Here is a 115343-nt window from a genome sequence, read left to right as displayed (position 1 = left end):
AAATACCAGAACAACCGCAGGGGGCAAACAGAAATATCGAACACCCGGGAATCAAATGTGGGAGCGGGCTTGCTCGCGAAGACGGAGTGTCAGATAACAACATTGTTGAATGAAACACCGCTTTCGCGAGCAAACCCGCTCCCACACTGGATTTGCGTCTGTCAGACGCGCAAGGTGCGGGTCATGCGCAACGCCAGCAGGCTGCCGCAGACAATCACGCCCGCCAGCAAGTAAAGCGCGGCATCGGTCGAACCGGTGCTGTCCTTGACCCAACCCACCAGGTAAGGGCTGAGGAAACCCGCCATCTGGCCCATGGAGTTGATCAACGCCAGACCACCCGCCGCAGCGCCGGCGCTCAGCAGTGCGGTCGGCACCGGCCAGAACATTGGCAGGCCGGTGAGGGCGCCCATGGTGGCGATGGTCAGGCCGAGGATGGCGATGGCGGGCGTGGTGGCGAAGTTCACGGCGATCAGCAAGCCGACAGCGCCCATCAGCATCGGGACGACCAAATGCCAGCGGCGCTCTTTGCGCAAGTCCGCTGAGCGGCCGACCATCAACATGAACACCGCCGCCAGCAGGTACGGGATCGCACTCAGCCAGCCAATCACCAGGTTATCGCTGAAGCCCAGGTTCTTGATGATCGACGGCAGCCAGAAGTTGATCGCGTACACGCCGCTCTGAATGCAGAAGTAGATCAAACCGAACGCCCAGATTGCCGGGTTCTTGAACACCGCCAGCAATGAGTCGGTGGCGGTTTTCGGTTTGTTGGCGAGGTCTTCGGCGTGGTCGGCTTCCAGCACCGAGCGCTCGAATGGCGTGAGCCACTTGGCGTTGGCGTAACTGTCGCTGAGCAGGAAGTAGGCGAGGGCGCCGAGGATCACCGTCGGGATGCCTTGCAGCAGGAACATCCACTGCCAGCCGGCCAGGTCGCCCTGGCCTGCGGCGAAGTGGTTGAGGATCCAGCCAGAGAACGGGCTGCCGAGCAGGCCGGACACCGGGATCGCCGACATGAACAGCGCCATGATGCGGCCACGGCGGAAGGTCGGGAACCACTGCGAGAGGTACAGCACCACGCCCGGGAAGAACCCGGCTTCGGCCGCGCCGGTGAACAGGCGCAAGGTGTAGAACTCGGTCGGGGTGGTGACGAACAGCAGGCAAGTCGACAGCGTGCCCCAGACGATCATCATCAGCGCGATCCAGCGTCGCGGGCCGAATCGGGTCAACGCCAGGTTGCTCGGTACGCCGCACAGGACATAGCCGATAAAGAAGATCCCGGCCCCGAGGCCGTACACGGTTTCACTGAATTTCAGCGCGTCGAGCATCTGCAGCTTGGCAAATCCAACGTTCACCCGATCGAGGTAGTTGAACAGGTAGCAGATGAAAATGAAGGGGATCAAACGCAGGGTAATGCGTTTGTAGACGGCATTTTTTTCGTCAACGATGGCCTGGGTAGCGGCGGCGCTCTGTGACATGGCGGGCTCTCTCTTTATTATGATTTTTTGCGATGCAAAGGGTAACGTTGATCGCCCTGAGAGTCTCGACCACCCTCAGGGTTGCTGTCTTTGTGCCTGAGCACAGGGTTTGCCACCAAGCCCTGTGCGGGTGAACAACCGCGCTTTCAAGGACCACCACCATGTTCGAACTCGATCACGACCTGGCCCAGGACATCGTCGACCGGGCGATGGCCATCCTGCCTTACAACGTCAACGTCATGGACAGTCAGGGGTTGATACTCGGCAGCGGTGAGCCGGAGCGGGTCAACACCCGGCACGAAGGCGCGCAACTGGTGCTGGCCAACGGGCGCGTGGTAGAAATCGATGCGCAAACCGCTATCCACCTCAAAGGCGTGCAGCCCGGCATCAACCTGCCGCTGTTGCTCGATCAACGGCTGATTGGCGTGCTTGGCATCACTGGCGAACCCGAGCAATTGCGCACCTACGCCGAACTGGTGCGCATGACCGCCGAGATGCTGGTGGGCCAGCGCAATCAGCAGGCCGAGCAGCAATGGCGGCGCCAGCGTTGCGATGATTTGCTGGCGTTGCTGTTGAGCGAGGCAGGGGATTCGCCGCGCCTGATCGATGAGGCGCAGCAGCTTGGGCTCAAACCGCAACTGACGCGGGTGCCGTATCTGTTTGAGCTGGGGATGGAGCACGGTCCGGGGCAAACCGTCGACGCACTCAGCGCCTGGTTGACCTCGCGCTACCCGGACAGTTGGTGCGTGAGTTCGGCCAAGTCATCGTTGCTGTGGTGCCGACCGGCAAACCAGGCGATCGAGAACGACCGTCTGCTGGAGAAACTCGATGGCCTCGGCTGGAATATCTTGCGCATCGCCGTGGGCGGGCACGCCGATGGCTTGTCGGGCTTGCGGCGTTGCTATCGCCGGGTCGGCGACCTGCTGGCCTACGGGCGCGATGTGCTGCCGCATTCACGTCTGCTGACGCTGACCCGCTATCGATTGCCGGTGATGCTCTGGCGCCATCGCAACGACGATGCGCTGGACGAATTGCTCAAGCCCTTGCGCAAAGTCATCGCCAAGGACGGCAATGGCCAACTGCTGGCGACGTTGCGCAGTTGGTGCGATCACGACGGCCAGAGCCAGGCCTGTGCCGACGCGCTGGGCATTCACCGCAACAGTTTGCGTTACCGGATGGAGCGGATTGCCGAGCTCAGCGGCGTCGACCCCTTGCGGCTCGATGGCATGCTGGCGTTGTACCTCGGCGTGCAGCTTCTCCCGCAAACTGACGCGGCGGCGCCCTTGTAGGAGCCCGGCTTGCTGGCGATGGCGGTTTCGAGGATGCCATCGCCGGCAAGCCGGGCTCCTACAGGTTTTTCGGCGTACTTGAGATTGCTTTTCGCGAGCAGGCTCGCTCTCATGAACAATTCGGTTTTGTGAAAATGAACAATAATCCTCCGTGCCACTTGTGCAGCGGACCGGCGTTATTGTTCAGGCCGGCTGGCAGCATGAGGGCATTGGAACTGGAGAATTCGCATGAAAATCGTCATCGCCCCCGATTCGTTCAAGGACAGCCTGAGTGCACAAGGCGTGGCCGATGCCATTGCCCTTGGCCTGATTGAAGTCTGGCCCGATGCGCAACTGGTCAAATGCCCGATGGCCGATGGCGGCGAAGGTACGGTCGAGTCGATTCTGGCAGCATGCGATGGCGAACTGCGCCGGACCACCGTTCGCGGGCCGCTCGGCGTAGCAGTCGATGCGGCGTGGGGATGGTTGCCCGACAGTCACACCGCAATCATCGAAATGGCAGAAGCCAGCGGTTTGCAGCTGGTTGCGGTGGCCCAGCGCGATGCATGCATCAGCAGCACATTCGGCACCGGCGAATTGATTCGCACCGCGCTCGACGCCGGGGCGCAGCGAGTCATTCTCGCCATCGGCGGCAGCGCTACCAACGACGCAGGCGCAGGGGCAATGCAAGCGCTGGGCGTGAAACTGCTGGATGCCCAGGGCCAAACCCTGGCCCCCGGCGGATTGGCGCTGGCGCAACTGGCCCGCATCGATCTGAGTGACATCGATCCGCGTCTGGCCGAGGTGCGCTTCGACATTGCCGCCGACGTCAACAATCCACTGTGCGGCCCCCACGGCGCCTCAGCGATTTTCGGGCCGCAAAAAGGCGCAACGCCTGCGCAGGTCGAGCAACTGGATCGCGCACTCGGGCACTTTGCCGAACTGTGCGCACGAACCCTCAACAAAGACGTCAGCGACGAACCGGGCAGCGGCGCGGCGGGTGGCTTGGGGTTCGCCGCCAAGGCCTTCCTCGGCGCGCAGTTCAAGGCCGGGGTGGAAGTGGTCGCCGAACTGGTCGGCCTGGCCGATTCGGTCAAGGGTGCCGACCTGGTAATCACCGGCGAAGGCCGGTTCGATGCACAAACCCTGCGCGGCAAGACACCGTTTGGCGTCGCGCGCATCGCTCGGCAACACGGAGTGCCGGTGATCGTCATCGCCGGCACTTTGGGTGAGGGCTATCAGGCCTTGTACGAGCATGGCATCGAAGCCGCGTTTGCCGTGGTGAGCGGGCCTATGACGCTGGAACAGGCATGCACCGAGGCACCACGGTTGTTACAGGACCGGGCGAGCGATATTGCCCGGGTCTGGCGTATCGCCACACGCCAAACCTGATACCCACAATCTGTAGGAGCCGGCTTGCTGCGGGCGGCTCCTGCAAGATTGGCGCGATCCCTGATTTTCAGAGTGTTTCATGGGTGAAGCATTCCTGACCCCTTGAAAAATATTTTGCAAATTCCCGCAGAAATCCTCAAGCCCAGCCGATACAGCTATCAGGCGCACACAAACCTACTACAACAGTGGCGCCAACCTGAACGGTGCGCCTCAACGCCCGCCCGCCAGTGATTACGGCAAGGACGCTCGAAGCCTCTATCACCCGAGTACCGTCCTATGTCCTTGCGTAATCTGAACATCGCGCCTCGTGCTTTCCTGGGTTTTGCCTTCATTGCCTTGCTGGTGATTGTGCTGGGTGTGTTTGCGGTCAACCGCATGACGATCATCCGCCAGTCCTCGATCGACATGGGCAGCAACCAACTGCCCAGCGTCGGCTTCCTCGGCAATATCACCGAAAATATCCTGCGCATGCGCATTCTGTCGTTCCGCATTCTGGTCAATCGCGAGCCGGCCAGTTTGCAGGAAGCTGAAACCCGTATCGGCGCGTTGACCGAAAAGGCACTCAAGGCCCGGGCCAGCTATGCCGCATTGCCGGCGAGCCCGGACGAAGCGGCGCTGTATAAGGTGTTCAGCGCGACCCTGGACAATTACATGCAAGCCCAGCGCGAAATGTTGGACCTGTCTCACCAGAACAGACTCGACGAGATGCGCACCCTGATTAACACGCGGATCAAGGACGGCACCGACCAGATGGGCGAACAGCTCAATCGACTGGTGACTTACAACACCGATGGCGCCAAAGCTGCAGGGCTCGTCGCCGAAGACAACTACAACACCGCCGTGAACGGAATCATCGGGGTATCAGTGGTGGCGGCGCTCATGACGGTGCTGCTGGCCTGGCTGCTGACCCGCAGCATCGTCACGCCGTTGAACCGTGCGGTGCAGGCAGCGGAAACCATCGCCGGCGGTAACTTGACCAAGACCATTGAAATAGATGGCAAGGACGAACCGGCCCGCCTGCTCGGCGCCTTGTCCACCATGCAAGGCAACCTGCGCCAAACCATCGAGCAGATCGCCGGTTCCGCCACGCAACTGGGCGCTGCCGCCGAAGAACTCAGCGCCGTGACCGAAGAAGCGTCCCGCGGCCTGCAACAGCAAAACAACGAAATCGAACAAGCCGCCACCGCGGTCAACGAAATGACCGCCGCCGTGGAAGAAGTGGCGCGCAACGCGGTATCGACTTCCGAAGCCTCGAACCAATCAACCCAGGCCGCTCGTGAAGGTCGCGACCGCGTGGTGGAAACCGTCGATGCGATTCAGACCATGACCCATGACGTGCAAAACACCTCGCTGATGATCGAAGGCCTGGCCACTCAGGGTCGGGACATCGGCAAGGTGCTGGACGTGATCCGCGCCATCGCCGAACAGACCAACCTGCTGGCCCTGAACGCCGCAATCGAAGCGGCCCGGGCCGGTGAAGCCGGGCGCGGTTTTGCGGTGGTAGCGGACGAGGTTCGGGCGTTGGCGCATCGCACCGCGCAATCGACTCAGGAAATCGAGAAGATGGTTGCCGGCATCCAAAACGGTACGGGGGAGGCGGTGTCGTCGATGCAACAAAGCAATCAGCGCACCCAAAGCACCCTGGAAATGGCCCGTGCCGCCGGTGTGGCGCTGGAGCAGATCACCCAGTCGATCCATTTGATCAACGAACGCAACCTGGTGATTGCCAGCGCTTCGGAAGAGCAGGCGCAGGTATCTCGTGAAGTCGACCGCAACCTGGTGAACATCCGCGACCTGGCCACCCAGTCCGCTGCCGGGGCCAATCAGACCAGCGCTGCCACCCACGAACTGTCGCGTCTGGCCGTCGATTTAAACGCCATGGTGGCGCGCTTCGTGATTTGAGATAGGGTTGAGACTGGGAACACGCGCGATTGGAGAAATGCATGCGCTATTCAGCCTTGACCCAACGAATCGCCGGAGACGGCGCCGCGGCCTGGCAGATTCATTACCGAGCATTGGAGTTACGAGAGCAGGGCGTCGATGTGTTGCTCCTGTCGGTGGGAGATCCGGACTTCGATACGCCGCAGCCCATCGTCCAGGCGTGCATCGACAGCCTGCTGGCCGGCGATACCCATTACGCAGAAGTACGCGGCAGTCGCGGGCTGCGCGAGAGCATCGTCAGCCGCCATCGGCGGCGCAGTGGTCAGGCGGTCGATGCGGATCAGGTGATTGTCATGCCCGGCGCCCAGTGCGGGGTGTATTCGGTGGTGCAATGCCTGCTCGATCCCGGCGATGAAGTGATCGTCGCCGAACCGATGTACGTGACTTATGAAGGCGTTTTCGGCGCCTGCGGAGCGAAAGTGGTGCCGGTGGCGGTGCGTCCGGAGAACGGCTTTCGCGTCGATCCGGCGGATGTCGCGGCGCTGATTACGCCGAAAACCCGCGCTATTCTGCTTAACAGTCCGAACAATCCTTCCGGTGCCAGCCTGTCGCTCATGATCTGGCAGGAACTGGCGTCGCTGTGCATTCGGCACAACCTGTGGCTGATCAGTGACGAGGTTTACAGCGATCTGCTGTACGACGGCGAGCACATCAGCCCGGCCAGCCTGCCGGGCATGGCCGAGCGCACCGCGACGCTCAACAGCCTGTCCAAATCCCACGCCATGAGCGGCTGGCGGGTCGGTTGGGTGATCGGCCCCAAAGCCTTGATTGACCATCTGGAACATCTGTCGTTGTGCATGCTGTTCGGCATTCCGGACTTTGTGCAGAAGGCCGCGCAGGTTGCACTGGATGGCGATCTGCCGGAAGTGGCGATGATGCGCGAGGAATACCGTCAGCGTCGCGACCTGGTGTGCACGAGCCTGAATGCTTGCGCGGGGCTGCGGGCGGTTCGGCCCGATGGCGGAATGTTTGTGATGGTTGATGTGCGCCGGACCGGGTTGTGCGCCCAGCGTTTCGCCGAGCGCTTGCTTGAAGGTTATGGTGTGTCGGTGCTGGCTGGCGAAGCGTTCGGTCCGAGCGCGGCGGGGCATATCCGGATCGGATTGGTGGTGGATCAGCAGAAACTGGCGGATGCATGTCGGCGGATCGCGTTGTGTGCGGCAGATCTGTTGGAGGCGCGGCGGGCCTGAGGAATTTGTGTTGTCTGTGCCGGCCCCTTCGCGGGCAAGCCCGCTCCCACAGGGTTTTGTGAACGCCACAGACCCCATGTGGGAGCGGGCTTGCTCGCGAAGACTGACTGGCAGGCGCTGAGTTCCTCAGCGCTTCCATGCCCCGGAGTTCACCAGATTCTTCGGTCGCTCACCCGCCAGCGCCGCCAGCAGATTGTCCACCGCACACGTCGCCATCGCTTCGCGCGTCTCATGCGTTGCCGAGCCAATGTGCGGCGTCGCCACTACGTTGTTCAACTGCAACAACGGCGAGTCCGGGTTCAGCGGTTCGCGTTCGAACACATCCAGCCCCGCTGCGCGGATCTGCCCGGAACGCAACGCTTCGATCAGCGCCGTTTCGTCCACCACTTTGCCCCGTGAAATATTGATGAAGATGGTCTCCGGGCGCATCAGCGCAAATTGCTCTGCGCCGATCAGACCTGCGGTTTCCGCCGTCAGTGGCAATGTCAGGCAAACGAAATCGGCCTGCTGCAACAGCGCCGGCAGGCTGCGGTATTGCGCATCGAAGCGCTGTTCCACCGCCGGTTTCGGCGAGTGGCTGTGATAGATCACTGGCATGCCAAAACCGAAATGGCCGCGCTGGGCCAACGCTTCGCCGATCCGGCCCATGCCGATGATACCGAGGGTTTTACCGTGCACGTCGCTGCCGAAATGCACAGGGCCAATGTTGCGGTTCCACTGGCCGGCGCGAACCATGTTTGCCAGTTCCACCACGCGCCGTGCCGTTGCCAGAATCAGCGCAAAACCGGTGTCGGCGGTGGTTTCGGTGAGCACATCCGGGGTGTTGCTGAGCAGGATGCGCCGTTCGGTCAGGTAGTCGATGTCGTAGTTGTCGACACCCACCGAGACGCCGGCGATGGCTTGAAGATTGGGCGCCAGGTCCAGCAGGCCGGCGTCCAGTTTCAGACTGGCACCGAGCAACCCGTGAGCGCGGGGCAGGGCCTCGCGCAGTTGCGCCAGGCCGTCGGCGTCGAGGTTGTCGATCAGGGTCACTTCGGTCTGCTCATGCAGGCGAGCCATCAGCAACGGTGAGAGTTTCTTGTACAGCACGACCTGCTTTTTCATCGTATTCGTCTCTACATCAATTCAAGGATGGGCCACGGTGCGGGGTGTTACCGCAACGGTGGGACGCTCCCGGTCGCTGGCGCCGGGCTTGAGGAAAATCGTCAGCACCACCGAGAGCATCAGCGCGCCGCTCATCAACAGGTACGACGCGCCCGGCGAACCGGTGGAGCTGTTCAGATAGCCGACCAGATAGGAACCACCAAACGAACCGAGCGCGCCCATGCTGTTGATCAACGCCATGGCGCCACCGGCGACGTTGGCCGGGAGGATCTCCGGAATGATCGCGAAGAACGGCCCATAAGGTGCATACATGCAGGCGCCGGCAATCACCAGCAGGGTGTACGACCACCAAAAATGTTCGGCGCCCAGCGCATACGATCCGTAGAACGCAATCGAGGCGATCAACAGCGGCGGCCAGACAAAGCGTTTGCGTTTTTGCAGTTTGTCCGAGCCCCAGGACACCAGCAGCATGCCGATCACCGCCGCCAGATACGGCAGCGCCGACAGCCAGCCGGCTTCGACCATGTCCATTTGTGCGCCGGACTTGAGGATCGACGGCAGCCACAGCACGAAGCCATAGACGCCGATGCTCCAGCAGAAAAACTGCAGGGCCAGGATGATCACTTTCGGCGAGCGGAAGGCTTCGGCGTAGTTCTTCACCGCCTTGATGCCCACTTGTTCAGCGGCGAGTGCACTCTCCAGATCATGTTTTTCCTGGTCGCTGAGCCACTTGGCCTGGGCCGGACGATCATCCGCCAGACGCCACCAGATAAACGCCCAGAGCACCGCCGGCAAGCCTTCGATGATGAACATCCAGCGCCAGCTGTAATGCTGCACCAGATACCCCGACACCACCGACATCCAAAGCATGGTCACCGGGTTGCCGAGAATCAGGAAGGTGTTGGCCCGTGAGCGTTCGGCACGGGTGAACCAGTGGCACAGATAGATCAGCATTGCCGGCATCACCGCCGCTTCGACCACACCCAGCATGAAGCGAATGACGATCAGCCAGTAGGCGTTGGAGACAATCCCGGTCAGCGTCGCCAGGCCGCCCCAGAGGATCAGGCTGACGAAAATCAGTTTCTTCACGCTGTGCTTTTGCGCGTAGATCGCGCCCGGCACCTGGAAGAAAAAGTAACCGAGGAAGAACAGCGCGCCGAGCATCGAGGACAGGCCCGGGGTGATCATCAGGTCGGCGGCCATTCCGGAGGCGGCGGCGAAGCCGTAGTTGGCGCGGTCCAGGTACGCCAGGCTGTAGGTGATGAATACGATGGGCATGATGTACCACCAGCGGCGGGCGGCGAGCGTTGCAGTTTTCATGATGGTGCTCCTGAGCTTGTTGTTTTTGTCGCAGCAGGTAACGGCTTTAAATCTTCAGTGACTGTGCGGGCCTCATCGCGGGCAAGCCCGCTCCCACAGGGATCGAGGGGGACGTCAAATTTATGTTCGACACAAAGCCACTGTGGGAGCGGGCTTGCTCGCGAAGGCGGGTTCAAATTCGGCGGACATTTCGGACCGGCTCGGTAACCCCTCCATATCCCCGCGACTCTGCACCGCCCGGCTGCCAATCCAGTTCGCGCGCTTCACGGCGTCGGCAAAGCTGTAGTTTTCCAGCAGCGCACTGATCATGCCGACGGCAAAACCGTCGCCGGCACCGACGGTGTCGATCACATTTTCCACCGGCACGCCGGCGACGAAACCTTCATCCAGATGCGTGCGGTAATACGCGCCGTGCGGGCCGAGCTTGATTGCCACGGCTTCGGCGCCCTGGTCGAGGTAGAACGCGGCGATGTCGGCGGGGTCTTCGTAGCCGGTCAGCAAGCGACCTTCGCTCAAACCCGGCAGCACCCAGTGGGCGAGGGCGGCGAGGCGGTTGATCTCACTGATCATTTGTTGCGTGCTGGCCCACAGGCTCGGGCGCAAGTTGGGGTCGAAGGACACACTGCGCCCGGCCTCGCGCATGCGGGTCATCAATTCGAAGGACATTTGCCGCGCCGTTTCCGACAGGGCTGGAGGAATGCCGGTGGCGTGCAAGTGCCGCGCCTTGAGCAATTCGGCAATGATCGACTGCGGCGCCAAATGACTCGCCGCCGAACCACGACGGAAATACTCGACCCTGGGATCATCGCCCTCGTCGGTGCGTGACTTGAGCTGAAAACCAGTCGGATGTGCGCTATCGACAGCAACGTTACTGCAATCGATGCCTTCCTTTTTCAACGTGTCGATCACGAACCGTCCCAGCGAATCGGCGCCGACCCGACTCAGCCACGCGACCTTGAATCCCAGTCGCGACAACCCGATGGCGACATTACTGTCGGCCCCGGCAATGCGTTTGTGGAAGTGGTCGACGTTGGCCAGGTCGCCGTTCTGATCGGCGACGAACATCGCCATGGTTTCGCCGAACGACAGAATATCGATCTCAGACATGAGCGCACTCCAGGCGTGTTTGTCCCAAGTGGGCGAGGGCGGCGACATGCTCGGTGGTGAGCTGTACCAGATCGTCGCCCTGCAACGGATATTCCGCGGCCCGCATCACCCCTTGGGCCATGTGCCGCAACAGTTGTTCCCACAGATGCAGGTCGCTGGCGGCAGGCGGTATGGCCACCAGTTTGCCGTCGGCCCGGCGTGACACGGCTTTGCAATGCACGTAACCGACATGGCGCCCGAGCAGGCGCGCGGCGCTGTTGGCGGACTGGTCCTGCCAGTGCCAGTTGCCGATGTCGAAGGTCATTTTGATCGGCAAGTTGTGCTGCTCGACCGCTGCGAAAAAACGCTGGAACGGTTCGATGCGACCACCGTGCAGGGTCTGATCGTTTTCCACCAGCAACTGCACGGCACTTTTGCCGAGCACTTGGGCGAGGGCCTGCAGATCACTGGTGTCGGTGAAATAACCGAGGGACACCTTCAGCCATTTGGCGCCGAAGGCCTGGGCGCGTTGCAGGGCGGTGATCAGTTGCGGATTGGGTTTCGACTGGCCGGCCAGCCACAGTTCCATCGGCGCGGAGTACACGCTTTCGAGGCCTTGGGCCTGGGTCGCATCGGCCAGTTGTGCGGGGTCTTCGACGGTCAGCAGCTCTTCGCGCCATTCGATGTGGGTGGCGCCCGCCGCGGCGAGGACATCGATGAAGCTGCCTTGGCCGCGTTGGCGGACGAGGTCGGCGCCGTAGCTGGAGAGGCTGATGGACACGGGTGGTTTAATCATTGTTCTGGACCTCTGAAACCGGTTTCATTTTTGTTCAAAAAAAATGGCGTGAAGATATGTGGTGATCTGTCGGGCCTCATCGCGGGCAAGCCCGCTCCCACAGGTATCTCAGGTGTACACACTCTATTTGTACGACACAAAACCCTGTGGGAGCGGGCTTGCCCGCGATGAGGCCATCACATTCACTGGAGATTCCCTCTGGTCGATCCACGCTCAATCAACCGCGCCGAAAAATCCAGGGTCCGCACTGGCCCGTCATCCCCGCGCAAGCGCTTGAGCAAGCATTCAAACGCACTCGCGCCCATCTCGGCCGTCGGTTGGGCGAGGGCGGTGATGCCGCTGCCCACCAGCGGGTACCAATCCAGATCATCGAGGGCGATCAGGCCGACGTCCTCGAACAACTTGCACTGCAATTCGCGCAACGCATGGGTCGCGGCCAACGCCGCAATCCCGTTTGCGCAGAACAACGCCTTCGGGCCGGGGCCGGGTGTGTCGAGAAAAGTTTTCAGATGGCTGGTCAGGTCACTGCCGGTTTCGCTCAGGGTCCCGCGCAACGCCGAACGCCGGGCGATCTGCGCCTTGAAACTGCTGACCCGTTCGATCCGTGAACTGGTGCCGTCAAACGGTTCAGTGACCAGCAGCACATCGCGGTAACCGCGCTCTTCAAGGTGGGTGATGGCGATCTCGACCGCTGCCGGGTTGTCCAGACCGACCATGTCACTTTCGAGGTGCTCGACCTTACGGTCCACCAGCACCAGCGGCATCTCCCGATGGAGTGCCTGCAATTCGTCGCGGTGATGGCCGAGGGTGTTCACGATCAGCCCTTCGATGTTGTAAGAGCGCAGCAGGGCCAGGTGCTGACATTCCTGCTCGTCATCGCGGTCGGTGTTGCACACCACCAGGCTGTAGCCGTGCTGACGGCAGGCGGTTTCCACCCCATGCATCACGGCAATCGAATAAGGGTTACGGATGTCGGCGACCAGCATGCCGATCAGGCGGGTTCGTCCGCGTTTCAGACCGCGGGCCATCTGGTTCGGGCGATAGCCCAGTTCGGCAATCGACTGTTCGATGCGCAACGCAATCGCGTCGGACAGCAAGGCCCGATCCTCGCCGATGAACCGCGACACGCTGGCCTTGGAGACCCTGGCGTGTTCGGCGACATCAAGCATGGTCACGCGGCTGCGTTGGGCGGCGGAGAAATCGTTCACGGGCTGAAACCTTCTTATTGGATTTATAAGGTCCGTGCGTTGGAGGTCGCACTGAAACCGGTTTCAGAAGACACCAAAAGCCAATTCGCCGTCAAGTCCTGTGTCGTCGATTGTCCGACAATGGCCGACGAATGGAGCTCAAACCCAAAGACTCAACCAGGCTGAGCCCAACAGCAACAGGGCCATGCAGCGATTGAAACGTTGCATCGATCGGGGTGAGCGCAACCATCGGGTGGAACCCGCACCGAGCAATGCCCAGACCGCGAGGCAGGGCAGGGAAATCAGGAAGAACGCCAGCGCCAAAACCATCACATGGGCCAGGCGCTGTTCGCCACTCCCGGCAAATACACTGACAACCGCCAGCGCCATCATCCAGGTTTTCGGGTTGATCAGTTGCAGGCTCGCGGCGCCGACCAGTCCGAGCCGGGCATTACCGTCGCACGTGGTGACGCCTGCGGCCGGGGCGCGGAAAATCTGCCAGGCGAGGTAACTCAGCCAGGCCACGCCGATCCATTGCATCGCGGTTTGTACCGCGGGTAATGCGCTCAACGAGGCCCCGGCGCCGCTGCCGACCAACAACACAATCGTCGCGGCGCTGGCACAGGCACCGAAGATGATGGGCACGGCGGCCGCCAAGCCGTATCGGGCACTGTTGCTCAACACCAGAATGTTGGTCGGGCCGGGCGTGATCGAGGCCACGAATGCAAACAACAGGAAGGGCAGTAACGTCGGGAAAGTGGACAGCATCGCGGGCAAACTCCGGTGAAGATCATGGAAGTCGATCTTCACCATCCCCCGCTCAACTGTCTGGAAGGTTTGAGCAGCGCTTGCGATAAAGCGCGGGCGTCAGGCCATAAGCCCGCACGAACCAGCGGCCCAGATGGCTCTGGTCGGCGAAGCCCAACGTCACGGCCACCGTTGCCGGTTGCTCGCCTCGGGCGAGCATTCTGCGGGCCGTGGCCAGGCGCAATTGCACCAGATAGGCGTGGGGTGCGATGCCGTAAGCAGCCTTGAACGCGCGGGTCAGGCGGAAACGGTCGACACCCGTCGCGGCGGTCAATTGGTCGAGGCCGATGTCCTCGTGAGCATGGGCATGCAGATACTCCCGGGCCTTCTGCGCCACCAGTGGTAAGCGTGGGTCTTCGCCATAACGGGCGCGCCAGTGCAGGTGAGTGGTGAGGCGTTCGAGCAAGCCGTCGAGGGCGCTCTGGCGGACGATTTTCAACTCGCCGTTGTGCAGCGCCTGAAACGCCAGACGGGTGGCGTGGGCCAGGCGCACGTCGCTGGCCAAGGTGTTGGCGAAGCTCAATTGACCGTTGTCGGGCGCGTTGTCGAACACGGCACTGAGTTCGCGCTTCAACCACTGCGGATCGAGGTACAGCATGCGGTAAGTGAACCCGTCGACTGTCGGCGCTTCACCGTCGTGAATGTCGCCCGGTTCGAGCAAGAACACTTTGCCCGGCGTGCTTTGGTGCCTGGTCCGCCGGCAGTTGAATTGCTGCACCCCTTGCTCGGTGACGCCCACCAGATAGCTGTCATGCCAGTGCGGGTCGTAGGCGTGGCCTTCGAAATGCGCGCGCAGCGTCTCGATGCCGGTGTCGGCGTCCTGGGCCAGGTCGATCCAGTTTTGAGTGGTCATGCTGCACCTGTGAGACGGATTGCCGAGCTATTTAGCGCCCGTGGCGTGGGCGCTGCCTAGAACGTTTGTGCACGGTTCAGTTGAACAGGCCAGCGGCAATGTTGATCGAGAAACCGAGAATCGCCGTGTTGAACAGAAAACCGATCAGCGACTGCGCCAGCACAATCTTGCGCAGTTCCCGGGTGGCCACGCCGACATCGGAGGTCTGCACCGCCGCGCTGATGGTGAACGAGAAATACAGGAAGTCCCAGTAATTGGGGGTGGTCAGGCCCTCGGCGAAGCGTAGCGCCGGGTCTTTGCCGCCCCAGGTGTAGAACAGTCGGGCGTAGTGCACGCTGAAAATCACCCCGATCAACAGCCATGAACCGATCACGGTCAGCGCGGTGAAACCGTAATGCAGCAGCTTGCGGGTGGTTTCCAGGTCCTTGCTGCCGGCCAGTTCGAAGGTGATGGTCGCCAGGCTGGCGATGGCGGCGATGCACACCACCAACAGGACCAACCCGGCGTTCTCGTCTTCGACTTCGGCAATGCGTTTCACATCCGGCGCTTTGGCGCGCGCGGTGAGCCAGAGCATCAGCACCAGATACGTCCAGACCCCGGCGTTCCAGCCGAAGAGGATCTTGCTGATGATCGAATCGGCCGGAGCCAGAATGCCCACCGCAACACCGAGTGTGGCCGCGGCGGACAGGCGAGGGTGGGTGCGGGCGAGGAGAGGCATGTGAGCTCGATGGGCCAGGGTATGCAAACACCTTAGCCCAGCGCGGCCCCTTCTGACCAACGACGATCCCTGTATGAGCCGGTTTGCCGGCGATGGCGGCCATCAGATCGATGCAATAATCGAGGGCCCTATCGCCGGCAAGCCGGCTCCTACAGGGGAATGTGGTTTGGGTTAGATGTTCGTGTGGCGTTTGCGGACGAGCTTCATCACCACCACAAAAAACACCGGTACAAACACCACCGCCAAGGTCGCGGTGATCATCCCGCCGATCACGCCGGTGCCAATGGCTTGCTGGCTCGCCGAGCTGGCGCCGGTGGCGATCGCCAGGGGCACGACGCCGAGGATGAACGCCAGGGACGTCATGACGATCGGCCGCAAGCGCAGGCGTGCGGCTTGCAGCGTGGCGTCAATCAGGTCGTGGCCTTCGTCGTACAGGCTCTTGGCGAACTCGATGATCAGGATCGCGTTTTTCGCCGACAGGCCGATGATAGTGATCAGCCCGACCTTGAAGAACACGTCGTTGGGCATCCCGCGCAAGGTCACGGCCAGTACCGCACCGAGCACGCCCAGCGGCACCACCAGCAGCACCGAGGTCGGAATCGACCAGCTCTCATACAACGCCGCCAGACACAAGAACACAATCAACAGCGACAACCCGAGCAGGATCGGCGCCTGACTGCCAGACAGGCGTTCCTGCAACGACAACCCGGTCCATTCCTGACCCAGTCCTGCCGGCCCTTGCGCCACCAGCCGCTCGATTTCCGCCATGGCCTCACCGGTGCTGTGCCCCGGTTTGGGTTCGCCGGAAATACTGATCGCCGGATAGCCGTTGTAACGGGTCAACTGCGCCGGGCCCTGGGTCCATTTGGCCTGGACGAAGGCGGACAGCGGCACCATTTTCCCACTGCTGTTGCGCACGTGGATCTTCAGCAGATCGGCGACCTGACTGCGTTGATCGCCTTCAGCCTGAACCACCACCCGCTGCATCCGTCCCTGATTGGGGAAGTCGTTGATGTACGCCGAACCGACCGCAGTGGACAGCACGCTGCCAATGTCGGCAAACGAAACCCCCAGCGCATTCGCCTGTTTACGGTCGACGATCAGTTGCACCTGCGGCGCTTCGGCCAAGGCACTTTCGCGCACATTCATCAGGACCGGACTTTTCTCGGCGGCCGCCAGCAACGCGGTGCGCGCCTGCATCAGCGTGGCATGGCCGAGGCCGCCACGGTCTTGCAAGCGGAACTCGAAACCGCTGGAGGTGCCTAGGCCGTCCACCGGCGGCGGCAGGACCGCGAATGCCACGGCGTCCTTGATCTGGCTCAGTGCGACGTTGGCGCGGTCGGCAATCGAACTGGCCGAGTCGTCGCTGCCGCGAACCGACCAGTCTTTCAACGTGGTAAACGCCAGCGCCGCGTTTTGCCCGCTGCCGGAGAAGCTGAAGCCGAGAATCACCGTGCTGTCGCCGACGCCCGGTTCGGTCGCGTTGTGCGCTTCGATCTGCTCGACCACCTGCACCGTGCGATTCTTGCTCGCGCCGGGTGGCAGTTGAATGTCGGTGATGGTGTAACCCTGATCCTCCACCGGCAGAAACGAAGAGGGCAGACGACTGAAGCACAGCCCCAGACCGATCAACAGCACGCCGTAGATCAGCAGGTAGCGGCCGCTGCGTTTCAGCGCATAGGCGACCCAGCCCTGATAGCGCTCGGTCAGTTGCTCGAAGCGCCGGTTGAACCAGCCGAAGAAACCGCCCTTGGCGTGATGCTCGCCCTTGGCAATCGGCTTGAGCAGCGTGGCGCAAAGTGCCGGGGTCAAGGTCAGCGCGAGGAAGGCCGAAAACAGAATCGAGGTGGCCATCGACAGCGAGAACTGCCGGTAAATCACCCCGACCGAGCCCTGCATGAACGCCATCGGAATAAACACTGCCACCAGCACCAGCGTGATGCCGATGATCGCCCCGGTGATCTGTTTCATCGCCTTGCGCGTCGCCTCTTTCGGCGACAGGCCTTCGGTGACCATGATCCGCTCGACGTTTTCCACCACGACGATGGCGTCGTCCACCAGAATGCCGATGGCCAGCACCATGCCGAACATGGTCAGCACGTTGATCGAGAACCCCAGCGCGAGCATGGTCGCAAAAGTGCCCATCAGCGCCACCGGCACAACGAGGGTCGGAATCAGCGTGTAGCGGATGTTCTGCAGGAACAGGAACATCACCGCGAACACCAGCACCATCGCCTCGACCAGGGTGTAAACCACTTTGGTGATCGAGACTTTGACGAAGGGCGAGGTGTCGTACGGGATCTTGTATTCGACGTTGGCCGGGAAGTAGCGTGCCAGTTCATCCATCTTCGCCCGCACCAGCGTCGCGGTGCTCAGGGCGTTGGCGCCGGGCGACAACTGCACGCCGACGGCGGTGGACGGCTTGCCGTTCAGGCGCGTGCCGAACTGATATTCCTGGCTGCCGATCTCGACTCGCGCCACATCACCGATGCGCACCGTGGAGCCGTCGGGATTGGCCTTGAGCACGATGTCGGCGAATTCTTCCGGGGTCGACAGCTGACCTTTTACCAGAATGGTCGCGGTGATTTCCTGGGTGGTGCGGGTCGGGAGATCGCCGATGCTGCCGGCCGAGACCTGGGCGTTCTGCGCCACGATGGCAGCGTTGACGTCGGCCGGTGTCAGGTTGAAACCGATCAGCTTCTGCGGGTCGATCCAGATCCGCATCGCCCGTTCGGCGCCATACAGCTGGGCCTTGCCGACACCGTCCAGACGCTTGATCTCGTTCATCACGTTGCGCGCCAGGTAATCGCTGAGCGCCACGTCGTCGAGTTTGCCGTCAGTGGAGGTCAGGGTGATCAGCAGGAGGAAACCGGCGGAGACTTTCTCCACCTGCAAACCTTGCTGATTGACCGCTTGCGGCAGGCGCGACTCGACGACTTTCAGGCGATTCTGCACATCCACCTGGGCCATTTCCGGGTTGGTGCCCGGCTGGAAAGTCGCCTTGATCGTGGCGCTGCCGAGGCTGCTTTGCGACTCGAAATACAACAGATGATCGGCGCCGTTGAGCTCTTCCTCGATCAGGCTGACCACGCTCTCGTCCACGGTCTGCGCCGAGGCGCCCGGGTACACGGCATAGATTTCGACTTGCGGCGGCGCGACATCGGGGTACTGCGCCACCGGCAACTGCGGAATGGCCAGGGCGCCGGCCAGCAGGATGAACAGGGCAACCACCCAGGCAAACACCGGGCGATCGATAAAGAACTGCGGCATAAAATAGCGTCCTGCTTACTGACCAGTGGCCTGGGCAAGTGGAAGAGGGGAGTCGTCGATCTGCACTTTCTCGCCGGGTTTGGCGTGTTGCAGGCCTTCGATGACGATGCGGTCGCCAGACTTGAGGCCTGCGGTAACGATCCAGCGATCGTTTTGCACGGCACCCAGTTCGACCGGTTGCTGGCCGACCCGTTGATCCGCGTCGAGCATCAGCACCTGCGCAACACCTGCGCTGTCACGCTGAATGGCGCGTTGCGGCACGCTGATGCCTTGCTGATTCACTGCTTGTTCCAGGCGCACCCGCACGAAGCTGCCCGGCAGCAAATCGAGGTCCGGGTTGGGGAACTCGCTGCGCAGGATGATCTGGCCTGTGCCCGGGTCGACGGTGATGTCGGTGAACAACAGCTTGCCGGGTAGCGGATAGAGGCTGCCGTCGTCCTGGATCAGCGTGGCTTTGGCCTGCCCCTGACCCACTTCCTGCAACTGACCGGAGCGGAAGGCACGGCGCAAGTCGTTGAGTTCGCGGGTCGATTGGCTGAGGTCGGCATGAATCGGATTCAACTGCTGGATCAGGGCCAGCGGTGTGGTTTCGTTCTGCCCGACCAACGCGCCTTCGGTGACTAGTGCGCGGCCGATGCGTCCGGAAATGGGCGCGGTGACGGTGGCGTAACCGAGATTCAATTTCGCTCGATCCACGGCAGCTTTATTGGCCGCGACGTCAGCGGCGGTTTGCCGTACGGCGGCCCGGGCGTTGTCGTAGTCCTGGCCACTGATGGCGTTGCCCTCGATCAACTGGGCGTAGCGCTGCTCTTGCAGGCGGGCCTGGAAGGCGTTGGCCTCGGCCTTGCGCAGCGAAGCTTCGGCGCTGTCCAGGTCAGCCTTGAACGGTGCAGGATCGATGCGAAACAGCACGTCGCCTTTTTTCACGTCGCTGCCTTCGTGAAAAACCCGTTGCAAGACCACGCCGGCGACCCGGGCGCGCACTTCGGCAATACGTGGCGCGGCAATCCGCCCGCTCAATTCGCTGGTGATCGACAGGGGCCGGGCTTCGAGGGTCTCGATGCGCACGGTGGCCAACGGCGCCTGTTCTTCAGCGTTGGAGGACTTGTCACAAGCGCTCAGCGTCAACGCCAGGGCAAGCAGGCTGAGCTTGGCAAGCAGGTTCTTCGACATGTAAATACCCCAATAATGAACTCCCGCATCCTACGGGGAGGCGACGAGGCTAGCGGTGAAGCTTTGTTGGTGCTGTGTGAAATTGTGTAAGGGTTTTACTCAGGGGCGGGTGAGGGCGTATATCCTTCACGGCTTGATTCTTTCAGCGCCTGTTATGCCGCCATCGCGGGCAAGCCCGCTCCCACAGGGATCTGATGTGGACACAGATTTTGTGTATACCACCGGCCACTGTGGGAGCGGGCTTGCCCGCGATGAGGCCCGACCAGGCGCCACTGCACTTTCTGGAAACACCCATGCCCAACATCCTCCTGGTCGAAGACGACACCGCGCTCTCCGAACTGATTGCCAGCTACCTGGAACGCAACGGCTATTGCGTCAGCGTGATCAGCCGCGGCGACCATGTGCGCGAGCGCGCGCGGGTCAATCCGCCGGACCTGGTGATCCTCGACCTGATGCTGCCGGGGCTCGACGGCCTGCAGGTCTGCCGCTTGCTGCGTGCGGATTCGGCGACGCTGCCGATCCTGATGCTTACCGCCCGCGACGACAGCCACGACCAGGTGCTGGGCCTGGAAATGGGCGCCGATGATTACGTCACCAAACCCTGCGAACCCCGGGTGCTGCTGGCCCGCGTGCGCACCCTGTTACGTCGTAGCAGCCTCAGCGAACCGCAGACCGCCAACGACCGCATCCTCATGGGCAACCTGTGCATCGACCTGTCCGAGCGCACCGTGACCTGGCGCGAGCAACTGGTCGAGCTGTCCAGCGGCGAGTACAACCTGCTGGTGGTGCTGGCCCGGCATGCCGGCGAAGTGCTGAGCCGCGACCAGATTTTGCAACGCCTGCGCGGCATCGAATTCAACGGTACCGACCGCTCGGTTGACGTGGCGATTTCCAAGCTGCGGCGCAAATTCGACGACCATGCCGGCGAGGCGCGCAAGATCAAGACCGTGTGGGGCAAGGGTTACCTGTTCAGCCGTTCCGAGTGGGAATGCTGAGGCGATGTTCCGAATCCTCTTTCGCCTGTACCTGGTGACGATCATCTCGTACAGCGCGGCGATCTATCTGGTGCCGGACGTGGTGATCAAGGTCTTCCAGGAGCGCTTTGTCACCTACAACCTCGATTACTCACGCGGGTTGCAGTCGCTGATCGTCAAGCAGTTTCATGCCGTGCCCGAATCGCAGTGGCCGGCCTTGGCGGGCGAGTTGGACAAGGCATTCAATCCGCTGCACATCGTCCTGAGCCGCAATGACGATAACGGCTTGACCCTGGCGGAGCAGAAGCGTTTGCAGCGTGGCGAGAACGTGGTGCGCATCGGTGACTGGGGCTGGCGCACGCTGGCGGTGGCGCCGCTGAACGCGCAACTCGTCGTGCAAATGGTCGTGCCGCCGGACCCGCTGGACGTGAACTTGCTGTACTGGAGCATCAACGTGCTGATCGGCGCGACCCTGCTCGCGTGCCTGTTGCTGTGGCTGCGTCCGCACTGGCGCGACCTGGAACGGCTCAAAGGCACGGCTGAGCGCTTCGGCAAAGGTCATTTGAGCGAACGCACCCAGATCCCCACCCACTCCAACATCGGCAGTCTGGCTAACGTGTTCGACACCATGGCCGGCGATATTGAAAAACTGCTCAACCAGCAGCGGGATTTGCTCAACGCCGTTTCTCACGAATTGCGCACACCGCTGACCCGCCTGGATTTCGGCCTGGCCCTCGCGCTGTCCGATGATTTGCCCGCCTCCAGTCGGGAGCGGTTGCAAGAGCTGGTTGCACACATTCGTGAACTCGATGAGCTGGTGCTGGAGCTGCTGTCTTATAGCCGGTTGCAAAACCCGGCGCGGTTACCGGAGCAGGTTGAAGTGGCGCTGGATGAGTTTATCGACAGCATTCTTGGCAGCGTCGACGAGGAACTGGATTGCCCGGAAATCGTGATCGACGTGCTGCTTCACGGCCAGCTCGAACGCTTCACGCTCGACCCTCGGCTGACGGCCCGTGCGATTCAGAACTTGCTGCGCAACGCGATGCGCTACTGCGAGAAGCGCATTCAGATCGGGGTTCAGGTCTGTGCCAAGGGCTGTGAAATCTGGGTCGATGACGATGGAATCGGTATTCCCGATGACGAGCGCGAACGAATTTTCGAGCCGTTTTATCGACTCGATCGCAGCCGGGACCGGGCGACGGGCGGCTTTGGCCTGGGATTGGCGATCAGTCGGCGGGCGCTGGAGGCGCAGGGCGGCACACTCACCGTCGAACCGTCACCACTGGGCGGCGCGCGGTTTCGCTTATGGCTGCCAACTCCGTCCTGATGATGATCGTTCCTACGCTCGACGTGGGAACGATCATCAAGCGCTCAGCCGACTGCGCAACACCTTCGCCAGCTCTTCCAGCTCCGACGCCGGGTTGTGCCCGATCAGCATCCACGCATGTTCCATGTCTGCCCAATACACCACGTTCATCTCGTGCCGCCGCTCGCGCACGAAGTGTCGACTGCCGCTGTTTGAGCGGGTGACGCACAACGCCATGGGGCCGTGCGCCGGGTCCAGATACGTAATCTGGGCGATGGGCATGCCGTCGTATTCGAGGATTTGTGCGCGCTTGAGCTCAAGGCGCGGCAGGCGCAGTTGCCCCGGCGCCAGGTTCAACCCCAGGCGTGCGTCGATGGTGCGCAGTTGCGCTTGTTGAGTGGCTTCGTCGCTGGGCAAGTGTTCCAGAGTTTGCGGCACGTACAGCGACATGTAGTCCGCCACCAGCCCGCGCCAGTTGGATTTGTGCTGGCTCGCCTGCCAGCCAAGGAACAACCGGTCCGCCAACACGGCGCTCACCACCAGGCCGGCCGCCACCGCGAGGAACCCGCGCCGATTCACCGCGGGCCGGGCAGGCGAGGGCAGGGTGTCGAGCATCGCTTGCAGGCGGTCTACGGGTGCCTGTTGCGCCAGTTCGGCATAGGCGTCCTTGAACGGCAGGCTGCTGCGGGCCAGCCATTGCAGGCGCAGGTTGAGCGTCGAGTCTTCGGCGATGGCCGCGTCAATGCGGGTGCGCTGGTCGCTATCGAGTTGGTCGTCGAGATAAGCCACCAGTTGCTCGTCCGAAGGCATCGTGTGTTCGTTCATCGACGTTCTCCAGTGGAAGGGTTCGACACCGCGTGCAACGGCGGGTACTCGGCCAGTTTCGCCCGTGCCGCGGCCAGGCGGCTCATGACCGTGCCAATGGGCACGTCCAGGACTTCGGCGACTTCGCGGTAGGACAGGCCCTCAACGTAGGCGAGAAACACCGTTTCGCGCTGCGCTTCGGGCAGCGCATCGACGCGCCGAATCACCTGCGTTGCGAGCACGTGGGTTTGCGCGGCGTGTTCACCGTCGAACGACAAGACGTTGTCGGCATCCACCAGCCCCTGGCCCTGACGCACCCTGCGCGAGCGCACTTCGTTGAGCCAGATCGAATGCAGAATGCTCAACAGCCAGCGGTCCATGCGACTGCCGGGGACAAATTGCCCGGCACGTTCCAGCGCCCGGACGCAGGTGGCCTGCACCAGGTCTTCGGCAACATGCCGCTGTCGGGACAGCAGCAGGCCGTAACGCCATAAACGCGCCAAGTGCTGGCCCAACTCTGCCCGTATTGCCTGATCGCTGGCGATGGCGACCTCCGTCCTGTCAGGTTTTCGATGAATCGTGGATGGCTTCGGCCAGATCCTGGTACTCCTCGCAGGTGCTGCCGCAGATCGATTTTATCTGTTGCAACTGCTCCTGGGCGAGGTCCAGTCGACCCTTGACCACATACGCCTCGCCGAGGTATTCGCGGACTTGTGCATACTGCGGATCGAGTTTCACCGATTGCAGGTAATAACCGATGCCCTCGTCGGTGCGCCCCAGTTTACGTGTAGCGTAGCCGCGATAGTTGAGTGCCTTGGCAGTGTTTGGGTTTTTCAGCGTACCGAGCAATGCCAGGGCTTCCTCATAGCGCCCGTCCTTCGCCAGCCGATAGGCGTAATCAGTGCGGTCGGTATCGGGCACCAGGCTGCTGGTCTGCATCACGCATTTCTGCGACTTGGTGTCGAAGACCTGGCCTTTTGGGCAGTTGGGTTTGGCCGGTGCGTCATCTTGACCATTGGCCAATGCGAGGGAAGCGGACAACGCAAAGGCAAGCAGTAACTGGACGGTAAAAACAGCAAGACGGGTATTCATGGATGATCTCCACAGGTTTATTCGTTTTAGTTCAAACACGTTCCGGCAACAGGCGGCGCAAGGTGTTATCCCGCAGGCCGTAATGATGAACCAGTGCGATGAGCGCATGCAGCCCGGCCATAATCACGATGGCCCACGCCACTTGTTCAACCAGCACGGCGGTCAGCCAGTGCAGGCTCATCGTCAGGCGGTCGTAACGTAGCGGCGAATCGAGACTCGGGTTGTTCGCGGGCAATCCTCATGGGCGATGCAAAGTGAACACCGCAGGGTGAACATTTATTCATTTCTTGATGAAAGAAAGCGCACGTCGAGGCCTATGCTCGTCAGCATAGGCGGGGCAAGGACAGGGTGATGGCGCGATTGTGGCGGTGAGGCCAGCTGGATTTGTGGTGCGGCCAATCGCCGGCTTGCCGGCGATGAACGATGATCGATGATCGGGTATCAGCTGAGCAACCGAATCGGCGTTCCGCCTGACCAGGCTTGAATGTCCTCGATCATCTGTGAAAAGAACTGATGGTAATTCTTTTGGCTGACGTACCCGACATGCGGCGTTGCCAGCACATTCTCCAGCGTCCTGAACGGGTGATGAGCCGGCAAGGGTTCTTGCTCGAACACGTCCAGCGCTGCGCCGGCCAGTCGTTGTTTTTGCAGCGCCTTGATCAACGCCGCCTCATCGACAATCGCCCCGCGAGCCGTGTTGACCAGTAGCGCGGTGGGTTTCATCCAGCCCAGAGCCTGCGCGTCGACCAATCCACGGCTGCGGTCGCTGAGCACCAGATGCACCGACAACACGTCGGCCTGTTCGAACAGTTCCTGCTTGCTGACGTAGGTCACGCCCACTTCGGCGGCGCGTTCGGCCGTGAGGTTTTCGCTCCAGGCGATCACTCGCATGCCGAACACCTGGCCGAACTGGGCGACTCGCTGGCCAATGCTGCCCAAACCGAGAATCGCCAGGGTCTGGCCGTGCAGATCGCCACCCAGCCCTTGTTGCCATTTACCGGCGCGCAGAGCGTTGGCTTCCACGACCAGGTTGCGAGTGGCGGCCATGATCAGCGCCCAGGTCAGTTCCGGCGCGGCGTGTTTGTAACTGTCGCTGCCGCTGACCTGAATGCCGAGTGCGGCAGCCGCTTTCAGGTCGAGGGCGGCGTTGCGCATGCCGCCGGTGACCAGCAGTTTGAGTGCCGGTAGCCGGCGCAGCAGGTCCTCATCGAACCGGGTGCGCTCGCGCATCACGCAAATGACTTCAAACCCGGCCAGCCGCGCTGCCAGCGTTTCGTTATCAGCCGGGTAGTCATGGATGAAGCTCACCTGGCCGATGGCGTCCAGCGCCGACCAATCCAGCACCTGCCGCGCCACATCCTGCCAGTCATCGAGTACCGCAATCTGCACAGCCATCCGCCTTACCTCATCAATGAACGGGGTTGGTGTTATTCAGCCAGGCAAGCAGGGCCTGGTGGAATTTTGCCGGCTCTTCCATTTGTGGCGCGTGGCCCATGCCGGGGAATTCGACCAGCGTCGAGTGAGGAATCAGTTTCGCCACCTGTTTGCCAAGTACGTCGTAGTGACCGATTTTCGCTTTGACCTCCGGCGAGGCGACGTCCTTGTTGATGGCCGTGGAGTCGGAAGTGCCAATCAGCAGCAATGTCGGCACCTTCAGGTCCTTGAATTCGTAGTACACCGGTTGGGTGAAAATCATGTCGTAAATCAGCGCCGAGTTCCACGCCACCTGGCGTTTGCCTGGACCTTTGGCCATGCCTGCGTACATGTCTACCCAACGGTCGAATTCGGGTTGCCAACGACCGTCGTAATAGGTGCTGCGTTGATAGTCGTGAATGCCTTGCGCGGTCACCTTGAGCTCACGTTCGTACCATTGATCAACCGTGCGATACGGTACGCCGAGGGCTTTCCAGTCTTCGAGACCGATTGGGTTGACCAGGGCCAGTTGCTCGACTTGCTCGGGATACTGCAGCGCATAGCGGGTAGCGAGCATGCCGCCCGTGGAATGCCCTAGCAGGCTGGCTTTCTGGATGCCGAGGGCTTTGAGCAGTTGTTGGGTGTTGGCCGCCAGTTGCTGGAAGCTGTACTGATAATGGTCCGGTTTGCTGGAGGTGCAAAAACCGATCTGGTCCGGCGCGATGACCCGGTAACCGGCGTCGCTCAAGGCCTTGATTGAGGCGTCCCAGGTGGCACCGCAGAAATTCTTGCCGTGCATCAGCACGATGCTGCGCCCGTTGGCCTTGCCGTGGGCGGCGATGTCCATGTAGCCCATTTGCAGGGCCTTGCCCTGGGACTCAAAGGCGAAATGCTTGACCGTATAGGGGTACTCGAAGCCTTGCAGTTCAGGGCCATATTCCGGGCCTTCGGCAGCGATCACCGGCAGTGCGGCGGTCAGCAGCAGGCAGGGCAGCCAGCGGGAGCGTGCGAGAGGCATGGATAGACTCCAGGGGAAATCGGCGATGCTGGATCGACATGATTAGGGCGGCATTAAACACAGGCCATCGCGGCGGGTGATGGTTCAACCGATCCAGCCCAACGTCGCCACGGCCAGCACGCCGTAACGGGCGCCTTTGGCGAGCGTCACGATCAGCAGGAAGCGCCCGAGCGGTTCGCGCATGACACCGGCCACCAGGGTCAGCGGATCGCCGATGACGGGCACCCAACTCAACAACAGTGACCAATGACCGTAGCGCTGATAATGAATGCGGGCCTTGTCCAGATGACGTGGGCTGACCGGAAACCAGCGCCGGTCGCGGAACCGCTCGATACCGCGCCCCAGCCACCAGTTCAGCAGCGAGCCGAGGACATTGCCCAGCGTCGCAACGGCCAGCAGCGACCAGAGCCAATACTGCTCGCTGAGCAACAGCGCCACCAATACCGCTTCAGACTGCAACGGCAGCAGGGTCGCCGCACCGAATGCGGCGAAAAACAGCCCGATGTACGCAGCAGACATCAATGGGCGGCGGGGTAGTCCGCCACCACTACGTCAGTGCCGTCCTTTTTCAGGCCGATCACCTGATAGGCGTCGCTCATGCCGTCCATTTCCATGCCGGGCGAACCCATCGGCATCCCGGGCGCGGCCACCCCCAGCAGGTCGTCACGCTTGCTCAAGGCCAGCACCTGATCGGCCGGGACATGACCTTCGACGAATTTGCCATTGATCAAACCGGTGTGGCAGGACGCCAAACGCGGCGGCACGCCGTGCTGTTGCTTGAATTCGCTCATGTTGGCTTCGACGTGATCCTCGACCTTGAAGCCATTGGCCTCCAGGTGGCTGATCCATTTTTTGCAGCAGCCGCAGTTGGCGTCGCGGTGGACTTCGATGGGGATCAGGTCGGCGGCCTGGGCCAGGGAAGAAATGAACAGGGCGCTCAGGGCGACCAGACGCAGGTGGGTTCGCATGGAGGGATCTCGACTCGGATGGCGATCAAAAAAAGAGGCATTTTGACTACTTTAGCCGGTAAAGAGCGGCGAGATTGTTTCGAATTAATGCGGGGATAGGCACAGAACCTGTGGGAGCGGGCTTGCTCGCGAAAGGGGTGTGTCAAACAACATTATTGCTGACTGACACACCGCTTTCCCGAGCAAGCCCGCTCCCACAGGTTTTTGCGCTTGCCTTCAGTTGTTTAGCGGACTTTGAAGCGCCCCATGATCGCGCTGACGCGTGAGTTGGCTTCCAGCAACTGCCGGGTATTGAGCTCACTGGCCTGACCGCTTTTCACCAGTTCATCCACCATGTGGCGGATCTGCACCATGCTGCGGTTGATCTCCTCGGTTACCGCACTTTGTTGTTCGGCGGCGGTGGCGATCTGGGTGCTGAGGCTGTTGATGTGGCTGACGGAGCCGGCCATTTCGTCCAGCCCGGTGTTGACCCGCGCCGTGGCGTCGGCCGCTGACTGGCAACTGGCCTGGGTGTTTTCCATGGCGCTGACCGACGAACTGACGCCTTGGGTCAGGCGCGTGAGCATCTCGTTGATTTCCGAGGTGCTGGCCTGGGTGCGGGCGGCGAGGGCGCGCACTTCGTCGGCCACCACTGCAAAGCCACGACCTTGCTCACCGGCACGCGCCGCTTCAATGGCCGCGTTAAGGGCCAGCAGGTTGGTTTGCCCGGCGATGGCGCCGATCACCCCGAGGATCTCGGTGATGCGCTGGGCGTCCTGTTGCATGCTTTCGACTTTATGGGTAGCGCTGGCCACTTCGTCGATCAACGCAATCACACTGCTGGACGCTTCACCCACCACGACCCGCGAACGGTCGGCGTTTTCGTTGGCGCGTTTTGTGAAAGCGGCGGTTTCGGCGGCGTTCTGCGCCACGCTTTCGGCGGTCGAACTCATTTCGGTAATAGCGGTGACCGTCTGATCGGTTTCCGAGGCGTGGCGCACCAGAATCTGACTGGTGTGGGCAGAGGTGCGCTGCAGGTTATCCAGGCCGGACGCCATGGCGCCGGTGGCCTGGGTGACTTCGCCGATCATGTTTTGCAGGTAAACGATGAAGGCGTTGACCGAGTGGCCGATAGCGCCCAGTTCGTCTTCGGCGCGAATGGTGATGCGCTTGGTCAGGTCGGCGTCACCGGCGGACAGTGCGTCGATATTGGCCTTCAGGGCTTTCATGCGCTGGATCAGTTGGCGGATCGCATAGATTTGCAGCAGCACCAGCAGGATCACCATCGGGATTTGCAGCAGGCTCAGGTTGCTGAGCACGTCGTCGCGCTGCGCGGTGATCAGCCTGGTCGGCAGGGCGGTGGCGAGGAACCACGGTGTGCCTTCGATGGGGCGCATGAAGAAGGTGTTGGCTTCGCCGTTGTTGTCGAACTCGACGCGCTGCGCCTGATCACGGTTTTGCAGGCCGGCCTTCACTTGGCTGGCGAACGGTGAGTTGCCGGCCAGTTCGCTGATGTTCTTCAGCACGATCGGTCCGCTGATGCGCGAGCTGTTGCTGATGATCTTGCCGTCGGCTTCGACGATCAGCATTTCGGCGCCGAGGTCTTTTTCCTTGCGCGCCACCAGGTCGTTGAAGAAACCCAGGGTCACGTCGATGGTCGAGACACCGTACGCCGCGCCGTTTTTCTGGATGGCCATGGCGCAGTTGGTGCGCGGCTCGGCGCTGGCGTCATCTTTATAGGCTGCGGCCCAGGCGCATTGCCCGCGTGGGGTTTGCATGCCGCCCTTGTACCAGGTCTGGTCGTAATAATTGGGCGCGGCGTCGCTGTTCCAGAAGGTATTGACCGCCAGTTTGCCCGAGGCATCGCGATGCCAGAACGTACTGAATTTGTTGCGCCCGGCCTCACGCTGGCCGGGCAGGGGCCAGATGCCGCCACCGAAGACTTTCAGTTCGCCGTACTGATCGACCAGGCCCGGCAGGACTGTGTCGATGGCGGCGCTGTCGAGCAGAGGGATGGTCTGGGTGATGCTGCGCTGTTGCGCCTGAACCTTGTTCAGTTCGCCCTGGATTTGTTCGGCGACTTCGGCGATGCGATTGAGTGCGACTTGTTCTTCGGTGTGGCGCAGCTTTGGCGCGACCAGTTGACTGATGCCAACCACGGTGAGAATGGACAGCAGAAGAATGAACAGGACCAGAAACAACGTGTAGCGAGCCTGAATAGTGCGGAATGCGGGCATGGAGCCGGGTCCTTTTTGGCAGCGATCTTATTGTGGGTATCGGTATGAAATTCGGCGCTTCAAAGGGCTATCGGCTGGCTCGGGTCGAGCTTTAGGTACGTTCGTACAAGAACGGCGGGAGGTGACGGACGGCTCGATTGCGCTGGCCCGTCCAGGCAATTGAACGGGCCAGACGCTGGTTAACGGTCGAGCAACTTCAGGATTTCTTCCGGGTAGCGCAAGCCGGCAGGGGCATTCGCCGGGAAGATCGCTTCCAGCGCCTGCAACGCTTCGCGGCTAAGTTTTACCTCCAGCGCTGCCACGTTTTCTTCCAGGTATTTACGCTGTTTGGTCCCGGGGATCGGGATCACGTAATCACCCTGGGCCAGCACCCATGCCAACGCGAGTTGACCCGCGGTCACGCCTTTCTCTGCCGCCAGATCCTGTACTTGCTGCACCAGCAACAGATTTTTCGCGAAGTTGTCACCCTGAAAACGCGGGCTGAACCGACGGTAGTCGTCCGCCGCAAAATCGTCCGGGCTTTGCAGTGCACCGGTCAGAAAACCCCGCCCCAATGGGCTGTAAGGGACAAAGGCAATGCCCAGCCGCTGGCACGCGGCCAGGCAGCCATTGTCTTCCTGATCCCGGCTCCATAACGAGTATTCACTTTGTAGCGCGCTGATCGGATGAACCTGATGCGCCCGCTCCAGCGTTGCCGCCGAGGCTTCGCTCAAGCCCAGGTAACGCACCTTGCCGGCCTTGACCAGTTCGGCCATGGCGCCGACGGTTTCCTCGATGGCCACTTGTGGGTCGACACGGTGCTGGTAGTACAAGTCCAGGGTTTCGACGCCGAGTCGTTTGAGGGTGCCGTCGATAGAGGCGCGGATGTATTCCGGACGTCCGTCGACCCCACGCGCGGTCGGGTTCGCCGGATCGCGGACGATGCCGAACTTGCTCGCCAGGAACACTTGATCGCGCTTGCCGGCGATGGCTTTGCCGATCAGTTCTTCGTTGGTGCGCGGGCCGTACATGTCGGCAGTGTCGAGCAGGTTGATGCCCAGCTCCAGCGCACGATGCAGGGCGGCCGTGGCTTCGCGGGTGTCGGTGTCGGTGGTGTAGAAATCGGACATGCCCATACAGCCCAGACCGATCGCGCTGACCTGCGGACCGTTCTTACCCAATTGACGTGTTTGCATGAAATCAGCTCCCTGTGAATGTGAATCCCATTGTTAACCTCGACAGAATCCAGATAAACCGGATAAAACTGCTATCACTATTAGTAATTTCTAAATAATCAGTCGGTACGAGAGCCCAATGGATCGATTCAACGCCATGCGCGTATTCACCCGGATCGTCGAGCTGGGGGGCTTTGCCAAAGCGGCAGACAGCCTGCAATTGCCCCGTGCCTCGGTGACTATTCTGATCAAACAGCTGGAGGCGCATCTGGGCGTGCAGTTGCTGCAACGCACCACCCGGCAAATCAGCCTGACACTCGACGGCGCGGCCTACTACCCGCGTTGCGTGCGTTTGCTGGCGGATCTTGAGGAAACCGAAGCGGTGTTCTCCGCGGCGCGCCACAATCCCAAGGGTTTGTTGCGCGTGGACATGCCGGCGGGGGTGGGGCGCCTGATCGTGATTCCGGCATTGCCGCAGTTCACCGCGCGCTATCCGTTGATCGAGCTGGAAATCGGTTTGAATGACCGGCCGGTGGACCTGATTCGAGAGGGTGTCGATTGCGTGTTGCGCGGCGGTGCGTCTCTCGATGATTCACTGGTGGCGCGGCCGCTGGTCATGCTGGACCAGGTCACTTGCGCCAGCCCGGATTACTTGCAGCGTCATGGCACGCCACACGGTTTGGCCGACCTGAGGGGGCATCAAATGGTGGAGTATGTCGCCAGCAACGGTAAACGCTACGGGCTGGAATTTGTCGTTGATGGCCAACTGCAACCGGTCAATCTGTCCAAGCATGTCTCGGTCAACAGTGCCGATGGTTATCTGGCGGCATGCGAGGCCGGGTATGGGCTGGTGCAGGTGCCGTACTATCACGTGGCCCGGCGGTTGAAGGAGGGAAGTCTGGTCGAGGTGCTGAGGGAAGTGCCGCCACCGGTCATGCCGCTGACGGCGCTTTATCCTCCTCACCGTCAGTTGTCACGGCGGGTACGGGTATTCGTTGACTGGATGATCGAGCTTTGCGCGCAACCGGGAAACGAGTTTTTCAGGGAACCGTCAGCGCGCTAAAAACCTCAGCGATGCTGGTAGTAACCCGGCCCTCCACGATTGTCGTAATGGTGGCCGCCGTGCCATCCGCCGTGGGGGAAAATAATGCAGCCGCTCAGGGAAAGGATGGCCAGCAGGGGAATCAGCAGTGTGATTCGACGGAACATTTCAAAATCCTCATGGTTATCGCCGCTATGAAGCCAAAAGGCTTCATCGGCTGTAACATGAGACCCCGTTTGCAGCGCCCCATCCCCGGAAAACGGTAGTGGCTTGGCATGCATTCGGATACAAACCGGATACATCTTTAAGGTTCGCGTTCGCTTACGTTTAAGCTTTTTGTTTAAGGAAAAGGGCCATGACCCAGTCGCAACGTTTGAAATACTCGATTCTGATTTCCCTGGTGGTGCTGGGAATCATGTTTGGCCTTTCGTATTTGCAGAATACCGGCGTCATCAGCGAAAAACTGTTCCAGTACATCGCCATTGGCGTGGCGGTGATCGTGGTGGTGGTCAATGGCGTGATGCGTCGCAAGGTCAAGCCCTGAGCGACGCGCCAGGGTCAGGTTATTCGCCGTGCAATGCGGCGAAGGCCTGCGGGTGCAAGCTGTAGCTTTTGTCCGGGTTCAGGGTGATCACGCCTTCGCTGCACAAGCGTTTCAACACTTCGCGCACACTGAGAAAGGACAGCGGAATATCCAGGTCCAGCAGGTGGCTGTGGAAGCCGCGCACACCCAGGCTGCGATCGCTTTCGGCGGCGGTCAGCAAGGCGTCGATGACTTTGAGGCGAATCAGGCTGGTGCGCAGGCCGAAGCTCTTGAGCAGAACCCGAATCCGTTCGTTGCCGTGACGTTCGGTTCGCTGATTGAACAGGCCCGAGCCCATAGAGGAGCCCATTGGCGCAGTGCTACCGTCCGTTGGCAGTTGCGAGTTGTACATGCAAAATCTCCTTTTCAGAGCCTGAACCGGATAGAAATGTGTTGGGTGCTCTTACTCAGTAAGACGTACGAGCCCCACAAATCATGAAGGCTCGGATGTAGAAATTTTGTCGCCATCACGTCACAAGCGTGTAAATCCCCGCAGAAACGCCCTCCAACGCGCTAAATTTTTCTCATTAATTTCGTTCCTACATGACGGCAGCACCCTGCCTATTGGATCAGGAGCGAGTGTGATTATTACCAGGCAGTTAACCCGATTGAGCCTTGCCGCCGTGTTGGTGGGCGTGAGTCTTGCGGCAAACGCGCGCAGTCAGCCGGAATCGGCGACGGCCGATATCCGCCGGACCAGCTTCGGCGTGCCGCATATCCGCGCCGACAACGAACGTGGCCTCGGCTATGGCATTGGCTACGCCTACGCCCAGGATAATCTGTGCCTGTTGGCCAATGAAATCACCACGGTGAACGGCGAACGTTCACGCTATTTCGGCCCGGAGCAGTTCACGGTCGAAGACCGCGAAAACCAGGTCAGCGACGTGTTTTTCAGTTGGCTCAATACGCCGCAAGCCGTCGCCGCTTTCTGGCAGGCGCAAACCCCGGAAGTCCGCGACCTCATCGAGGGTTACGTGGCGGGGTACAACCGTTCGCTGACAGAACGTCGCACGCAAGGTTTGCCGCAGCAATGCCAGGGCGACTGGGTGCGCGAGATTACTGCACAGGACCTGGTCAAGTTGACCCGGCGCCTGCTGGTCGAAGGCGGCGTCGGGCAGTTTGCCGAAGCACTGGCCGGTGCCACGCCGCCCAAAGCCGTCGCGCAAAACACAGCGGCCTCGACGCAGTTCCAGATGGCCGCTGCGCGCATTCAACGCTTCGCGCTGGATCGCGGCAGCAACGCGGTCGCGGTGGGCAGTGAGCGCTCGTTCAATGGCCGTGGCATGTTGCTGGCCAACCCGCATTTCCCGTGGGTCGGCGGGATGCGCTTCTATCAGATGCACCTGACCATCCCCGGCAAACTCGATGTGATGGGCGCCGCGCTGCCGGGACTGCCGATGATCAACATTGGCTTCAATCAGCACCTGGCCTGGACCCACACCGTGGACTCGTCCAAGCATTTCACCCTGTATCGCCTGCAACTCGATCCGCAGGATTCGACCCGCTATCTGCTCGACGGCAAGTCACTGCCGATGAAGCAGCAGATTGTGACCGTGAAGGTGAAACAACCTGACGGGCAGACCCGCGAGGTCGCTCATGTGGTCTACAGTTCGCCGTTCGGCCCGGTTGTGCAATGGCCGGGAAAACTGGACTGGGATAACCAGTTTGCCTACAGCCTGCGTGACGCCAACCTGGACAACGACCGGGTCTTGCAGCAGTGGTACGCGATGAATCGTGCAGTCAGCCTCAAGGACCTGCAGGCATCGGTTCACAACATCCAGGGCATCCCGTGGGTCAACACCCTGGCGGCGGACGATCAGGGGCAGACGCTGTACATGAACCTGTCGGTGGTGCCGAACGTCAGTGCCGCCAAACTGGCCGCGTGCAGCGATCCACGGATCGGATTGGAGCTGATCGTACTCGACGGTTCCAACAGCGCCTGTGCCTGGGACATCGACCCGAAGGCGGCGCAAAAAGGCATTTATGCGGCGGACAAATTACCGCAGTTATTGCGCAAGGATTTTGTGCAGCACTCCAACGATTCGGCGTGGATGGTCAACCCGGCACAACCGCTCACCGGTTTTTCGCCCCTGATCAGCCAGGATGGCCAACCACTGGGCCTGCGCTCACGCTTTGCTCTGGAGCGTCTGGGCACATTGAGCAAGGCCGGCCCGATTGCCGCAGCTGATCTGCAACGGATGGTGATGGACGATCAGGTCTACCAGGCGACTCAAGTGATGCCGGACCTGCTGCAATTCTGCGCGGCGGACCTTGGGACCGACGCGCCAACGCTCATGCCGCTGTGTGCCATTCTGAAGGCCTGGGATCGCAACGCGAATCTGGACAGCGGTTTGGGATTTGTCCATTTCCAGAACGTCATTGAAGCGCTTCAGGAAACGCCTGATGTCTGGCGTGTGGTGTTCGATCCGAAAGACCCGCAACACACACCGCGCGGCCTGGCGGTCGATCGCCCGGAAGTCGCCAAGGCGGTGCGCGAGGCGATGCTGGCGTCGGTGGCTTCGGTCAATACGTCGGGGCTCAAGACGGACAGCCGCTGGGGCGATATCCAGGTGGTCAGTAGCGGTGGTCAGCAGACGCCGATTCACGGCGGGCCAGGCACGCTGGGCGTGTACAACGCGATTCAGAGCGTGCCGAGAAGCGACGGAAAACGCGAAGTGGTCAGTGGCACCAGTTATTTGCAACTGGTGACCTTCGACGACAAGGGACCTCAGGCCAAAGGGCTGCTGGCGTTCTCGTTGTCCAGCGACCCGGCCTCGAAGCACGCCAACGATCAGACGCTGGCCTTCTCGAAGAAGCAACTGAGCGTGTTGCCATTCACCGAACAGCAGATCACTTCGGACCCGCAGTACCAGGCACAGACGATTCGCGAGCAGGACGAAAAAGCCGCGAAGGTGGCCAAACAGTAATTTGAACAGTTTTGAGCGCTGAAAAGCAGGCCGCACCCGCAAGGGTTGCGGTCTTCAGCTTTTTGGCGGTTGCTGCGGCATGGAGTTGAGGACCGGATTGCCGTCCTTGTTACGGGTCAGGTAGACCGGCAACACCTTGGGCAGCGTCGCCACCAGGTTGTGGAGTTCCTTGATGTTGTAGATGCCACCGAGGCGGATCGAGCCGGTGCTGCTGTCGGCGACCATCACCGGGGTGTTCAGGTAACGATTGATCAATGGCAGGGCTTCGGACAGCGCCAGGTTATCGAGCACCAGTTTGCCGTGACGCCAGGCCAGCGAGCTGTCGTTGGCGTAGGTCTGGCTGATTTGTGGTGTGAAGTCGCCTTGTTTGTAGCGAGCCTGCATCGATGGCTCAAGCCGCAGGCCATCACCCGGCAAGTCATTGTTGCTACTGACCAGTACCGAGCCTTCAATCAGATTGACGCGCACCTGATCCTCGTACATCCAGACATTGAACTGGGTGCCGGTGACCCGAATTCTGCCGTCCGCCGCCCGGACGATAAACGGGTGGTTCGTGTCGTGACTGACGTTGAAGAAGGCTTCGCCTTTTTCCAGCCTGACGCGCCGCTGATCCTTGTAATTGCTGTAGGTCAGCTCGGTGCCAAGGTTCAGTTCGACCTGACTGCCATCGCTCAGTGTGACCTGACGGACCGTATCGCCGGCTTCGAAATGCTGGTACGAGTTGGGAATCCAGCCCAGGTTCCAACCGCTATAAGCCGCCAGTGGCAACGCCAGTGCACACACGGCGGCAGCGATGCCGAACGTGCGCCAAGGCGTTGCCGGTCGGAGACGAGCGACGGGCATGACGGCTTCGGGGCGAGGCAAATCTCCCGCTACATCCCAGATCTCCAGCATGGCCTCGTACTCGAACGCATGCAGCGGATCGGCGTCAAGCCACTGTTCGAATGCTTGCCGTTCCTCGGCTGTGCAGTCGGTGGCGTGCAGACGCATGCACCAGTGCGCAGCGGCATCGGTGATGGCGTCATATTGGGCTTGGGAGAGAGGGCTGTCGGTCATTGACTCATCCTGATTTCCCGCATTCTAACCTTGAGGGCAGTCTGCGAGAACAGCCGTCATGGCATTTACCCATCAAACGGCTGTTTATTTTGTTGAATCAAGGTGTATTGACGTGTAACTGCCGTCCGAGATGACTGATTAACCAGGCCACGCTGTCGGCATTGCCGAGTTGTACCGCCAGGCGGGTCAGGGAACTTTTTTTAAAGTTTTCGCGGGCACCACTCAGGTTTTCTGCGGCGGTCAATGTCAGAAGATGCTCTTTCACCCGATCAGTATTTTCATAAGTAGTACTTCCGGGGTCTTCCCACTCGCCGGTGTCGGGATCCTGGGTCATGAACAGCTGTGTGTAAGGGGTCTTGATCGACAATGCGATGTCCTGAACGTGGGTCAATGCAGTCTTGAGATTAGTGGCGGTCATGCTGGCCGTGCCTATCAGGTCGGCGAAGGGCCTGCCAGGGTCCAGATAGGCAATGTCCTCAGTTTTACAGGCAATGTGCGAAAGCTCATGCAACAGGGTCATCGCGCGGGCATGTGTGTTGATCGGGAAGGTCTTGTCGCAAAGGTGTTCCCGGTAGTGCTCGTAACCGGGAGTGAAGAATCTTTCTGCCAGATAGATCTTCTTCTTGGCGTCCTTCGGGATGACAAAGGCGAATGTAACGTCTGCGCCTTCGATTACCGTGCCGACGACAAATCGATCGGACTTGCTCTTTCTGAGCGTTGGGTCCAACAACGCGCTAAACATGTCGGCCACGACTTTTTCCAGCTTATCGACATGCGTGGGCAGTACCTCTGGCGTATCCATGAAACGCTTGATGAGCTGATGAACGGGGGTCTCGGTGTTTGCGGATGTCTTCAGCAATTGCAGGTTTCGAAAGCTGTTCCAGGCATAGGTCGTTGCCAGGTCCAGCGCTTCGTCGATCTGACGAGCCTTTTGCGGAAAAAACCGTCGTATCTGCGGCATTCCACGGGCGTCAATGTTCATGCCCTTCCAGGCAGCTACCGCCGCATCCAGCCGATCCATGAGACCGAACTGCGGCGTCGGGGTATTCCGGTCGAGCACCCATTGCTTCGATACGTTTTGCCGCAGATAAGGGCCGAGCGTCTGTGTATCGGCGATGCGCCAGCGGCTGCCGCGTTTTGTCACCGCAAACACTTTGCCTTCAACCGGCCCGTAGAGCTGTTTCGTCGTCGGATGCGCGTAGAGCCCGGACGTTGAGTCGGGCTTCAGCGAGTTCAGGTCGACATGCAGGCTTTCATGCCGCTTCAAACCTGTGCGCTCGGGGGCGGTGACGTTGATGTCCTGCCATTGGCAGCGGGCATCGGGGGGTGCGGGTGCCGGTGCGGCTGGCGTAGAAGTCGATGGCGCGTGGCTGTCCAACGATTGGCGCAATGAAGCGAGTTGTGCAATCCCGCTGATGAATTCCCTGATCGCCGCACCCCATTTGTGCGTCTGCAGGTCTTCGGCGGATTGCTTGATGTCCCGATAACTGTTCCACACCGTGACGGGGTAGGCGAGTTTGCCCATAAAAAACGAATACGCCTCGTGCAGGTCTTCGCCCAGTACGTGCTTGATGGTTGCCCACGCACTCTGCTTTTTGTCATCGGACTGACAACCGAGCAACTGGCCGAGCAACGCGGCATTGTCATGGAACAGGTGCCCGAACAGGTGCCCCTTGATGGGATTGGACGCCAGTGTGACCCCGGCATCGGTATTGCCTGCGGTTTCCGACGTGGCTCTTGCTACCCGGTTAGTGCGCGTCGCCATCCGGGTTTCCAGCAATATCCGGTCAGGATTCTCCAGGGTCATCAGGACCCAATCGAGCAGTGTGCCGCGCGTCTTCAGTTCTGCCAGCAGCTGTGTTTCGCTGGCGTATTCTTTTATCCCGTGCCTGGGACTGTGAGGTGCGAGCAGCACCTGCGGCGCTGTGCTATCGGCCGATGAGCCGATCAGATAGACGCCGGGTACTTTGACTGTTTGTCCGCTCCTGACGCCGAGGAACTCCAGGGGCCGAATGATTGCGTGGGCACCTTCGACTGCCGCCCGGGCGATGGCATCGGGCATGTCCATGACCTGGCGGATCAGATCAAACCCGGTTTCGCTCAGGCGCTCCTGGAGTTTTTCCGCGTGGGCGTGGTGCATCACCTGCCAGGGCAATTGTGTGTAAAAACGCGTCCTGCGATCCGCGTTCGCCGGGGAGTCTGCCAAGGCGTTGCTGACTATTTTCTGCTGGTGCTCACCCGGCTTCAGGTTGCGTATCAGGTCCTTGATGTAGCGTTCGTCCATGTCCTCTGGAATGACCGTGTTGTCCAGGGACGTCAGTTTGAGAAAGACGACGTCCAGGTCCTTGAGGTGAGTCAAGGCAAAGTCGGTCAGGGTTTGGCGGCTGGACGCAGACCTCGGGCTCGCGCTGATTTCGACCTGGACCTGGTCCGGATCAATGTCGAAGTCGTCTGCCTTGAGTTGTTTTTCCAGTTCATGGTGGGCGGTGCGCTGCAATGAGCGGATACCGGTGAGGTAATCCTGGTCGTCTTTGACGTTGTGAAGGTATTGCTGAAGCAGTTCGCCATGCAGAATCAGGTCTTTGATCGGCGCCTTGGCCAGCCAGGCCGGGAGTTTTTGCTGGGTGGTCAGGGACTCGGCAATATCGGTCGCACGGCGCAGCCCGGTCATCGGTTCGCGCAGGGCCACCAGATTCAGCAGGCTGGCCAGCGGTGCGGGGGAGAGCGGGGTGGCCAACGCTTGGGTGACACAGGTCTGGTCCAGATCGACAAAGGGCTTTTGCAAGTAATCGAGAAAATGCCCATGGACCCGTTGCAGTGGCGCCAGCGTGTAAGCCTTGCCTGGCGACCGCTCGCTCCGGCCGAGGTTTTCCAGAAGGGTTAAGCGATGATTCTCATCCTTGAGGCGTCGCTCGAGTTCGTCCAGTAGAGGCGTCAGTGCGTTGAAGGCTTCAAATCCCAGTGCAGGCGTCCACAAAACGGCCTTGCCCGAGTGCACCGGATCCAGGCCGCCCCGTTCAGTGAGGACAAAACAACTGGCCAGTTTCAGAGGGGTTGCCGTGGTGCCGGCCTTCAACGCCAGGGAAAAGACCTCCGGTAAAAAACCGTTCAATGCCGCTCGTTGCAGGTGTATCGGAGTATCGAGCACGGTTTTGATGATCGCCTGTTCCGTCGCACCCAAGGTGCGCGAGACGGCACGAAGCTTCAATTCACTGCGCAGTGCCGTTGACAGGGTATGGGTAAAACTCGACTGCAAACCTGCCAGCGATAAGTTGACGAGACTTTGCGCGTCAGTGAACGTGCGGGTCTTGGGCGCAATGGCCGGGTGTTTTTCAATGCGTTGATCAAGTGCCTGTTCAACCGAGTTCAGCAGCGACAGCTCGTGTTTTGCCAACTCGGCGCGAACGGTGGCCGGTTGGGCGTTCACGCGGCGGTCCGGGCGCGTGCTCCAGCGACCTGCGACATCAGCCAGAAGCAGGCGGTGATCGATCAATCCCCGGATGTCCAGGGCACTGTCGAGCAAGGCGTGAGGGTCCAGCGTGCCTTCGCTTTCACGGTAGCGGCTCAAGGCGTGGCTGAGGTTATGCCGTTGTTTTTCGACGATGTCGGCCATCACGCGTTCGAACACCGAGCCGATGACCGGCTCTCCCACGACCACCTGATCGTCCGGTTCCAGCCCAAGAAAAGTGCCGCGTTCGTCCAGCGACATGAAATTGAGCAGCGTGTCTTCATGTCCCTCGCTTTTGAGCATTTGCAGCACGATTTTTTTCACCGCTGGCAGATTACTGGTGGCCTCGATGCCTCTGGACGGGCTGTACAGAAAACTCAGGGTGCTGGTGCCGCCGATCATCAGGGTCGAGGCAAGCTCGGCGAAATGTTTGAACGGCGCGGTGACCCGCACTTTGTCGATGCGAAGGGGATTGTCTGGGGCAGGGGCGAGGCTGACGTTCATCAGTTGCAGATATTCCTGCGTCGTTAAAGTGCCCTGCTGGCGTTGATGTAAAAGCCGCGTGTGAAACGTGTCGCGTATGCCGTCGGTGAAAAAATTCAGGCGCGACAGGCCATTGCTCATGGGCGTGTTCCAGAACGTCTCAAGCAGGCTTTGCAGGTGAGGCGTAAAACTCTGCGCGATCTCCTTTACGGCGCTTTCCCAAGTCAGATTGTCAGCATCGCTGCTGCTGATGTGCTCGGGATGGGCAAACAGCCTGGCTCCGCCCGTCGGCCAATGGTTCGTCAGGTAAAAATGCAGGAGGGCCTCGCTCAGTGACATCGAGGACATCGTATGGGCCGTTTCGGGGGCATCGAACGCGGAACCCGTGCTGACAAAACTCTTCAGCCGAGTCAGACGCTGGTCCAGTTTGGGAAACGGTTTGAGCAACGCGTGCTTGAGAGTGTCGTCGAGCATCGATTGCAAGGTGGGCATCTTGACCAGCTCGTCCGCCATCGCCTGGATGTTTTTTTCTTGCTGTTGCTTGAGGACGAGTTCCTGGTCTTCGAACACCGCACCTTCAATATCGGTGGTGGAGATGTCGAGGGCAGTGGCGGCGGCCAGGGGCAGGCGTTGTTCGATGGAGATGAAACGCAACAGTTCACGTTTTGCGCTGGCCTGCGCCAACCACTCCTTGAGTTTGCTTTTGAGGTCGTCCATGTCAGCGAATTTGATCAAACCCTTCCACGGTGTGTAGAGCGTGACCTCGCCATCGTTGGGTCGACTCATGACAAAAGCGCCGGCCAACGGGATGCCGGCCTTGCCCGGCAAAGACAACAGCAACCGGTAGGCCTGCATCGGTTTGACATGGGTTTTGCGGGCGGCCTGAGTCGGTAGATAAGCGGCCTTCAGCCAGTTCAGATCGTCCAGGGTAAGTCTCAGCGCATTTTCTCGTTCGCCGGGTTGCCTGACCGCAGATGCGCGTTCCGCTTCGTCAAAAAAATACGGCAGTGCAGGTGTTGTCATGATGTTTCCTCGAAGGGCTGCGACGGTGTTCAGCGCCGGTCGTTGGGTCGAGGGGCAACAATAGGGGGCGGGAAAAGGCGGGGTGCGGTACATATTGCTTGCGCGAGAGACTTGACAGGACGCCGGTAAGAAAGCGCTTAATCGCCCTGTCGCCCGCCTCTAAAAATAAAACTGGAGCTTCAGATGACCGCTTCGCCTGAAATGGCAGTCAGTTCGGCCAACTCAACCCTGGATTTTGATTCTCTCGTCCTGTTGCTCGAACGCATTTTCGTTCGTCACGGCACCTCTGCCGAAGTCGCCAGGACACTGGCCCTCAACTGCGCCGGCGCCGAACGTGATGGCGCTCACAGTCACGGCGTGTTCCGCATTCCCGGTTACGTGTCGACACTGGAGAGCGGTTGGGTCAATGGCCAGGCCGTGCCGGTGGTTGAGGACGTGGCGTCGGGTTTTGTCCGGGTCGACGCCGGCAACGGCTTCGCCCAACCGGCGCTCGCCGCCGCTCGCCCCTTGCTGGTGGAAAAGGCCCGCAGTGCCGGGATTGCGGTGTTGGCAATCCGTAACTCCCACCACTTTGCGGCGCTGTGGCCGGACGTCGAACCGTTCGCCTACGAAGGGCTGGTGGCATTGAGCGTGGTCAACAGCATGACCTGCGTGGTGCCGCACGGCGCTGATCGCCCGCTGTTCGGCACCAACCCGATTGCTTTCGCCGCCCCGCGCGCGGACGGTGATCCGATAGTCTTCGACCTGGCCACCAGTGCCATAGCCCATGGCGATGTGCAAATCGCGGCACGCAAGGGTGAGCGTTTACCCGCCGGCATGGGCGTGGACAGCCTCGGTCAACCGACCCAGGACCCGAAAGCCATTCTTGAAGGCGGGGCGTTGCTGCCGTTTGGCGGGCATAAAGGTTCGGCGCTGTCGATGATGGTGGAGCTTTTGGCGGCGGCGCTGACCGGCGGCAATTTCTCCTTCGAATTCGACTGGAAAAATCACCCCGGCGCCAAAACGCCGTGGACGGGCCAACTGTTGATCGTGATCGACCCGAGCAAGGCCGCCGGGCAAAACTTCGCCGAACGCAGCCAGGAACTGGTGCGGCAGATGCACGGTGTGGGGCTTAAACGGTTGCCAGGCGATCGACGCCATCATCAGCGGGCCAAATCCTGCGCGGATGGTATTCAGCTCGATGCGGATACGTTGGCGAACCTGCGGGAGTTGGCCGGGATTTAGCGTCGAAACACGGGCTGTGTAGGAGCCGGCTTGCCGGCGATGGCGGCGGATCAGTCGATATAGATGTTGGCTGATCGTCCGCCATCGCCGGCAAGCAGGCTCCTACAGGGACCGTATTTCAATACTTGATATCGCGGGCTTAACGGCGGCCCAGCAACAACCCGACAACCAACCCGAACCCGGCGGAAATTGCCACGGTTTGCCAAGGATGACCACCGATATAGGTTTCAGTGGCTTCGACCGCGGGCAGGGTCCGGTCACGTACGCTGCTGACCGAGTCCCGCGCCTGCTGGAGTTTCTGGGCGATTTGCCCACGGAGCGTATCCGCTTCCTCACCGACCAGTGAGGCACTGCTTTTCAGCAACTTTTCCGACTCTTCAATCAGCGTCTGAAGCTCGCTGAACGCTTGATCCTTGATTTGGTCTTCGGCGACTTGTGCGGCGGTTTTGCGGGCCATTGGGTTACTCCTTGCAGGTGAATGGGCAGTGAACAATGGAGTCTGCGGCGACTGAAAAAGTTGCAGCGATTTTGCCTTCGCAGGCCATCCAGTAGAAAAATCCTGCGCAGGACATTTCTTCCTACAGTGTAAGATGTCGCCTATTTACGCAGCAGGTAACTCCCCATGAGCTTCAATCTGGCCGACAAACCCCTTGCCGAGCGCGCAGCGCTTGAAGATGAGAAATCCCGTCTGTTCGAACTCTGGCAGAACAACTTGGGCAAAGCCAAAGGTGAGGCCGCACGCTTGTTCGGCGAACGCGCCAAGCGTAAAGGCAAATGGGCCGAATGGGTCCGTTCCGAACTCGACGGCATGTCGCCTCCGGAATACGCCAACATGGTGCGCAGTGAAGTCAATCGATTGATGGCGGCCAAGTAAGTCTGAACCTCACGCAAAAATCGCGACAATGGCCTCACGCACTTTCAACACCACCGGGTCGAGCTGAGTGCTGGTGCGCCAGCCCAGTTCGATCGGGTAACGCGGCAATGCCAAGGGGCAGGGCAGCAGCGCCAACCCGCTGAGCGCCGCGATGCTTTGCGCGGCATGCGCCGGGATGGTCGCCACGGCCTGGCTGCCTTTGAGCAAGTGTGGCAACGCGGCAAAGTGCGTGGTTGACGCGCACACGCGCCGACTCAAGCCCAACGCCGCCAGCCCTTCGTCGGTGATCCCGATAAAGCCACCCGATGACACCAGAATATGTTCACGGGTGACGAACTCCTCAAGGTCTATGGTTTTCTGTCCCGCGACCAGACTGATCGGGTCAACCAGACACAAGTAGTCGCCTTCACCCAACACCTGACGGCTGAGCAACCGTTCGGCAAACCCGCCGGCCGTGATCGCCAGATCGATGCTGCGTTCCATCAACGCTTGGGCAACGATCTGACTGTGGGTCTGGCGAAAGATCAGCCGTAACTTCGGCGCGCAACGGGCAATTTCTTCGATCAGACGGCGACCGTAGGCGATTTCGAAATCATCCGAAAGGCCGACCGTGACCGAACGGCCTTCGTAGTGATGGGCGGCCGGATCGACCATCGCCAGGCTTTGTCGGCATTTGTTCAGCGCGTCGCTGATTACCGGTTTCAACTGATTGGCCTTGAGCGTCGGCGCCAGGCCTCGGCCGGTGCGCACGAATAACTGATCGCCATACACCTCGCGCAGTCGGCGCAATGCCGCGCTGACCGCCGACTGCGTCACGCCCAGGCGCAACGCCGCACGGCTGGCGCTGGACTCTTCATGCAAGGCTTCGAAGACTTTGAGCAGGTTGAGATCGACGGAGGCGATATTCATGGTGTTCATATCATTCAGCAGCGAACGGGGCTTTATTCATGATCCGGTAGCGCCTGAGAATGAGCAACACCCGATTCGAATGGAGTTACTGCGATGCCCAAGTCAATCGTTGCTGCACTGCAAATCGGTGCCTTGCCCGGCGGCAAGGCTGAGACCCTGGAGCAGATCCTCTCGTACGAAAACGCCATCCTCGAAGCCGGCGCGGCGCTGGTGGTCATGCCCGAAGCGTTGCTCGGCGGATACCCGAAAGGCGAGGGGTTCGGCACGCAACTGGGTTATCGACTGCCTGAAGGTCGAGAAGCATTTGCCCGGTATTTCGCCGACGCGATCGACGTGCCTGGCGCAGAAACCGAAGCGCTGGCCGGGTTGTCGGCGCGCACCGGGGCCAACCTGGTCATTGGCGTCATCGAGCGCGCCGGCAGCACTTTGTATTGCACCGCGTTGTATTTCGATCCGCAGGCTGGACTGGTCACCAAGCACCGAAAACTGATGCCCACGGGCACCGAACGGTTGATCTGGGGCAAGGGCGATGGCTCGACATTACCGGTGATCGACAGCCAGGTTGGGCGGATCGGCGCGGTGGTGTGCTGGGAAAACATGATGCCGCTGTTGCGCACGGCGATGTACGCCAAAGGCGTGGAGGTGTGGTGCGCGCCAACAGTGGACGAGCGGGAGATGTGGCAGGTGAGCATGCGCCACATCGCCCATGAAGGTCGCTGCTTTGTGGTCAGTGCCTGCCAGGTTCAGGATTCGCCGCAAGCGCTGGGCGTGGAGATCGCCAACTGGCCGGCGGACCGGCCGTTGATAGCGGGTGGCAGCCTGATTGTCGGCCCGATGGGCGATATTCTTGCCGGGCCGCTGCGAGGAGGGCGCGGATTGCTCACCGCTGAAATCGACACTGACGACCTGATCCGCGCGCGTTATGACTACGACGTCGTCGGCCACTATGCGCGCCCGGATGTGTTCGAGTTGACCGTGGACGAGCGGGCCAAACCCGGCGTCCGATTCAACGCATGACCAAAACTGAAGTCACCAGGTGCCGACTGTCGACCCCGGCAAACTGAGCTTGCCACTGTCGGTGAATCGCATCGTGCCGAACAAGCCGCCCGCCAGATTGCCGTGCAAGACATAAGGCAGGTTGTTCAGGGTTTGGGTCCGGCTCAGGCCCAATGTCTGGCGCAGCACGGAGAACGCCGAAACACTCACAGGAACGGTCAGCACTGTCTCGGAAAAGCGCGCAATCGAGCCCGACTGATCACTGACTCCGGAGGCAAGGGGCTGGCCGTTGACTGACAGGTCCAGCGCCACGCCGTTGTAGTCGACCGGCGTTTCATTGGGGTTCTGCACGCGGATTTTTACCGCGAAACGCACTTCCATGTCCTGGCTTTGCAACGGCTCGAATCCGACCACGTTGATGTTCAGCGGGTCGCGATTGGGCAGCAGGGCGCAGGCGCTCAGGGACAATAAAAGGAGGGAAAGGACAGTAGCGTGGACACGGCGCATGGACATGCTCTCTTGAAGAAAAAGGCCGAACCACCAGTGGCTCGGCCTTGAGCCTGTCTAGCGGTTCAACTGTGCGACCACCGCTGGCGCGGCGGGTTCACCTTTGGCCGGGACATCCGGGTTTTCCATGACCTGGAGGATCGAGGCTTCCGGATCGAAGTCGTCTTCTTCCAGCTCGATGAATTCTTCGGGCAGGAAGATGTTCAGCACGATAGCGCACAAGGCACCGACGGTGATCGGCGATTCGAAGATGTTATGCAGCGCCTTGGGCAACTCGCGCAACACTTCCGGCACGGCCGCGACACCCAGGCCCATGCCGAGTGAGATCGCCACGATCAGCATGTTGCGTCGATGCAGGCCGGCTTCGGCGAGGATCTTGATCCCGGCCACCGCCACGGTGCCGAACATCACCAGTTCAGCGCCACCGAGCACCGGTTTGGGCATCAGTTGCAACACCGCGCCGATCATCGGGAACAGCCCCAGCACCACCAACAGACCGGCAATGAAAAACGCCACGTAGCGGCTGGCCACGCCGGTCAGTTGAATCACGCCGTTGTTCTGCGCGAAGGTCACCATCGGCATGCTGTTAAACACCGCCGCCATCGCCGAATTGAGACCGTCCGCCAGCAGACCGGACTTGATCCGGCGAATGTAGATCGGGCCTTTGACCGGCTGCCGGGAAATCATCGAGTTGGCGGTCAGATCACCGGCGGCCTCCAGCGGCGACACCAGGAAAATCACCGCGACCGGGATGAATGCGACCCAGTCAAAGTTGAAACCATACTTAAACGGCACTGGCACGCTCATCAGCGGTACGTCGGGCATGCTGCTGAAATCCACGTGGCCCATCAGCCACGCCACGAGGTAACCGAAGGTCAGGCCGATCACGATCGCCCCGAGGCGCAGGAACGGCACGTCCACCCGGTTCAAAACCACGATGGTGCCCAGCACCAGCGCCGCCAATGCCAGATGACTGGAAGCGCCTAGGTCCGTCGCGCCGAAGCCGCCGGCGATGTCGGTCATGGCGACTTTGATCAGCGACAGCCCCATCAGCGTGATGATCGTCCCGGTCACCACTGGCGTGATCAGCATCCGCAGTTTGCCGATGAACTGGCTCAGCACCACTTCAATAAACGCGGCGAAAAAGCACACGCCAAAGATCGTCGAAAGGATTTCATCGGTGCCGCCGCCGCGAGCCTTGACCATGAAACCGGCGCTGAGGATCACGCTGATGAACGAAAAACTGGTGCCTTGCAGGCACAGCAAACCGGAACCGATCGGGCCGAATTTTCGCGCCTGGACGAACGTGCCCAGGCCCGAGACGAACAGCGCCATGCTGATCAGATAGGGGATTTCGCTTTGCAAGCCGAGGGCGCTGCCCATGATCAGGGTTGGGGTGATGATGCCGACGAAACTGGCGAGTACGTGTTGCAGGGCGGCGAAGACGGTAGCGGTCAGATGCGGGCGGTCGTCGAGGCCGTAGATCAGGTCGCTGTGGCGCGGGGCAGGGGCTTTTTCAGAGGCGGTCATGGTGGTTTGCGTGCCGAAGGGCGGGCCGGGTCAGAAAATGGAGGCGCAGGATGCCAGAAAACTCATCGACTTACACAATCCCACAGGGGGATTACGGTGACCTCTAAGCAAACGCCGCAAGCAAATCCTCTTCAAACGCCTTTTGCGCATCCCCCGGCACTTGCGCCCGGTGGCGGGCCAGATGAAACGCCACGTCGAAACTCATATCGCTGCGCCGCACCGCCCTGAGCAATCCTTTGTCCTCCCAACTGCGGGCAAAGTGGCTGGGCAGATAACCGACATGCTTGCCGGACAGAATGAAGGCGAGGGTGCCTTCGACCTGTTCCGAACGCGCCGAGCAGCGTCTGCCCTGGAAGGGCTCGTCGCTGCGCAGAAAGCGGTAAGGGTGGTCCACCCGGTCGCTCGCCTGCAACGCTTGATCGTCCGGGGCATGGTTGGTGAACAGCGGATGGCCGGGGGCGCAGTACAAGTGTTGGGTTTCCGTGAACAGTTCGCGGTAGTCAAACGCGCTTTGCACCTGTGAAAAATAGCCGATCGCCAGGTCCAGCCGTTGTTGCAGCAGCAAGCGCTCCATCTCAGCGGGCATGGCGCTGATCAATTCGATGCGCACCGACTCATCGCGCTCGCGAAAGCGCCGGATCGCCTCGGCCACCCGTTGCAGCACCGATTGATCCACCGCTTCGGAGAGTCCCAGGCGTACCTCGCCGATCAATCGACCGGCCACGCCATTGGATTGATGACGGAACGCTTCGATGGACTCGAACAGTCCACGCGTGGCGGTCAGCAGTTGTTCGCCTTTGGGGGTGATCTTGAATCCGCCCTTGCCACGACTGCACAGCCGATAGCCGAGCCGGGTTTCGAGTCTGGCCATTTGCTGGCTGATGCTCGATTGGCTCAGGCCCAGCTCACCCTGGGCCGCGCTGAAACCGCCGCACTCCACCACGCTGACGAACAGCCGCAGCAATTGCAGATCCACATCGTGAAGCTGGCCGAGCATCAAACATTACTCCGCAATAAAGTCAGGGTAACTGACTTGGTATTTTTCCAATGTATCCGACGACGCATGCTGCAGCCACTTCCTCTGGTCAGGTGTTCGTCATGGCTCCTCTCTTCAAACTGTGTTTACCCGCGCTGTTTCTGGCCATGTCCGTCTCGGCCCACGCCGAGGAAAAGGTCGTCAATCTCTACAGCTGGGCCGATTACGTGGCGCCGCAAACCCTGCAGCGCTTTGAGCAGGAAACCGGCATTCACGTGCGTTACGACACCTTCGACTCTTCGGAAGTGCTGGAAACCAAATTGCTCACCGGCGGCAGCGGCTATGACGTGGTGGTGCCGTCGTCCAGTGTGTTGGCGCGCGGGTTGGCGGCGGGTGCGTTGAAGGCGATTCCCCATGAAGGCCTCAAGGGGTACGCCAACCTCGATCCGGACTTGCTGGAAAAACTCGCCGCGGTCGATCCCGGCAACCGTTACGGCGTGCCGTATACCTGGGGCACGCTGGGGCTGGGGATGAATGTGGAGGCGGTGAAAAAGCGCTTGCCGGATGTGCCGCTCAACAGCCTCGATTTGCTGTTTAAACCGGAATATGCGAGCAAGCTGAAAGAGTGCGGCGTGGCGATCATCGATTCGCCGCAGGAAGTGATCGGCCTGGCGCTGCACTATCTGGGTAAAAATCCCTACAGCACCGACAAGTCTGATCTGTCAGCCGCCGAGGCGTTGTTGCATCAGTTGCAGCCGAATGTGCTGTACGTCGCCAGCGGACGGCAGATCAACGACCTGGCCAACGGTAGTGTTTGCCTGGCGCTGACCTACAACGGTGACGCCAGCATGGCCGCCGATCAGGCGCGCAAGGCCAACAAACCGTATGAAGTGGCGTACCGGATTCCGAAGGAGGGCACGCTGGTCTGGCAGGACAACCTGGCAATTCCCATGGATGCACCGCACCCCGAAGCTGCACGCGCCTTCATCGAATTCATGTTGCGCCCCGAGTCCGTGGCGGCGCTGACCAATACGCTGTTCTTTGCTACCGCCAACCAGGCCGCCACACCGCTGGTGGATGAGGCGGTGCGCACCGATCCGGACATTTTCCCCCTCGCCGATGTGCGCGAACGGCTGTACGCCGACCGCAGCATGAGCCTCAAGGACATGCGTCAGCGCACCCGTTTGTGGACCACTTTCCGTAGCCGCCAGTAATTCAATAAGAAGGAGCACCTGATGGACGTCCCAGTGCAAAACGATCAGGCCATGACCCGCGACAGTCTCTACGGGACTGCCGCCGAAAGTACCTACGCCGGTATCACCAGTTTCATGCGTCGTCGTTACAGCCGCGACTTGCGCGGTGTCGACGTGGCTGTCAGCGGTGTGCCGTTTGATACGGCCACCAGCAACCGTCCCGGCGCGCGTTTCGGACCGCGCGGCATTCGCGCGGCGTCCACCGGGATCGCGTGGGAGCGCCATTGGCCATGGACGTTCGACCCGTTCGATCATCTGGCGGTGATTGACTACGGTGATTGCGATTTCGATTACGGTTCGCCGCAGTCGGTGCCGGAAAGCATTGAAGCCCACGCCGAGCACATTCTGAATGCCGGTTGCGCAATGCTGACGTTTGGCGGCGATCACTTCATCAGTTACCCGCTGCTCAAGGCGCATGCCCGTAAACATGGAGCGCTGTCGTTGATTCACTTCGATGCGCACAGCGACACTTGGCCGGATGAAGAGGGCAAGCGCGTCGATCACGGCACGATGTTCTGGCACGCGGCCAAGGAAGGATTGGTGGACCCGTCCCGCTCAGTGCAGATTGGTTTGCGCACTACAAATGACGATCATCAGGGCTTTCAGGTGCTGGATGCGCGGCAGGTGCATCGCCGTGGGGTGGACGCGATTGTCGAAGCGATTCGGGCACGGGTCGGCGACAACCCGGTGTACCTGACGTTCGACATCGACTGCCTCGACCCGGCGTTCGCACCCGGCACCGGAACGCCAGTGTGTGGCGGTTTGAGTACGGTGCAAGCGCTGGAAATCCTCGGCGGTTTGCGCGGGATCAATCTGGTGGGGATGGACGTGGTGGAAGTGGCGCCGGCCTACGACAGTGCGGACATTACCTCACTGGCAGCGGCGACGTTGGCGATGGAGATGCTGTGTTTGTACGCGGCGAAGCATAAGGTCGATCAATAAACGTGCTGACGCCATCGCCGGCAAGCCGGCTCCTACACTTTTTGCGGCGGTCACACCTGTTGTGCTCGACGCAATCCTGTAGGAGCCGGCTTGCTGGCGATGCTTTTTCAGGCCACCGGAATTATTGGCTGATCCAGCGTTTCGCCGCCGCTAAACCGCGCAACAGAACCGGCAATGGATTCATGTGGCACACCCTTGGCCACTTCGCTGACGCCATCCAGTCGCGACACCTGATCGGCACTCAACTGCACGTTCAAAGCCCCCAATGTCGCATCCAGTTGCTCACGCGTACGCGAACCCAGAATCGGAATCAGCGCTGTCGTCGAGCGTTTGGCTTTGTCCCGCAGCCAGGCGATGGCCACGTGCGTCGGGCTGGCGCCCAGCTCCGCCGCGACCGCGAGCAAGGTGTCGAGCAGCGCGGTTTCGCGGGCACTTTTCTCGGCGTGCACCAGCATGCCCAGCTTGGCGGCACGGTTGTTCTCGTCACCGGAGCGGTATTTGCCGGTGAGGAACCCGCCACCCAGTGGCGACCATAAGGTTGCGGCCAGACCCAACGCTTCGGCCATCGGCAGTTGTTCACGTTCGGCCGTGCGTTCGGCGAGGCTGTACTCGGCCTGAATGGCAGCAATCGGCGCAAACCCGCGCACTTCAGCCAACAGATCGGCGCGGGCGATGCGCCACGCCGGGAAATTCGACAGCCCGGCATAATGAATCTTGCCGGCGCGTACCAGATCGTCAAAACCACGGAGGATTTCTTCCATGGGCGTGACGCCGTCGCTCATGTGCGCCCAGAACAGGTCTATGTGATCGGTCTTGAGTCGTGTCAGGCTTTCTTCCACGGCGCGAACCATGTTCTTGCGGTTGTTACCGGTGTGGGAAATGCCTGCGGCCGGCGTAGTCCCCAGCGTGTATTTGGTGGCGATGACCAGGCGATCGCGCTCCGTGGCGATGAACTCGCTGAGCATGGCCTCCGACTGGCCACCCTGATAGCCGTTGACGGTGTCGATGAAATTGCCGCCGGCCTCCAGATAGCCATCAAAGATGCGCTTGGCTTCATCGCGTTCTGCGCCATGGCCCCAACCGGTACCAAAGTTGCCGGCACCCAGCGCCAATTCCGCGACACGCAAGCCGGTTTTTCGGCCGAACACTTTGTAATGCATGGGATGACTCCTGAAGGAAGACGCTGTGACTGATAATAGATGTCGTGAAACATGTAATTAAGATGATGCTAATCATGTATTAGGTCAAGACGCTTTTCCATGGATAGCAAAAGGGCCAACCATTGGGCTCATCGCCACTGCCACTTTCTGACAGGGGCCTCTGCTAATCTCCGACATCTTTTCTGCACAGAGCCTGCCGATCGTGTCTCGTACCACGCGTTTACTGACCTTGTTGCAAGTGCTGCGCAGCAAAAGCCGTCCGGTTACGGCGGCGACACTTGCCCGCGAGCTCGAGATCTCCGAGCGTACGCTCTACCGCGACATCGCGGAACTGACCGCACTCGGCGCGCCGATCTACGGCGAGGCGGGCATCGGTTACGTGTTGCGCAGCGGTTTGTTCCTGCCGCCCCTGATGCTCAACGCCGACGAAACCGAAGCCATCGTGCTGGGGCTGCGTTACGTGGATCAGCGTGGCGATGAGGTATTGAGCAAAGCGGCAGCGAATGCGCTGGCCAAGATTGCTGCGGTGCTGGCGCCCGAAGCGCTGGACGCCTTGCACAATCCGACCGTGCTGCCGGGCCCGCCCGGTTACGGTTTTGCGCCCAACGCCGTGCCGCTGACGGTGTTCCGCCAGGCGATCCGCGATCAGACCAAGTTGCACATCGACTATGCAGACGCCCAACAAGTCCCGAGTCAGCGGCTGATCTGGCCGCTGGCGTTGGGGTTTCTCAACGAGGTGCGGATCATCGTCGCCTGGTGTGAATTGCGCGGCGCCTATCGGACTTTCCGCACCGACCGGATCTCTGCGGCGAACGAGCAGGGCGAGCGTTATCCGGCGCGGCGCAGCGACCTGTTGCGCACCTGGCGCAAGCAGATGCAACTGGATGAAGCCGGGCGTTTCACTCCTGACAAGAACTGACACAGGGGTGTTCTAGCATGGCCTCAGAATCAACTCACAAGGAGCTGTCACCATGTCCCATCCTGCCTCTGCACTGGCGCCCGCCATCGCCGCTTACATTGCTGCCGCCAATGCGCGCGACACGTCCAGGGTTGCCAGTTTTTTCGCTGAGGACGCCAATGTGTTTGATGAAGGTCAGCACCGGATTGGCACCCAGGCCATCGCCCAATGGATGCAAGACACCGCCCGGCGTTACCAGCCCAAGGTCGAAGTGCTCGAGGTGCAACAGCGCACTGGCAAGGTGCTGGTGCACAACTTGATCTCCGGAACGTTTCCCGGCAGCCCGCTGGAACTGCGCTACATGTTTCGCTTGAACGAACAGGGCAAGATCGCCCGGCTGGACATTTCACTGTAGACGTCGCGTTGCGATGGCATACTGCCGCGCATGAATCTCGACTCCCCGTTAAGCGCCTGGCAACACGCCATCGAACAGAAGGGCTTCGTCCAGGACGAAGCCCAGGAACATGCCGTCTGGGCCTTGCAAAAATGCTACGAAGCGTTGCATGAAGGTCGCACCCCGGTCACGGGTGTGTACCTGTGGGGCCCGGTCGGGCGCGGTAAAACCTGGCTGATGGATCAGTTCTACCAAAGCCTGCGGGTCCCGGCCCGGCGCCAGCACTTTCACCATTTTATGGGGTGGGTGCATCAACGCTCGTTTCAACTGACCGGCACCGCCGACCCGCTCAAGGCCCTGGCCCGCGAGCTCAGCGAAGAAGTACGCGTGCTCTGTTTCGATGAGCTGTTCGTCAACGATATTGGCGACGCAATCATTCTCGGGCGCTTGTTTCAGGTGATGTTCGAGGAGGGCGTGGTGGTGGTCTGCACGTCCAATCAACCGCCAGACATGCTCTACGCCGATGGCTTCAACCGCGACCGCTTCGTGCCCGCGATCGAGGCGATCAAGCAGCACATGCAGGTGATTGCAGTGGATGGCGGCGAAGATCATCGCCTGCATCCGGGGGCGGGTTTGCAGCGCTACTGGGTCGCCGCGGCGGGGCAACCCGGCGCGCTTGGGGAAGTGTTCAAGGCGCTGACTGCCGGTCAGTCGGTGTCCAGTGAGCCGATCAAGGTTGGCTACCGTTCACTGAACGTGGTGCAGGCCAGTGAAACCGTGCTCTGGACTCGATACGCCGACCTCTGTGAACAACCCTTTGCCGCCATGGATTTCATGGCGCTGTGCGACACCTTCAAGGCTATTCTGTTGAGTGACGTGCCCAATCTCAGCGCGCAAAAACGCGCCGGTCGCATCGCCCGTGGCACCGAAGACGGGGTCGAGCGGGTGGCGGCGGGTGATCGCGAGTTGCCGCAATTGTCGGTGCACGACGACGGTGTGCGGCGCTTCATCGCGTTGGTGGACGAATGCTATGACCGCAAAGTGCCGTTGTACCTCGAAGCACAGGTGCCGATGGAATCGCTCTACACCGAAGGCTATCTGGAATTCCCGTTCCGCCGCACGCTCAGTCGCCTGCAGGAAATGCAGCTGCAACGTTTCGCCGACGCTTGAACCCGAGGAGCCGCGAACATGATTCAGCCCTTGTCCCACCATTTGCTGACCATGGCTTATCAGAACGCCTGGGCCAATCATCGACTGGCCAAGGCCTGGAGCCGGTTGAGCGCCGACGAGCTGGCGGCGCCGCGGGTCAGTTTTTTCCCCAGCCTGCGCGCAACCCTCAACCACATCCTGACCTGCGACTGGTTTTACGTGGATGCGCTGGAGCGGGAATTGCGCGGCGATGTTCCGCATCCTGAATGCACTGTGTTTTTCAATGAAGAGCAGCCATTCACCACCGCCGCAGACCTCCAGCGCGAACAGGCTCAGGTTGACCGTCGCTTGATCGCCTACTGCGAGCAGATGCGCGACGCCGATCTGGGCAAGATCGTGACGATCGCCCGAGACACACCGCAACACGACAGCCGATTGCGCCTGCTGTCCCATCTGTTCGAGCATCAGATTCATCATCGTGGGCAGGTGCACGCGATGCTCAGCGGTACGTCGGTTGAACCGCCACAACTGGACGAGTTTTTCTGTACCGGGGAATCGGGTTTGAGGGCTGCGGATTTCGCCGAACTGGGGTGGACCGAAGCGTTGATCTGGGGGCATTGAAAGCTGCTTTTCCCCTGCAGGAGCGAGCACGCTCGCGATGGACGTCAACGATAACGCAGGCTTGCTTATTAAACGCGGTGCTCTCAGGCTCATCGCGAGCAAGCTCGCTCCCACAATCGAGGATGGAAATGGAATCCGCAGAAATTCTTGTGCTTCAGGCCAGTTACACCAATCCGGTGCATGCCGAGGCTTTGCGTCTGGTGTTGAATCATTACGCCGAGGACCCGATGGGTGGTGGTCATTCCTTGCCTGTCGAGGTGTTGGAGCACCTGCCAGAGGAGCTGGCCAAGCGTCCCCATGCGTTCAGCGTGCTGGCCTTCGTCGGTGGCGAGCCGGCAGGGCTGGTCAATTGCTTTGAAGGCTTTTCGACGTTTGCCTGTCGGCCGCTGGTCAACGTGCATGACGTGGTGGTAGTGAAACGGTTTCGTGGATTGGGCTTGAGTCAGAGGATGCTGCAAAAGGTCGAGGAAATTGCCCGCCAGCGCGGCTGCTGCAAAATCACTCTGGAAGTGTTGGAAGGCAATGCCGTGGCGCAGTCGTCCTACGCCAAATTCGGCTTTTCCGCCGGCATGTTCGATCCGGCGCACGGTCGGATGCTGTTCTGGACCAAGGCGCTCTAATCGTTTACGGGCAAAGTAAAAGGGCGTCCATCGGGACGCAAGAAAAAGGGGCCGGAATCGGCCCCTGGACGGGATTACTTCTGAACGATTTCCGCCGGCTTCGGCTTCGGTTTGATCAGGCTGAAGTCGATCAGCGCCTTCTGCTCACGCTCATAGGGATTGCCGATCATCAAGGTGCGCGGCTTGAAACTGTCGCTGACCAGGCTCTTGCTGCGATCAAGTTCATCGAAACTCAGGCCCGCCAGATCGGCCCAGGTATGGATCAGGTGCGAGCTGCTGTACGGCCGCCCCAGATCTTTGGCAAAGCTCCACTCATGGCGCTCACGCCATTTCGGTGAAGCCCAGGCCATGAACGGAATGGTGTACATCGGCGCTGTCGGCTTGGCCTCGTTGCGACCCAGTGTGCTGTGGCCGGGGGAGTCGAAAACGTCTTCGCCGTGGTCGGACAGGTACAGCAGGAAACCGTTCGGATCGGACTTGGCGTAGTCCTTGATCAGGCTCGATACCACGAAATCGTTGTACAGCACCGCGTTGTCATAGCTGTTGTAGGTCGGCAGTTGATCGTCACGCACACCGTCCGGAACGCCTGTGCGATCCTTGAACTTGTCGAACGTCGAGGGATAGCGGTACTGGTAGCTCATGTGCGTACCGAGCAAATGCACGACGATCAACTTGCGCGGCGCTGCGTCGGCCAGGGCCTTGTTGAACGGCTCGATTACGTCGCCATCGTACTGCGCGGCGTTCTGGTTGCGGTTGTTGTTGAGGTACACCTGCTCGTCAGCCTGCTCGGAGAAAGTCGTGAGCATGGTGTTGCGCTTGGTCATGGTCTGCTGGTTAGTGATCCAGAAGGTCTTGTAGCCAGCTTGTTTCATCATGCTGACCAGCGACGGCGTGGACAGGTACAGCTCCGGGTTTTCTTCGTCGGCGAAGGTCAATACCTGCTGCAACGCCTCGATGGTGTAGGGGCGTGGGGTAATGACGTTGTCGAAGACCGCCAGTTGATCCTTGAGTTTGTCCAGCTCCGGGGTGGTTTCCCGAGGATAGCCGTACAGGCTCATGCGCTGACGGTTAGTGGACTCGCCGATCACCAGCACCAGGGTGGCCGGCTGATTGGCCGCTGAATCTTTGAAGTTGCGCAAAGGTGGAATTTTGCTGGCGCTGTCGAGCATGTCCTGCATGCCAGCCAGGGTGTCGAGGTAGCGGTGATAGGCCACGGCCATCTGCCATGGGACGGCGGGCTCGATGCGGGTTTCGAACTTCTCGAAACCACTGGCGAAACTGCCGGTGTGCATAGTCTGTTTGACCAACGGATAACCGATCACCGCCACCAGAATGGCAGTCGCTGCCACCAGTGCGCGGCCACGAGGCATGTACACCGGACGCAGACGAGTCCAAAGGAAATACGCGAACAGCGTGTGTGCGAGGAACGCCGCGATCATCCACCAGGCGAAATACTGGGTCATGTACTCGCCCGCTTCAGAGATGTTCGACTCGAACATGATGAAGATGACGCTCTGGGAAAATTCCTGCTGATAGATGAAGAAATACCCGAGGCTGGCCATGGAGCAGGCCCACAGCACCACGCCGATCAGCGCGGCCATTACACGCGTCTGTCGGGGAAACAGCAGCATCGGCGCCAGCCAGATAGCGCTCATGATGAAGGCCTGGCGGAACCCGCTAAACCCGGAAGTGCCCGTCAATTGGATCAGTAGTTGGGTAATGCCGGAAAAATACCAGAAGAACAGGAACAGCCACAAAAAACCTGCCCAATCAAACCTGCCCGCAGTCGAATTGCTGCGTTTATACAAAGCCATTGCTTGCTCCAGCCTGAAATCACTTCCACCGCCGGGACGGGAAAGTCGCCGACGAACGTGCGCCGCGCGGATACCGAGCGGCCATAATGAGCCGGAGTATCATCAAGGACGTGTGAAAGTTTTGTGAGCAGCGAGTGCGGGAGAATCGTGATGGCGTATCGGAAACAGCGTGGCTGCTTCCGATTCAGGCAGGGGAGATCAGGCGTGGGGAGCGTGCAGGGTGACGGGCATTGACTGAACCTGGATTCCTTGCGTCAGCAGGCGCAATTGCTCGACTTCCTGCTTGAGCTGGTCGCGCTCGTCTTTCAACTGGCGCAATTCATCGCGACGGATCGTGACGTAAAGGGTTTGTGCTGGCCGTGCTGCTTGTACTGTGCCCATTGCTCACCTCGCAAATGGCTGTCTCAACTGTAAATCCGCCCCGACATCGGTGCTTATTTACTATCGGCGCTGATTTTGATTTCTTTTGCCCCGGAAGGGAACTTTTTTATTTTTTATGGTCGTTGTGTCTTCGGCACGATTCCCGACGTTATCAATCAGGATCGGGCACAATGCCCGGAAACTTCACGCCAACGCTCTGGACTAACCCACATTAGTCGCGTTGGGCTATAACCTTTGACACACATTTATTTGTAGTAGGGAGCATCAGCACATGCAACTCGGGATTATTGGACTGGGCCGCATGGGCGGCAATATTGCGCGGCGCCTGATGCTCAACGGGCACACCACCGTTGTTTACGACCGCAATACCGCCTTCGTCGATACCCTGGCCGCCGAAGGCGCCAAAGGCGTCATCGACCTGCCAGCCCTGGTCGCCGGCCTGGCCAAGCCACGAGCGGTCTGGGTCATGCTGCCGGCCGGCGCACCGACCGAAGAGACCATCGACACCCTTAGCACCCTGCTCGAACCCGGCGACACCATCATCGACGGCGGCAACACCTTTTATAAGGACGACATCCGCCGGGCGAAAACCCTGTCGGAAAAAGGCCTGCACTACGTCGACGTCGGCACCTCCGGCGGCGTCTGGGGCCTGGAACGCGGTTACTGCATGATGATCGGCGGCGAAGCCGAGGTGGTTAAACGCCTCGATCCACTGTTCGACAGCCTGGCACCGGGCATGGGTGATATCCCTCGCACCAAGGACCGCAAGTCGGACGACGATCGCGCCGAGCGCGGTTACATCCACGCCGGTCCCGCAGGCTCTGGCCATTTCGTGAAGATGATCCACAACGGCATCGAATACGGAATGATGCAAGCGTTCGCCGAAGGCTTCGACATCCTCAAGACCAAGGCCAGCGAAAGCTTGCCGGAAGATCAGCGCTTCGACCTCAACGTCGGCGACATCGCCGAAGTCTGGCGTCGCGGCAGCGTCGTGTCGTCCTGGCTGCTCGACCTGACAGCTGACGCCCTCGCCAGCGATCCGAAGCTCGACGGTTACTCAGGTTCGGTGGCTGACAGCGGTGAAGGGCGCTGGACCATCGAAGCCGCCATGGAGCAATCGGTGCCTGTACCGGTGCTGTCGAACTCGCTGTTCTCCCGCTACCGTTCGCGCGGCCAAGGCACCTTTGGCGACAAGATTCTCTCGGCCCAGCGCTTCGGCTTCGGCGGCCACGTGGAGACTGCGAAAAAATGACCCGTTTGATCCGCAATAAATCCAAGGCAGAACCCGCACCACCGACCACGCTGTTCCTGTTCGGTGCCCATGGTGACCTGGTCAAGCGCTTGCTGATGCCGGCGCTGTACAACCTGAGTCGCGACGGTCTGCTTGACGATGGACTGCGGATCATCGGCGTTGACCACAACGCCATTACCGACGAAGCCTTTGCCCAGAAGCTCGAAGACTTCATTCGGGCGGAAGTGGCAAGCAAGGTCGGCAAGGGTGATCAAGCCCTTGATCCGGCATTGTGGGCGAAGTTGGCCAAAGGCATCAGCTACGTCCAGGGCGACTTCCTGGACGACAGCACCTATCAAGCGCTGGCGGCGAAAATCGCCGCCAGCGGCACTGACAATGCGGTGTTCTATCTGGCTACCGCGCCACGGTTCTTCAGCGAAGTGGTGCGTCGTCTCGGCGCTGCCGGTTTGCTGCAAGAGACGCCGCAAGCGTTCAGAAGGGTGGTGATCGAAAAACCGTTCGGCTCCGACCTGCGCACCGCCGAAGCCTTGAACGCGTGCTTGCTCAAGGTCATGACGGAAAACCAGATCTACCGGATCGATCACTATCTGGGCAAGGAAACCGTGCAGAACATTCTGATCAGCCGGTTCTCCAACAGCCTGTTCGAAGCGTTCTGGAACAATCATTACATCGACCACGTACAGATTACCGCCGCCGAGACCGTCGGCGTGGAAACCCGTGGCAGTTTTTATGAACACACCGGCGCGCTGCGAGACATGGTGCCCAATCACCTGTTCCAGTTATTGGCGATGGTAGCCATGGAACCACCGGCCGCTTTTGGCGCCGATGCGGTTCGCGGCGAAAAGGCGAAAGTGGTAGGGGCGATCCGTCCCTGGTCCACTGAAGAGGCGCGGGCCAATTCGGTGCGCGGCCAATACGCCGCCGGCGAAATCGACGGCAAGCCATTGCCGGGTTATCGCCAGGAAAGCAACGTAGCGCCCGACAGCACGACCGAAACCTATGTCGCGCTCAAAGTCATGATCGACAACTGGCGCTGGGTCGGCGTGCCGTTCTACCTGCGCACCGGCAAGCGCATGAGCGTGCGCGACACCGAGATTGTCATCTGCTTCAAACCGGCGCCTTACGCGCAGTTCCGTGATACCGAGGTCGATGAGCTGCAACCAACCTATCTGCGGATCCAGATTCAACCCAACGAAGGCATGTGGTTCGATCTTCTGGCCAAACGGCCTGGCCCGGCGTTGAAAATGGCCAATATCGAACTGGGTTTTGCCTACAAGGATTTCTTTGAGATGCAGCCGTCCACCGGTTACGAAACCCTGATCTACGACTGCCTGACCGGTGATCAGACGCTGTTCCAGCGCGCCGACAACATCGAAAACGGCTGGCGCGCTGTGCAACCGTTCCTCGATGCCTGGCAGCAGGACGCGAGCGTACAGGCTTACGCGGCGGGCGAAGACGGGCCGGCAGCGGCAGAAGACTTGCTGACCCGCGACGGTCGCGTCTGGCATGGCCTCGGATGAGTGACGAAACGCAACAACCCATCCGCTTTTTGCTCAGTGACATGGACGGCACGTTGTTGCTGCCCGATCACAGCCTCAGCCAGCGCACCATCGAAGCCGTCCGTTCGTTGCGCGAGGCGGGCGTGCTGTTCAGCCTCGCCACCGGCCGGCCGCCGAAAGCCATGTTGCAGCAGATCGAAGCCCTGGGCGTCGATCTGCCGACGGCGGCGTTCAATGGCGGCACGATCGTCAATCCCGATGGCAGTTTGCTGGTCGCGCATTATTTGCCGGCAACAGCGGCTCTGACCACGTTGACGCAGTTTGCCGATCTGCCGGACATCGAGGTATGGGTGTTCAGCGGCGGCGACTGGCTGGTGAAAGACCCGGCCGGCCCTATGGTGCCGCGGGAACAGCATGGCCTGGGGTATCCGCCGGTGGTGGTGGAGAGTTTCGAGCCGTATCTGCAACGCATCGACAAGATCGTCGCGGCCAGCAACAACACGCAGTTGTTGATTGAGCTGGAGGCGCAGTTGCTGCCCAGGGTCGAGGGGCAGGCGCAGGTATCGCGTTCACAGCCGGTGTACCTCGACGTGACCGCGATGCAGGCGAACAAGGGTGACGCGCTGGCGACACTGGCCGAGTTCCTCGGCGTGCCGCTGGCACAGACCGCCGCCATGGGTGATGGCGGCAATGACCCGGCGATGTTTCATCGCGCCGGATTGTCGATTGCCATGGGGCAGGCGGAGGAGGCGGTGAAGCGTCAGGCCGACGTCGTGACTGGCGCCAACACCGAAGACGGCGCGGCGCAGGCGATCGAGCGGTACATTCTCCCTCGCTAGTTCACGCTAAACGAAATCTGGGAGCGAGCAGGCTCGCTCCCACATTTTTATCCGGTGATTACAGCCAGAAACTCACCGCATACCACCCAAGACTGCCCATCACCAGCGTATACGGCAACGCCATCCACACCATCCGCCCATACGACAGGCGAATCAGCGGTGCAATCGCCGACGTCAGTAGAAACAGGAACGCCGCCTGACCATTGGGCGTCGCCACGCTCGGCAGGTTGGTGCCGGTATTGATCGCAATCGCCAGGGTCTCGAAATGCTCGCGGCTCATGTGCCCGGAGATGAACGCCTGTTTCACTTCGGTGATGTAAATGGTCGCGACGAACACGTTGTCGCTGATCGCCGATAGCAAGCCGTTGGCAATAAACAGCATGCCCGGTTGCTGATCCGCTGGCAGTGCCAGCACCCACTGGATCAGTGGCGTGAACAACTGCTGGTCGTGAATCACCGCCACCACCGCAAAAAACACCACCAACAGTGCCGTGAACGGCATGGCGTCCTTGAACGCGTTGCCGATGCGGTGCTCCTCAGTGATGCCGGTGAATGCGGTGATCAGCACGATCACCATCAAGCCGATCAAACCGACTTCGGCGATATGGAGCGCCAGGCCGGCAATCAGAATCAGCGCCGCCAGCCCCTGAACGATCAGTGCGGCGCGTTGGCGAGAGGTGCGTTCGGCATTGTCTTCGGCGGCGTAATTGGCCAGCACCGCGCGCACGTTGTCCGGCAGCAGGGTGCCGTAACCGAACCAGCGCAGTTTCTCCAGCAGCACGCAGGTCACCAGGCCCGCCACCAGCACCGGCAGGGAAACCGGGGCGACTTTCAGGAAAAACTCAGAGAAGTGCCAACCCATTTCGTGGCCGATCAGCAGGTTCTGCGGTTCGCCGACCAGCGTGCAAACGCCACCCAGTGCGGTGCCCACGGCACCGTGCATCAACAGGCTGCGCAGGAACGCGCGGAACTGTTCGAGGTCCCTGTGATGCAGCGTTGGCAGGTGTTGGTCATCGCTGAATTCACTGTCCTGACGCGGATCGTTACCCGAGGCGACCCGGTGATACACCGAGTAAAACCCCACGGCGGCACTGATGATCACCGCGGTCACGGTCAAAGCATCGAGAAACGCCGAGAGAAACGCCGAGAGAAAGCAGAACATCAATGCCAGTATGGCTTTGGAGTGAACGCCGAGCAGCAGGCGCGAGAACAGAAACAGCAGCAGGTCTTTCATGAAGTAGATGCCGGCCACCATGAACATCAGCAGCAGAATCACCGGAAAGTTGTGCAGCAGTTCGTCATAGAGGGCCTGAGGGGTGGTCATCTTCAGCAACAGCGCTTCAATCAGCAACAAGCCGCCCGGCATCAGCGGATAGCACTTGAGCGCCATGGCCAGGGTGAAGATGAATTCCAGCACCAGCAGCCAACCGGCCGCTACCGGACCCACGGTCCACAGCACCAGGGCATTGAGAATCAGGAAACCGACAATACTGGCCTTGTACCAGCGAGGTGAGTGCCCGAGAAAATTATGCGCGAACGCCTGGGCCATTGAGCCGGACATCGGCTGCTCCTTGTATTAAGAAGCGCGCAACTTGCCGTAAGCGATACAGAAGATCAAGTGCAGGAAATGTCGGCGGGTCTATCCCACGTAGCGTGCGACGATTGCCCGGTAGTTGCCATCCAGTGAATAGCCGCCTACGACGATGTTGCCATCGTCCTGCACGGCCAGCGACGTGGCCGTATCCAGGCTGCGACTCAGGCGGGTACGGACCCAGCCGATGCCATTGCCGAACTGTTCGTCGAGTTGTCCGTCAGGACGATGTCGGGCCAGGATGAAGTCGGCTTCGACACCCCCGATGGTTGCGCCGACGGTCAATACTCGCCCGTCTGCAAGGGCCTGCGCGGCAGTCCATTGGCAGCCGTTGTGGCCGATCCCCAGCAAGTGCGGCTGGCCGCCGTTGCAATGGATGTCCGGACGACCGTTGCTGTGTACTTTCAGGGCCATGCAATGCATCGGGTCACGGCTGCTGCCAAAACAGTGCAGGTCGCCGTTGACCTGCTGGGCCATCTGGCTGACCTGAGCATGACGCCCTTGGGCCATGAAACTCATGAAGCCATCCACGGCGAAGCTGTCATCGAGACTGCCGTCGCTGTGATAGCGCGCCAACAGGCCTTCTTCAGGGAAGTTGATCGAGCCGCCCACCAGTATCCGGCCGTCGCGTTGCACCAGCAGGCTGCTGAGCCAGGTGTTCATCAGCAGATGCCGGACCAGGACGAAGCCGCGACCGTTGAAGGTAGCGTCCAGTGCGCCATCGGGGTTGAGTCGCACCAGCAGGCCGACGTGATCGGCCAGTTCGAATTGATGATTGGCCAGCAGAAGTAGTCGACCGTCTGCCTGTACGCATACATCACAGGCTTCGGCGCCCGGTACGCCGGGGGGCAGCCAGGCATCGCGCACGCCCCGGGAAAGATTGCCCGGTAGGCGCACGACGCGGCGCCCGTTGTCGCCAAAGCGCTGGACCGGTTTGCCTTGTTCATCGAACAAGGCGAGGGCGGGCAGCGTCTGGTGCGCATTTTCATACTGCAGGGCGGCCAACAGAATGCACTCGTCAGGCAGGATCAGCACTTTGCCACCCATGGCCTCGAAGCCGGGTTCGAACTGGCTGATGACACTGCCTTGATTGCCGAATGCCAGGTCTGCCGAGCCGTCCTCAAGCAGGCGGGCCAGACCAAAGCGGTTGCCGCCAGGGGTTCCGACCTTGGCGGCGACGAGCAGCCGTCCTTGTGAATCAATCGCGACCCCCGTGGCCATGCTCGACATGCTGCCGGCGAAATACACCTGGGTTTTACCGGCGCTGGCAAAGGTCTTGTCGAGTTCCCCGGCGCCGCTCAGCGTCGCAGGTAGGGCAGGAGCGGTCTGGGTTGACATGTACGCATCTCCTGGCGGGTTGTCAGCAGCCAAGAGTTGGGATGGCGACTTATTGGAGAAACATTCAATCCCTGAATGATTGGCTGCACAACCGTAAGAACTAACAGACGGAGGGTCGCTTTGTGCCAGAACAGTGTCTTTTCGATCCACTGACAAGCCTGCCTAGTAGTTGGCCGCGTCCACGTACAAATAAATAGAAGTCGCGAGTGTTATTGGCGTGCAACGCCAGCAAACTAACGATGGAGGAGGAGTGTGCGGATTACCGTTAAGTAATCCGCAAAAAGATTAGTGCGGCATCGACCATGATTGCAGCGCGTAACCTTCCTGGCTCAGTTCTTTGCGGGTTTGTTCCAGAACATGTTCCAGTTGTGCCAGATCGGTATAGGCACTGCTTGGGATTTGCTTGCGAATACAGGTATTGGTGCGGTCGATGACGGTCAGGCTGAGTTCGCCGTTGCCGTCTTGTGGGGCCCAGGCCACGCATTGAAATGGCTTGAACGCGCGGTCGGCAATCAAAAGAGCTTCGTTGATACGGAGCGGGGCGGTCATGGGGTCTTCTCTCTGTATGCCCAATCAAGTGATGTGCCGTCGGTTGGGCTTACCGTTCGGCTGGTTACTTGTACTGATGCCCGCAACCCGTGGGTGGGTCACATACAATTAAAAGAATTTTCAACTTTCTTTCATCGGTTCAGGGTTTTGACGGTTTTTGAAAGCTGAATGAAAGGTTCGACTCGTTAGGTAACTAACAAAGTTGCTTCTTATAACTGCTTGCTCACACTCCCTATAGTCAATCGATACAAGCGAGCGTCAAATTCTTGCTAATGTTACAGCCAGATCCGCCAAATGATTGTTTTTAATAAATTTTCCTAATATTTGGCGTCAAGGAACAGTCATGATCGAAACGCCTGCGTTACGACGTCTGTTAGTAGTGGACCCTTGCGACGACTGTCATCGCCTGCTGCCAGGTCTGCGTTCTGTAGGTTGGGACGTTGATAGCTGTACGCTGGAAAATGCCGCCGACCGTACTTGCGACGTCGGCCTGTTGCGGCTCCAGCCTTTTCATCTGGAACGACCCGATGCCGTCAAGGAACTGATCAGCCGCAGCGGCACCGAGTGGATCGCCGTGCTCAACCAGGAAGTCCTGCGGCTGCAAAATGTCGGGGACTTTGTCTGCGAATGGTTTTTCGATTTCCACACCTTGCCGTTCGATGTATCCCGGGTCCAGGTAACGCTGGGCCGGGCGTTCGGCATGGCGCGCTTGCGTGGCCAGGGCACGGTTCATATCGATCAACCCGAACACGAGCTGCTCGGTGACAGCAAACCGATTCGTGAATTGCGCAAACTGCTGAGCAAACTGGCGCCGACTGAATCACCGGTACTGATTCGCGGTGAGAGCGGGACCGGTAAAGAGCTGGTCGCCCGAACACTGCACCGACAATCCCAGCGCCACAGCAAACCTTTTGTCGCGATCAATTGTGGTGCGATTCCCGAACACTTGATTCAGTCCGAATTGTTTGGCCACGAGAAGGGCGCCTTTACCGGCGCCCATCAGCGTAAGGTCGGACGGATCGAAGCGGCCAATGGCGGCACCCTGTTTCTCGACGAGATCGGTGACCTGCCGCTGGAGCTGCAAGCCAACCTGTTGCGTTTCCTCCAGGAAAAACACATCGAACGCGTGGGCGGCAGCCAACCGATACCGGTTGATGTGCGAGTGTTAGCGGCCACCCACGTCGACCTTGAAGCGGCCATTGAGAAGAAACGCTTTCGCGAAGATTTGTATTACCGCCTCAACGTGCTGCAAGTGGTCACCGCGCCGTTGCGGGAGCGGCATGGCGACTTGTCGATGCTGGCCAACCATTTTTCCCATTTCTACAGTCATGAAACCGGGCGTCGTCCGCGCAGTTTCAGCGAAGACGCACTGATTGCCATGGGCAAGCATGACTGGCCGGGCAACGTGCGGGAGCTGGCCAACCGCGTGCGCCGCGGGCTGGTTCTGGCCGAAGGACGGCAGATCGAGGCACGCGACCTGGGGCTGATCAGCCAGCATGCCATCGCTGCACCGATGGGCACTCTCGAAGACTACAAGACCCGCGCCGAACGCCAGGCGTTGTGCGATGTGTTGAACCGCCACAGCGACAACCTGAGTGTCGCCGCCCGGGTGCTGGGCGTGTCGCGGCCAACCTTTTACCGACTGCTGCACAAGCACCAGATCCGCTAGGGCGGGGCGAAACGAAAAGGCCCGCTGCGATGAACTCGCAGCGGGCCTTTTCCATTCAGGTAAAGCGGTTAGAAGTAGTACGGGAATTTCAGGCTGAAGGAAAAATCTGGCGCGTCGTCGGTCAGGCCGATGGCCAGGTTGGGAACGATCGTCAGGTTATCGGAGGCTGCCAGCGTCATGCCGATGTTGAAGTTGGCCGCGTTGTAATCGCTGTTGGAAATCGATTGCCAATCGCCGCCGTCGGGCTTGATCTTGCTCTTGCGGGCGAACTGATCTGTGAACGAGAACGACATACTCATCTTCTCGTTCAAGGCGAACGCAATGCCGGCGCCGACTTGCCAGGAATCGCCCAGTTTCACGTCCCCTTTCACCTTGGAGCCGACCTGAGGGCTGATGTCGCTGAAAGAGTCCTCCATGTTGTAGGTGTAGGCCAGGCTACCGAACAGCACGGCCGGGTCGAAGGTCTTGACCAGCGAGATCCCCGGGGTAATCGACCAGACACCATTGCCGGTAGGCAAGTCCTCGGGTACCGCGAGGTTGTCATTGTTCGGATCTTCGACCAGTTTGATGCCGTAAGGGTCTTTGCCGGTCGGTGCCTTGACGCGCATCGTAAAGACCGCGTCGGGCAGATTGGCCGACTCATCCAGAAACTTGTAAGCAACGCCAACGTTCACGTCACCAATGGTCGGGTCGCGGGTAACGGTTGCGTCGGACGTTACCGGGCCTGCTCCACCGGCACCACCGGAGGAATACGTTGATTCGCGATAAACCACGGGGACGTTAATGTCGAACTGCCAGCGTTGCGCCACGTTGTAGCGGGCGGTCAGGTCCAGCGTCCAGTTGTCAGCCTTGATTCGGTCGAGGTTGATGTTGCCAAGGAAAATCGAGTCCAGTGCCAGAAAGCCATTGAGCGTCAACGCACGTGTATCGAAGTGCGTGTAGGTCAGGCCGGTTTCGACACTGAATTTGCCGCCACCGAAGAAGCCGCTGGCTTCGTCATACAGGTTGGAAACGCTTTGCGCGGGCTCGGAATCATCCTTGAGCGATTGGCCGTAGGAACTGCCAGAGGTTCCCGGCGCGCCGGCCGCCACCGTCTGACCACCCCTGGCCGGTTGGGCAGGGGATTTGGTCAGGCGTTTGGGAGGCGGTGTCGCAGGTGTTTCTTCGACTTGGCGAACGCGCTGCTCGAGGACCATCAGCGCGTTCTGTTGTGCTTCGTAACGCTGTTTCAACTCCATGAGTTCTTGTTTTAGTGCTTCAACCTGGGGATCCGGTGCTGCGTATAGCATTGTTCCCGGTGCCAGGCTACTCAAACAAACGATAGCCCTGAGCGTCAACGATCGGTGCATGGTTAGCCGTCCCTTCTGAGTACATCTGATGAGACTGAGCGTAGATCAGAATCCGAGAGTGCGAAGACCTTTGAGTTGATCCAGGTTGCCATTCAGCGAACTGGTCGACGGCAGGTTATCGCGCAGTACAACGTTGATCGACATTGCGTTGTTGACCTGGTTGCCACCGCCGAGCAAGGTCGCGTTTTGCATAAGCCCACCTTGGGCGAGGCGCTGCGCGATGCTCCCCTGGTTGTTACTGGCCACGATGTTGAGCTGCACGCCCGCGCCGGAAGATGAAATGCTCAGCGCCCCGGCTCCATTGGAATGGGTCAGGGTTGAACCCGCGGCCAACACTTGCCCTTGGTTGTCCATCTGTGGAGCCTGGCCACCTTTCTGGACGTTGAGATTAACGTTGTTGTAAGCGCTGTTGTTGTCGCCCGCAGCGCGCACCACTTGAGTGACGCCCTGGGTCGTGCTCAAACCGTTACCGCCGCTGACGGTACCGGTGCCCTGAGAAACCGCCGAGCCATTACCCGTCTGGTCGATCATCGACACATAGAACTGTGGCTTGATGGTTGTTTGCTGAATTTGCATCGAGGACGTTGCCCCGATCACTTGGCCATTGGCATTTTGCCAAGTGCTGGTCATGACAATCCCGAAACTGACGATCCGTCCCGGCATGACATAGCGGCCTCGCAGGCTCGCCAGCTCTTGATCATTCAGTTCGATGGGTTTCAGTATCTGTGCCTGGGTTGGCAGGCTGGCGGCCAGGCAGACTACGGCCAGCCAGATTGGAGTCTTCATTGGATGCTCCCGGAGCGTCGTGCTCCATTGTTATTAGAAGAAGTCGCTTCGGATAAATCCGAAGTCCAACAACTCTGCGTCTTGCACCGGGCTGAAGGTGTTGATGCGATTCTTGGCGGTCAGTGGCAGGGGTGGGTCGAGCAGCGCATTGGCTTTGTCATAGCCCTGGCCAATGACGGCAAAGATGATGCCGTTCCAGCCTTTGACAAAGTCGTCGACTTTGAAACGTTTATGACCCAGTACCGGGTCTCCGATATAGACCCAGCCGTTTTGGACTTTTTGCAGCACTACAAAATGTTTGTAGCCACGGATATCCAGGAGTACTACGACCGGAATTTTGATATCGCTCAACGTTTCAGCCGCTACCCGGTAGCCACGGGCCCGCATGCCGATACTTTCCACGTAACGCTTCATGTCGAGCATGGAGAAGCCCTGGACGCGGACAACGTCTTGATCGGCGTGTGCCAGCATGCCTTCGATGATCTGATCTTCATTCACGTCCAGCCAATAGGCCTGGCGCAAGATGGTCGCCAGCGCAGCTGCGCCGCAACTGAAGTCGGTTTTCTGTTGTACCAGGTCGGCAAATTTACGCTCGCGTACGCTCTGGATCGGCTTGTATATCACCGCGCCACCCGGCAGGACGGAAAGCGGCATTTGTGCCGCCTCTATCACACTGGCCACGCAAAGCAAAACTACCAAGGCGATAATGCGCATGGTGGGACGCCCTCTGGTTGTGTTGAAAAAAGGCCCCCGTGAGGGGGCCTCCAGAGTCGGCCATCAGAACGATTGGTTGGAAATGGCCAGCGAGTTGCTTTGTTGGTTGCCCACACCGGCAGCCACGTTCACGCCGAGGTTGCCGCTGCCGCCATTCACCGAACCACTCAGGGTTGCAGTGTTGGTCACAGGGTTTGCCCAGCCATTTGGGGTCAGGATTTGATAGGAAACGGTGTTGCTCAAATCCCATGTATTGCTTTCGCTGTAGCCCTTCACTTCGTGTTTGGTAGAAGCGGACGATTTCTCGCCTGATTTCTCGTACGAAGAGTCAAACGATTTTGTAAACGAGGAATCGAACGCTTTTTCGAACGAAGAATCGGTCGATTTTGAGTGCTCTGTATCGACAGATGCATTCAGCGATGCATTAAGCGATGCGTCGAACGAAGCGCTGTGGGTACGATCTCCATGGCCATAATTAACGGTAACGGATTTTGAACCATCCGCCGCTGCTTCCAGGGACGCGATTACAGAAGCATGGCTGGTAGCGCTGTTATCGGTGCTTTTTGAACCGCTTGCATCGAAATGATTGGTCCCGCTGGCGTCATAACTGCTGGCACCGCTCTTAGCCCAGTTGCTGGAAGCGCTTTTATCAATGTTCAACTCGGAGTTATGGCTGAAAGAAGCACTACCGGTATTGGTTGTGGTCAACGTCACCGTAGCCAGGGTGATGTTCTGATCCGCCCTGTTGTTCACTACCAGACCAGGACCGTTTTGATCGGCAGAGGCGGTAGCTGTTGCGTTGCCGAGCGGAGCATTGGAGTTGGCAATTGCCATGGTGTTTTTCTGTTGGTTAAGGTCGCCACCAGCAATGTTGATCCCCATGTTGCCGTTGCCGCCATTGCCCGACTGGCTCATCACGGCAGAGGCTGTGGTGTTGTAATTGTCGACCTTGTTATTGTTGCTGTACTGCTTGACGGTGGCAGTGGCAGTGGCAACGCCGAACACGAAGGAGTTATCGAGAGCGGAGGTGGCGCCAGCGTTCGCGATGGCAGCCGCGTTGTCCTGTTGGTTGCCGTCGCCTGCCGCGACGTTGATACCGACGTTGCCGTCGGCGCCTGTGGCAGAGCCGCTCATCTCGGCCTTGTTAATAGTCCCTTGGTTAAGGATGCGATTGCCGGTACTTCTCTGTTTGTCGTTGGCATTGGCAGTCGCGTAGACAGAGATTTTGGTTGGAGGAGGGGTGTGTTGACCGTTGTTATTATGGCCATTGTGGTGGTCATCGTGACGACGATCGTTCCCAGCTTGTACAGCAACAGCCATGAGCGCAGCAATTGCGAAAACCAGAGGCTTGAGTGCCATCGAAGGTTTCATGGTGATTCTCCGTACTTATTTTAGGTTAAGTGTTGTAACTACCTTTTTTGGGTCAGTCCGCGACCCGTACGCTCAGGGTATTGGCCATTCGGTTTCCTACCCCGGCGCTCTGATTCAACTGGATCACCCCACGGCTACCGGTGAAAGCCTGGTCACTGGTAGTGACCTGGCGGAGGCCTGGTGCAGAGGCAGTTGGATCGGAGTTGTTGAGCAGCGCCACGTTCTGTTGCATGAGGACGCTGTCGTCGATACTTTGCGGTTGTTTACTGATGCTTATCCGCAGGGCATTGGCTTGCTGGTTGCTGGCACCCGCGCTCTGGTTGACACCCAGTACGCCGTTACCGCGGCTGAAGGAGTCGCCCTGAATGCTGGCTCGAGCATCCATCCTGGGGTCGACCTGCGTATTCAGCCGTTGGCGAATCTGTGTGGTCGCGCTGGCTGCGTCGCCCATGGCGATGGCCCGGGCGTTGGCCTGTTGCTGCTGATCGCCCGCGGCCTGGTTGACCGCGAAATTGCCTTGGTACTGACTACCGGACCCGTTGATGTCGGCGTTATTGATGACGGGAGGTTGAGCAAAGCTCGACCCACTGCAAAGCATGGCGACAATCAGCAGCTTGCGATTCATCTCAACGGCCTCCCGTAATGACGCTCAGACCGCTCAGGCCTTGTTGGACGCTTGAATTGACCAGGTTGGAAATGCCGTTGCCCGAACTTCCCCGTCCGGCGGGGAGGTTGGAAAGCTGGTTTTGAGTGGTGATATTGCCGCCCAGATTGGTGTTGCCTAAATTGACCAGGCGTGTGATGCCTGCACCACTGGCGACGTTGGCAAAATCGCCGTCGTTCAGTTCGTTCGTCTGACTGAGGATTAGCTTGGAGGGGTTGGCATTGACGGTCGTGGGGTTAGGGTCGGGAATCACCGGGGCTTGTACTGCGTTTCGCGTCTGGACATCACGTTTGATAATGATGATGCCGTTGTCAGCCTGGACACTTGAGCCCAATGCACATCCGATCAGGAGGAGGCAGGTAAAGCCGTTATTGAAAGTCCCCACAGCGGCAATTCCTTCTTTTTATGGGCTGGCCCTAGTCAGCGATATGAAGGAGAGAGCGAATGCTGTGCCGTTTTTTGAATTTTGTTTTAATTCAAAGGGTTAAAAAATTTGTCCGGGAGGCCAATGTCGGGGCTGTTTCACGTCTGAGACAGGCGCCAGCGCTTTTGACCAACAAAAGCGGTTGCAATGCTCTAGATCAAGTGTTTTAGCCGAGGTGTATTACGTGCTTAACAGGGGGCGGGCGAAGTTGGTGCAGGCCGTTCAAACGGCCTGTTTTGGGCGGGGCAGGTGTAACAGATTTGGACGCTTTTCCCGCAAAACTGGGGATTTACTGGGTGAACCGCCCTAAAAAAGGTCAGGCTTGCAGCAACAGTGCGACGGCTTGAAGTGCTTGCAGGCGCCGTTCCGCCCATTTTCCCTGTAACACCTGAAGAGGCTGTTGATGGGTCTCCAGCCATGTCAGGGTGGTCTCGAAAAAAGCCTGGCGCTCGCTCAATTCGGGTTGGCATCGCTGGCCATCATCCGTCCACTCGACCTGTTCAGGCGACAGCAACAGGTGCAAATCGTAATGCCGAGCCAACAGCGCTTGCTCAATCCATGGCGGGCAATCGCCAAACAGCGTCTGGCTCCAGAGAATATTGCTCAGCAAGTGAGTGTCGAGTATCAGCAGCCGTGGCTGCCGGGCGCGGGCCTCGTCCTCCCACTGCAACTGCCCACGGGCAATGACGGGAACATCGGCCAGGCAGGTATCTCGCGGGTTCTGCTCGATGAACCGGCGGACATATTCGTCGACCAGAACCCCGCCGAAACGCGCTTGCAACTCGGCTGCGAGCCAGCTCTTGCCGCTGGATTCGGGACCGGTGAGGACCAGGACTTTCATCGGCGCAAGGCCGGATCGGCACGCCATTCCCGCCAGCCTTGCACGGCGATCAGGGTAAACAACGCATAGAGCCCGGCAGTCAGGTACATGCCCTTATAAATGAAGAGCCCAACGAAAATCACGTCCAGGGTGATCCATAACGGCCAACATTGAACGCGCTTTTGCGCCATCCAGACCTGCGCCACCAGGCTGAAGCCAGTCAACGCCGCATCGAGCCAGGGTTGGGCGGCATCGGTCCAGTGCGCCATGGCCGCGCCGAGCAACAGACTGCCGAGGGCTCCGATGACCAGACTTGTCGCAATCGATTTGCCCCCGAGTTGGCTGACTTGTCGCCCTTGCCGCGCATCCCCCGCGCGCGTCCACTGCCACCATCCATAGAGCTGCAACGCTGCGTAGATCACCTGCAAGAGCATGTCCGAATACAGCTTCACTTCAAAAAAGACCCAGCTGTAAAGCGACACCATGACCAGGCCGATCGGCCAGCACCAGGGGTTCTGTTTGACCGTCAACCAGACGGCAATGACACCGAGGGCGGCGGCAAACAGTTCAAGCCCGGACATGGAGGTTCCTTGGAGGAGAAAAAGAGGGGGGCGGATTGTACCCGGATTGTGGCGATGAGGCTGCGCTGGCAGTGGAGAATGCTCCCGCTGACTTGTAGGAGCCCGGCTTGCCGGCGATGGTGATTTCATGGTCGCCATCGCTGCGGTGCGGTGATCCGACAGGCCTGGCGCCTACACGCGAAATTGCTTGAGCAACCCGTTCAACTGTTCACTCAAATCCTTGAGGTGGGCGCTGGCCACGCTCGACTGTTCCGCCGCCAGCGCCGTGCTGTGGGACAAACCGGCCGCCTGGGTCACATTCTGGTTGATGTCTTCGACCACATGGGCCTGTTGCAGAGTGGCGCTGGCAATGGACGCGTTCAACCCGTTGAGATTGCGCAGTGCCTGGCCAATGGCATTCAGGCTTGCACCGGCGAGGCCGGCCTGTTCGATGGTCACTTGCGAGGCGCGGCTGCTGTCGCCGATCACCTTGACCGCCGCTTCGGAGTGGCTTTGCAGGCGTTCGATCATCGCCTGGATCTCGGCAGTGGACTTCTGCGTGCGCTGAGCCAGCAGGCGCACTTCATCGGCGACGACGGCAAACCCGCGACCTTGCTCACCGGCACGGGCGGCTTCGATGGCCGCGTTGAGGGCCAGCAGGTTGGTTTGCTCGGCGATGGAACGGATCACTTCCAGTACGCTGCCGATCTGAGTGCTTTCGGCGGCGAGGGTGCGGATGACCTCCACGGCCTGATCAATCGTCGAAGACAGTTTGTCGATTTGTTGCAGGCTGCTGTCGATGTTGACCTGGCCCTGCTGCGCCTGAGACTCGGCATCGCGCATTTCACTGGCGGCATGTTCGGCGTTCTTCGCCACGTCCTGCACGCCATAGGTCACTTCATTGATGGCCGTGGCCACCAGTTCCATCTGTTGCGATTGCTGCTGGCTGCGTTGCTGAGCCTCGACGGCGTCGTTGCCCAGTTCGCTGGACGACTGGCCCAGGGCACTGGCGGACACCTGCAATTCACCAATCACCCGCCGCAGCTTGGCGGTGAACGCGTTGAAATGGTGTGCCAGCTGCGTGACTTCGTCCTGGCCATGGGTGTCGAGGCTACGCGTCAGATCGCTCTCGCCGCTGGCGATGTTGGCCATGGCGTTCACGGTGTCCTGCAGCGGGCGGACGATGCTGCGGGCAATCAGGATCACCAGCAACGCCATGATGGCGGCGATCACCAGCCCTACAACGGACGCCTTCCAGACCTGGCCCATAAACTCGGCTTGCATGTCATCGATGTACACGCCCGAGCCGATCACCCAGCCCCACGGTTCGAAGAGTTTGACGTAGGAGGTTTTGGCGACCGGCTCGCTGGCGCCCGGTTTCGGCCAACGATAGTCGATCGCACCGGCGCCCTTGGCCTTGGCGAGGGCGACCATTTCATTGAACAGCGCAAACCCGTCCGGGTCGCGGATCGCCGAGAGGTTCTGGCCATCGAGTTTCAGGTTGGCCGGGTGCATGATCATCACTGGCGTCAGGTCGTTGATCCAGAAGTAATCGTTCTGGTCATAGCGCAGGCCGCGAACGGCAGTCAGCGCTTGTTTTTGCGCGGCCTCGCGCGTCAGCGTGCCGGCGGTTTCGAGCCCGTGGTAGTAGGTCAGAATGCCGCTGGCCGTCTGCACGACGTGCTGGGTTTTCTGCGCCTTGGCGTGATAGAGGTCCTCGTGAATCTGTTTGAGCATCAACACGCCCAACGTCAAAAGCATCATGACGGCCACGATCAAAATCAGCCACAGACGTCGGCTGATCGACATATTGCGCAAGCTGTTCATAACGCGGTCACTCCTGTTTCTTTTTCTTGTAATAAACGACGGCCAGCATCCAACCACACTTTGCCAATCGGGCATATCCGACCCAAGTCCAATAACGTGGCAGCGTTATTCAGCCTTGTCTGATAGGATTTCGGCCCCGCACGGAAAAACCTGAATCCACGTCGATTTTTCACGGGATTTTTACGGTTCCGTCTGGATTCTGTGCGCGTCGGGCTGCAGCTACGCTGATCGCAGTCAATGTTTTGAAAAATATTAACGGGGCATGCGGTAGCGCATCGCTTTTTGGGGGATTGATGGATCTTTGGACTGCCTTCCAGGCATTGATACTTGGCGTTGTAGAAGGGCTGACGGAGTTTTTGCCCATTTCCAGTACCGGACACCAGATCATCGTGGCCGACCTGCTCAATTTCGGCGGCGAGCGGGCCATGGCATTCAACATCATTATTCAGCTTGGGGCGATCCTCGCGGTGGTGTGGGAATTTCGCCGCAAGATTTTCGATGTCGTCATCGGTTTGCCGACGCAGCCCGGCGCCCGACGCTTTACCGCCAACCTGCTGATTGCCTTTATGCCGGCTGTGGTCCTGGGGGTGGTTTTCGCCGACCTGATCCACCATTACCTGTTTAACCCGATTACCGTCGCCACCGCATTGGTCGTGGGCGGCATCGTGATGTTGTGGGCAGAGCAGCGTCAGCATGAAGTGCATGCCGAAACCGTTGACGAGATCACCTGGAAAGATGCCTTGAAAGTCGGTTTCGCCCAGTGCCTGGCCATGATTCCGGGCACCTCGCGTTCAGGCTCGACAATTATTGGCGGTTTGCTGTTCGGGCTGTCGCGCAAGACGGCCACCGAGTTTTCGTTTTTCCTGGCGATGCCGACCATGGTCGGCGCGGCGGTGTACTCGGGTTACAAATACCGCGACCTGTTCGTCCCGGCGGACTTCCCGGTGTTCGCCATCGGCTTCGTCACCGCGTTCATTTTCGCAATGATTGCCGTCAGGGGCTTGCTCAAGTTCATCGCCAGCCACAGCTACGCGGCGTTCGCCTGGTATCGCATCGCTTTCGGCCTGCTCATTCTCGCCACGTGGCAGTTTGGCTGGGTTGACTGGACCGCCGCCAAGCCATGAATGACGCCAGCGCACGCAACAATCCCGGAGGCCGGTCCGGCGGCGGGATCCAGAACCCACGGCTGAAATTGCTGGTGTTCGCGATGGTGTGTGCGCTGCCGTTGTTCGGCTCGATGTCGTTCTGGTTGCGAGGGATTTCTCTGGTGCCCCTGGCAGCCTACGGCATCGTCAGCGTGCTGGCGTTCTTCCTTTATTGGAGCGACAAACGCAAGGCCCGCACCGACCGCTGGCGTACACCGGAGAATGTGTTGCATGCGGTGGAACTCGCTGGCGGCTGGCCGGGCGCCTTGCTCGCGCAGCAGGTGTTTCGACACAAGACCCGCAAAGTGTCGTTTCAGTTGCTGTTCTGGGTGATCGTGCTGCTGCATCAAGTGTTCTGGATCGATCAACTGTTCCTCGGCGCCAATCTGGCGCTGCTTTAAAGCAGCAGCCCGACCTGCGTGCGTTTGGGCAGTTTGCGCACCACCAGTTGATGAGAACGTTGCAGCAGCCCTTGCAGTTCTTCGCTACCCAGCGGGTAGGGCGTTGGCATGATGATCCACTGGGCCCGCGCCAGATACGGCGCCGGATGAATCCCCGGGCGGTCGCAATGCCCCAGAAACAGATCCTTGTCGACCTTGAACGCCAATGAGTCGCCACGCAGGTTTTGCAGGGCGAACATCTTGTTCCCGGCAATCGAAAACACCCGCACGCCTCCCCATTTGTAATCTTCCCGCGCCCCCGGCAACGCGAGACAGAATTGCGCGACGTCCTCTTCGCTCATACGCCCAGCCTTCATATCAGTCGGTCCCCACAGGCATTGAATGATTCGATCAAATGGTCGAGCCAGGCGCGAACGGCCGGCATCACCCCGCGCCGATGAGGGTAGACCGCTTGCAGCCAGCCGCCAGGTAAAGACCAGTCCGGCAGCAATTGCACCAGCGCGCCGCTTGCCAATTCCTCTTCGCAATACATCATCGGCAGCATGGTAAAGCCCTGGCCGGCGAGGGTGCAGGCCCTGCGCACGATAAAGTCATCGATGCCCAGTCGTGCCTCGAGGGCGAGTTCATGACTTTTACCCTGTTGGTCGAGCATACGGATGTGCACCATGCGGTCCGCTTCAAGTGCGCCGAGCACCGGCAAGCCCTTGAGGTCCTCGGGGTGATTGATCTGCCGGCCATGCAGAAAATCCGGGCTGGCAACCATCAGCATCTGCGCCTGTCGCAGGCGCCGGGTGACCAGCAGCGGGTCTTCATCACCCGGCTCGCGAACTCGCAGCGCGACGTCGACGCCCTCGGTCACCAAGTCAACCCGGCGGTTTACCAGCATGACCTCCAGTTGAACATGGGGGTATTTCTCGAGGAATTTGCTGATCACCGTCGGCAACATTTCGTGAGCCAGCCCGACGGGGGCGGACACCCGCAAGCGTCCGCGAGGTTCACTGGACATGCTGGCCACGGCCTCATCGGCCATCTCGGCTTCCAGCAACATCGCCTGACAGTGGCGCAAATAGCGCTCGCCCACTGCCGTTAACTTAAGTTGCCGGGTGGTGCGTTGCAGCAGGCGCGCACCCAGGCGTTCTTCGAGTTCGGCGATGCGGCGTGACAACCGCGACTTGGGAATCCCCAGCAAACGCCCGGCTGCCGCGAAACCGCCGGCTTCGACCACCTTGGCGAAGTAGTAGAGGTCATTGAGGTCTTGCATGGTTTGAACTCGATTGTTCTATCAGTGAGACGAACTATCGCATTGTTGCGGTCTAATCAGCTATTGGTTTCGTCTGTAGGATTGTCTCCATCAGATCGCCCCGTGGCGATCCTCACCTGGAGATCCCACATGAAACTACTGCATATCGATTCGAGCATTCTTGGTGACAACTCGGCTTCCCGTCAGCTGAGCAGCGAAGTCGTCAACGCCTGGAAAACCGCCGAGCCGACCGCCGTCGTGACTTACCGCGACCTGGCCAGCGATGCCATCAGCCACTTCTCCGCCACGACCCTGGTCGCCGCCGGCACCACCGCTGAACTGCGCAACGCCGCGCAGCAGCACGAAGCTGAATTGAGCGCTTCGACGCTGGCCGAATTCCTCGCCGCCGATGCCGTCGTCATCGCAGCACCGATGTACAACTTCACTATCCCGACCCAACTTAAGGCCTGGATTGACCGTATCGCCGTTGCCGGTCAGACCTTCCGTTACACCGAAGCCGGCCCTGAAGGTCTGTGCGGTGGCAAGAAAGTCGTGATCGTTTCGACTTCCGGCGGTTTGCATGCCGGTCAGGCGTCCGGTGTTGCGCACGAAGAGTATTTGAAGTTGCTGTTCGGCTTCCTCGGGATCACCGACATCGAGTTCGTCCGTGCTGAAGGCCTGGCGTACGGTGACGAAGTGCGCACCAAAGCCATGAGCGATGCCCGCACGCAAATCAGCGAGCAACTGTTCGCCGTCGCGTAAGGCTTGCGTAAAGGTTTAAATCAGCTCGGGCAACACCCCAAAAAACTCTGTATTCTGATCCCGCAAGGTCAGATACGGAGTTTTTTGTTTCTGAACATTGCGCAATCTTTCATGTTGTGGCCCAGGTTATGCAGTCGAGGGTTTAACGTCCCCGTTCTGTAACGACCTTGCTGGCCGCAAATGCGGGTACAAGGCCGCTTCCTCGGCAGTCGATGGAGAACGGGCTTCCCGGTCAAGTAACAAAGGTGGGGCATCCCATGGTGCGTCTTTGTGCAACGTTACTGATTTGCCTGCTCAGCAGCCTGAATTCAGTGCACGCCGCGCCTGCGCCGCATCCTCACTGGAGCGTCGGTTTCCATGAGATGAGTTTTCTCGACCCGCTGGACCTGCAACCGATGCGCGCCATCGCGTTCTACCCCTCCAGCGACCGCGAACACTCCAGCAAACTCGAGGGCTACACGGTCGAAGCGGGCGAAGACACCCGCGTCGCCATTGGCCGCTTCCCGATGCTGATGTTGTCCCACGGCAACACCGGAACCCCGCTGGCCCTGCACGACCTCGCCACCTCGCTGGCGCGCAAGGGTTTTGTCGTGGTGGCGGTGATTCATCCCGGCGATAACTCGAAAGACCACAGTCGCCTCGGCACCTTGAGCAACCTGTACGGACGGCCGATCCAGATTTCCGAAGCCATTACCGCGACGCTGGGCGACCGCATGCTCGCGCCGTTCGTCAATGCCGATCAGGTGGGGGTAATCGGTTATTCGGCCGGTGGGGAGACGGCGCTGATTCTGTCGGGCGCGACGCCGGATCTGGATCGACTGCGTCGCTATTGCCAGGAGCGTCCGGACGACCGTGATGCTTGCAACACCCAAGGCGAATTGATCGTCGACCGTGATGACTTGCAGCCGGTGGCGGATCCACGGGTTCACGCGCTGTTGCTGATGGCGCCGTTGAGCCTGAAGTTCGGCCGTCATACCCTGGCCGACGTGCATGTGCCGGTGCTGCTGTACAGCGGTGACGGCGATAAACTGGTGGCCTTCGACAAAAATGCCGCCGCACTGGCGCGCAAACTGCCGACGGCACCGGACTTCAAGTTACTGGCCGGGGCAGGGCACTTCGTGTTCATGGCGCCGTGCAACGAAGAACAGATCGCGGCGATGCCGGCGCTGTGCACCGATGCCGACGGTGTCGATCGCGAGGACATCCACCGCAACATGATTTCCGAAGCTGGACGCTTCTTCTCCCACGCATTGGGCAAACCGACCCGCGCCGGCATGCAAACCGCCGATCAATAGGGTTCACGCACCCCGTGTGGGAGCTGGCTTGCCGGCGATGGCGCCCTCGAAATCGCCATCGCCGCTAATCCGGGCTCCTACAGGGTTAGTGCGCGGCGTTTCAGTAACAGAGTCAGCGCCAGGCCGGTAATCGACAACATTGCCGCACTGAAGAAAATCCACGAATACCCCAGGTTCAACGCCACCGCGCCCATCAGCGGTCCGGCAATCGCCAGCGCCAGATCGAAAAACACCGCATAAGCACTCAAACCCGCGCCCCGACTGGAGTTGGGTACCTGTTTGATGGCTTCCACCCCCAGCGCGGGGTACACCAGCGACAAGCCAAACCCGGCCAGACCCGCGCCGATCAGCGCAAAACCGGTCGACGGCGCGAGCCACAGCAGCACCAGGCCCGCTGTTTCAATGCTCATGCAGACAATCGCCGAAGTGAACCCACCAAAACGGCTGATGCTCGAAATGAACAGCAGTCGCGCCAGAATGAAGCACACGCCGAACACCGTCAGGCAGTACGCGGCGCCGGTCCAGCCACGGTTGACGTAATACAGGGTAATAAAGGTGGTCAACGTGCCGTGGCCGATTGACGCCAGGCTCAAACTCGCGCCGAACGGCGCAATACGCCCGAACACCGCCCAGAAGGGCAGACGCTCGCCGCGAACCACCGGCACCGAGGGTTTGTTGCGGATCAGCAGCAGCGCTAACGCGGCCAGCGCCGACAGCGCGATCCCGAGGCTGGCAAAGCCGTATTCCGCCACCATCACCACGCCGAGCGGTGCGCCAATCGCAATGGCCCCGTAGGATGCGATGCCATTCCACGAGATCGAACGCGCGGTGTGTTCCGCACCGACCTGGCCCATGCACCAACTGATGGTGCCCACGCCGATCAAGCCCTGTGCGATGCCCAGCAACAAGCGGCCGGCGATCAGGATCAACAGGCTCGTCAGCGGAAAGCTTTGCAGCAGTGTCGACAGCAACGTCAGCGCGCCGCTCAAGACAATCCCCGACAACCCGTAAACAATCGAGCGTTTGGTGCCGATGCTGTCCGACATGCGCCCGGCCATCGGACGGCTGAGCAGGGTGGCGAGGTATTGCGAACCAATGGTCAACCCGGCCACGACCGCACTGAAACCGAGCTGCTCGTGGACATAACCTGGCAACACCGCAATCGGCAGGCCGATGCAGAGGAAGGCAATAAAGGTATAGAAAACGATGGAGACGATCTGCAGGGTGATCGCCATGGAGCTTTGCGGTGGCAGTTGCGGCGCAGACATAGGGCTCGTTCGCGGGCGGCGGTGGGAGAACTGCATCATGGCGCGGGTGTGGAATAAAAGAAAGCAGGCTAACTACTTTCTCCAGACTGATCGCTAACGTTAAGGAGCTGGCTTGCCGGCGATGGCGTCCGCGAGATCGCCATCGCTGGCAAGCCAGCTCCTACACGATCGGGTTAGCGCAGGCTCAAGCTGTTTGATACTGAAAATGCAAAAAGCCCCGTCACAAGGACGGGGCTTTCAGTCGAAGCAGGCTTGTTTAGAACACGACGCCTTGGCTGCGCAGGTAATCGTCATAGGTGCCGCTGAAGTCGATCACGCCGTTGGCGCTCAACTCGATGATGCGGGTCGCCAGCGACGATACGAACTCACGGTCGTGGCTGACGAAGATCAGCGTGCCCGGGTAGTTTTCCAGCGCCAGGTTCAGCGCCTCGATGGATTCCATGTCCAAGTGGTTGGTCGGTTCATCCATGATCAGCACGTTCGGCTTTTGCAGGATCAGCTTGCCGAACAGCATCCGACCTTGCTCACCACCGGAGATGACTTTGACCGACTTGAGGATCTCGTCGTTGGAGAACAGCATGCGCCCAAGGGTGCCGCGAACGATTTGCTCGCCGCCCTGGGTCCACTGGCCCATCCAGTCGAACAGGTTGCAGTCGTCTTCGAAGTCGTGCGCGTGGTCCTGAGCGTAGTAGCCCAGTTCCGCGGCGTCGGTCCATTTCACGGTGCCGGCGTCCGGGGTCAGTTCGTTGACCAGGGTGCGCAGCAGGGTGGTTTTACCGATACCGTTCGGGCCGATGATCGCAACGCGCTCGCCAGCTTCAACCTGGAAGCTGAAGTCCTTGAACAGTGTCTTGCCGTCGAAACCTTTGGCCATGCGCTCGACGATGACCGCCTGACGGTGCAGCTTCTTGGTTTGTTCGAAACGGATGAACGGGCTCACACGGCTCGAAGGCTTGACCTCGGCCAGTTGGATCTTGTCGATCGCTTTGGCGCGGGAAGTGGCCTGCTTGGCTTTCGAGGCGTTGGCCGAGAAGCGGCTGACGAACGATTGCAGTTCGGAAATCTGGGCTTTCTTCTTGGCGTTGTCCGACAGCAGTTGCTCGCGGGACTGGGTCGCCACGGTCATGTACTCGTCGTAGTTGCCCGGGAACAGGCGCAGCTCGCCGTAATCCAGGTCAGCCATGTGAGTGCACACGCTGTTCAGGAAGTGACGGTCGTGAGAGATGATGATCATCAGGCTGGAGCGTTGGGTCAGGATGTTTTCCAGCCAGCGGATGGTGTTGATGTCCAGGTGGTTGGTCGGTTCGTCGAGCAACAGCACTTCAGGATCGGAGAACAGCGCCTGCGCCAGCAATACGCGCAGTTTCCAGCCTGGGGAAACCTCGCTCATCGGGCCAAAGTGCTGCTCGATGCCGATACCCAGGCCCAGCAACAGTTCGCCGGCACGGGATTCGGCGGTGTAGCCGTCCATTTCGGCGAATTCGGTTTCCAGCTCGGCCACGGCCATGCCGTCTTCTTCGGTCATTTCCGGCAGCGAGTAGATGCGGTCGCGCTCGGCTTTAACCTTCCACAGTTCTTCGTGACCCATGATCACGGTGTCGATCACGGTGAATTCTTCGTAGGCGAACTGGTCCTGGCGCAATTTACCCAGACGCACGTTCGGCTCGAGCATGACCTGGCCGCCGGACGGCTCGAGGTCGCCGCCGAGGATTTTCATGAAAGTCGACTTGCCGCAACCGTTGGCGCCGATCAGGCCGTAGCGGTTGCCCGCGGCGAATTTGACCGAAACGTTTTCGAATAGCGGCTTGGCGCCGAACTGCATCGTGATGTTAGCTGTAGAGATCAAAGGTTTTTCCTGCGAAGCATTCAGAGTAGCTAGGGTTGCGGCAGTACCGATTCAGTACCCGTTTCCGGTATTCAAACCACGGGAAATGCATCCCGGTCAGAAGCGGAAGGTCCATCTGGCAATAAGTGGACAGCAGCAGTTGGAGCGCTTGGCCCGAGTCAAAGTGCGCTGAGACGGGGTTCATTCCCGTCATCAACCAAGGGGGGCGCGTAATGTTTGGCGGCGATTGTACTGGTCTGGCTCTTTAAACGATAGGGCGTTGAGGCCGCACGGGCGCTTTGGCGGTACCAGCGGACAGATTTTCACATCTGAAGGTTAACTATTGGTTACAAACTGTGACTAAAATGCCATCTCTCAACCGGATGCCGGCCGCCGGCATGCTCAAGGACGCGCCTCAGGAACGCTGTTTCGTATTCAGACGCTGCACAAGATCCTTGAGCCGTTGGGCTGGCCGGGGACGCAGTTTGTTCACTTCTGACGTGTGACGATTTCCGTGAAACTGATCATTGCCGCTATTTATGTTGTATCGATTGCGTACGTCCACCTGCGCGGTCGCGTGCGCCACAAGCTGGGTCGCCAACTGAGCGATCACTCGACGTTTCTCGCGCCGATCAATTGCTTCCTCTATCTGTTCTCGAAAATCCCCAACAAGCCATACTTTGATCCGGCCGACTTCCCGGACCTGAGCCCGTTGCAGACCCATTGGGAAGAAATCCGCGCCGAAGGCCAGAACCTGCTCAAGGCGGGTGAGATCAAGCGTTCGAACCAGTACGACGATGTCGGCTTCAACTCGTTCTTCAAAACCGGCTGGAAGCGTTTCTATCTGAAGTGGTACGGCGACAGCCATCCATCGGCAATGAAGCTTTGCCCGCGCACCACCGAACTGGTGCAGAGCATCGGCTCGATCAAGGCGGCGATGTTCGCCGAACTGCCGCCGGGCTCGAAGCTGGTGCGCCACCGCGATCCGTATGCCGGTTCGTACCGTTATCACCTGGGCCTGGAGACGCCGAACGACGCCGGTTGCTACATCAACGTCGATGGCGAAAACTACCATTGGCGTGACGGCGAAGCGGTGATGTTCGACGAGACCTTCATTCACTATGCCGAAAACACCACCCAACAGAACCGCATCATTTTGTTCTGCGACATCGAGCGACCGATGAAGTATCGCTGGGCGGCGGCGTTGAATGGCTGGTTCAGCCGTAACGTGATGTCGGCGGCGGGCGCGCCAAACGATGAGGGCGACAAGACCGGAGGCATCAATCGTCTGTTCACCAAAATCTACAAGGTTCGCCTGCGGGGCAAAGCGTTGAAGAAGCGTAACCGCAAGCTGTATTACCTGGAGAAGTGGGCGATTTTTGCCGGGTTGTTGGCGATTTTTGTCTGGATCTGATGTTTGCGTCGCCTCTCACTACGCCATCGCGGGCAAACGCTCCCACAAGTTTCAGTGTTTGCCATCGATCGCGTAATCAACGCTAAACCCTGTGGGAGCGGGCTTGCCCGCGATGAGGCCGGCAAACGCTCCCCGAAACTTTCGGGTCCCCAACAATCGGTCAACCACTCGACCGTTTCGTAGTTTTTTTCGCCGCCGCCGGCTTCTCCGTCGACTTCGCTTTGGCCACCGCTTTACCGCCAGCCTTGCCCCCCAAACTGCGCTTGAGCAACTCGGTCAAATCGATAACATCCGCTGTCTTACGTTCCTCTTCGTCCGTCGCCGACTCAACATCCTCAATCTTCCCTTCGTTAGCCTTTTTCTCGACCAGCGCCATGATCTTGTCTTCGAAACTGTCGCGATAATCGTCCGGGCTCCAGTCGCCGCTCATGTCCTCCACCAAGCGTTTAGCCATTTCCAGTTCACCCTTGGCCAATTCCGCTTTTGTCACCTCGCTGCCCAGTTCGAGCGTGTCGAGACTGCGCACTTCCGCCGGCCAGCGCAGCATCACCAGCACCATGGCCGAGTCCAACGGCATCAGCGCGGCCAAATGCTGACGGGTATGCAACACGACGTGGGCGAGGGCAACCTTGTTGGTTTTACTCAGCGTTTCCCGTAACAGCGCATACACCTTGCCTCCGCGTTTATCCGGCGCCAGGTAATAGGGCGTGTCGATGTTTTGCAGGGGGATTTGTTCGCTGTCGACGAAGGAAAAAATGTCGATGGTCTGCGTGGACAGCGGGTGCGCCGACTTGATTTCCTCTTCGCTGAGCACCACGTAGCGACCCTTTTCGTACTGCACGCCCTTGACGATGTGCTCCTTGGTCACTTCCTTGCCGGTGACCTTGTTCACGCGCTTATAGCCCACCGGGTCCATGCTGCGGCTGTCGAGCCAGTCGAAATCCACCCCTTGCGAAGACGTCGCCGAGACCAGCGCCACAGGGATATGCACCAGTCCGAAACTGATCGCGCCTTTCCAGATTGCCCGTGCCATGGTCGTCTACTCGCGAGTGATGATCAGGTGACCCGTGGCCCTGCGCAAAAGTTTCAGCGGCGTACGACCCCGTCCGGCCGGGGGATCAACTTCGTGTTACATCTTGCCGGGGAGGTTTTGGTTAACAAATCCGAACCCTGGGCGTAGCGTGCTATCGAAGGCTCTATCCACGTAGAGAGGCTACCCATGAACCGATTTGTGCTGGGCGTCACCGCGTTGGCCCTGAGTGGCGTGCTGAGCAATCTGGCCCAGGCTGCGGCCCCGTCGCCCACATTCCCTTTACTGTTGGCCCAGAGCCCGACGGGCGCCGCCAGCAACCCTTACAACAGCCCGATCCGCCGGACCAACCCCAACAGCATGCAAGGCACCCAACCCAATGCGCCAGCGATTCGCGGGCCGAACACGGTTCCCGTTCCGCGGCCTCCGACGCTGGACAATGGCGGTATCGGTAACCGCTATCCCCAGGACCGGCCGGCGCCCGCCAGTCCACCGAAATTCATCCCCAACCCGCCTCATCGGGACGCAGACACCAGCAACCGTTGAGCGACAGGACGCAGGTCTTGCCAGCCATTCAGACGACAAAAGGAATCGTGCATGTCGCGTAAAACCCTCCTGGCCACCGTGTGTGCCAGCGCACTGATCAGCGCCGCCGCACCTGTTTTCGCGGCGCCCGCGCAAGCGCTGAAAAGCGAACAGGGCACCCTTGAGGTCACACCGATCGTCAAGGGGCTGGATCACCCGTGGGCCTTGGCGTTTCTGCCCGATCGCAAAGGAATGCTGGTGACCGAACGGCCCGGCAACCTGCGTGTGGTCAGCGCCGAGGGTAAACTGTCGGCGCCGCTCAGTGGCGTGCCGAAGGTGTGGGCCAAAGGGCAGGGCGGCCTGCTTGATGTGGTGCTCTCGCCCGACTTCAAACAGGACCGCACCGTTTATCTGTCCTACGCCGAAGGTGGCGGCGAGGGGAACAAGGCGGGCACGGCGGTCGGTCGCGGACAACTGTCGGAAGACCTGACAGCGATCAGGAATTTCAACGTGATCTTCCGTCAGGAGCCCAAACTCTCGGTCGGCAATCACTTCGGCTCGCGACTGGTGTTCGACCGCGACGGCTACCTGTTCATCACCCTCGGCGAGAATAATGACCGGCCGACCGCGCAGGATCTGGACAAGCTGCAAGGCAAGGTCGTGCGGATCTACCCGGACGGCAAGGTGCCCGACGACAACCCCTTTGTCGGCCAAGCGGGCGTGCGCCCGGAAATCTGGTCTTACGGCCAGCGCAATCCACAAGGCGCGGCGCTCAATCCCTGGACCGGCGTGCTCTGGGAAAACGAACACGGCCCGCGTGGCGGTGACGAGATCAACATCATCGAGCGCGGCAAGAATTACGGCTGGCCGCTGGCAACCCATGGCATCAATTACTCTGGTCAACCGATTCCCGAATCCACGGGCAAGACCGCCGAAGGCACCGTCCCGCCGCACCACGTCTGGGAAAAATCCCCTGGCCTGAGCGGCATGGCGTTTTACGACGCTGACCGTTTCAAGGTCTGGCAGCACAACGTGTTTATCGGTGCGCTGGTGAGTCAGGAGCTGATTCGCCTGCAGTTCGACGGCGACAGGGTGGTTCACGAAGAGCGTTTGATGGGCGAGCTGAACCAACGCATTCGGGATGTGCGGCAGGGGCCGGACGGGTATTTGTATGTGCTCACCGATGAGGACGATGGCGTGTTGTACAAGGTCGGGCTCAAGTAACAATCATGCGCGCGCCCTCGCGAGCAGGCTCGCTCCCACATTTGACCGAGATCGAATGGGGTAGCGAGCCTGCTCGCGATGGCGCGCGCTGGACTGGACACAAACTCAGTGATTACTCCCGCCCATACAGAATCACCGCTGCCCTGAGCTTGCCCCTCCCGAAGCTGCACATCTTCTCGAACTCCCCATGGCTGACCGGCAGATGCTGACAGTCCATGGGCTGACGATGCTGGCTATGATCGACATCCGGGTCGTGCAGGTACACAAACTCTTCATCGCAATCGGTGATGACCACCCAGTGCGGCGATTTGGAACGGGTCAGCCGATAACTGCTGATCAGCACCAGCGGCTGCCCGGCATCGGCTAATAATCGTGGCAGGTCCAGCGGCCCGCCGAGCACCTGTTCGACGTCAGTGGCGTTCAACTGTGCCGCGAACTCCTCGTGCACCAGGCGCATGACGTCTTTTTTATGCTCATCGCGCACGCCATCGAGAAACAACGGCCCGGCCATGCTCACTTGCAAACGCACGCGAAACCCGCGCCGCGCTGCCGCCAGTGCCAGGCCTTGAGGGCTGCAACCGCCGTGGCCAGAGGTCATGAATACGGTGGTCGCCTCACGCCAGATCTGCAATTCTTCGCGGCGCTCCAGCACGCGCTCGGTTTGCAGTGCGCCCATGGCCATCAACAGGCACGCCGGGCCGCAGGTGAAATCGGTGGTCTGGGCGTACCAGGGCACGTTGATATTGCGCGAGTCGCGATGCTCAAGGATACGTTTCTCCAGGCGCAGTGCGTCGGCGTGGTCCTGGTAATAATCATGGATCAACGCGAAGCGCCGGTAACCGTTGCGTTCATACAGGGCAATGGCGGCGGGGTTGTCGATGCGCACTTCCAGCCGTAAGTAAGCGCAGTCGTGTTCCAGGGCACAAGCCTCGATGCGTTCAAGCAATTGCTTGCCGAGCCCGCTGCCGCGAGCCTGCTCAGCGATGGCAATCGAATAGAGCCGCGCCAGCGATGTGCCTCGGTGAAACAACACCACCGCGTAACCCAGCAATTGCTCTCCACGCTGGGCCACCAGCAGTCGTCCGTGAGCACGGGTGATCATCCATTGAAAACTGCGACTGGTGAGCCGGTCCGTGGTGAAGCATTGCTGTTCGAGTGCCAGTAACGCGGGTAAGTCTTCAACTACCGCCAAGCGAAAGACAGGATTCATATGACCGCCGTAAAAGTTGCGTAACGAAACGGGACTTTCGAAAAAGTTCGTGCTTAATAGGAAAGGTCTTGTTCTCCAACGGATCAATCACTATGTCAGCGGTACAGGGTCATTGGCGCGAAGTATCCGAGCAAACTTTGCCGGCGGCAACTTTTTTAAATGACACGGTTAGAACCTCCAGCCAGTTGATTATCATCGTCGAACGCAAGGAAGACTGGGCGTCCTACTTTCCCAGCGAAGACATCGTCACGGCGCAGGAATACCTCGAGCAGACCCGCGATAACGAGCAGGGTAAACGGGTTCAGGTGATCAACCTGTGCCGCAGCTACAAGTACCTCGGGCACGGGTATTACTGCTCGCTGCTGGCCGAGGCAAGGGGGCACAAGGTCATTCCGTCAGTGCGCACCATCAGCGAGCTGACCAAGAAATCGCTGTACGGCCTGGCGCTGGATGACCTGGATAAAACCCTGGAGAAAGCCCTCAGTCATCATCTTTACAGCGATACCGAAGGCTTTACCTTGACCCTGTATTTTGGCAAGACGCACATCGAGCCGTTACAGGATTTGGCGCGACAGTTGTTTGAAGTGTTTCCGTGCCCGATATTGTTAGTTGAGTTTCGTCGAACTAACGGTTGGCACATTGAAGGGATAAAGTCTGGCGCCTTGCACAAGTTGCGTGAAGATCAGGAAGATCAGTTCGCCCATTCACTCGACAGTTTCAGCCGCAAGATCTGGCGCATCCCCCGTTCGCGACGAGTGGCCCGCTATGACTTGGCGATCCTGCACGATCCGCAGGAAGCACTGCCGCCGTCCAACCCCAAGGCGCTGGACAATTTCGTACGCGTCGGCAAGACATTGGGCATCGACGTGGAGCTGATCGAGCGCAAGGACTACGCGCGCATCGCCGAATACGACGGCCTGCTGATCCGCGAGACGACAAGCGTCGACAACCACACCTACCGCTTCGCCAAGAAAGCCGAGAGCGAAGGGCTGGTGGTAATGGATGATCCGGCCTCGATCCTGCGCTGCACCAACAAGGTCTACCTGACCGACCTGCTCAACAGCCATCAGTTGGGCATGCCCGCCACCGAAATCCTCTACAAGGAACGACCGGAAGACTTCGAACGGGTCGGTGAGCGGCTGGGGTTTCCGCTGGTGTTGAAGATCCCCGACGGTTGCTTCTCCCGAGGGGTGATCAAGGTCGAAAGCCAGCAAGCCTTGCTCGAAGCGACCGCCGAACTGTTTGAGCACTCGGTGCTGTTGCTGGCTCAGGAGTTCTTCTACACCGAATACGACTGGCGCATTGGTGTGCTCAACCGCAAACCGATCTTTGCCTGCCAATATTTCATGTCCAAGGGCCACTGGCAGATCTACAACCACAAGGCCAAGGGTCAGGACATCAACGGCGAATGCCGCACCCTGGCGGTTCACGAAGCACCGCGCGCCGTCGTGGAGCTGGCGGTGAAAACCGCCAACCTCATTGGCGACGGCCTCTACGGCGTCGACCTCAAGCAGTCCGGTGACAAGGTGGTGGTGATCGAGGTCAACGACAACCCGAACATGGACGCGGGCATCGAAGACGCGTACTTGCAGGACGATTTGTACTCGCTGGTACTGGAAGAGTTCGTCCGCCGGCTGGAACTGAAACGTCGCGGCCAGGCCTGGTGACAGGCCGATGATCAAGAGCTTTCAACTGACCCACGGTGCGCTGCAAGCGGTCGAACGGCTGGACGCTGAAGTGATGCTGTTCAGCAACCCCGACGCGGCCGAGCGCGACTTGCTGCACAGCCATTTCAAACTCGATGAACACGCGCTGGCCTCGGCGCTGGACCCGGACGAGGTGTCGCGTATCGAGTTTCATCCCGACAACTTGTTCCTGATCTGGAAGCGTCCGGAAAACTATTCCGGCGCTGGCAGCCTCGCATTCGAAGTGTCGTCCTGCGGTTTGTTGTTTTGTGCGCAGCGATTGCTGGTGATCGCCACCGACGATTCACCGCTGCATGGGCTCGGCACCCGGCAGAAGTTGAACACGCCACTGGATGTACTGCTCGACCTGCTGTTCAACAACATCCATCACTACCTGGGCCACCTCAAGGTGATCAAGCTGGTTGCGCGCGAGTTGCAGCAAAAATTCAACGCGTCGATGCAGAACCAGCACCTGATCCAGATGTTCAACCTCAGCGAAAGCCTGATTTATTACATCAACGCGATTCACAGCAACGGCGCGGTCCTGACCCGGCTGCGCAATCACGCGGAAAAGGAGCGCTTCAGCGCCGAGGCCATCGGCCTGATCGACGACCTGATCATCGAAAACAACCAGTGCTACAAACAGGCGGAAATTTACTCCACGGTGTTCTCCGGGCTTATCGACGCCCGGGGTAACCTGATGAACAACAGCATGAACAACCTGCTGCGCAAACTGACGCTGATCAACGTAGTGTTTTTGCCGCTGAACCTGATTGCGAGCATTGGCGGCATGTCCGAGTTCAGCATGATGACCGCGGGCACGCCGTGGTGGGTTTCATACCCGTTGTTTCTCACGGCGATGATGCTGGGGGCGGGGGTGATGGTGTTGGGGCTCAGACGGTTGGCGAAATGAATGCGTTGAATGTCAAGCCGTCTTCGCGAGCAAGCCCGCTCCCACATTAGATCTCCTGTGAGCACAAAACGGATGAACACCAGAGATTAAAAGTGGGAGCGGGCTTGCTCGCGAAAGCGGCATCAAGAGCACAACTTCCGATCCTGTATTCCACGAACCACGAGATACAACAACGGCCCAATCGACACAAAAACCGCAGTGAGTAAAAGATAGGGAATGACTGACAATGCTGACCGCCCACGCTTACGCGCATCCGTGTACATCCACACCCCGGCCAGCGTCGCCAGCAGGTACAGATCAATCACCACCTGCGCCGTATCAGGCCGCGACATCAGGCTGATGCCAAACTCGATCAACGACTGTTCTGCCTGGAGCATCACCGAAACGGTGTAGCCAGCAAAGGCGAGCAGGGCAATCAGGGGCAGGGCGACAGACTTCATGGTTTCCTTCCTTGGGACAATGAGCAGAATCCCGAGCCTACAGAAGCCAAAGAAAATTGACCATTGACTTGCCCTCGGCGCCCGGCTAATTTCCAGCCATGACTTCCACCGTATTGCGCTGCCAGCCAAGCATTATTACCGCCATTCCTTATTTGGCGGGCTAGCTCACGACTGCAGCACCCAACCCGCCCTAGAGGCGGGTTTTTACTTTCTGTCTCCTGGGTTCTGAACAACGTCAGGAGACGACCATGCATAGCACACCCAACCAGCAAACCCTGCTCGAGCACTACGTGAAAAAGATCCTGGCCGCGCCCGTGTATGAGCTGGCGGTACGAACGCCATTGCAAGCGGCGCCGGCACTGTCCGAAGCCTTGGGTAACCAGATTCTGCTGAAGCGCGAGGACTTGCAGCCAACCTTTTCCTTCAAAATTCGTGGCGCCTACAACAAACTGGTGCAACTGAGCGATGCGCAAAAGTCCCGCGGGGTGATCACCGCTTCCGCCGGTAATCATGCCCAGGGCGTGGCACTGGCAGCGCGTGAGTTGGGGATTGCCGCGACCATCGTCATGCCCGCCACAACGCCGGAATTGAAGGTGTTCGGGGTCCGCAGTCGGGGCGCTGAGGCCGTGTTGCACGGGGAGAGTTTTCCATTTGCCCTGGCGTACGCATTGAACCTGGCCGAGCAAACCGGCCGCACCTTTGTCTCGCCGTTCGACGACCCGGACGTGATCGCAGGGCAGGGCACCGTCGCCATGGAAATCCTGCGCCAGCACCAAGGGCCGCTCGACGCGATCTTCGTACCCGTGGGTGGTGGCGGCCTGATCGCAGGCATCGCCGCCTACGTCAAATACCTGCGCCCTGAAATCCGCATCATCGGCGTCGAGTCGGAACATTCCGCGTGTCTGTGCGCTGCGTTACAGGTCGGCGAGCGCGTTGTCTTGCCGAGCGTCGGTACTTTCGCCGATGGCGTCGCCGTGGCCCAGATCGGCGCTTATGGTTTTGAAGTCTGCCGGTTTTGCGTGGATGAAGTGCTGACTGTGAGCAACGACGAACTTTGCTCAGCGATCAAGAACATCTACGACGATACGCGCTCGATCACCGAACCTTCCGGCGCGTTGGCCGTGGCAGGCATCAAAAAGTACGTGGCGCAGACGGGCGTGCGGGGGCAAACGTTGGTGGCCATCGACTCCGGCGCTAACATCAATTTCGACAGTCTGCGCCATGTCGCTGAACGGGCCGCATTGGCCGACGCCCCGGCGTGAGCAGGAGGCCAATCGGGCCCCGCTCCCACAGGTTTTGCATCAGGTTATTGTTGAACGGCCTTTTCCACCTCGCTGGACGCAGACCAGACCCGATAACGCACTTCAACATCCTTGGGCACATACAGCACGATCGGCAGCTTGCTGTTGTAGCGCAACATGAAACCGTCACCGACGACCGGGACAAACTCCTGCCTGCGTTTGCCATCAGGACAGGCCATCAGCGTGCTCATCGGGCCGATCACTTGTTCCAGACGGTAAAACGGATAGCCCCAGCCCTCGAGGTTCTTCTCCTCGAGCATGCCGCCCAGGCGCTGGCGATTGCAGTCAACGGTCAAGGTCTTGCCGGCAAGAATCTCGACCTGGTAGTTGTCTTCCTGCTTCTGTGGCGCCAGGTGAATGACTTGTCGTGTAAAGCCGCTTTCGGGCTTGGGGAAGGGCGCGACGTCTTCGAGTTTCGCCGCGAGAACGACGGTCGATAGCCCGGCAACTATCAGCCCGACGGTAGTGACACAGGTCAATGAACCCATGATGCCTCCTTGCGTGTGAGTAGGGTCAGCGGATACTGAATTAACCGGCCGCATTTTTACTGTCGTGCGCCGTCAATGCAAACCGGGCCTCGCCAAATTGCAATTTGCATCGTCCCAAATCGCCTTTCTTGCATATTGCATGAGGCTGTTTATAGGCGAGTTTGCTAAACCATTGATTTGCCGATGAGCTGCAGGGCGAAATTCGGGGCATGTTTTATGCTGTAGCTGTTCCGTAAAGCTGACCGGATTTTTTTCAGAGTCAGTGTTTGCTGTCTGATTGGCTGTCTCACACTCAGGAGAGGGTTGCCATGTTTCTTTCTGCCTTGGAACTCCGCAACATCGTAGAAAGCAGTTTTCTGCCCAAACGTTGTCAATGCACGCTGTCACCCGATCTGAAAATGACCGTCAAGGTGTATGCGGACGGTGAAACCGATCAAGTAGATCTATTGAAAACCGGCATTGATGCCAATTCGCTCAAAGGATGTCGGGAAATACAAGACCTGATCAGCGAATTGCGCTCCGACATGGAGCATCAGGCCAACACCCAGCCGCTGCACCCCGACCGGCAAGCACTTTAACTCGCCGTCGTCACAATACGGGTCTGGCCAAGACGCCAGCCCCGTGGTCGTTGTTTGCGATCAACTCTGATAACTGCACGCATCCGACAGTTTGCGATACGTGATTTCTGCGGGTTTACCCGACGTATCGATGTACTTCATGTCAGCCGTAATGACTTTGCAGTCCAGCGTCGTGGGTTCAGTCAGCGAAACCACCTTGGCCACGTGCAGCGGCATCCCGTATTCATAGGGCACGGCTTGAGAGGATGCGGTGTCGTTGGCCTGGGCAAGTCCGGCGAACCCGGTGCAGGCGAGGGCGGCGGTAACCAGAAAAATGCGCGTATTCATGAGCAATCTCCGATGCGGACGGAAGGAGAGTTCGACATTGTGGACGTCGAACCTGCCGCACTGGGCGTCAGAAGAACCTGAGGGCGTGCGGTCCAGTAAAGTCTTGGACCACAGCGTTAAACGATGGTTAACCGGGTTGAATACCGTCTGTCGTGAAAGGGAGTTCTGCCAGGCAATTCGTTAGGGTAAGAATCCTCGGTAGCTTCGGCTTCGTCCTGCAAGGATGGATACCTTGTCGACTTGTCATGGTTTTTCGTGCACGGAAATTGAATAGAGAAAGGGACGTTCGGGAGTCAGCCAGCGGGTGCGTAGTGCGATATACCGAATCGACTACGAGAAATTCGCCCGGAAAGTGGATGAGATGTGTTTGATGGTGAGTTACAGCTTCTCGGTGTTGTGACAAAGGGGCGCCCTATCGGCGCCCCTACAACTTGTGCTTCGGTCAAGGTAATTGGGGGAAGGGCGTAAGTCACGCTAACGCCTTTGTCATTCAAAAAATACCGTTTCGGCCGCCAGCTTGTCATTTGAAAGTACGGCTGACCAACCTCCAGTGGCTGGAGCGTATTTTATTCTGGAAGACTAAACCCGATGGCGTATTGTTTGCCATCGGAACCCCTCGCGCTACCTACCGCGTAGTTGCCATCATGATTGATCCCTAGCAGATAACTTGTTTTTCCACCCTTAAAAAATCCGATTCCGACCGTCTCTTTCGATGTTGACCAATAAGCGCCCTGATTCTCGTTTTGGGGAGTGCGGGTGTTAAGCAAGACAATACCATTGTCTGCCAGACCCGCTGTGTTGAAGATGGCAGTTTTCGGTAAGGAGGCGATGGTGGTGACTTTGTTTTGGTGGATATTCCATAACCCATCGTAGAAATCCTGAGCATCTTGATAGATGATTAACGCGGTCCCAGAGTCATTTAGAATGGTTGATGCATTTTGAGGCACAGTATTAAGGGTGGTGGGAGCACTGCTGAGGGTTTGCCAATATGCTGTGCGAAGTGCTTTATTTGGATAGTGGCATGTTCCTAATGTTCGCCCCGACTCATTGGTATTGTTCAGTGTGCAGTGCGAACTGTTATCAGGAGTCTGCAACGCGGTGATCACATACGTTAAGTTGTTTGGCGCTTTGGTAGCCACTTTTGCTATTGAGTTTCCTGTTGAAACCGGGCAGTTGAGCGTAATCCAGTTATAACCAGTGCGTGCTTCCATCATTGAGGTGGGAACACAGTTGTCGGGGGAACTGGATACTGGCTCCGCTACGTCGCTACCAAAACGCCAGACCACTACCCTCGACGTCCCTTTCTGCTCGAGTTCGGTAAAGCTTCGACCGACAAGGCTGGTAGCTCCAACCGCCGTGACAGTTACACTTTTATCCTGACCCGCTGGCTTGAGTGCAATAGGCGCAAGACTTGGCTCCCTTCCATCCCATACAACAGGTGTTTGCTGGCCTGTTGAGGAAATGCAAGTGCCATAGATTTCGTTGCGTTCGGAAATACGTAGAGCTGTGCAAGATTTGTTTGGTAACAAGGGTGGCAATGTGGCTATTTTTGTGTTGTTTCTGAATCTTATCCAGGCAACTTGAACAGCATTCCCTTCTTCTGCGGTGCACATCCCGACTGCGGCCTGACTATTATTTGTCGCGTTCGCGGCGCAGTATTCGTAGTCTTGCGGGCCGATGCTTTCAAGTGTTGGTGTCTGCTCTAGACTGACTGCGCTGTTAATAAAAGAAATAGAGAATACTAATGTCGTAATTGTCCTGGCAATATTTTTCATTTGTTGAATCCTTATTGATCTACGTTCCATCGTTCAAAGGTAAGAGCGAAACTAGTACACAAAAGCCCTCTTGCCTAGCTGTCATATATAACAGCTAGGCAAGAGGGCTTTTGTGATGTAGTGCACTTGGTTTTTTTAAACGGAGGCGCAACAGGATCGGTTAGACCATCTTCACTGCAGCTGCTGCCTATACGGCAAATCCGGCCCGGTCTTGCTGCACGTCAGTGCCGCCGCCTGCACCGCAAACCTCAGCATGCCGTCGATCTGCTCACGCGCCAGCGATTGCACACCTTCCACCGAATCCATCTGCTGCTCGGTCAACCAGGTAATCAACGCCGCCTGGAACGTATCGCCAGCCCCCACGGTGTCGGCCATCTTCACCGAGCAGGCCGGTACCGACCACGAGCCATGCGTACGGCTGAATACTGTCGCGCCCTCGCCACCCCGGGTCAGGAATACGACCTGACAGCGATGCTGCAACCAGCCTTCGATCACCCGCTGCGGATCCTGCTCGGGATACAACAGGCTCAGATCCTCATCGCTGACTTTGATCAGGTCGGCCAGTTCCGCCAACGTAGCAACCCGCGACCGCCACAGGTCGATGTCTGGTTCAGGATTGAGGCGTACATTCGGATCAAGGCTGATCAGCCGTTTGCCACTTTCCCGCTGCACCAAGGCCAGCAACGTGTCGGCGATTGGTTGAACCACCAGCGAAAACGAGCCGATGTGCAAACCGCGCACCTCTGGTCCCAGTTCCGGCAGATGCTCGGGTTTCAACTGCCGATCCGCGCAACCTTCGCCACGGAAGCTGTACTGCGGCGAACCGTTGGCGCCGACCGCAACCATCGCCAGGGTGGTCGGTGCGGCGAAATCCATCAGGTAATCCGCACGAACGCCTTCATCCTGCAGCACTTGCCGCAAGCGCCGGCCCAGGTAGTCGGTCGACAACCCGGCAAACAGCGCAGCGTCTACGCCCAAGCGGCGCAAACCGACCGCTACGTTGAAGGGCGAGCCGCCGGCAATCGCCTTGAAATTCACTTTTGAAGCCAGGCCGCTGGCGTCGTCTTCACTGAAGAAATCGAACAGCGCTTCGCCACACACCAGGTACATAGTTGGTCACTCTTTAAAGGGTTGCGACATGCTGTTGATAGCGTTCATAGGCCTGCTGACAGGCCGCCACGTTTGCTGCGATCGGCGAGGTTTCGCTGGCGAGGTCGAGCTTCACGCAACGCGCGCACAGGTCCGCCAGGCTGTGTTCCTGGCCGTTTGCCCAGGACTTGCACCAAGCCGCCTGAATCGCCGCGCCGAGGGCGGCGGCTTCACTTTGTTCGGTGCAGATCACCCTGGTGTTCATGATGTCGGCGACGATCTGCCGCCACACCGGGCTTTTCGAGCCGCCGCCGATCAGGCAGATGGTGCGGCTTTGTAAGCCATTCTGCCGCAGCAGGTCCAGTCCGTAACGCAAACCGAACGTCGTACCTTCGACCACGGCGCGGCACAGGTTGGCTTGCGTCAGATTCGTCATGGTCAAGCCGAGCAGGCTGCCGGTGGCGTGGGGCAGGGCGGGGACGCGTTCGCCGTTGAGAAACGGCAACATGCTCACACCTTCAGCGCCGATCGGTGCTTGCGCGACGAGGGCATTGAACTGCTCGATATCCAGCTCGAACAAATCGCGAATCACCCCGGTGGCGTTGGTCAGGTTCATGGTGCAGATCAGCGGTAGCCAGCCACCGCTGGAGGAACAGAACGTTGCGACCGAGGCATCCGCACTGACGTTCGGTTGCTCGGCGTAGGCGTAAACCGTCCCCGACGAACCGAGGCTCATGGTGATCGCGCCGGGCCGGATATTGCCGGTGCCGATGGCGCCCATCATGTTGTCGCCACCGCCGCTGGACACCAGCGCGATGGGGTTGATGCCCAGGTGCTCGGCGATGGCTGGCAGGAGCGTGCCGACTGCTTGATGGGCGTCGATCAGCTCCGGCAGCGCCGCTTGCAAACGCCCGCTGGGGTCGATGTCGCGCAACAGCTGCAAGTCCCACTGGCGGGTGCGCACGTTGAAATAGCCGGTGCCCGAGGCGTCGCCGTACTCGCTGCAACTGCGGCCAGTGAGCCAGCGGTTGAGGTAGTCGTGGGGCAACAGGATGTGCGCGATCCGGGAAAAAACCTCCGGGTGTTGTTCTTTGGTCCAGAGCAATTTTGAAACCGTGTAGCCGGGCGCGATGACCACGCCGAGGCGTTCGAGCGAGCCTTTTTCACCGCCCAGATGGGCGAGCAGGCGGTCGTTCTCCGCGATGGATTCAGTGTCGCACCAGAGTTTGGCGGGGCGCAGCACCTGACCTTGGTCGTCGAGCAGGACCAGGCCGTGTTGCTGGCCGGAGACGCCGATGCCGAGGATGTCCTGACCGTCGACGTTTGCCGCGACCAGCGCACCGCGAGTCGCTGAGCTGAATGCTTCAAGCCATTGCAATGTGTCTTGCTCACGGCGGCCATTGGCGCCGCTGATCAAGGTGTGCGCGGCGGCGCCCTGGCCGAGGACCTGACCGCTGACGGCATCGAGAACGATGGCCTTTGTGCCTTGGGTGCCGCAGTCGATGCCGAGGAATAATTGATGGTTTGCCATGGGCGGTCCTTGCTGCGTCAGTTCGATATCAGTGCGTATTCATCAACATGTCGGGAGGCTGTCAGTCAGCCATCGCGGGCAAGCCCGCTCCCACAGGGATCAATGTCGTTCACAAATCTGTGTTCCACCACGGGCCACTGTGGGAGCGGGCTTGCCCGCGATGTCGGCAGTAGTTTCACCACTGTATTTAAGCCAGCACCCGCTCCAACGTCCGCGTCACACCCACCTCCCGCAAACTGTTGCAGCACCACTCAAACGCAGCCACAAACTCAGGCGAATTCGGAATCTCCGTGCCAAAAATCTCCTCAACCCCCAGCAACCGCTGGGCAATCAACGCATCATCCGCCACCAGCGCCTGGCAAAACGCGGCGCGCGGATCGGGAATCGAATAGGTATCGCCATTCTCATCCACCCCCTTCAAATACAGCGCCCACGCCGCCACTACCAGCGCCGCACGTTTGGTCTCCCGGCCATCGGCAATCAAACGGTTGGTCGTCGGCACGGTGAACTTGGGAAGCTTCGACGAACCGTCCGAGCACACACGCTCCAGCTGGTCGGCAATCGCCTGATTGGAGAAACGTGCCACCAGTGTGTTCTTGTAGTCGCTCAGGTCGATCCCCGGAACGGCGGACAATTGCGGTGTCACGTCCAGGTCCATGTAGGCACGCATGTAACGTACGAACAGTGGATCGTTCATGGTTTCGTGAACGAAGCGGTAACCCTTCAAAAACCCAAGATAGGTCAGCGCCAGGTGACTGCCGTTGAGCAGTTTGATTTTCATCTCTTCGTACGGCGTGACGTCGTCGGTGAACTGCACGCCGACCTTTTCCCAGGCGGGGCGACCATTGACGAATTTGTCTTCCAGTACCCACTGCACAAACGGTTCGCAGACCACTGGCCAGGCATCATCGACCGCGTGTTTGTCGGCCAGTTGCAGGCGATGTTCGGTGCTGGTCATCGGCGTGATGCGATCGACCATCGCATTCGGGAAACTGACGTTTTCGGCGATCCAGTCGTGCAGGTCGGCATCGCGTAACGCGGCGAAGGCCAGCAGTGCTTTGCGGGTGACGGCGCCGTTGTGCGGCAGGTTATCGCAAGACATCAAGGTGAACGCCGGCGTGCCGGCGGCGCGAAGTTTGGCCAATGCGGCGCAGAGAAAACCGAACACGGTTTGCGGGGCGTCCGGGTGCGTCAGGTCGTGCTGAATCTGCGGCAGGTGCGCCATGAATTCGCCGTTGCTGTCGTCGATGCAGTAACCGCCCTCGGTGATGGTCAGTGAGACGATGCGGATCTCGGGGTTGGCCAGTTTATCGATCAGCGCTTGTGCGCCATCCTCGGCCAGCAGCATGTCGCGGATCGCGCCGATGACCCGCACTTCGGTGTCGTCGGTATCGCCGAGTTCAAACAGCGTGAACAGGTAATCCTGGGCCTTCAGGTCGTCCCGGGCGCGGCGGTCTTCGGCGCGCAGGCCAACGCCGCAAATCGCCCAGTCGAGGCCTTCGCCTGAATTCATCAAGGCGTCGGTGTAATACGCCTGATGGGCACGGTGGAAACCGCCGACGCCAATGTGCGCGATGCCTTGGCGCGTATCGCTCAGGGCGTAGGCGGGCAGGACCACCTCGGGGGCGAGGTGGTGCAGGTTGTGTTTATTCAGTTTCATCACAGGCTCTCTGAAATCAGGCCGCAGCGCGTAACGGGCGGGTCAGCGCCACGCCGTCGGCATCGAATAAATGGCAGTGTTCGGCGTCCAGGTGCAGGCTCAGCGCCTCGCCATAACGGCTGGCCAGATCACCGCGAACGCGCATGGTCAGCGCTTCACCGGACAAGGTCAGCACGTGGCAGAAGGTGTCGCTGCCCAGGCGCTCGCTGACGTCGGCGGTGACTTGCAGGGTGCAGTCGCCGGTTTGCGCAAGGTTGAGGTGCTCAGGGCGAATGCCCAGCGTCACCGCGCCGCCAACGCTCAGGTTGGCGCCGCTCAGCGGCAAGGTGATGCGGGTGCCGGCATCGAGCGCCACGTCGCAGCTTTGGCCGTCGACACGGGTGACTTTGCCCTTGAGGAAGCCCATTTTCGGCGTGCCGAGAAAACCCGCTACGAACAGGTTGGCCGGCTGGTGATACAGGTCCAGCGGCGAGCCGACCTGCTCGATCTTGCCGCCATTGAGCACGACCACTTTGTCTGCCATGGTCATCGCTTCGACCTGATCGTGAGTCACGTAGATCATCGTCGCTTGCAGCTCTTTGTGCAGGCGCAACAGTTCCAGACGCATCTGCACCCGCAGTGCCGCATCGAGGTTGGACAGTGGTTCGTCGAACAGGAAGATTTTCGGGTTACGCACGATCGCCCGGCCAATGGCCACGCGTTGACGCTGGCCACCGGACAGTTGTTTCGGCTTGCGCTCCAGCATCGGCCCGAGCTCGAGGATGCGGGCCGCTTCGCCGACTTTTTTCTCCACTTCGGCTTTTGGCACGCCGGCGAGGTCGAGGGCAAACGACATGTTTTTGCGCACGCTCATGTGCGGGTACAGGGCGTAGGTCTGGAACACCATGGCCAGGTCGCGTTTGGCCGGGCTGACTTCGGTGATGTCGCGGCCATCAAGTTCGATGGTGCCACCGCTGACTTCCTCCAGGCCGGCGATCAGGCGCAGCAGCGTGGATTTACCGCAGCCCGACGGGCCGACGAAGACCACGAATTCCTTGTCGTTCACTTCCAGGTCAATGCCCTTGATGATGGAAAAGCCTTCGAAGCCTTTTTGCAGATTCTTGATTTTCAGGTTGGCCATGGTGATGGGCCTCCGATTGTTTTTATTCAATTGAGCCGAACGGGCTTTTCTGTAGGAGCCGGCTTGCCGGCGATGAGGTCCTGAAATTTCGCATCGCTCTTGAGGCCGTCATCGCCAGCAAGCTGGCTCCTACAGGGGATCGTGTCAGGCCGCAAATTCGTATCAGGCGTCGATTCATTTCACCGCGCCAAACGACAGGCCGCGGACTAGTTGTTTCTGGCTGATCCAGCCGAAGATCAGGATCGGTGCGCAGGCCAGCGTCGATACCGCCGACAACTTGGCCCAGAACAGCCCTTCGGGGCTTGAGTAGGAGGCGATCAACGCGGTCAGTGGCGCGGCTTTCGATGAGGTCAGGTTCAGCGACCAAAACGCCTCGTTCCAGCACAGGATCAGCGACAGCAATACCGTGGAAGCCAAACCGCCCTTGGCGATCGGCAGCAGCACCCGGACCATTTCCTGCCAAAGGGTTGCCCCGTCGAGGCGAGCGGCTTCGAGGATGTCTTTGGGGATGTCCTTGAAGTAGGTGTAAATCATCCAGACCACAATCGGCAGGTTGATCAGCGTGTAGATCACGATCAGCGCGATGCGCGTATCGAGCAGGCCGAAGCTCTTGGCCAGCAGGTAGATCGGCATCAGCACGCCCACCGGCGGCAGCATCTTGGTCGAGAGCATCCACAGCAGCGTGCCCTTGGTGCGCTGGATTTCGTAGAACGCCATCGAGTAGGCCGCCGGCACCGCGATCAGCAGGCACAACGCCGTGGCGCTGAAGGAAATCACCACCGAGTTCCAGGCGAAGCTGAAGTAGTCGCTGCGCTCGTTGATGTGCAGGTAATTCTCCAGCGTCGGCGTGAAGATGAACTGCGGCGGTGTGGCGAAGGCATCGATTTCGGTTTTGAAACTGGTCAGCACCATCCAGAAGATCGGGAAGAAGATCAGGATCGCGATGGCCCAGGCCAGCGTGCCGAGCAGCAGGCTTTGGAGGCGACGGGATTGTTGAAGGGTCATGGCGCAGGCCTCAGGCTTTGTCTGTCAGGTTTTTGCCGATCATGCGCACCAGCACGATGGCCGCGATGTTGGCGATCACCACCGCAATCAAGCCGCCGGCGGACGCCATGCCGACGTCGAACTGCACCAGCGCCTGGTTGTAGATCAAGTAGGCGAGGTTGGTCGAGGCGTAGCCGGGGCCGCCGTTGGTGGTGGTGAAGATTTCGGCGAACACCGAGAGCAGGAAGATGGTTTCGATCATCACCACCACCGCAATGGGCCGCGCCAGATGCGGCAGGGTCAGGTGCCAGAAAATCGCGATCGGCCCGGCACCGTCCAGGCGCGCGGCTTCTTTCTGTTCCTGGTCGAGGGACTGCATGGCGGTCATCAGGATCAGGATCGCGAAGGGTAGCCATTGCCAGGACACAATGATGATGATCGACAGCAGCGGGTAGTGCGCCAGCCAGTCCACCGGCTGCGCGCCGAAGAGTTTCCAGACGTAGGCGAGAATCCCCGACACCGGATGGAAAATCAGGTTCTTCCAGATCAGCGCACCGACGGTGGGCATGATGAAAAACGGCGAGATCAGCATGACCCGCACGATGCCGCGACCGAGAAACTCACTGGCCTCCAGCAAGGCACTGATCAACACGCCGAAGACCACGCTGATCAGCAGCACGCTGCCCACCAGCAGCAAGGTGTTGGTAGCGCCGGGCATGAACCCGGAGTCCGTCAGGAAGTAGGTGAAGTTCTCCAGCCCGACAAACTCGTTTTCACCAGGATTGAGCAAGTTGTAGCGGATCATCGAAAAATACAGGGTCATGCCCAGCGGCACGATCATCCACAGCAGCAACAGCGCCACCGAGGGGCTGACCAGAAACCAGCCGGGGTTGGCCAGGCGGTTTTTACGCACCGGCTGGGGAATGTCCATTTGAGCTTTGGCAGTTGAAATATTCATGGCGTTAAAACCGATTGGGTGCAAATACAGGTCCAGGACAGACATCATTTCTGACATCGGCGCGGACCCTGTGGGAGCGGGATTACCCGCGATGACGATTTAAGAGCCGACGTTAATGTTGACGTTGACGGCCCCATCGCGGGCAAGCCCGCTCCCACAGGGGAAGTGGCGATTACTTTGGATAACCGGCGCGCTTCATCTCACGTTCGGTGGTTTGCTGGGCGGCGGTCAGGGCTTGATCGACCGTGGTCTGACCGATCAGCGCCGCCGAGAACGACTTGCCGACCTGGGTGCCAATGCCCTGGAACTCGGGAATGGTCACCAGTTGAATGCCGATGTACGGCACTGGTTTGAGCGTCGGCTTGCTCGGGTCCGCTGTTTTCAGCGACTCCAGCGTCACCTTGGCGAATGGCGCGGCGCTCATGTACGCCGCGCTGTAAGTCGAGGCCCGGGTGCCTGGCGGTACGTTGGCGATGCCGTCCTTTTCCGCAACCAGCGCCCCGTATTCCTTGGAAGTTGCCCAGGCACTGAAGGTCTTCGCCGCGTCCTTGGCTTTGGAACTGGTCGGAATCGCCAGCGCCCAGGAATAGAGCCAGGCCGAGCCTTTGTCGGTGACCTGGTGCGGCGCGTAGGTGAAGCCGACGTGCTCGCTGACTTTGCTCTGGGTCTTGTCGGTGACGAACGAGCCGGCAACGCTGGCATCGACCCAGATCGCGCACTTGCCGCTGTTGAACAGCGCCAGGTTTTCGTTGAAACCGTTGCTCGACGCGCCCGGCGGGCCGGACTTCTTCATGGTGTCGACGTAGAAGTTGAGTGCATTTTTCCACTCCGGACCGGTGAATTCCGGCTGCCACTTCTCGTCGAACCAGCGCGCGCCATACGCGTTGGCGACGGTGGTGATCAGCGCCATGTTCTCGCCCCAGCCGGCCTTGCCGCGCAGGCAGATGCCGTACTGTTCTTTGTCCCTGTTGGTGAGTTTGCTGGCGAATTCGCCGATCTGTTCCCAGGTCGGGTGTTCCGGCATGGTCAGCCCGGCGTCCTTGAACAGGTCGGTGCGGTAGTAGGTGATGGAGCTTTCGGCGTAGAACGGCAAGGCATACAGCGAGCCCTTGACCGACAGGCCTTCACGCACCGAAGGGAACACGTCGTCGAGGTCGTAAGTGGCGGGCAAATCCTTCATCGGTTCCAGCCAGCCCTTGGCGCCCCACAGTGCGGCTTCGTACATGCCGATGGTCAGCACGTCGAACTGCCCGCCCTGGGTGGCGATGTCGGTGGTCAGGCGTTGGCGCAGGACGTTTTCTTCGAGCACCACCCAATTGAGCTTGATGTCCGGGTGCTCGGCCTCGAAGGTTTTCGAGAGCTTTTGCATGCGGATCATGTCGCTGTTATTGACGGTGGCGATGGTCAGGGTCTGAGCGCCGAGGCTGACGCTGCTGAGGGTCATGCAGGTGAGGGCTAGCAGAGCTTTTACAGAAGGTTGCATCGTGCACTCCTTTTCTGCACCCGGTGGGGGCAGAAGGACAGTTATTGTTTTTGTGTCTTCCGGCTGCGGGAAGAATGTGCACTGATTACAGCCTTCAATTGCGGATGAGACAAATCATCCATCGCACTTGAATCGATACTATTTTGCACTGCTGATGCGGGCGCGAGATGCAGGGACAGGCTTTGCAGAGGAGAAGGGACATCGAATTTGTACAGGTTTTAATGGCCCCATCGCCGGCAAACCGGTTCCTGCCAGAGTCGCGCAAGACTTGTAGGAGCCAGCTTGCTGGCGATTCGATCTAAAATTTGACCCATTATCCAGAGCGATTAACCCAGATTCTGCTCAGTCAACCGCTGCACCGCCAACCGCCGATAGTGCGACGGCGTCATGCCTTTCAACTGCTGAAAACGCCGATTGAAATTGGAAATATTGTTGAAGCCCGACTCGAAACACACATCGGTCACCGGTTTGTCGCCATCGGCCAGCAGTTCACAGGATTTGCTGATACGCAGCCGGTTGACGAACTCGATGAAGCAGCGCCCGGTGGCTTGTTTGAACACGCGACTGAAATAGGTCGGTTTCATGCCCAGGTGCTCGGCGACTTCCTCCAGCGGAAGTTCACGGGCGTAGTGGGCGAAGATGTAATCCACCGCACGGTTGGTGCGATCGATATTGTGTTCGTCCGCCAGTTGCGGCGTGGTGGCACCGGACAGCAGTTGGTAGTCATCAGAGGCTGCCAGCAACTCCAGCAGAATGAAAAAGTGCCCGAGGCGGGTCACGCCTTTCGTGTCGGCGATGCGCTGCATCAAGCTCATCGCCTGGCGGATGGTGTGTTTGCAGCGAAACTCGATGCCGTATTGGGCGCGCTCCAGCAACGGAGCCAGCGTCTTCAGCTCTGCAAACACCTGGTGGCCGCTCTCGAACAACTCGTCGGTGAAGTTGACCAGCATGTCACGCTTGGGCACCACTTCGTCCTCGGCGACCTGGCTGATCCAGTTGTGGGGCAGGTTGGGGCCGGTGAGGAACAGTGTTTGCGGATAGAAGTTGCCAATGTAGTCGCCAATGAACACCTTGCCCGAGCTGGCGACGATCAGGTGCAGTTCGTATTCCTTGTGAAAATGCCAGCGAACCAAGGGGCAGGGGAAACCGTGCTGGCGATAGATGATCGACAACCCGTTGTGGTCGTCCATCAGTTCGTAGGAAGGATCGGTGACTCTGGCAGTCCGGGTCATATCAGGGCGCTTTTATTGTTATTGCGCCCTGATCATGCCTCTTTACCGGCCGACATTGCCAGCCTGCGGCATCTCGACCGACGTCATGCGCCCGCTGACAGATGCAAGGCGCCGCCGTAAACCGCCTTCATGCTCGATGCGCTCCAGCAGTAACGAACGATGTCTGACTCATCGAAAAAGTCGGTGCTGATAATGCTGCAGCGCGTCACCCAGTCGCGGGTCGGGTTGAACCAGGCGTTGATCTGGCGATTGATGTCCTGAGGACCGCCCAGAAAGCCGTAACTGATGGCCGACAACAACCATAGAAAGGTCTCGAATGGTGCGTCTTGCAGCTCGTTGGAAATGTAGCGTTCCAGTTCCGCTGTGTCGGTGAAGGTTTCACCGCTCCATTTGTGCGGGATGCGTGGCCAGAAGTAATCATCGTCCAGCCCCGTTACAAGGAGCGCTGCCAATACCAGTCTGCGGCGGGTGCTGATGCGCTTGAGTTCGCCCACCGTTTTCAACGCGTCGTAGGACGGTATGACTCGGTGCCCGAGTCTACTGACCAACAGATCATTGAGTTTCTTATGGTCAAAACGCTGGGCGCCGTCGCCCATCTGGTGGAAGTCGAAGACGATGAATTCGTCCGGGTTTTGATCAAGGAACGTGGTGGTTGCATCGATCAGCTCATCAAGGATGCGATGAGACTGAAAGCCATTGTGATGGAAGTAGAAAATCGATTGATCCTGGCCCTCGGTGTAACCAAGACGGATATCAAAGGCCCGTGCCCCGTTGGCCAGTTGCCACGCAAATGAATCGTTCTGACACGTGGTCCAGTGACCAATCACGACTTCATAGTTGGGGGCTTTTTTATCCATGCCGCTGTTATGAGTGCAGGGCCAGATTAAGTCGGTCAACTTCAGGCGGTCAATGCCGAGAACATTACTCATCCATTTTTTTTGTCGAGAATACCTTGGAGAGATGGGCTCATTGTTTTTCCTGATAGTGGCTTCAGCCCGTCCATGGGATGAAGTGGATATATGTAATTTCAAGCATGGAAGTGCGCTCCGACATTGCCAGTGACGGAAACATTCGCATGAATTAATGGTTGTAGGCGTTTGCCTTGATCAGGTTGGCCGTCCGGCAATGGCCTACCAGATTCGACGTTTCAAAAAAGTCGGCATTGATAATGCTGCTCTTCAGGACCCAATCCCTCGCCGCCGGATTGAACCATTGGTCAAGCTGCTCGCCGATGTTCACCGGACCGCCCGCTGCATGGTAACTGGTCGCGGAAAGCGACCACGGCAGGTCGCTGGAGGGCGGGTATTTCATCACCCGAGTGATATGCGCGTTCAGTTCACTGATGCTGGTTGTCCCGATCCCGCTCCCTTCGTGCTGGATGGACCGACTAAAGAAGGTTGCATCGAATGCCGGGTGATAGTCGGCGGCGACCAGCACACGTTGGGCATGACTGGCCCGTTTCAATTGACTGAGGGGCAGGATCGCATTTCTGCGAGGGATGATCCGGTCCCCCAGATGTGTCATCAACAGGCGGTTGAATTCGTGATGGCCAAGGTGTTGGTTGCCTGTGTTCAGCTGATGAAAATCCAGGACGATGAATTCATCGGGGTTTTCCTGCAGAAACCGGATCACGCTCGTGATCAGATTTTCCAGAGAGCGGGAAGAGCGAAAACCGTTGTGCTGAAACCAGAACGTTCCGACGCCATTGCTGCCGATTTCATACTCAAGCCGCAAATCGAGCGCACGTGCGCCGTGGGTCAATTGATAATAAAACGAATGGGTCTGACAAGCGGCCCAGTGACTGATCCCCGGCGCCGCGTAGGAAGCCTTCTTGTCCACGCCGGCATTATGAGCACCGGGCAAAACCAGTTCCGCAAGCGAGAGTGCATCAATAACGGGAAGTTGGGTCATCCAGTTGTGGACTGTGAAATGTTGAGTGTCATAGGGGAAGTGGTGAAAAAGTTGCTTTGCGTCGTTATTCATAGTGCGTCCTTGCACAGTGGGTTAATCGTCAGGTGAGACGATTCTAACGATCAAGTGTCCTCTTTAGTTCGATTTTTCGCTTCAATCCATTGCGCCATGTATTGAGTGCTCTTGTGTTGATGGTGACGCAACATGCTGCCGGTAAAGTTATTCCGTCTTAATGCCGAAAAGTGCTGTTGGCAATACTCGATTTTTGCAATCAGCGCCGGCCCGTGAGTGTGCACCTGGTAACGGTCGGCGAGCAGTTCCAGGCCAACAGTCTGGGCGTTCGACCATTGCGCCTGGTCTTTATAGAGTCGCACCGCGCAATCGGCAAATTCGCGTGCCGTGCGGGCCACGGCTCCCGGCCAAGGGCCTTGGCCATACATCGCTTCGGCGCCGATCGGCGTGGTGACATTCGGTGTACCGCAGATCATCGCATCGACGATTTTGCCCTTGATGCCCGCACCGAAACGCAATGGCGCCAGGCACACACGAGCGGCCGACATGACTTGCAACGCATCTTCTGCCCAGTTCATCACATGGAAGCCTTGCGCTGCATTGTGTAGCGCGGTCGCCTTGGGTGGCGTGTAGGCGCCGTAGATGAGCAAACGGGCGCTGGGCAATTGCTCGCGAATCAGTGGCCAGATGGTGGTTTTCATCCAGAGCACCGCGTCCCAGTTGGGCGCGTGGCGGAAGTTGCCAATGCTGAGAAAGTCCGCGCGTTCCGCAAAACCTGCTGGCGGCACACTCGGTGGATCGACCATCAGCGGGCACCAGTGCAGCAGGCTGCGTGGCACCTTGAACTGCTCGACCAGCAACTCGATTTCCGTTTCGGAAATCATCAGGTTCAAGTCGCAGCGATACAGCGCCGCGATTTCCCGCTTGGCCAGGTCGGTGTCGGCCATCAGTTCGAATTCTTCACGCAAGGCCGGCGCAAACAGCTCGTTGAAGTCATTGTCGTCGTCGCTGGCCTTCAACCGGTCCTTGAGCCGTTGATGCCGGGCATGGCGCAGGCTTTGCAAATCCTGGGTGCCGAGCACACGCAAAGCATTCGGGCAGTGCTTCTCGACACGCCAGCCGAACTGTTCTTCCATCATGAATTGCTCGAACAGCACGATATCCGGCGCCAGTTCACGGACAAACGTATCGAAACTGCTGTTGTTCAGTTCGATCGGCACTTCACGAATGCCCAGCGCCGTCAGGTCTTCCTGATGTTCGCCAGCGCCGGCCGGGCTGCTGAATGTCACGTCCCAGCCTTGTTGCAGGAACGTCCCCAGCAGTTGCATCACATACCCACCCGCCGCGGAAGAGCGAGGTTCGGGCCAGACGTAGCCGATAACCAGGACTTTGGTGGCGCGCGGTTGATTCATGCGGGGCGATTCCTTGAAGCGGGGGCAGGGGGATAAATGCGGGGCGCAATTAAACCACAGCCTCGGGCGATTCCTCAGCCCGCTCCAACGCAGGTTAGGCCTAGGCGAGCATGCCTTTGACTTTGTCGCGCAGTTGATCAATGGAGAATGGCTTGCCGATCACTTGCATGCCGGCGGGCACCTCAATGCTTTCGGCATAGCCGCTGGCGAACAGGATGGGCAGCTCGGGGCGAAGCATCCGCGCCTGGGTGGCCAGCTCGCGCCCGTCCATTACCGGTAAACCGACGTCGGTCATCATCAGGTCGATGTACTGGTCTTCGTCGTTGAGAAACTCCAACGCCTTTTCGCTGCCGTCGGCTTCGAGCACGTTGAACTCCAGTTCTTCCAGCACATCGACGATCAGCATGCGCACGATGGCATCGTCTTCGACTACGAGGATGATGGATTTTTCAGCGGACATAATGGGGCTCTCGAAAATTGAATATGCGGTGACCGGTCGATCGAAAATGCCGGTCTAGTGCTTCAGTAAGTAACGGAACCCGACAAGTTCCCAAGCTCGCTGGAAAAAGAATAGCTGCATCGCGCCGGCAAGGATAACTGCTCCTTTGCGCTGGAGCAGCTGAATGTAGGATTTCGCGTATAAACACGTCAGAAAATTGGATCAAAGCGGCAGATTTGGGGCAAACTCCTCGGTTTCCAACAGTTCGACAAGGCCCTCCCATGACGACTGAGTCTTCGGTTGATGAGCAACGATTTCGTAAACTCCTGAGCCGCAACGTCAGCCTGCCGTTGGGTGTCGGTGTGCTCAGTGCGGTGTTCTTTGTCTCGCTGATCACTTATCTGCTGTCGGTGATCCAGTGGGTCGAGCACACCGACCGGGTGATCAATAACGCCAATGAAGCGGTGAAACTGACCGTCGATCTGGAAACCGGTATGCGCGGCTTTCTGCTCAGTGGCGACGAGAAATTTCTTGAACCCTACGAAACCGCTCGGCCCAGAGTCGCGGTAGCGGTCAAGACCTTGCTCGAACTGACGGCGGACAACCCGGTGCAAACCGACCGCCTGCAACGGCTGCAAGCGGTACAGAATGAATGGGCCACGTACGCGCAGAGCATGATCGACTTGCAGCGTGCGAGCGGTGATTACCGCAGCGCGGTCAAGGCCGGGCGCGGCAAACGCCTGACCGATGAAATCCGCAAGCAATTCGAAGACGTGATCGACATGGAGCAGCAGTTACGCGCCACGCGTAACGAAGAAGTGCGCCGTACCACGATCTGGAGCATCAGCCTTTATCTGCTGTTCATTGTCGGCATCAGCGCGTTGCTCGCCTACATTGGCCGTCGGGATCTGCTCAACCTTTCGCAAAGTTACAGCGCTAACCTGGCCGCGCAACAGGCCAGTGCCCATCGGCTGGAACAGCAAGCCTGGCTGCGCAACGGCCAGACCGAGCTGGCCGAGCAAGTGCTGGGGCAACTGTCGCTCAATCTGCTGGGTCGCAACATTCTGCAGTTTTGCGCGCAATACCTCGGTACGGCGGTGGCGGCTATTTATGCGCGTGAAGAACATGGCGGCCTGAGCCGCATCGCCTCTTATGGTTTTTCCCGTGAGCAGGAAGCCCTCGAGCGACAGATATACAGCGGCGAAGGGATTGTCGGGCAAGTGGCGCAACAGGCGCGGCTGATACGCCTCGATTCTGTGCCAAGCAACTATTTCAAAGTCAGTTCCGGCCTCGGTGAAGGCCTGCCGCACAGCGTGCTGGTGGTGCCGACGAGCGATGACGGTCGGGTCAACGGGGTCATCGAACTCGGCTTCCTGCGCCCGTTGAACGATCGCGACATCGAATTGCTCGAACTGATCGCCGGCAACATCGGCACGTCCATCGAGGCCGCGCGCTATCGCCAACGCTTGCAGGAAGTGCTGGCCGAAACCCAGCAGCTCAACGAAGAACTGCAGGTTCAGCAAGAAGAACTCAAGACCGCCAACGAAGAGCTTGAAGAGCAATCGAGGATTCTCAAGGAGTCCCAGGCGCATCTGGAAACCCAGCAAGTCGAACTGGAGCAGACCAACGAACAGCTCGCCGATCAGGCACAGATCCTCGCCGAGCAACGCGATGCGATGGACCTGAAGAACACTGAACTCAATCAGGCCCAGGCGCAGCTCGAAGAGCGCGCCGAAGAGTTGCAGCGCTCAAGCAAGTACAAGTCCGAGTTCCTCGCCAACATGTCCCACGAATTGCGCACGCCGCTGAACAGTTCGTTGATCCTGGCCAAGTTGCTGGCGGAAAACCCGCAGGAAAACCTCAGCGCCGAACAGGTCAAATTCGCCGAATCGATCTATTCCGCCGGTAACGATTTGCTGAACCTGATCAACGACATTCTCGACATCTCCAAGGTCGAGGCCGGCAAGCTTGAAATGCGTCCGGAAAACACCAGCGTTGCTCGCCTGGCGGATGGTTTGCGCGGGATGTTCCAGCCACTGGCGACGGACAAGCACCTGGATTTCCAGGTCGATGTGCAGCCCGGTGCGCCGATGATGATCTTTACCGACCGCCAGCGTCTGGAGCAGGTGGTGAAGAATCTGCTGTCCAACGCGGTGAAGTTCACCGAGAAAGGCGCGGTCAGCCTGACCATCGCCAGTCAGCCAGGCGACGGCATTGCCTTTATCATCCGCGATACCGGGATCGGTATTGCACAGGACCAGCAGGAAAGCATTTTCGAAGCGTTCCGCCAGGCCGATGGCACCACCAATCGCCGTTATGGCGGCACCGGTCTGGGCCTGTCGATTTCCCGCGATCTGGCGGCACTGCTCGGCGGTTCCATCAGCGTCACCAGCGAACCGGGGCAGGGCAGTGTGTTCAGCCTGGTCTTGCCGCAGCACTACATTGAACCGGGCGAGGAACCGGTCAAACCGATGCAGGCCTCACCGGTCGCGATGGCGCCGAGAGTGCCGACTCCTGCCCCGGTGCCGTTGATCGCCGACGTTGATATTCCGCGTTTCGACGACGATCGCAGCAAGGCGCCGTTCAACACTCGCTGCATTCTGGTGGTCGAGGATGAGCCGAACTTCGCGCACATCCTCTACGATCTGGCCCACGAATTGGGGTATCAGTGCCTGGTAGCCCACGGCGCCGACGAAGGTTATGACCTGGCGAAGGAGTACATTCCCGACGCCATCCTGCTGGACATGCGCCTGCCGGACCATTCCGGTCTGACGGTGTTGCAACGTCTGAAGGAACACGCGCAAACACGGCACATTCCGGTGCACGTGATCTCGGTCGAAGACCGCGTGGAAGCCGCGATGCACATGGGGGCCATCGGTTACGCAGTCAAGCCGACCACCCGCGAAGAGCTCAAGGATGTGTTTGCCCGTCTCGAAGCCAAGTTGACCCAGAAGGTCAAACGCGTGCTGCTGGTGGAGGACGACGACTTGCAGCGCGACAGCATTGCCCGGTTGATCGGCGACGATGACATCGAGATCACTGCCGTCGGCCTCGCACAGGATGCGCTGGATCTGCTGCGCACGACGATTTTCGATTGCATGATCATCGACCTGAAACTGCCGGACATGTTGGGCAATGATTTGCTCAAGCGCATGTCCACCGAGGACATCTGTTCGTTCCCGCCGGTGATCGTCTACACCGGGCGCAACCTGACCCGGGACGAAGAAGCCGAACTGCGCAAGTATTCGCGCTCAATCATCATCAAGGGCGCCCGCTCGCCAGAGCGTTTGCTGGATGAGGTGACACTCTTTCTGCACAAAGTCGAATCGCGGTTGTCCCATGAACGGCAGACGATGCTCAAGACCGCGCGCAGCCGCGACAAGGTCTTCGAGGGTCGCAAAGTGCTGTTGGTGGATGACGATGTACGTAACATCTTCGCCCTCACCAGCGCGCTGGAGCAAAAAGGCGCAGTCGTGGTCATTGGCCGGAACGGTCGTGAGGCGATTGAAAAACTGAATGAAGTGGAGGACATCGATTTGGTGTTGATGGACGTGATGATGCCGGAGATGGACGGGTTCGAGGCGACGAGCCTGATCCGTCAGGACCCGCGCTGGCGCAAGCTGCCGATCATTGCCGTGACGGCCAAAGCCATGAAGGACGATCAGGAGCGCTGCCTGCAGGCCGGCTCCAATGATTACCTGGCCAAGCCCATCGACCTGGACCGCCTGTTCTCGCTGATTCGCGTGTGGTTACCGAAGATGGAACGCATTTAGTGGAACGCAATTATTCAGTGGAGCGAAATGGCGAAATCGAACTGCGCTTGTTGATTGAGGCGATCTACCTCAAATACAGCTACGACTTTCGTGACTATTCTGGCGCGTCGATCAAACGCCGTGTCCAGCATGCGTTGAGTCAATTCGAGTGCGCGACCATTTCGGCATTGCAAGAGAAGGTGCTGCACGACCCGACCGCGTTCATGCAGTTGCTGCAATTGCTGACGATCCCGGTCAGCGAGATGTTCCGCGACCCTTCGCACTTCCTTGCCATACGCCAGGAAGTAGTGCCGCTGCTCAAGACCTACCCCTCGATCAAGATCTGGATCGCCGGTTGCAGCACCGGTGAAGAGGTCTATTCGATGGCGATCCTGCTGCGCGAAGAAGGCTTGCTCGAGCGCACCATCATCTATGCGACCGACATCAATCCGCGCTCGCTGGACAAGGCCAAGCAGGGGATTTTCTCCATGGAGAATGTGCGGGCCTACACTCATAACTACCAGCAGGCAGGTGGCCAGCGTTCGTTCGCCGACTACTACACGGCGGCGTACGGCTACGCGATTTTCGACAAGAGCCTGTGTGAGAACGTGACCTTTGCCGATCACAGCCTGGCGACGGACAGTGTCTTTTCAGAAACTCAATTAATTTCATGTCGCAATGTTTTGATTTATTTCAATAAAAAGCTTCAGGACAGGGCGTTTGGATTGTTCCACGAGTCCCTTTGTCATCGTGGTTTTCTGGTGCTGGGCAGTAAGGAAACCCCGGATTTTTCGGCCTTCGGCAACCAGTTCGAGCCGTTGGTCAAACAAGAACGGATCTACCGTAAATCATGAACAGTGCTGCGGATTTACCTTCTGTAGAGGCGATCGTGATCGGTGCTTCAGCCGGTGGCGTGGAGGCGTTGCTGAGTATGCTCAGCCCGCTGCGTGATGGCTTCGCGCTGCCGATCATTGTCGTGCTGCACCTGCCGGACGCGCGTCGCAGCCACCTCGTCGAAGTGTTTGCCCGAAGAGTCGCAATGCCCGTTATCGAGGCGCATGACAAGACGCTGATCGAAGCGGGGACGCTGTATTTCGCCACCCCGGGCTATCACTTGTCGGTGGAACAGGACCGTTCCTTTTCCCTGAGCCTGGAAGACCGCGTGCATTATTCGCGGCCCGCCATCGATTTCCTGTTCTCGTCAGCGGCGGATGTTTACGGACCTGCCCTGGCCGCCGTGCTGTTGACCGGCGCCAACCGCGATGGCGCCAGCGGTCTGGCCCAGGTCAAGCACCGTGGCGGTCTGACCATCGTCCAGGATCCCGAAGAAGCCCAAGTCGCGACCATGCCCCTGGCGGCGCTGGATGTTCACCAGCCAGACCACATTCTCCCTATACGCGGCATCGGCCGTCTGCTTGTCGAGCTGGAACGAATAGCATGCTAAGTAACATCCAAGCCAAACTGCTGATCGTCGACGATCTGCCGGAGAACCTGTTGGCGCTCGAAGCGTTGATCAAGCGTGAAGACCGTATGGTCTACAAAGCCTTGTCCGCCGACGAAGCCCTGTCGCTGCTGCTGCAACACGAATTCGCCTTGGCCATTCTCGACGTGCAGATGCCTGGCATGAACGGCTTCGAACTGGCGGAGTTGATGCGCGGCACCGAGAAAACCAAGAACATCCCGATTGTGTTCGTCAGTGCCGCCGGCCGTGAACTGAACTATGCGTTCAAGGGCTACGAAAGCGGTGCCGTGGACTTCCTGCATAAGCCGCTGGATATCCATGCGGTGAAAAGCAAGGTCAACGTCTTTGTTGATCTGTACCGTCAAAGCAAGGCCATGAAACAACAGGTCGAAGCGCTGGAGCAGAGCCGTCGCGAGCAGGAAGCGCTGCTTAAGCAGTTGCAGAGCACCCAATCGGAACTGGAACAGGCGGTGCGCATGCGCGATGACTTCATGTCCATCGTCGCCCACGAAGTGCGTACGCCGCTCAACGGCCTGATCCTCGAAACCCAGTTGCGCAAGATGCACCTGGCCCGGGACAACGCCTCGGCGTTCACCCTGGACAAGATGCACGCGATGGTCGACCGCGACGAGCGGCAGATCAAAAGCCTGATTCGCCTGATCGAGGACATGCTCGATGTGTCGCGCATTCGCACCGGCAAGTTGTCGATCCGGCCGACACGCTTTGATCTGTCGGCGCTGGTGCGTAACTTGCTGCAAAACTTCGCCCCGCAGATCGATGCCGCCGAATCCTCGGTTACCCTGGACGCCGAGCATCCGGTGGAGGGCCATTGGGACGAATTCCGCATAGAACAGGTGATTTCCAACCT

General features: G+C 59.5%; 105 protein-coding genes (1 of these 105 cut by a window edge). 38 read left to right on the top strand and 67 right to left on the bottom strand.

Annotated elements, in window-relative coordinates; all coding sequences use genetic code 11:
- Nucleotides 1-161: 161 nt before the first annotated feature.
- A complete protein-coding gene (locus ACI77H_RS22705; protein ID WP_407013947.1) occupies nt 162-1472 on the bottom strand; it encodes an MFS transporter in 1311 nt (436 codons plus the stop codon).
- 161 nt (nt 1473-1633) lie between these two features.
- Between ACI77H_RS22705 and ACI77H_RS22700 the strand changes: the two genes are divergently transcribed.
- The 4 genes from ACI77H_RS22700 (at nt 1634) to ACI77H_RS22685 (ending at nt 7263) form a co-directional block, all read left to right on the top strand.
- A complete protein-coding gene (locus tag ACI77H_RS22700) occupies nt 1634-2761 on the top strand; it encodes a sugar diacid recognition domain-containing protein (RefSeq protein WP_407013946.1) in 1128 nt (375 codons plus the stop codon).
- A gap of 228 nt (nt 2762-2989) precedes the next feature.
- Entirely contained in the window at nt 2990-4132 is a 1143-nt protein-coding gene (locus tag ACI77H_RS22695; protein WP_407013945.1) for a glycerate kinase, read from the top strand.
- A 276-nt stretch (nt 4133-4408) separates the two neighbouring features.
- Nucleotides 4409-6034 (top strand): methyl-accepting chemotaxis protein, encoded by a 1626-nt coding sequence (locus ACI77H_RS22690; RefSeq protein ID WP_407013944.1) that lies wholly within the window; start codon nt 4409-4411, stop codon nt 6032-6034.
- A gap of 41 nt (nt 6035-6075) precedes the next feature.
- Nucleotides 6076-7263, top strand: a complete 1188-nt coding sequence (locus tag ACI77H_RS22685; protein WP_407013943.1) for a pyridoxal phosphate-dependent aminotransferase — start codon at nt 6076-6078, stop codon at nt 7261-7263.
- 126 nt (nt 7264-7389) lie between these two features.
- Here the strand turns inward: ACI77H_RS22685 and ACI77H_RS22680 are convergent, their stop codons facing one another.
- The 10 genes from ACI77H_RS22680 to ACI77H_RS22635 all read right to left on the bottom strand — a co-directional run bounded on the left by ACI77H_RS22680 (nt 7390) and on the right by ACI77H_RS22635 (nt 19577).
- Nucleotides 7390-8367 (bottom strand): NAD(P)-dependent oxidoreductase, encoded by a 978-nt coding sequence (locus ACI77H_RS22680; RefSeq protein WP_407013942.1) that lies wholly within the window; start codon nt 8365-8367, stop codon nt 7390-7392.
- Nucleotides 8368-8388: 21 nt separating this feature from the next.
- Nucleotides 8389-9687 carry an MFS transporter gene (locus tag ACI77H_RS22675; protein ID WP_407013941.1) on the bottom strand — a complete coding sequence of 433 codons (1299 nt, stop codon included), beginning with the start codon at nt 9685-9687 and terminating at the stop codon, nt 8389-8391.
- Between the two features lie 120 nt (nt 9688-9807).
- Nucleotides 9808-10794, bottom strand: a complete 987-nt coding sequence (locus ACI77H_RS22670; protein ID WP_407013940.1) for a sugar kinase — start codon at nt 10792-10794, stop codon at nt 9808-9810.
- The gene (locus ACI77H_RS22665) at nt 10787-11569 is read right to left on the bottom strand and encodes a sugar phosphate isomerase/epimerase family protein (protein ID WP_407013939.1); all 783 of its coding nucleotides are present in this window, start codon (nt 11567-11569) and stop codon (nt 10787-10789) included. Before ACI77H_RS22665 ends, ACI77H_RS22670 begins: the two co-directional genes overlap by 8 nt.
- A 182-nt stretch (nt 11570-11751) precedes the next feature.
- Nucleotides 11752-12777: a LacI family DNA-binding transcriptional regulator gene (locus ACI77H_RS22660; protein ID WP_407013938.1), complete on the bottom strand. Its 1026-nt coding sequence runs from the start codon at nt 12775-12777 to the stop codon at nt 11752-11754.
- Nucleotides 12778-12915: 138 nt separating this feature from the next.
- Nucleotides 12916-13524 carry a LysE family translocator gene (locus ACI77H_RS22655; protein ID WP_407013937.1) on the bottom strand — a complete coding sequence of 203 codons (609 nt, stop codon included), beginning with the start codon at nt 13522-13524 and terminating at the stop codon, nt 12916-12918.
- A 52-nt stretch (nt 13525-13576) separates the two neighbouring features.
- Nucleotides 13577-14416 carry an AraC family ligand binding domain-containing protein gene (locus tag ACI77H_RS22650; RefSeq protein WP_407013936.1) on the bottom strand — a complete coding sequence of 280 codons (840 nt, stop codon included), beginning with the start codon at nt 14414-14416 and terminating at the stop codon, nt 13577-13579.
- Nucleotides 14417-14492: 76 nt separating this feature from the next.
- On the bottom strand, nt 14493-15134 hold the full coding sequence (locus ACI77H_RS22645) for a DUF1345 domain-containing protein (protein ID WP_407013935.1): 642 nt from the start codon (nt 15132-15134) through the stop codon (nt 14493-14495).
- A 171-nt stretch (nt 15135-15305) separates the two neighbouring features.
- Entirely contained in the window at nt 15306-18404 is a 3099-nt protein-coding gene (locus ACI77H_RS22640) for a multidrug efflux RND transporter permease subunit (protein WP_407013934.1), read from the bottom strand.
- A gap of 15 nt (nt 18405-18419) precedes the next feature.
- On the bottom strand, nt 18420-19577 hold the full coding sequence (locus ACI77H_RS22635) for an efflux RND transporter periplasmic adaptor subunit (protein WP_407013933.1): 1158 nt from the start codon (nt 19575-19577) through the stop codon (nt 18420-18422).
- Nucleotides 19578-19870: 293 nt separating this feature from the next.
- On the opposite strand from ACI77H_RS22635, the gene ACI77H_RS22630 reads away from it, so the two are divergent.
- Nucleotides 19871-20572 carry a response regulator transcription factor gene (locus ACI77H_RS22630; protein WP_109631796.1) on the top strand — a complete coding sequence of 234 codons (702 nt, stop codon included), beginning with the start codon at nt 19871-19873 and terminating at the stop codon, nt 20570-20572.
- A 4-nt stretch (nt 20573-20576) separates the two neighbouring features.
- Nucleotides 20577-21878, top strand: coding sequence for an ATP-binding protein (locus ACI77H_RS22625; RefSeq protein ID WP_407013932.1), 1302 nt, complete (start codon nt 20577-20579; stop codon nt 21876-21878).
- A gap of 36 nt (nt 21879-21914) precedes the next feature.
- Here ACI77H_RS22625 and ACI77H_RS22620 read toward each other — a convergent pair whose 3' ends face one another.
- The 10 genes from ACI77H_RS22620 to ACI77H_RS22575 all read right to left on the bottom strand — a co-directional run bounded on the left by ACI77H_RS22620 (nt 21915) and on the right by ACI77H_RS22575 (nt 30543).
- Nucleotides 21915-22682 (bottom strand): anti-sigma factor family protein, encoded by a 768-nt coding sequence (locus ACI77H_RS22620; protein ID WP_407013931.1) that lies wholly within the window; start codon nt 22680-22682, stop codon nt 21915-21917.
- The gene (locus tag ACI77H_RS22615; protein ID WP_407013930.1) at nt 22679-23164 is read right to left on the bottom strand and encodes an RNA polymerase sigma factor; all 486 of its coding nucleotides are present in this window, start codon (nt 23162-23164) and stop codon (nt 22679-22681) included. The genes ACI77H_RS22620 and ACI77H_RS22615 overlap by 4 nt, the downstream gene beginning before the upstream one ends.
- A 58-nt stretch (nt 23165-23222) precedes the next feature.
- A complete protein-coding gene (locus ACI77H_RS22610) occupies nt 23223-23753 on the bottom strand; it encodes a tetratricopeptide repeat protein (RefSeq protein ID WP_407013929.1) in 531 nt (176 codons plus the stop codon).
- 31 nt (nt 23754-23784) lie between these two features.
- Nucleotides 23785-23934 (bottom strand): hypothetical protein, encoded by a 150-nt coding sequence (locus ACI77H_RS22605; protein ID WP_407013928.1) that lies wholly within the window; start codon nt 23932-23934, stop codon nt 23785-23787.
- Between the two features lie 260 nt (nt 23935-24194).
- Entirely contained in the window at nt 24195-25148 is a 954-nt protein-coding gene (locus ACI77H_RS22600) for a D-2-hydroxyacid dehydrogenase family protein (protein ID WP_407013927.1), read from the bottom strand.
- A gap of 13 nt (nt 25149-25161) precedes the next feature.
- Nucleotides 25162-26184: an alpha/beta fold hydrolase gene (locus ACI77H_RS22595; RefSeq protein ID WP_407013926.1), complete on the bottom strand. Its 1023-nt coding sequence runs from the start codon at nt 26182-26184 to the stop codon at nt 25162-25164.
- A gap of 84 nt (nt 26185-26268) precedes the next feature.
- Nucleotides 26269-26703: a YqaA family protein gene (locus tag ACI77H_RS22590; protein ID WP_407013925.1), complete on the bottom strand. Its 435-nt coding sequence runs from the start codon at nt 26701-26703 to the stop codon at nt 26269-26271.
- On the bottom strand, nt 26703-27152 hold the full coding sequence (locus tag ACI77H_RS22585) for a DUF411 domain-containing protein (protein ID WP_192416250.1): 450 nt from the start codon (nt 27150-27152) through the stop codon (nt 26703-26705). Before ACI77H_RS22585 ends, ACI77H_RS22590 begins: the two co-directional genes overlap by 1 nt.
- Before the next feature lie 224 nt (nt 27153-27376).
- A complete protein-coding gene (locus tag ACI77H_RS22580) occupies nt 27377-29368 on the bottom strand; it encodes a methyl-accepting chemotaxis protein (protein ID WP_407013924.1) in 1992 nt (663 codons plus the stop codon).
- Nucleotides 29369-29547: 179 nt separating this feature from the next.
- The gene (locus ACI77H_RS22575; protein ID WP_407013923.1) at nt 29548-30543 is read right to left on the bottom strand and encodes an aldo/keto reductase; all 996 of its coding nucleotides are present in this window, start codon (nt 30541-30543) and stop codon (nt 29548-29550) included.
- A 118-nt stretch (nt 30544-30661) separates the two neighbouring features.
- On the opposite strand from ACI77H_RS22575, the gene ACI77H_RS22570 reads away from it, so the two are divergent.
- Nucleotides 30662-31585, top strand: coding sequence for a LysR family transcriptional regulator (locus ACI77H_RS22570; RefSeq protein WP_407013922.1), 924 nt, complete (start codon nt 30662-30664; stop codon nt 31583-31585).
- A gap of 5 nt (nt 31586-31590) precedes the next feature.
- On the opposite strand, the gene ACI77H_RS22565 is transcribed toward ACI77H_RS22570, so the two are convergent.
- Entirely contained in the window at nt 31591-31731 is a 141-nt protein-coding gene (locus tag ACI77H_RS22565; RefSeq protein ID WP_407013921.1) for a hypothetical protein, read from the bottom strand.
- 188 nt (nt 31732-31919) lie between these two features.
- On the opposite strand from ACI77H_RS22565, the gene ACI77H_RS22560 reads away from it, so the two are divergent.
- Nucleotides 31920-32108 (top strand): hypothetical protein, encoded by a 189-nt coding sequence (locus tag ACI77H_RS22560; protein WP_059405111.1) that lies wholly within the window; start codon nt 31920-31922, stop codon nt 32106-32108.
- A 19-nt stretch (nt 32109-32127) separates the two neighbouring features.
- On the opposite strand, the gene ACI77H_RS22555 is transcribed toward ACI77H_RS22560, so the two are convergent.
- Nucleotides 32128-32499, bottom strand: coding sequence for a fe2+ zn2+ uptake regulation protein (locus ACI77H_RS22555; protein WP_407013920.1), 372 nt, complete (start codon nt 32497-32499; stop codon nt 32128-32130).
- A 229-nt stretch (nt 32500-32728) separates the two neighbouring features.
- Between ACI77H_RS22555 and ACI77H_RS22550 the strand changes: the two genes are divergently transcribed.
- On the top strand, nt 32729-35074 hold the full coding sequence (locus ACI77H_RS22550) for an acylase (RefSeq protein WP_407013919.1): 2346 nt from the start codon (nt 32729-32731) through the stop codon (nt 35072-35074).
- A 54-nt stretch (nt 35075-35128) separates the two neighbouring features.
- Here the strand turns inward: ACI77H_RS22550 and ACI77H_RS22545 are convergent, their stop codons facing one another.
- Together ACI77H_RS22545 and ACI77H_RS22540 are read right to left on the bottom strand one after the other, a co-directional pair.
- A complete protein-coding gene (locus ACI77H_RS22545) occupies nt 35129-36130 on the bottom strand; it encodes a FecR family protein (RefSeq protein ID WP_407013918.1) in 1002 nt (333 codons plus the stop codon).
- 97 nt (nt 36131-36227) lie between these two features.
- Nucleotides 36228-41084, bottom strand: coding sequence for a dermonecrotic toxin domain-containing protein (locus ACI77H_RS22540; RefSeq protein WP_407013917.1), 4857 nt, complete (start codon nt 41082-41084; stop codon nt 36228-36230).
- A 183-nt stretch (nt 41085-41267) separates the two neighbouring features.
- Here ACI77H_RS22540 and ACI77H_RS22535 point away from each other — a divergent pair, with 183 nt between their 5' ends.
- Nucleotides 41268-42308 carry an Ldh family oxidoreductase gene (locus tag ACI77H_RS22535; protein ID WP_407013916.1) on the top strand — a complete coding sequence of 347 codons (1041 nt, stop codon included), beginning with the start codon at nt 41268-41270 and terminating at the stop codon, nt 42306-42308.
- 139 nt (nt 42309-42447) lie between these two features.
- Here ACI77H_RS22535 and ACI77H_RS22530 read toward each other — a convergent pair whose 3' ends face one another.
- Nucleotides 42448-42765, bottom strand: coding sequence for a YqjD family protein (locus ACI77H_RS22530; RefSeq protein WP_407013915.1), 318 nt, complete (start codon nt 42763-42765; stop codon nt 42448-42450).
- 165 nt (nt 42766-42930) lie between these two features.
- Between ACI77H_RS22530 and ACI77H_RS22525 the strand changes: the two genes are divergently transcribed.
- Nucleotides 42931-43182 (top strand): hypothetical protein, encoded by a 252-nt coding sequence (locus ACI77H_RS22525; protein WP_060542917.1) that lies wholly within the window; start codon nt 42931-42933, stop codon nt 43180-43182.
- 9 nt (nt 43183-43191) lie between these two features.
- Here ACI77H_RS22525 and ACI77H_RS22520 read toward each other — a convergent pair whose 3' ends face one another.
- The gene (locus ACI77H_RS22520) at nt 43192-44100 is read right to left on the bottom strand and encodes a LysR substrate-binding domain-containing protein (protein ID WP_407013914.1); all 909 of its coding nucleotides are present in this window, start codon (nt 44098-44100) and stop codon (nt 43192-43194) included.
- Between the two features lie 84 nt (nt 44101-44184).
- Between ACI77H_RS22520 and ACI77H_RS22515 the strand changes: the two genes are divergently transcribed.
- A complete protein-coding gene (locus ACI77H_RS22515) occupies nt 44185-45108 on the top strand; it encodes a carbon-nitrogen hydrolase family protein (RefSeq protein WP_407013913.1) in 924 nt (307 codons plus the stop codon).
- A 12-nt stretch (nt 45109-45120) separates the two neighbouring features.
- Here ACI77H_RS22515 and ACI77H_RS22510 read toward each other — a convergent pair whose 3' ends face one another.
- The 3 genes from ACI77H_RS22510 to ACI77H_RS22500 form a co-directional block, all read right to left on the bottom strand.
- Nucleotides 45121-45594 carry an LEA type 2 family protein gene (locus ACI77H_RS22510; RefSeq protein ID WP_407013912.1) on the bottom strand — a complete coding sequence of 158 codons (474 nt, stop codon included), beginning with the start codon at nt 45592-45594 and terminating at the stop codon, nt 45121-45123.
- Between the two features lie 57 nt (nt 45595-45651).
- Nucleotides 45652-47124 carry a nucleobase:cation symporter-2 family protein gene (locus ACI77H_RS22505; protein ID WP_407013911.1) on the bottom strand — a complete coding sequence of 491 codons (1473 nt, stop codon included), beginning with the start codon at nt 47122-47124 and terminating at the stop codon, nt 45652-45654.
- 103 nt (nt 47125-47227) lie between these two features.
- Nucleotides 47228-48121 (bottom strand): LysR family transcriptional regulator, encoded by an 894-nt coding sequence (locus tag ACI77H_RS22500; protein ID WP_407013910.1) that lies wholly within the window; start codon nt 48119-48121, stop codon nt 47228-47230.
- 101 nt (nt 48122-48222) lie between these two features.
- Here ACI77H_RS22500 and ACI77H_RS22495 point away from each other — a divergent pair, with 101 nt between their 5' ends.
- Together ACI77H_RS22495 and speB are read left to right on the top strand one after the other, a co-directional pair.
- A complete protein-coding gene (locus ACI77H_RS22495) occupies nt 48223-49314 on the top strand; it encodes a polyamine ABC transporter substrate-binding protein (RefSeq protein ID WP_407013909.1) in 1092 nt (363 codons plus the stop codon).
- 21 nt (nt 49315-49335) lie between these two features.
- Complete coding sequence (speB, locus tag ACI77H_RS22490) at nt 49336-50295, top strand: agmatinase (protein WP_253403612.1); 960 nt, start codon at nt 49336-49338, stop codon at nt 50293-50295.
- A 107-nt stretch (nt 50296-50402) separates the two neighbouring features.
- Here the strand turns inward: speB and ACI77H_RS22485 are convergent, their stop codons facing one another.
- Complete coding sequence (locus ACI77H_RS22485) at nt 50403-51455, bottom strand: aldo/keto reductase (protein ID WP_407013908.1); 1053 nt, start codon at nt 51453-51455, stop codon at nt 50403-50405.
- 202 nt (nt 51456-51657) lie between these two features.
- On the opposite strand from ACI77H_RS22485, the gene ACI77H_RS22480 reads away from it, so the two are divergent.
- The 5 genes from ACI77H_RS22480 to ACI77H_RS22460 all read left to right on the top strand — a co-directional run bounded on the left by ACI77H_RS22480 (nt 51658) and on the right by ACI77H_RS22460 (nt 55137).
- Nucleotides 51658-52374 carry a helix-turn-helix transcriptional regulator gene (locus ACI77H_RS22480; RefSeq protein WP_407013907.1) on the top strand — a complete coding sequence of 239 codons (717 nt, stop codon included), beginning with the start codon at nt 51658-51660 and terminating at the stop codon, nt 52372-52374.
- Nucleotides 52375-52426: 52 nt separating this feature from the next.
- A complete protein-coding gene (locus ACI77H_RS22475) occupies nt 52427-52768 on the top strand; it encodes a nuclear transport factor 2 family protein (RefSeq protein ID WP_407013906.1) in 342 nt (113 codons plus the stop codon).
- Between the two features lie 30 nt (nt 52769-52798).
- Nucleotides 52799-53917 (top strand): cell division protein ZapE, encoded by a 1119-nt coding sequence (gene zapE, locus ACI77H_RS22470; RefSeq protein ID WP_407013905.1) that lies wholly within the window; start codon nt 52799-52801, stop codon nt 53915-53917.
- 18 nt (nt 53918-53935) lie between these two features.
- Nucleotides 53936-54517 (top strand): DinB family protein, encoded by a 582-nt coding sequence (locus ACI77H_RS22465; protein WP_407013904.1) that lies wholly within the window; start codon nt 53936-53938, stop codon nt 54515-54517.
- 128 nt (nt 54518-54645) lie between these two features.
- Complete coding sequence (locus ACI77H_RS22460) at nt 54646-55137, top strand: GNAT family N-acetyltransferase (RefSeq protein ID WP_407013903.1); 492 nt, start codon at nt 54646-54648, stop codon at nt 55135-55137.
- Nucleotides 55138-55211: 74 nt separating this feature from the next.
- On the opposite strand, the gene ACI77H_RS22455 is transcribed toward ACI77H_RS22460, so the two are convergent.
- Nucleotides 55212-56951 (bottom strand): phosphoethanolamine transferase CptA, encoded by a 1740-nt coding sequence (locus ACI77H_RS22455; RefSeq protein ID WP_407013902.1) that lies wholly within the window; start codon nt 56949-56951, stop codon nt 55212-55214.
- Between the two features lie 198 nt (nt 56952-57149).
- A complete protein-coding gene (locus ACI77H_RS22450) occupies nt 57150-57332 on the bottom strand; it encodes a DUF6026 family protein (RefSeq protein ID WP_407013901.1) in 183 nt (60 codons plus the stop codon).
- A gap of 271 nt (nt 57333-57603) precedes the next feature.
- On the opposite strand from ACI77H_RS22450, the gene gnd reads away from it, so the two are divergent.
- From gnd to ACI77H_RS22435, 3 genes are read left to right on the top strand one after another with little or no spacing between them, the layout of a single operon-like run.
- Complete coding sequence (gene gnd, locus ACI77H_RS22445) at nt 57604-58584, top strand: phosphogluconate dehydrogenase (NAD(+)-dependent, decarboxylating) (protein ID WP_407013900.1); 981 nt, start codon at nt 57604-57606, stop codon at nt 58582-58584.
- Nucleotides 58581-60104 (top strand): glucose-6-phosphate dehydrogenase, encoded by a 1524-nt coding sequence (gene zwf, locus ACI77H_RS22440; RefSeq protein WP_407013899.1) that lies wholly within the window; start codon nt 58581-58583, stop codon nt 60102-60104. The genes gnd and zwf overlap by 4 nt, the downstream gene beginning before the upstream one ends.
- Nucleotides 60101-60922: an HAD family hydrolase gene (locus tag ACI77H_RS22435; RefSeq protein WP_407013898.1), complete on the top strand. Its 822-nt coding sequence runs from the start codon at nt 60101-60103 to the stop codon at nt 60920-60922. Before zwf ends, ACI77H_RS22435 begins: the two co-directional genes overlap by 4 nt.
- A gap of 58 nt (nt 60923-60980) precedes the next feature.
- On the opposite strand, the gene nhaB is transcribed toward ACI77H_RS22435, so the two are convergent.
- The 3 genes from nhaB to ACI77H_RS22420 form a co-directional block, all read right to left on the bottom strand.
- A complete protein-coding gene (gene nhaB / locus ACI77H_RS22430; RefSeq protein WP_407013897.1) occupies nt 60981-62483 on the bottom strand; it encodes a sodium/proton antiporter NhaB in 1503 nt (500 codons plus the stop codon).
- A 78-nt stretch (nt 62484-62561) separates the two neighbouring features.
- Nucleotides 62562-63851 carry a hypothetical protein gene (locus tag ACI77H_RS22425; protein ID WP_407013896.1) on the bottom strand — a complete coding sequence of 430 codons (1290 nt, stop codon included), beginning with the start codon at nt 63849-63851 and terminating at the stop codon, nt 62562-62564.
- A 285-nt stretch (nt 63852-64136) separates the two neighbouring features.
- The gene (locus ACI77H_RS22420) at nt 64137-64400 is read right to left on the bottom strand and encodes a hypothetical protein (protein WP_407013895.1); all 264 of its coding nucleotides are present in this window, start codon (nt 64398-64400) and stop codon (nt 64137-64139) included.
- A gap of 343 nt (nt 64401-64743) precedes the next feature.
- On the opposite strand from ACI77H_RS22420, the gene ACI77H_RS22415 reads away from it, so the two are divergent.
- The gene (locus tag ACI77H_RS22415) at nt 64744-66069 is read left to right on the top strand and encodes a sigma 54-interacting transcriptional regulator (protein WP_407013894.1); all 1326 of its coding nucleotides are present in this window, start codon (nt 64744-64746) and stop codon (nt 66067-66069) included.
- Between the two features lie 68 nt (nt 66070-66137).
- On the opposite strand, the gene ACI77H_RS22410 is transcribed toward ACI77H_RS22415, so the two are convergent.
- From ACI77H_RS22410 to ACI77H_RS22370, 9 genes are all read right to left on the bottom strand, one after another.
- Nucleotides 66138-67418, bottom strand: a complete 1281-nt coding sequence (locus ACI77H_RS22410) for a hypothetical protein (protein WP_407013893.1) — start codon at nt 67416-67418, stop codon at nt 66138-66140.
- 45 nt (nt 67419-67463) lie between these two features.
- Nucleotides 67464-68204 carry a hypothetical protein gene (locus ACI77H_RS22405; protein ID WP_407013892.1) on the bottom strand — a complete coding sequence of 247 codons (741 nt, stop codon included), beginning with the start codon at nt 68202-68204 and terminating at the stop codon, nt 67464-67466.
- A 33-nt stretch (nt 68205-68237) separates the two neighbouring features.
- Nucleotides 68238-68918, bottom strand: coding sequence for a C39 family peptidase (locus ACI77H_RS22400; RefSeq protein WP_407013891.1), 681 nt, complete (start codon nt 68916-68918; stop codon nt 68238-68240).
- 63 nt (nt 68919-68981) lie between these two features.
- Entirely contained in the window at nt 68982-70289 is a 1308-nt protein-coding gene (locus tag ACI77H_RS22395) for a heme utilization protein (RefSeq protein WP_407013890.1), read from the bottom strand.
- Nucleotides 70290-70341: 52 nt separating this feature from the next.
- Nucleotides 70342-70914 (bottom strand): adhesin, encoded by a 573-nt coding sequence (locus tag ACI77H_RS22390; protein ID WP_407013889.1) that lies wholly within the window; start codon nt 70912-70914, stop codon nt 70342-70344.
- 1 nt (nt 70915) lies between these two features.
- Nucleotides 70916-71338, bottom strand: coding sequence for a hypothetical protein (locus tag ACI77H_RS22385; protein WP_407013888.1), 423 nt, complete (start codon nt 71336-71338; stop codon nt 70916-70918).
- 355 nt (nt 71339-71693) lie between these two features.
- A complete protein-coding gene (locus ACI77H_RS22380; RefSeq protein ID WP_407013887.1) occupies nt 71694-72218 on the bottom strand; it encodes an AAA family ATPase in 525 nt (174 codons plus the stop codon).
- Nucleotides 72215-72778 (bottom strand): nicotinamide riboside transporter PnuC, encoded by a 564-nt coding sequence (gene pnuC, locus ACI77H_RS22375; protein WP_407013886.1) that lies wholly within the window; start codon nt 72776-72778, stop codon nt 72215-72217. Before pnuC ends, ACI77H_RS22380 begins: the two co-directional genes overlap by 4 nt.
- A 171-nt stretch (nt 72779-72949) precedes the next feature.
- Entirely contained in the window at nt 72950-74584 is a 1635-nt protein-coding gene (locus tag ACI77H_RS22370; protein ID WP_407013885.1) for a methyl-accepting chemotaxis protein, read from the bottom strand.
- Between the two features lie 293 nt (nt 74585-74877).
- On the opposite strand from ACI77H_RS22370, the gene ACI77H_RS22365 reads away from it, so the two are divergent.
- A complete protein-coding gene (locus tag ACI77H_RS22365; RefSeq protein WP_407013884.1) occupies nt 74878-75708 on the top strand; it encodes an undecaprenyl-diphosphate phosphatase in 831 nt (276 codons plus the stop codon).
- Nucleotides 75705-76130 carry a DUF1294 domain-containing protein gene (locus ACI77H_RS22360; protein ID WP_407013883.1) on the top strand — a complete coding sequence of 142 codons (426 nt, stop codon included), beginning with the start codon at nt 75705-75707 and terminating at the stop codon, nt 76128-76130. Before ACI77H_RS22365 ends, ACI77H_RS22360 begins: the two co-directional genes overlap by 4 nt.
- Here ACI77H_RS22360 and ACI77H_RS22355 read toward each other — a convergent pair.
- Both ACI77H_RS22355 and ACI77H_RS22350 read right to left on the bottom strand, forming a co-directional pair.
- Nucleotides 76127-76486: an MmcQ/YjbR family DNA-binding protein gene (locus tag ACI77H_RS22355; protein WP_407013882.1), complete on the bottom strand. Its 360-nt coding sequence runs from the start codon at nt 76484-76486 to the stop codon at nt 76127-76129. The genes ACI77H_RS22360 and ACI77H_RS22355 overlap by 4 nt on opposite strands.
- Nucleotides 76483-77391 (bottom strand): LysR substrate-binding domain-containing protein, encoded by a 909-nt coding sequence (locus ACI77H_RS22350; RefSeq protein ID WP_407013881.1) that lies wholly within the window; start codon nt 77389-77391, stop codon nt 76483-76485. The genes ACI77H_RS22355 and ACI77H_RS22350 overlap by 4 nt, the downstream gene beginning before the upstream one ends.
- A 129-nt stretch (nt 77392-77520) precedes the next feature.
- On the opposite strand from ACI77H_RS22350, the gene ACI77H_RS22345 reads away from it, so the two are divergent.
- Both ACI77H_RS22345 and ACI77H_RS22340 read left to right on the top strand, forming a co-directional pair.
- A complete protein-coding gene (locus ACI77H_RS22345; RefSeq protein WP_407013880.1) occupies nt 77521-78132 on the top strand; it encodes an FMN-dependent NADH-azoreductase in 612 nt (203 codons plus the stop codon).
- 257 nt (nt 78133-78389) lie between these two features.
- Nucleotides 78390-79427, top strand: a complete 1038-nt coding sequence (locus tag ACI77H_RS22340) for an alpha/beta hydrolase family protein (RefSeq protein WP_407013879.1) — start codon at nt 78390-78392, stop codon at nt 79425-79427.
- A gap of 77 nt (nt 79428-79504) precedes the next feature.
- Here ACI77H_RS22340 and ACI77H_RS22335 read toward each other — a convergent pair whose 3' ends face one another.
- Both ACI77H_RS22335 and ACI77H_RS22330 read right to left on the bottom strand, forming a co-directional pair.
- On the bottom strand, nt 79505-80695 hold the full coding sequence (locus ACI77H_RS22335) for an MFS transporter (RefSeq protein ID WP_407013878.1): 1191 nt from the start codon (nt 80693-80695) through the stop codon (nt 79505-79507).
- A 256-nt stretch (nt 80696-80951) separates the two neighbouring features.
- Entirely contained in the window at nt 80952-82541 is a 1590-nt protein-coding gene (locus tag ACI77H_RS22330; RefSeq protein WP_407013877.1) for an ABC-F family ATPase, read from the bottom strand.
- 493 nt (nt 82542-83034) lie between these two features.
- On the opposite strand from ACI77H_RS22330, the gene lpxO reads away from it, so the two are divergent.
- Nucleotides 83035-83934, top strand: coding sequence for a lipid A hydroxylase LpxO (lpxO, locus tag ACI77H_RS22325; protein ID WP_407013876.1), 900 nt, complete (start codon nt 83035-83037; stop codon nt 83932-83934).
- 160 nt (nt 83935-84094) lie between these two features.
- On the opposite strand, the gene ACI77H_RS22320 is transcribed toward lpxO, so the two are convergent.
- Nucleotides 84095-84967, bottom strand: coding sequence for a Ku protein (locus tag ACI77H_RS22320; protein ID WP_407013875.1), 873 nt, complete (start codon nt 84965-84967; stop codon nt 84095-84097).
- 186 nt (nt 84968-85153) lie between these two features.
- Here ACI77H_RS22320 and ACI77H_RS22315 point away from each other — a divergent pair, with 186 nt between their 5' ends.
- Together ACI77H_RS22315 and ACI77H_RS22310 are read left to right on the top strand one after the other, a co-directional pair.
- Entirely contained in the window at nt 85154-85510 is a 357-nt protein-coding gene (locus ACI77H_RS22315) for a hypothetical protein (protein WP_407013874.1), read from the top strand.
- 51 nt (nt 85511-85561) lie between these two features.
- The gene (locus ACI77H_RS22310) at nt 85562-86713 is read left to right on the top strand and encodes a PQQ-dependent sugar dehydrogenase (protein WP_407013873.1); all 1152 of its coding nucleotides are present in this window, start codon (nt 85562-85564) and stop codon (nt 86711-86713) included.
- A 112-nt stretch (nt 86714-86825) separates the two neighbouring features.
- Here ACI77H_RS22310 and rimI read toward each other — a convergent pair whose 3' ends face one another.
- Nucleotides 86826-87923, bottom strand: coding sequence for a ribosomal protein S18-alanine N-acetyltransferase (gene rimI / locus ACI77H_RS22305; protein ID WP_407013872.1), 1098 nt, complete (start codon nt 87921-87923; stop codon nt 86826-86828).
- A 92-nt stretch (nt 87924-88015) separates the two neighbouring features.
- Here rimI and ACI77H_RS22300 point away from each other — a divergent pair, with 92 nt between their 5' ends.
- Entirely contained in the window at nt 88016-89590 is a 1575-nt protein-coding gene (locus tag ACI77H_RS22300) for a RimK family protein (protein ID WP_407013871.1), read from the top strand.
- A 7-nt stretch (nt 89591-89597) separates the two neighbouring features.
- Nucleotides 89598-90521, top strand: a complete 924-nt coding sequence (locus ACI77H_RS22295) for a magnesium transporter CorA family protein (RefSeq protein ID WP_407013870.1) — start codon at nt 89598-89600, stop codon at nt 90519-90521.
- A 122-nt stretch (nt 90522-90643) separates the two neighbouring features.
- Here ACI77H_RS22295 and ACI77H_RS22290 read toward each other — a convergent pair whose 3' ends face one another.
- Nucleotides 90644-90961, bottom strand: coding sequence for a DUF2834 domain-containing protein (locus ACI77H_RS22290; RefSeq protein WP_407013869.1), 318 nt, complete (start codon nt 90959-90961; stop codon nt 90644-90646).
- Between the two features lie 248 nt (nt 90962-91209).
- Here ACI77H_RS22290 and ilvA point away from each other — a divergent pair, with 248 nt between their 5' ends.
- Nucleotides 91210-92223: a threonine ammonia-lyase, biosynthetic gene (ilvA, locus tag ACI77H_RS22285; protein WP_407013868.1), complete on the top strand. Its 1014-nt coding sequence runs from the start codon at nt 91210-91212 to the stop codon at nt 92221-92223.
- Nucleotides 92224-92267: 44 nt separating this feature from the next.
- On the opposite strand, the gene eco is transcribed toward ilvA, so the two are convergent.
- Nucleotides 92268-92750, bottom strand: coding sequence for a serine protease inhibitor ecotin (gene eco / locus ACI77H_RS22280; RefSeq protein WP_407013867.1), 483 nt, complete (start codon nt 92748-92750; stop codon nt 92268-92270).
- Between the two features lie 308 nt (nt 92751-93058).
- Here eco and ACI77H_RS22275 point away from each other — a divergent pair, with 308 nt between their 5' ends.
- Entirely contained in the window at nt 93059-93328 is a 270-nt protein-coding gene (locus tag ACI77H_RS22275) for a DUF1652 domain-containing protein (protein ID WP_407013866.1), read from the top strand.
- Between the two features lie 60 nt (nt 93329-93388).
- On the opposite strand, the gene ACI77H_RS22270 is transcribed toward ACI77H_RS22275, so the two are convergent.
- The 14 genes from ACI77H_RS22270 to ACI77H_RS22205 form a co-directional block, all read right to left on the bottom strand.
- Nucleotides 93389-93655, bottom strand: coding sequence for a DUF2790 domain-containing protein (locus tag ACI77H_RS22270; protein WP_407013865.1), 267 nt, complete (start codon nt 93653-93655; stop codon nt 93389-93391).
- 566 nt (nt 93656-94221) lie between these two features.
- Complete coding sequence (locus tag ACI77H_RS22265; protein ID WP_407013864.1) at nt 94222-95430, bottom strand: hypothetical protein; 1209 nt, start codon at nt 95428-95430, stop codon at nt 94222-94224.
- Nucleotides 95431-95601: 171 nt separating this feature from the next.
- Nucleotides 95602-96540, bottom strand: a complete 939-nt coding sequence (locus tag ACI77H_RS22260) for a carbohydrate kinase family protein (RefSeq protein WP_407013863.1) — start codon at nt 96538-96540, stop codon at nt 95602-95604.
- A gap of 13 nt (nt 96541-96553) precedes the next feature.
- Nucleotides 96554-98050, bottom strand: coding sequence for a xylulokinase (gene xylB, locus ACI77H_RS22255; protein ID WP_407013862.1), 1497 nt, complete (start codon nt 98048-98050; stop codon nt 96554-96556).
- Between the two features lie 187 nt (nt 98051-98237).
- The gene (locus ACI77H_RS22250) at nt 98238-99710 is read right to left on the bottom strand and encodes a mannitol dehydrogenase family protein (RefSeq protein ID WP_407013861.1); all 1473 of its coding nucleotides are present in this window, start codon (nt 99708-99710) and stop codon (nt 98238-98240) included.
- 16 nt (nt 99711-99726) lie between these two features.
- A complete protein-coding gene (locus ACI77H_RS22245; protein ID WP_407013860.1) occupies nt 99727-100830 on the bottom strand; it encodes an ABC transporter ATP-binding protein in 1104 nt (367 codons plus the stop codon).
- A 174-nt stretch (nt 100831-101004) separates the two neighbouring features.
- Nucleotides 101005-101835: a carbohydrate ABC transporter permease gene (locus ACI77H_RS22240; protein WP_407013859.1), complete on the bottom strand. Its 831-nt coding sequence runs from the start codon at nt 101833-101835 to the stop codon at nt 101005-101007.
- Between the two features lie 10 nt (nt 101836-101845).
- Entirely contained in the window at nt 101846-102745 is a 900-nt protein-coding gene (locus ACI77H_RS22235) for a carbohydrate ABC transporter permease (protein ID WP_407014056.1), read from the bottom strand.
- A gap of 199 nt (nt 102746-102944) precedes the next feature.
- Complete coding sequence (locus tag ACI77H_RS22230) at nt 102945-104255, bottom strand: ABC transporter substrate-binding protein (RefSeq protein ID WP_407013858.1); 1311 nt, start codon at nt 104253-104255, stop codon at nt 102945-102947.
- 326 nt (nt 104256-104581) lie between these two features.
- Nucleotides 104582-105487 carry an AraC family transcriptional regulator gene (locus ACI77H_RS22225; protein ID WP_407013857.1) on the bottom strand — a complete coding sequence of 302 codons (906 nt, stop codon included), beginning with the start codon at nt 105485-105487 and terminating at the stop codon, nt 104582-104584.
- 83 nt (nt 105488-105570) lie between these two features.
- Nucleotides 105571-106344, bottom strand: coding sequence for a phospholipase (locus tag ACI77H_RS22220; protein ID WP_407013856.1), 774 nt, complete (start codon nt 106342-106344; stop codon nt 105571-105573).
- A 223-nt stretch (nt 106345-106567) separates the two neighbouring features.
- Nucleotides 106568-107470 carry a phospholipase gene (locus tag ACI77H_RS22215; RefSeq protein WP_407013855.1) on the bottom strand — a complete coding sequence of 301 codons (903 nt, stop codon included), beginning with the start codon at nt 107468-107470 and terminating at the stop codon, nt 106568-106570.
- A 50-nt stretch (nt 107471-107520) separates the two neighbouring features.
- On the bottom strand, nt 107521-108822 hold the full coding sequence (locus ACI77H_RS22210; RefSeq protein WP_407013854.1) for a glycosyltransferase: 1302 nt from the start codon (nt 108820-108822) through the stop codon (nt 107521-107523).
- Between the two features lie 100 nt (nt 108823-108922).
- Nucleotides 108923-109282, bottom strand: coding sequence for a response regulator (locus tag ACI77H_RS22205; RefSeq protein WP_407013853.1), 360 nt, complete (start codon nt 109280-109282; stop codon nt 108923-108925).
- A gap of 260 nt (nt 109283-109542) precedes the next feature.
- Here ACI77H_RS22205 and ACI77H_RS22200 point away from each other — a divergent pair, with 260 nt between their 5' ends.
- The 4 genes in view from ACI77H_RS22200 to ACI77H_RS22185 are tightly spaced (each overlapping or abutting the next) and all read left to right on the top strand, a layout consistent with a single transcriptional unit that may run on beyond the window.
- Nucleotides 109543-113034 carry a response regulator gene (locus tag ACI77H_RS22200; protein WP_407013852.1) on the top strand — a complete coding sequence of 1164 codons (3492 nt, stop codon included), beginning with the start codon at nt 109543-109545 and terminating at the stop codon, nt 113032-113034.
- A complete protein-coding gene (locus tag ACI77H_RS22195) occupies nt 113034-113867 on the top strand; it encodes a CheR family methyltransferase (protein ID WP_407013851.1) in 834 nt (277 codons plus the stop codon). The genes ACI77H_RS22200 and ACI77H_RS22195 overlap by 1 nt, the downstream gene beginning before the upstream one ends.
- A complete protein-coding gene (locus tag ACI77H_RS22190; protein ID WP_407013850.1) occupies nt 113864-114457 on the top strand; it encodes a chemotaxis protein CheB in 594 nt (197 codons plus the stop codon). Before ACI77H_RS22195 ends, ACI77H_RS22190 begins: the two co-directional genes overlap by 4 nt.
- A protein-coding gene (locus ACI77H_RS22185) for an ATP-binding protein (RefSeq protein WP_407013849.1) crosses the window boundary here: on the top strand, nt 114451-115343 show its 5' portion. Its footprint extends 289 nt past the window's final position; only the first 893 of its 1182 coding nucleotides appear in the window; it begins with the start codon at nt 114451-114453; the stop codon falls past the right edge of the window. Before ACI77H_RS22190 ends, ACI77H_RS22185 begins: the two co-directional genes overlap by 7 nt.

Origin of the sequence: Pseudomonas sp. O230, from assembly GCF_045447035.1 — a bacterium.
Lineage (GTDB): Bacteria > Pseudomonadota > Gammaproteobacteria > Pseudomonadales > Pseudomonadaceae > Aquipseudomonas.
Note: the sequence above shows the minus strand (reverse complement) of the source record. Positions and strands in the feature narration are given on the sequence as shown.

Coding starts and splice junctions, on each gene's coding strand:
- ACI77H_RS22705 (WP_407013947.1), bottom strand. CDS start 1,472: ATGTCACAGAGCGCCGCCGCTACCCAGGCCATCGTTGACGAAAAAAAT.
- ACI77H_RS22700 (WP_407013946.1), top strand. CDS start 1,634: ATGTTCGAACTCGATCACGACCTGGCCCAGGACATCGTCGACCGGGCG.
- ACI77H_RS22695 (WP_407013945.1), top strand. CDS start 2,990: ATGAAAATCGTCATCGCCCCCGATTCGTTCAAGGACAGCCTGAGTGCA.
- ACI77H_RS22690 (WP_407013944.1), top strand. CDS start 4,409: ATGTCCTTGCGTAATCTGAACATCGCGCCTCGTGCTTTCCTGGGTTTT.
- ACI77H_RS22685 (WP_407013943.1), top strand. CDS start 6,076: ATGCGCTATTCAGCCTTGACCCAACGAATCGCCGGAGACGGCGCCGCG.
- ACI77H_RS22680 (WP_407013942.1), bottom strand. CDS start 8,367: ATGAAAAAGCAGGTCGTGCTGTACAAGAAACTCTCACCGTTGCTGATG.
- ACI77H_RS22675 (WP_407013941.1), bottom strand. CDS start 9,687: ATGAAAACTGCAACGCTCGCCGCCCGCCGCTGGTGGTACATCATGCCC.
- ACI77H_RS22670 (WP_407013940.1), bottom strand. CDS start 10,794: ATGTCTGAGATCGATATTCTGTCGTTCGGCGAAACCATGGCGATGTTC.
- ACI77H_RS22665 (WP_407013939.1), bottom strand. CDS start 11,569: ATGATTAAACCACCCGTGTCCATCAGCCTCTCCAGCTACGGCGCCGAC.
- ACI77H_RS22655 (WP_407013937.1), bottom strand. CDS start 13,524: ATGCTGTCCACTTTCCCGACGTTACTGCCCTTCCTGTTGTTTGCATTC.
- ACI77H_RS22650 (WP_407013936.1), bottom strand. CDS start 14,416: ATGACCACTCAAAACTGGATCGACCTGGCCCAGGACGCCGACACCGGC.
- ACI77H_RS22645 (WP_407013935.1), bottom strand. CDS start 15,134: ATGCCTCTCCTCGCCCGCACCCACCCTCGCCTGTCCGCCGCGGCCACA.
- ACI77H_RS22640 (WP_407013934.1), bottom strand. CDS start 18,404: ATGCCGCAGTTCTTTATCGATCGCCCGGTGTTTGCCTGGGTGGTTGCC.
- ACI77H_RS22635 (WP_407013933.1), bottom strand. CDS start 19,577: ATGTCGAAGAACCTGCTTGCCAAGCTCAGCCTGCTTGCCCTGGCGTTG.
- ACI77H_RS22630 (WP_109631796.1), top strand. CDS start 19,871: ATGCCCAACATCCTCCTGGTCGAAGACGACACCGCGCTCTCCGAACTG.
- ACI77H_RS22625 (WP_407013932.1), top strand. CDS start 20,577: ATGTTCCGAATCCTCTTTCGCCTGTACCTGGTGACGATCATCTCGTAC.
- ACI77H_RS22620 (WP_407013931.1), bottom strand. CDS start 22,682: ATGAACGAACACACGATGCCTTCGGACGAGCAACTGGTGGCTTATCTC.
- ACI77H_RS22610 (WP_407013929.1), bottom strand. CDS start 23,753: ATGAATACCCGTCTTGCTGTTTTTACCGTCCAGTTACTGCTTGCCTTT.
- ACI77H_RS22605 (WP_407013928.1), bottom strand. CDS start 23,934: ATGAGCCTGCACTGGCTGACCGCCGTGCTGGTTGAACAAGTGGCGTGG.
- ACI77H_RS22600 (WP_407013927.1), bottom strand. CDS start 25,148: ATGGCTGTGCAGATTGCGGTACTCGATGACTGGCAGGATGTGGCGCGG.
- ACI77H_RS22595 (WP_407013926.1), bottom strand. CDS start 26,184: ATGCCTCTCGCACGCTCCCGCTGGCTGCCCTGCCTGCTGCTGACCGCC.
- ACI77H_RS22590 (WP_407013925.1), bottom strand. CDS start 26,703: ATGTCTGCTGCGTACATCGGGCTGTTTTTCGCCGCATTCGGTGCGGCG.
- ACI77H_RS22585 (WP_192416250.1), bottom strand. CDS start 27,152: ATGCGAACCCACCTGCGTCTGGTCGCCCTGAGCGCCCTGTTCATTTCT.
- ACI77H_RS22580 (WP_407013924.1), bottom strand. CDS start 29,368: ATGCCCGCATTCCGCACTATTCAGGCTCGCTACACGTTGTTTCTGGTC.
- ACI77H_RS22575 (WP_407013923.1), bottom strand. CDS start 30,543: ATGCAAACACGTCAATTGGGTAAGAACGGTCCGCAGGTCAGCGCGATC.
- ACI77H_RS22570 (WP_407013922.1), top strand. CDS start 30,662: ATGGATCGATTCAACGCCATGCGCGTATTCACCCGGATCGTCGAGCTG.
- ACI77H_RS22565 (WP_407013921.1), bottom strand. CDS start 31,731: ATGTTCCGTCGAATCACACTGCTGATTCCCCTGCTGGCCATCCTTTCC.
- ACI77H_RS22560 (WP_059405111.1), top strand. CDS start 31,920: ATGACCCAGTCGCAACGTTTGAAATACTCGATTCTGATTTCCCTGGTG.
- ACI77H_RS22555 (WP_407013920.1), bottom strand. CDS start 32,499: ATGTACAACTCGCAACTGCCAACGGACGGTAGCACTGCGCCAATGGGC.
- ACI77H_RS22545 (WP_407013918.1), bottom strand. CDS start 36,130: ATGACCGACAGCCCTCTCTCCCAAGCCCAATATGACGCCATCACCGAT.
- ACI77H_RS22540 (WP_407013917.1), bottom strand. CDS start 41,084: ATGACAACACCTGCACTGCCGTATTTTTTTGACGAAGCGGAACGCGCA.
- ACI77H_RS22535 (WP_407013916.1), top strand. CDS start 41,268: ATGACCGCTTCGCCTGAAATGGCAGTCAGTTCGGCCAACTCAACCCTG.
- ACI77H_RS22530 (WP_407013915.1), bottom strand. CDS start 42,765: ATGGCCCGCAAAACCGCCGCACAAGTCGCCGAAGACCAAATCAAGGAT.
- ACI77H_RS22525 (WP_060542917.1), top strand. CDS start 42,931: ATGAGCTTCAATCTGGCCGACAAACCCCTTGCCGAGCGCGCAGCGCTT.
- ACI77H_RS22520 (WP_407013914.1), bottom strand. CDS start 44,100: ATGAACACCATGAATATCGCCTCCGTCGATCTCAACCTGCTCAAAGTC.
- ACI77H_RS22515 (WP_407013913.1), top strand. CDS start 44,185: ATGCCCAAGTCAATCGTTGCTGCACTGCAAATCGGTGCCTTGCCCGGC.
- ACI77H_RS22510 (WP_407013912.1), bottom strand. CDS start 45,594: ATGCGCCGTGTCCACGCTACTGTCCTTTCCCTCCTTTTATTGTCCCTG.
- ACI77H_RS22505 (WP_407013911.1), bottom strand. CDS start 47,124: ATGACCGCCTCTGAAAAAGCCCCTGCCCCGCGCCACAGCGACCTGATC.
- ACI77H_RS22500 (WP_407013910.1), bottom strand. CDS start 48,121: ATGCTCGGCCAGCTTCACGATGTGGATCTGCAATTGCTGCGGCTGTTC.
- ACI77H_RS22495 (WP_407013909.1), top strand. CDS start 48,223: ATGGCTCCTCTCTTCAAACTGTGTTTACCCGCGCTGTTTCTGGCCATG.
- speB (WP_253403612.1), top strand. CDS start 49,336: ATGGACGTCCCAGTGCAAAACGATCAGGCCATGACCCGCGACAGTCTC.
- ACI77H_RS22485 (WP_407013908.1), bottom strand. CDS start 51,455: ATGCATTACAAAGTGTTCGGCCGAAAAACCGGCTTGCGTGTCGCGGAA.
- ACI77H_RS22475 (WP_407013906.1), top strand. CDS start 52,427: ATGTCCCATCCTGCCTCTGCACTGGCGCCCGCCATCGCCGCTTACATT.
- zapE (WP_407013905.1), top strand. CDS start 52,799: ATGAATCTCGACTCCCCGTTAAGCGCCTGGCAACACGCCATCGAACAG.
- ACI77H_RS22465 (WP_407013904.1), top strand. CDS start 53,936: ATGATTCAGCCCTTGTCCCACCATTTGCTGACCATGGCTTATCAGAAC.
- ACI77H_RS22460 (WP_407013903.1), top strand. CDS start 54,646: ATGGAATCCGCAGAAATTCTTGTGCTTCAGGCCAGTTACACCAATCCG.
- ACI77H_RS22455 (WP_407013902.1), bottom strand. CDS start 56,951: ATGGCTTTGTATAAACGCAGCAATTCGACTGCGGGCAGGTTTGATTGG.
- ACI77H_RS22450 (WP_407013901.1), bottom strand. CDS start 57,332: ATGGGCACAGTACAAGCAGCACGGCCAGCACAAACCCTTTACGTCACG.
- gnd (WP_407013900.1), top strand. CDS start 57,604: ATGCAACTCGGGATTATTGGACTGGGCCGCATGGGCGGCAATATTGCG.
- zwf (WP_407013899.1), top strand. CDS start 58,581: ATGACCCGTTTGATCCGCAATAAATCCAAGGCAGAACCCGCACCACCG.
- ACI77H_RS22435 (WP_407013898.1), top strand. CDS start 60,101: ATGAGTGACGAAACGCAACAACCCATCCGCTTTTTGCTCAGTGACATG.
- nhaB (WP_407013897.1), bottom strand. CDS start 62,483: ATGTCCGGCTCAATGGCCCAGGCGTTCGCGCATAATTTTCTCGGGCAC.
- ACI77H_RS22425 (WP_407013896.1), bottom strand. CDS start 63,851: ATGTCAACCCAGACCGCTCCTGCCCTACCTGCGACGCTGAGCGGCGCC.
- ACI77H_RS22420 (WP_407013895.1), bottom strand. CDS start 64,400: ATGACCGCCCCGCTCCGTATCAACGAAGCTCTTTTGATTGCCGACCGC.
- ACI77H_RS22415 (WP_407013894.1), top strand. CDS start 64,744: ATGATCGAAACGCCTGCGTTACGACGTCTGTTAGTAGTGGACCCTTGC.
- ACI77H_RS22410 (WP_407013893.1), bottom strand. CDS start 67,418: ATGCACCGATCGTTGACGCTCAGGGCTATCGTTTGTTTGAGTAGCCTG.
- ACI77H_RS22405 (WP_407013892.1), bottom strand. CDS start 68,204: ATGAAGACTCCAATCTGGCTGGCCGTAGTCTGCCTGGCCGCCAGCCTG.
- ACI77H_RS22400 (WP_407013891.1), bottom strand. CDS start 68,918: ATGCGCATTATCGCCTTGGTAGTTTTGCTTTGCGTGGCCAGTGTGATA.
- ACI77H_RS22395 (WP_407013890.1), bottom strand. CDS start 70,289: ATGAAACCTTCGATGGCACTCAAGCCTCTGGTTTTCGCAATTGCTGCG.
- ACI77H_RS22390 (WP_407013889.1), bottom strand. CDS start 70,914: ATGAATCGCAAGCTGCTGATTGTCGCCATGCTTTGCAGTGGGTCGAGC.
- ACI77H_RS22380 (WP_407013887.1), bottom strand. CDS start 72,218: ATGAAAGTCCTGGTCCTCACCGGTCCCGAATCCAGCGGCAAGAGCTGG.
- pnuC (WP_407013886.1), bottom strand. CDS start 72,778: ATGTCCGGGCTTGAACTGTTTGCCGCCGCCCTCGGTGTCATTGCCGTC.
- ACI77H_RS22370 (WP_407013885.1), bottom strand. CDS start 74,584: ATGAACAGCTTGCGCAATATGTCGATCAGCCGACGTCTGTGGCTGATT.
- ACI77H_RS22365 (WP_407013884.1), top strand. CDS start 74,878: ATGGATCTTTGGACTGCCTTCCAGGCATTGATACTTGGCGTTGTAGAA.
- ACI77H_RS22360 (WP_407013883.1), top strand. CDS start 75,705: ATGAATGACGCCAGCGCACGCAACAATCCCGGAGGCCGGTCCGGCGGC.
- ACI77H_RS22355 (WP_407013882.1), bottom strand. CDS start 76,486: ATGAAGGCTGGGCGTATGAGCGAAGAGGACGTCGCGCAATTCTGTCTC.
- ACI77H_RS22350 (WP_407013881.1), bottom strand. CDS start 77,391: ATGCAAGACCTCAATGACCTCTACTACTTCGCCAAGGTGGTCGAAGCC.
- ACI77H_RS22345 (WP_407013880.1), top strand. CDS start 77,521: ATGAAACTACTGCATATCGATTCGAGCATTCTTGGTGACAACTCGGCT.
- ACI77H_RS22340 (WP_407013879.1), top strand. CDS start 78,390: ATGGTGCGTCTTTGTGCAACGTTACTGATTTGCCTGCTCAGCAGCCTG.
- ACI77H_RS22335 (WP_407013878.1), bottom strand. CDS start 80,695: ATGTCTGCGCCGCAACTGCCACCGCAAAGCTCCATGGCGATCACCCTG.
- ACI77H_RS22320 (WP_407013875.1), bottom strand. CDS start 84,967: ATGGCACGGGCAATCTGGAAAGGCGCGATCAGTTTCGGACTGGTGCAT.
- ACI77H_RS22315 (WP_407013874.1), top strand. CDS start 85,154: ATGAACCGATTTGTGCTGGGCGTCACCGCGTTGGCCCTGAGTGGCGTG.
- ACI77H_RS22310 (WP_407013873.1), top strand. CDS start 85,562: ATGTCGCGTAAAACCCTCCTGGCCACCGTGTGTGCCAGCGCACTGATC.
- rimI (WP_407013872.1), bottom strand. CDS start 87,923: ATGAATCCTGTCTTTCGCTTGGCGGTAGTTGAAGACTTACCCGCGTTA.
- ACI77H_RS22300 (WP_407013871.1), top strand. CDS start 88,016: ATGTCAGCGGTACAGGGTCATTGGCGCGAAGTATCCGAGCAAACTTTG.
- ACI77H_RS22295 (WP_407013870.1), top strand. CDS start 89,598: ATGATCAAGAGCTTTCAACTGACCCACGGTGCGCTGCAAGCGGTCGAA.
- ACI77H_RS22290 (WP_407013869.1), bottom strand. CDS start 90,961: ATGAAGTCTGTCGCCCTGCCCCTGATTGCCCTGCTCGCCTTTGCTGGC.
- ilvA (WP_407013868.1), top strand. CDS start 91,210: ATGCATAGCACACCCAACCAGCAAACCCTGCTCGAGCACTACGTGAAA.
- eco (WP_407013867.1), bottom strand. CDS start 92,750: ATGGGTTCATTGACCTGTGTCACTACCGTCGGGCTGATAGTTGCCGGG.
- ACI77H_RS22275 (WP_407013866.1), top strand. CDS start 93,059: ATGTTTCTTTCTGCCTTGGAACTCCGCAACATCGTAGAAAGCAGTTTT.
- ACI77H_RS22270 (WP_407013865.1), bottom strand. CDS start 93,655: ATGAATACGCGCATTTTTCTGGTTACCGCCGCCCTCGCCTGCACCGGG.
- ACI77H_RS22265 (WP_407013864.1), bottom strand. CDS start 95,430: ATGAAAAATATTGCCAGGACAATTACGACATTAGTATTCTCTATTTCT.
- ACI77H_RS22260 (WP_407013863.1), bottom strand. CDS start 96,540: ATGTACCTGGTGTGTGGCGAAGCGCTGTTCGATTTCTTCAGTGAAGAC.
- xylB (WP_407013862.1), bottom strand. CDS start 98,050: ATGGCAAACCATCAATTATTCCTCGGCATCGACTGCGGCACCCAAGGC.
- ACI77H_RS22250 (WP_407013861.1), bottom strand. CDS start 99,710: ATGAAACTGAATAAACACAACCTGCACCACCTCGCCCCCGAGGTGGTC.
- ACI77H_RS22245 (WP_407013860.1), bottom strand. CDS start 100,830: ATGGCCAACCTGAAAATCAAGAATCTGCAAAAAGGCTTCGAAGGCTTT.
- ACI77H_RS22240 (WP_407013859.1), bottom strand. CDS start 101,835: ATGACCCTTCAACAATCCCGTCGCCTCCAAAGCCTGCTGCTCGGCACG.
- ACI77H_RS22235 (WP_407014056.1), bottom strand. CDS start 102,745: ATGGACATTCCCCAGCCGGTGCGTAAAAACCGCCTGGCCAACCCCGGC.
- ACI77H_RS22230 (WP_407013858.1), bottom strand. CDS start 104,255: ATGCAACCTTCTGTAAAAGCTCTGCTAGCCCTCACCTGCATGACCCTC.
- ACI77H_RS22225 (WP_407013857.1), bottom strand. CDS start 105,487: ATGACCCGGACTGCCAGAGTCACCGATCCTTCCTACGAACTGATGGAC.
- ACI77H_RS22220 (WP_407013856.1), bottom strand. CDS start 106,344: ATGGATAAAAAAGCCCCCAACTATGAAGTCGTGATTGGTCACTGGACC.
- ACI77H_RS22215 (WP_407013855.1), bottom strand. CDS start 107,470: ATGAATAACGACGCAAAGCAACTTTTTCACCACTTCCCCTATGACACT.
- ACI77H_RS22210 (WP_407013854.1), bottom strand. CDS start 108,822: ATGAATCAACCGCGCGCCACCAAAGTCCTGGTTATCGGCTACGTCTGG.
- ACI77H_RS22205 (WP_407013853.1), bottom strand. CDS start 109,282: ATGTCCGCTGAAAAATCCATCATCCTCGTAGTCGAAGACGATGCCATC.
- ACI77H_RS22200 (WP_407013852.1), top strand. CDS start 109,543: ATGACGACTGAGTCTTCGGTTGATGAGCAACGATTTCGTAAACTCCTG.
- ACI77H_RS22190 (WP_407013850.1), top strand. CDS start 113,864: ATGAACAGTGCTGCGGATTTACCTTCTGTAGAGGCGATCGTGATCGGT.